We start from the raw sequence: 115343 nt of genomic DNA, 5'->3' as shown, positions 1-115343 counted from the left end.
ACGCGGTCTACGCCCTCATCGACCCACGCGTCCGCCTCGCCTAGGGAGAGATCCAGTGAGCACCCCCTTCCTCTCCGTACGCGATCTGCGCGTGCACTTCTCCACCGACGACGGCATGGTCAAGGCCGTCGACGGGCTGTCCTTCGACGTCGAGCGCGGCAGGACCCTCGGCATCGTCGGCGAGTCCGGCTCCGGCAAGTCCGTGACCAACCTGGCCATCCTCGGACTGCACCACCCCGACCACACCGAGATAGAGGGCGAGATCCTGCTCGACGGGCAGGACCTCCTCACCGCGTCGGAACGGGAACTGGAACAACTGCGCGGCAACAAGATGGCCATGGTCTTCCAGGACGCGCTGGCCTCCCTCTCGCCGTACCACACCATCGGCAAGCAGATCGGTGAGACGTACCGCAAGCACACCGGGGCCTCCAAGCGGGAGGCCCGGGCGCGGGCCGTGGAGATGCTGACCAAGGTGGGCATCCCGCAGCCCGATCTGCGGGTGGACGACTATCCGCACCAGTTCTCCGGCGGTATGCGCCAGCGCGCGATGATCGCCATGGCGCTGGTCTGCGACCCCGCGCTGCTGGTCGCCGACGAGCCGACGACGGCGCTGGACGTCACCGTGCAGGCCCAGATCATGGACCTGCTCAAGGAGCTCCAGCAGGAGACCGGCACCTCGATCATCTTCATCACCCACGACCTCGGCGTCATCGCCGACATCGCGGACGACGTGCTGGTGATGTACGGCGGGCGCTGTGTGGAGCGGGGTTCGAAGAAGGAGGTGCTGCGGGCTCCCCAGCACCCTTACACCTGGGGCCTGCTGGGCTCCATGCCCACGCTCGAAGGGCCGGTGGACGTGCCCCTGTCGCCGATCCCCGGCACCCCGCCGAGCCTCCTCAACCCGCCGACCGGCTGCCGCTTCCACCCGCGGTGCTCGTTCACCGAGCAGGTAGGCGGCGACCGCTGCTCGGCCGAGCAGCCTCCGCTGGACCTGGTGTCCGGACGCGGGGCCGCCTGCCACCTGACACCGGAGCAGCGCATCGAGTTCTTCTCCGACTTCGCCGGCACCCGGCCCAACTGACGCACAAGAGACGGGACTTCCCCACCATGAGCAGCACCGATCCCCTCCTGGACGTCTCCGGACTCACCAAGCACTTCCCGATCAAGGGGGGCTTCCCGATCCGGCGTACGGTCGGAGCGGTCCAGGCCGTGGACGGGCTCGACTTCACGGTCGGGGCGGGCGAGAGCCTCGGCCTCGTCGGTGAGTCCGGCTGCGGCAAGTCGACGACGGGCCGGCTGATCACCCGGCTCCTGGAGCCGACCGCCGGCCGGATCTCCTACCGCGGGCAGGACATCAGCCATGCCTCGCGCAAGGAGCTGGCGCCGATCCGCTCCGAGATCCAGATGATCTTCCAGGACCCGTACGCCTCGCTCAACCCGCGGCAGACGGTGGGCAAGATCGTCGCCGCTCCGATGGAGATCAACGGCATCGACCCGGCCGGCGGCCGGGAGGCGCGGGTACGGGAGCTGCTGGAGACCGTCGGGCTCAACCCGGAGCACTACAACCGCTTCCCGCACGAGTTCTCCGGCGGTCAGCGCCAGCGCATCGGGGTGGCCCGCGCGCTGGCCCTGGAGCCGAAGCTCATCGTGGCCGACGAGCCCGTCTCCGCGCTGGACGTGTCGATCCAGGCCCAGGTGGTGAACCTGCTGCAGAAGCTCCAGAAGGAGCTGGGCATCGCGTTCCTGTTCATCGCCCACGATCTGGCGATCGTGCGGCACTTCTCGCAGCGCGTGGCCGTGATGTACCTGGGCCGGATCGTGGAGATCGCCGACCGCGAGGACCTGTACGGCAATCCGCGCCACCCGTACACGCGGGCCCTGCTCTCCGCCGTGCCGGAGGCCACCGCGGACGACGTGCCGGCCCGTGAGCGCATCCGCCTGACCGGTGACGTCCCCTCCCCCGTCAACCCGCCCTCGGGCTGCCGCTTCCGCACCCGCTGCTGGAAGGCGACGGACAAGTGCGCGAGCGAGACGCCGCCGCTGGTTCAGGTGGGCGGCAGCCGGGACGGGCACCTGACGGCCTGCCACTACCCGGAGGACTCGCAGTCCCTGTCCACCGTCCCGCAGGCCCGCAAGGAGGCCCCGGCGGCGAAGTCCGACAAGTAGCACGCCGAGGAGGCCCCTCAAGAACCGCGAGGCCCGAGGCTGACACCCCTCGCCTCGGCCCCGGGGTGTGGGGCGGGCGGGATCCGACCGGTCCGCCGCCCGTCCGATTCCCCGGCCCAGGAACCGAGCACGTCGGCCCATTGACCCGAGCCACCTGCGAGCCCGGTTCCGGGTACACGGGAAGGGCGCCCCGGAGCCGACCGGTTCCGGGGCGCCGTCCGTTGCACGCGTGCCTCGTCCCGCGGTGCGGATCGGGCCGGACCCGTTCTCGGACCGTTGGGCCCTGCCGTGGAAGGTGGCGGGCGGCGGTGAGGAGGCCGTTCGCCGACCGCCGCCGCCCGATCGCGCGGCGGGCCGCCCCCGGTCACCCGTGCCCGCACCCCGTAGCCCTCCGGTGTGGTGTCGGGACGGGTGCTCGTGACCTCCCGATGGCCGCCGTACGGTCAGTCGGCCGGGGTCCCGTCCAGCACCTCGGCCACCGACACCCAGGAGTTCCAGCGCCGGACGGTCACCCGCATGGTCCGGCCGTCCTGCACCGTGCCGGACCAGGCCCGACTGCCCTCCTCAGACTCCCGGGCCGTGGGCGGCACGGCCCGCAGACCGCACTCCGTCATCTGTTCCCGCACCTTCGCCACCTGGGACCGCGCGGTCGCGGTGTCGTCGTACGCGATGACCCGGTACTGGGCCAGGGCGTGGTCGCGGCCCGTGTACAGCAGGCTGTACCGCTGCTGTCCCGGCTCGTCCGTCATGGCGAACGAAGCGGGGCAGGCCTCGGCCAGGCCCACTTGGGGCAGGGGGCCGCTTCGCCGTCCGGCACCCGTCGGCAGGCCCGCGCTCTCCGTCCAGTGCCACCGCGCGTACCCGGGCAGTTCGTCGGCCCGGGGCATCTGGATCACCCCGTCCGTCCGGAAGGGATTGGCCGTCGCGGTAGCGACCGTCTGCCGGGTCCCCCGGTCGTCCGGCGGGAGCAGCATCCACGCGCCCGCCGCCGCCAGGAGGGCCGCGCCCCCCGCTCCCACCCGCACCGCGCGGTTGCGGGTCCGCCTGCGCCGCCCCTTCGCGCGGATCTCCTCGGCGGCCGACAGCCGCACGGTGACGCCCTCAAGCAGGTCCTCGACCTCAGCCATGGTGCACACTCCCCTTCCGCTCCGTGACGACCGACGAGTCGGCGAGCCGCTCGCCGAGGATCTTGCGGGCCCGGTGGAGCCGGGTCCGCACCGCACCGTTCGACGCTCCCGTCTCCCGGGCCACTTCCTCCACGGGAAGGCCGAGCATGTGGTGCAGGACCACCGCCCGGCGCTGCTCCGTGCTCAACTCCCCCAGCGCACCGACCAGCGCCACCCGGTCCGCGGAGAGCCCCGGCACATCGGGGGCCGCCCCGTGCCGGAAGTGCGCCCGCAGCCGGCCGCGCGTCCTGCGCCACGTACTGATCGCCAGCCGTACCGCCACAGTCCGCACCCATGGCAGCGGGTCACCGGCCCCGGACACCTTGTCCCACCGCTGCCAGGCCCGCACGTACGCCTCCTGGACGGCGTCCTCCGCCTCCCCCAGGTCGCCCGTCACCGCGTACACCGTGGCGACCAGGCGTTTGGCGGTCGCCGCGTAGAACGCGTCGAACGCCTCGGAATCCTCGAAACCTGCCGTCATGGCCCCCCTCCGTCTCCTCACCTGCCCGAGAACTGCCTCTTCCCCATACACGCCCGGGCGGCGGCCGATGTTACGGACGGTTTCGGGTCCGCTCCGGCCCCGCGGCCCGGTCACGGGGGGAACGGGGGAACAACGAGACGACGGGAAACGGGAAACGGGAAACGGAAGGCGCCCGGAACCGACAGGTTCCGGGCGCCTTCCGTGGTCAGCGGGCGGGTGCGGCTACGAGGCCGCGTGCACCACGTCCTTCTCCTCCGCGAAGTGGCAGGCCGACTCGTGGGCGGCCGGCGTCTTCGAGGTCTTGAAGCGCTCGGGGATCGCCAGCAGCGGCATCTCCTGGGCGCACTTGTCCTCGGCCTTCCAGCAGCGGGTGCGGAAGCGGCAGCCCGACGGCGGGTTGGCCGGGGACGGGACGTCCCCGGAGAGGATGATCCGCTCGCGGCCCTCACGGGCCTCCGGGTCCGGGACGGGGACCGCCGACAGCAGCGCCTGGGTGTAGGGGTGCGTCGGGTGGTCGTAGATCTCCTCGTCCGTACCGATCTCGGCCATCTTGCCGAGGTACATGACGCCGACCCGGTCCGAGATGTGCCGGACGATCGAGAGGTCGTGCGCGATGAAGAGGTAGGAGAGGTTGAACTCGTCCTGGAGCTTGCCCATCAGGTTGATGACCTGGGCCTGCACCGACACGTCGAGCGCGGAGACCGGCTCGTCGCAGATGATGATCTCCGGGTTGAGCGCGAGGCCGCGGGCGATGCCGATGCGCTGGCGCTGACCGCCGGAGAACTGGTGCGGGTACCGGTTGATGTACTCCGGGTTGAGACCCACGACGTCGAGGAGCTCCTGCACCTTGCGGCGCCGGTCGCCCTTCGGGGCCACCTCGGGGTGGATGTCGTAGGGCTCGCCGATGATGTCGCCGACCGTCATGCGCGGGTTCAGCGAGGTGTACGGGTCCTGGAACACCATCTGGATGTTGCGGCGTACGGCCTTCAGCGCGCGGCCGGACAGCTTGGTGATGTCCTGGCCCTTGTAGAAGACCTCGCCGGCGGTGGCCTGCTCCAGCGTCATCAGGAGCTTGGCGACGGTGGACTTGCCACAGCCGGACTCGCCCACGATGCCGAGCGTCTCGCCCGCGTAGAGATCGAACGAGATCCCGTCCACGGCCTTGACCGCGCCGACCTGCTTCTTGAACAGGATGCCCTGGGTCAGCGGGAAGTGCTTGACCAGGTTGCGGACCTGGAGGATCGGCTCCCCCTGCGACACCGGCGCGTCGATGGCGGCTACGGCCTCCGCCTCGGTGGCCGCGTCGACCGTCTCCACCTCGGAGACGTTCGGGGTGGCGTCCACGGGCTCCTTCTCGATGTCAGCCATGGATCGTCTCCTTCCAGAAGTGGCAGGCGCTGCCGCGTCCGACCAGCTCGGTACCGTCCTGCTCGGTCACCGGGGTCAGAGCCGGGATGTCCGTACGGCAGATGTCCTGCGCCATGGTGCAGCGCGGGTTGAACGCACAACCCGACGGCACGTGGAGCAGGTTGGGCGGCAGGCCCTTGATCGCGAAGAGCTCCTGGCCCTTCTGGTCCAGGCGCGGGATCGACTCCAGCAGACCCTTGGTGTACGGGTGCGCCGGGCGCTTGTAGATCTCGTGCACCGGAGCGGTCTCGACGATCCGGCCCGCGTACATCACGGCGATCTTGTCGGCGACGTCCGCGACGACACCGAGGTCGTGCGTGATCAGGATCAGACCCATGTTGTACTCGCGCTGCAACTCCGCGAGCAGGTCCATCACCTGGGCCTGGACGGTCACGTCGAGAGCCGTGGTCGGCTCGTCCGCGATGATCAGGTCCGGCTCCAGGGCCAGCGCCATGGCGATCATGATGCGCTGGCGCATACCGCCGGAGAACTGGTGCGGGTAGTCCGAGACCCGGGCCGCCGCGGCCGGGATCTTCACCTGGTCCATCAGCTCGACGGCCTTGGCGCGGGCTTCCTTCTTGGACAGGCCCTGGTGGACCCGGAACATCTCGCCGAGCTGGTAGCCGACGGTGAGGACCGGGTTCAGCGAGGAGAGCGCGTCCTGGAAGATCATGGCGATCTTCTGGCCGCGGATCTTCCGGCGCTCCTCGTAGGACATCTTGAGCATGTCCTGGCCGCGGAAGAGGATCTCGCCCTGCGGGATCTTCCCCGGCGGCATGTCGAGGATGCCCATGATGGCCTGCGCCGTCACGGACTTGCCGGAGCCGGACTCGCCGAGCACGGCGAGGGTCTCCCCGGCGTTCACGCTGTAGTTGACACCGTTGACCGCCTTGGCCACACCGTCGCGGGTGTGGAACTCCACGTGCAGGTCACGGACATCGAGCAGGGGGCCGACATAGTCGTCACCCGAGCGGGGGGACGGGACTTCGGCGGTCTTGTTGATGGTGGCCACGTTCGCCCTCCTTATCGCGACTTCGGATCGAGGGCGTTACGGACGGCTTCGCCGAGCATGATGAACGCCAGAACGGTGATGCTGAGCATGATCGACGGGTACAGCAGGATGTGCTGCGCGACGCGGATCTGGGCGGCGCCACCGGAGATGTCCATGCCCCACGAGATCGTCGGGTCGGCGAGACCCAGACCCAGGTAGGACAGGGTCGCCTCGGCGGAGATGTAGACGCCGAGCGAGATGGTGGCGACCACGATCACCGGGGCCATGGCGTTGGGCAGGATGTGCCGGAAGAGGATCCGGTTGGTACCCGCGCCCAGCGCCCTGGCGGCCTGCACGTAGTCCGACTGCTTGATGACGATCACCGCACCGCGCATGACACGCGCGATCTGGGTCCAGCCGAGGAACGCCAGGGCGAAGATGACCACCCAGACCGTCCGCTCGGTGAACGCCTGGAGCACGACCATGGCGCCCAGCAGGAAGGGGATGCCGAGGAAGACGTTGGTGAAGAATCCGGAGAGCAGGGCGTCGACCCAGCCGCCGAAGTAGCCGGCGAGCATGCCGATCAGTCCGCCGAACAGCGTCACCAGGAGCGTCACGCAGACACCGACGGTGATCGACGCGCGGGTGCCGTAGATGACACGCGCGTAGACACTGTGGCCCTGGCCGTCGTAGCCGAGCCAGCCCTCGGAGCCGATCTTGCTCAGCTCCGGCTTGCCCAGGTAGTGGTGCACCAGGTCGGCGGAGGTCGGCGAGGCGTTGGTGAACAGGCCGGGGAAGACCGCCATCACGAGAAGGATGACGATCAGGACCGACGAGATGATGAAGTACCAGTTGGAACGCAGGTCCCGCCAGGCGTCGCCCCACAGGCTGCGGGCCTTGTCGGCCTTCACCGTCGCCGACGGGTCCGCGAGGGGCGCCTTGGCTTCCTCGGGCGCGGGGGCGGTCTTGGTCACGTCAGGCATAACGGATCCTCGGGTCCAGGACCGCGTACAGCAGGTCGACGATGAGGCTCATGCAGAGGTAGACGAGCACGAGGATGGTGACGAGGCCGACGAGCGTCGTGCCTTCGCGCTTGACGATCGACTCGTAGATCGTGCCGCCGACGCCCTTGACGTTGAACAGGCCCTCGGTGACGACCGCGCCGCCCATGAGGGCGCCCAGGTCGGTGCCGAGGAAGGTGATCACCGGGATCAGCGAGTTGCGCATCAGGTGCACACCGACGATGCGCCGCTTGGGAAGTCCCTTGGCGATGGCGGTGCGCATGTAGTCCGAGCGCAGGTTCTCGGCCATCGTCGTACGCGTGAGTCTCGCTACATAGGCGAGTGAGAGCGACCCCAGCACGATGGCGGGCGCCAGCAGTTCGCTCCATTTGGCGTCACCGGACACGTTCGGATCGATCCAGCCGAGCTGGAAGGCGAACACCGTCTTGATGATGAAGCCGAGGACGAACACCGGGATCGAGATGATCAGCAGGGTGAAGACCAGGACGACGTTGTCGGTGAGCTTGCCGGCCCGCAGACCGGCGATCGTGCCGAGGCCGATGCCGACGACGATCTCGATGACGAACGCCATGCCGGCGAGCCGGAGGGTGACGGGGAACGCGTCGCCGAGGACGTCCGTGACGGGACGTCCGCTGGCTATCTGCTTACCGAAATCGAAATGCAGGACGATGCCTGTCATGTAATTCCAGTACTGCTGCAGGATCGGCTGATCCAGGCCGTGCTCATGGCGAAGTCTCGCCAGCGTGGCCGGATCGGCTCCCTTGTCCCCGAACAGCCCGCGCACGGGGTCGCCGGGCAGCGTGTAGACCATAAGGAAGATCAGCAGGGTCGTCCCGAGGAAGACCGGGATCATCTGGAGCAGTCGTCGTGCGACATAGCGCCCCATCATGCCTCCATGTAATAGGCAGGCGGCAGCCGACGGGCCCTCCCCCGCTCCGACTCCCCCTGCGGGGTCGTCGGTTGCGTGGAAGGGCCCCCCGGCCACTGCGTGCGGGCAGGCGCGGACCGTCCTTCAGTGCCGGTCCCGCGCCTGCGCGCGGACTACGTAGGTGTGGTTACTTCTTGACTTCGATCTGGGTCAGGATCGGGTCGCCGTCCTGCGCGTAGTCCACGTTCTGGACCTTCTCCGAGTAACCGGCGTTGACCTTGTAGTACCAGAGCGGGATGGAGGGCATGTAGTTCACCAGCTCCTTCTCGATCTTCTGGTACGCCGCGACGGAGTCGTCGAGGGAGGCCGCGGAGTCGGCCTTCTTGATCTCCGCGTCCAGGCCCTTGTTGGAGAAGTCGCCCTGGTTGCCCGCGGCGCCGGTCCGGAACAGGTCCGAGATGAAGTTCGCGTTCACCGGGTAGTCGAGCACCCAGCCGGAGCGGTACAGGGACTTGACCTGCTTGTCGTCACGCGCGTTCGTGTCGGCCTGGAAGTCGGCCTTCGAGTCGGTGCTGCACTTGACACCGGTCGACTGCGTGATGCTGTTGCAGACCGCCTCGACCCATTCCTTGTGGCCGCCGTCGGCGTTGAACTGGATCGAGATCTTGTTGCCCGGGACGCCGCCACCCTCCTTGATGAGAGCCTTGGCCTTCGCCGGGTCGTACTTGGTGACGTCGCCCGCGGCGTCCTTCTGGAAGCCGAGGACACCCTGCGCGACCCAGCCGGTGGCCGGCTCACGCGTGCCCTGGAGCACCGTCTTGGTGATCGTGGCGCGGTCGATGCCCATCGACAGGCCCTGGAGGACCTTCGGGTCGATGTTCTTGAACTGGTCGGTGTAGAAGGCGACGGCGATCGTCTGGATCGCGGAGTACGCCTTGTCCACGGCGCGGTCACCGAGGTCGGACCGGTAGACCGGGAGGTCCTTCGGGCCGATCTGGCGCAGCACGTCGACGTTGCCGGACTTCAGGTCCTCGTAGGCGGTCTCGAGGGTGGTGTAGTTCTTGAAGATCACACCACCGTTCTTCGCCTTGTCGACACCCTTGTAGTCGTCGTTGCGGACGACCTTGATCTGCTTCTTGTGGTCCCAGCTGACGAACTTGTACGCGCCGTTGCCGACCGGCTTCTCGCCGGCGGCCTTCGGGTCCGCGTAGAAGGACTCGGGCAGCGGGGAGAAGACCGTGTAGCCGAGCTTGTACGAGAAGTACGGAAGCGGGGCGTTGAGCTCGATGGTGAACGTGTAGTCGTCCACCTTCTTCAGACCGGACATGGCGTCGGCCTTGGGCTTGGCCTTGGCGTCCTCGGGGTGGACGTCGGCGAAGCCCTTGATGTCACCGAACCAGGACGCGTTGGTCTGGTTGTTCTTGATGTTGGCGGCCCAGTTCCAGGCCTTGATGTAGGACTCGGCCGTGACGGGCGTGCCGTCGTGGAACTTCCAGTCCTTCTTGAGCTTGACCGTCCAGAGCTTGCTGTCCTTGGTGTCGACAGACTCTGCGTTGATCATCTCAAGCTTGCCGGACGGGTCGTAGTCGACCAGCTGCGAGAAGATCGCGTCGGTGACGATGCTGCCGTTCGATTCCATCGTGTTGGCCGGCTGCAGCGGGTTCTGCGGCTCACCGACCTCGACGGAGAAGATGCCGTCAGCATTGACAGCACCCTTGGCGCTGCCCGTGCCCTTGTCGGCGTCGTCGTCGCCGCCGCCACAGGCAGTCGCAGCCAGGGCGATGATGGCCGCTCCCGCGACCCACTTGGCGCTCTTGGCACCACGCATGGGTTTCCTCCTCATGAGTCCACTTTTGACTACAAGAAGGGCACTGGGTCGATACACCGACACCCCTGACGGTGATCGTTTCAGTGCCCTTAGTGTGCTCGTGAGTCGGCACTCCCCACAGTGCGTGACCCATTGACCCGAGCTCAATGGAGCCAACTATTAAGTACGACTGGGCTGTAAACCACACTTAAAGGGTCTCGGTTTGACAACATCCGTCACTCGTGCGGATCAATATCCGGACAAACCGATCCCAGACAGACACCCCCGAAACGGACTGTTAACACACGTTTCGGAGAGCGACGCCCGATAACCGGACATCTTTGTCTCGCATCCTGGACAAGGCGATCGGAAAATCGGTTGCCAAAGGCCAGGGCCCCCACAGTGTCTGTGAGGGCCCTGGCCTTCTGCAATGCCCGGAGCTGACGGATCATCGGCCGAAAACGGCCTACCCGCCGTCGGCCCGGTTGTGCTGGGCGTCAGCGGTACGCGACGTCAGCAGTGCGGAACGCCCGCACCCGGGGCATCCCGGGTGCGGGGGACGTCAGTTGTTCTTGGCGCGCGAGGCGGTGCGGCCACGCAGCTTCTGGTCCAGGACGACCTTGCGGATACGGACCGTCTCCGGGGTGACCTCGATGCACTCGTCGTCGCGGCAGAACTCCAGCGACTGCTCCAGCGAGAGCTTGCGGGCGGGCACTACGTTCTCCGTGGTGTCCGCGGAAGCCGCACGCATGTTGGTGAGCTTCTTCTCCTTGGTGATGTTCACGTCCATGTCGTCGGCGCGCGAGTTCTCGCCGATGATCATGCCCTCGTAGACCTCGGTGCCGGCCTCGGTGAAGATGACACCGCGCTCCTGGAGGTTGACCATGGCGAACGGCGTCACCGTGCCCGAACGGTCGGCGACCAGCGAGCCGTTGTGACGGGTCCGCAGCTCGCCGAACCACGGCTCGTGGCCCTCGAACAGGGAGTGCGCGATGCCCGTACCGCGGGTCTGGGTCAGGAACTCCGTACGGAAGCCGATGAGGCCACGCGACGGCACGATCCACTCCATGCGGACCCAGCCCGAACCGTGGTTCGTCATGGTCTCCATGCGCCCCTTGCGGGTCGCCATGAGCTGAGTGATGGCGCCGAGGTGCTCCTCCGGCGAGTCGATCGTCATGCGCTCGATCGGCTCGTGGGTCTTGCCGTCGACCTGCTTGGTGACGACCTCGGGCTTGCCGACCGTGAGCTCGAAGCCCTCCCGGCGCATGGTCTCGACCAGGATGGCGAGCGCGAGCTCACCACGGCCCTGGACCTCCCAGGCGTCGGGGCGCTCGGTGTCCAGGACGCGGAGCGAGACGTTACCGATCAGCTCGCGGTCCAGGCGGTCCTTGATCTGGCGGGCGGTGACCTTGTGGCCCTTGCCGCCCTTGCCGACCAGCGGCGAGGTGTTCGCACCGATGGTCATCGAGATGGCCGGCTCGTCGACCGTGATCAGCGGCAGCGCGATCGGGTTCTCGGTGTCGGCCAGGGTCTCGCCGATCATGATGTCCGGGATACCGGCGATCGCGCAGATGTCGCCCGGACCGGCCTTCTCGGCGGGCTTACGGGTGAGCGCCTCGGTCATGAGGAGCTCGGTGATGCGGACGTTGGACTGCGTGCCGTCACGCTTGATCCAGGTGACCGTCTGGCCCTTGCGCAGCTCGCCCTGCTCGACGCGGCAGAGCGCGATACGGCCGAGGAAGTTGTCGGCGTCCAGGTTGGTGACGTGCGCCTGCAGCGGGGCGTCCTCGTCGTACTCCGGGGCCGGGACCGCGGAGAGGATGGTGCTGAAGAACGGCTCCAGGCTGTCGCTGTCCGGCGGGACGGTGCCGTCCTCCGGCTTGGTCAGCGAGGCGACGCCGTCGCGGGCGCAGGCATAGACGATCGGGAACTCGATCTGGTCCTCGTCGGCGTCCAGGTCCAGGAAGAGGTCGTACGTCTCGTCGATGACCTCGGCGATCCGGGAGTCCGGCCGGTCCGTCTTGTTGATGCAGAGGATGACCGGCAGCTTGGCCGTCAGCGCCTTGCGGAGCACGAAGCGGGTCTGCGGCAGCGGGCCCTCGGAGGCGTCGACCAGCAGCACCACCGCGTCCACCATCGACAGGCCTCGCTCGACCTCACCGCCGAAGTCGGCGTGGCCGGGGGTGTCGATGATGTTGATCGTGATGACGTCGCCGCCATCCTTGGGGTGGTACTTCACGGCCGTGTTCTTGGCCAGGATCGTGATGCCCTTCTCACGCTCCAGGTCGTTCGAGTCCATCATGCGATCGTCGAGGTGCTCGGCGGCGTGCGCGGCGAACGCGCCGGCCTGCTTGAGCATGGCGTCGACCAGCGTGGTCTTGCCGTGGTCGACGTGGGCGACGATGGCTACGTTACGGATGTCGTGGCGCGTGGGCATGGGTGGCTTGCGCTTCTCTCGGATCGGGGATTCAGGCGTCTTAGTCGGTCTTGAGTCCTCGTACGCCCGCCGGGCGGACGCGCCACGGCTAGTCACCATGGTACGGGGCGGGCGCGCCTGCGGCTTCCCGGGCAAGTTTTACCGGCCACAGGACAGGCGCTTGGCCTCGTGCGCGGCGGCGGCGTCCTTGGGCAGGGGATCCTCGCAGGCGAGGAATCCCTCGCCTGTCACGATCCAGGTCGACACATGCCCGGTGGTCGGTTCCCGGTCTCCGCCATCGCCGCAGGAGTAGCGGAAGTCCGCCTCGACCAGTTTGACGAGGCTGTAGCTCACCAGGTCGGCGGCCCGTCCGCTGAATGCCCCGCCGCCGTCCTCGGCCAGAGGCGCGTACGCCCCCGGCTCTCCCAGCCCGGACCAGCTTCCCGGGTCATCCAGCTCGTCCCCCTTCTCCGTGAGGCCGATGCGCACGCTCAGGGCGAAGAAGACGGCGTGCGAGTCCAGCCGGGGCCCCTCGGTCTCCAGGGACGCCTGGTCAGTGCGCAGCCGCTGCATCGGCGCGGCCGGTTCGGTCGCCTCGGCAGTGACGCGCTGCACCTTGGTGACCCCGTTCAGTACGGAGTACTTCCGCAGATTGAACCAGGTGTACGTGCCGCCCTTGCAGGCCCGCTCCTCGGGAGCGGACAGATGCTCGGCGCCGGTCTGCGCGGCCGTGGACGAACCGGCCGGCGTCGGCTTCGTCGCGCCCGTGCCCGGGCCGTCCGGCGTCGAGCCGCAGGCGCCGACGCCCGCGAGGAGTCCTGCGACGAGCACTCCGACCGCACAGCTGAAAGCCCGCGTCCGCTTCATGTTCCCGCCCCCGTGATCAGTTCTTCCGGCGGAATTCACCGGTGGTCATGACCACGGTCCCCCGGGCGGGGTGGCGCGGACGCGGGACTTGAGCAACTTCAGAGGTGGGGCTCCGAAGCCACTGCTCCGAGGTGGGGCTCGGAGCGGGGCTCCGCGGCCGGAACTTCGGGGTTGGGGCCCCGGAATCCGGAAGGCGGAGTGCTACCCGGGTCAGCAGGTGGGCACAGCCTTGCCCGCCGGCCAGCCGGCGGGCAAGAGAATTGAGCCAGTTCTGAGCTTTCGCTTCCGTCCTGACCTGCTACTTCTTCCGATTGGCCGGGCTACCTGCCGATTGCGGTGTCTTGAAACCGATGTCCTGGTAGTGCGGCACCCCGAAGCCGAAGGCCCCGACGTTCACGAGCTTTCTGCTCGTCGCGACCAGTTGCGGGCGCTGGTAGAGGGGAATCGATCCTGCGGCGGCCCAGATGCGGGCGTCCGCCTGCTTCATCAGGTCCCTGGCCGCCCCCTCGTCGAGCTCCGAGACCGCCTCGTCGAAGAGCTGGTCGATGTGGTCCGTGCCGACGCGGGTGTAGTTCTGCTCGACGAGCAGCGAACCGTCGGTGGCGGGGACCGGCTTGGCGAAGATCGGACGGTCGTCCGTGGCCGGGTAGGCGGTGGCGGGCCAGGAGTACAGCGCCAGGTCGTAGTCGCCGGACGCGACGTGGTCCTGGAAGTAGCTGTCGTCGGAGACCTTGGTGATCTCGGTACGGATCCCGATCGTGTCGAGCATCGCCGCGATCCTGTCGCCGACGCCGCGCAGGGACTCGGAGCCGGGACCGGACGGCAGGACGAACCGCAGCGTCAGCGGCTTGCCGTCCTTGCCGAGGGGACCGCGGGCCGAGTCGGGGGCCTGGGCGGGGGCCGCCGTACCCGCGGGGGCGTAGGCGCCGGCCGCGCCGCCGGGCTGACGGTCCTGGGCGGTGATCCGGACGGGGGCGTCCTCGGAGGTGCCCGTCTCGCCCAGGCGTCCGGCCTGGCGCAGCAGGGCGGCGCTGTGTGCGGCCGCGGCCGCGGCGGGCGCGATCACGGGGGCCGCGCCTGCGGCCTCACCGGGCTTGTCGTCGTCGCCGACGATGTAGAGGCCGTCGTCGTCGGAGGGCTCACGCCGGGCGGCGCCGTCGGTCTTGCCGTCGTCCTTCGCGCTGTCGGCCTCCTCCTTCTTTCCCTTCTCCTTCTCCTGCGCCTTCTTCTCCTGCGTCCCGCCCGCGTCCTTCTGCTTCTCGCCCTCGCTGCCCGCCTTGGTGCCGTCCGTCCTCTTGGTGGCGCCCTCGCGCGTCCAGCCCGCGTCCGCCAGCAGGGCCTGGGCCTCCTTGGTGTCCTGGCTGCCGAGCGCGTCGCTGCCGTCCTTGTACGCGGGCTGCCCGGCGACGGCCAGGTGGCTGCCGAGCGGCTCGGCGGGCAGGCCGAGCGGGCCCAGTACGGCGTCGGCGAGTTCCTGGCGGTTCAGTGCGCGGGCGACGGCCCGGCGCACCCGGTCGTCGGCGAGCGGCCCGGTCTCGCCGTTCAGCGCGAGCTGGGTGTAGGCGGGCTCCAGGGACTTGCGGACGACGTAGCCGCGCAGGTCGCTCTGCTCGGCGGCGTACGCCTTCGCGGCCCTGGCCTTCTCGTCCCGGGCCTGCTGCGCCTCCTCGGCGACCTCCTCGTCGGAGCCGTGCGCCAGCGCCCAGGACCGCAGCGCCTGGGCCGGGGTGACCTCGGAGCCCGGGCCGTGGGCGGGCGGTGCGCCGCCGGTGCCGGCGTCCTGGGCGGCCCGGGTGATCCGGTGGGCGGCCGCCGCGTCGATGTCGGCGACGTCGATCCTGCCCTCGGTCAGCGCCTCGGTGCGGTCCTGCGGCTCGACGGCCTTGAAGACGAGCGAGTCGAGCTTGGCGGGGCTCCCCCACCAGCGCGGGTTGCGGGCCAGCGTGACGGTCTTGGCCTCCTTGTCCACCTCGCGCAGCCGGAAGGGTCCCGCGGTCGCCTTGAGCGTGGACCTGGCCCCGTCGTTGAAGGCGTCCGGGGAGCCCGTCACCTGCTTCGGGTACAGCGGGGAGAAGAGGGAGCGCCAGTCCGCGTACGGCTTGGCGAAGGTGACCTTGACCTCCAGGTCGTCGGCTCCGCGCTCGATCTTCTCGATGCGTTCGTACCCGGCGTTGCGGGCCGTCCAGAACGCGGAGTCCTTGCCGCTCAGCGCGCGCCACTGGGCGACGAAGTCCGGTGCGCCGATCTCCCGGCCGTCGCTCCAGACGGCCTGCTGGTTCAGGCGGTAGAGCACGACCTGCCGGGGCTCGGTGTCGACGACCTTCGCGGATTCCAGGTAGTCCGGGTTCAGCTGCGGCCGGCCCTTGGCGTCCAGCGGGAAGAGCGTCGGCAGCAGCGCGCCGGTGATCCGGGTGGTGGCGCTGTCGGCGTCGGCCTGGAAGGCGTTGAGGGTGGCGGGCATCGCGTCGATCGCCCAGTTGACCGTGCCGCCCTGCGCCACCTGGGCCCGGGCCGCCGCCGCGATGTCCTGCGGGACGACGGTCGCGGGGGTGGCCTCGTCGTGGCCCGAGCTGCAGCCGGCGAGTACGGGGAGGCTGAGCACCCCGGTGGTGAGGAGGGCGAGCGAGCGGCGCTTTCGGGATGTCCCGCGCGGGACGCCGACGTGGGACATGACTGATACCTCCGGGGACGGCCCGGCCCACTCTTACCCGAATAGACCGGATGGTGCGTATGTGGTGGCATTTGCAGTTGATCACACTGGTTCCGCCCGTCCACTGAAAGCGTCCACGCGCGGGAGACGGCGCAGACACGGCGCAGCCGCCGGAAACCTCACCCGTGCGGCGGAGTGCCCGGACCGGCCGGAACGCGACGCCCCGAGGGGCCGCGTCCCCGAAGCCGGCAAGACGGGGCGGTCCGCTCCCTTCCCAACGGGGATGTGACGCGCGACACTCTCAGGCGCATGCGCATGGTCACCGCGACTGCGGAAGAGAGATCAAGTCATGTCCCTGCACAATGAACTGACGGCTGTTCAGCACTGTCTCGACGACCTGGTCCGCACGGTCGGACGGCTGGAGCGGACCCTTGCGCAGCTGCGTGAGGCGGACACCGCTGCGGACCCGCTCGGCCCGGCCGGCCACACCGCACCCGTCGACGGCGTCATCACGATCACCGATGCGCCGTACGACACCACCCTGTGGACGGACTCGGACGACGAGGGTCTGGGCGTCCGCGGCAGGCGCGCCCCCTAGGAGATCTCCTTGGCCACCGGTACGGAAACAGGCACGGATTCAAGCAATGATCCAGGCACGGCTCCCGCTGCGAAGCCACCGGCGGGCCAGCCGCGCGGTGTGCACCACCCCACGCGGGCCGCCATCGCCGCCCGCCATCTGCGGACCGACCGCTGGTGGCTGGCGCCCGCCGTGACGGCGGGCGGGCTGCTCGCCTTCATCGTCTACTCGACGTGGCGGGCGTTCTCGAACGCGGACTACTACGCCGCCCCCTACGTCTCCCCGTTCTACTCGCCCTGTCTGGCGGACAACTGCGCCCCCATGCGGCACGGCCCGAACTGGGACCTCTTCGGCAGCTGGTGGGGCCTTTCCCCCGCCCTGCTGATCCTGGTCTTCCCGCTCGGCTTCCGGCTGACCTGCTACTACTACCGCAAGGCCTACTACCGGGGCTTCTGGGCCTCGCCGCCGGCCTGCGCGGTCGCCGAACCGCACCGGAAGTACAGCGGCGAGACCCGCTTCCCGCTGATCATGCAGAACATCCACCGGTACGCCTTCTACGCGGCGGTGCCGGTCGCCGGGATCCTCACGTACGACACCGTGCTCACCTTCCGCGACGAGCACTACGCCTGGGGCCACATGGGTCTCGGCTCGCTGATCTTCCTGGTCAACATCGTCCTGATCTGGGCGTACACCCTGTCCTGCCACTCCTGCCGGCACATCATCGGCGGCCGGCTGCGGCACTTCTCCGAGCACCCCGTGCGCTACCGGCTGTGGGGCTGGGTGGGACGGCTCAACGCCCGTCACATGCTGCTCGCCTGGGCCTCGCTGATCAGCGTGGCGGCGTGCGACTTCTACGTGTACCTGGTCGCCTCCGGCGCCTTCGACGATCCGAGGTTTTTCTGAATGACTGAGCTCGAACGACAGCAGTGGGACGTCGTCGTGGTCGGTGCCGGAGGCGCCGGGCTGCGCGCCGCGATCGAGGCCCGCGAGCGCGGGGCCCGTACGGCCGTCATCTGCAAATCGCTCTTCGGCAAGGCGCACACGGTCATGGCGGAAGGCGGGATCGCCGCCTCCATGGGCAATGTGAACGCCGGGGACAACTGGCAGGTGCACTTCCGCGACACCATGCGCGGCGGGAAGTTCCTCAACCAGTGGCGGATGGCGGAGCTGCACGCCAAGGAGGCGCCGGACCGGGTCTGGGAGCTGGAGACCTGGGGCGCCCTCTTCGACCGCACTCCCGAGGGGAAGATCTCCCAGCGCAACTTCGGCGGCCACGAGTATCCGCGCCTGGCGCACGTCGGGGACCGTACCGGCCTCGAACTGATCCGCACCCTCCAGCAGAAGATCGTCTCGCTCCAGCAGGAGGACGCGCGCGAGTTCGGTGATCCCGAGGCGCGGTTGAAGGTCTTCCAGGAATGCACCGTGACGCGCGTCCTGAAGGACGGGGCCCGTGTCTCCGGGACCTTCTGCTACGAGCGCGAGACCGGCCGGTTCTTCGTGCTGGAGGCACCCGCGGTCGTCCTCGCCACCGGCGGCATCGGCAAGTCCTTCAAGGTGACGTCGAACTCCTGGGAGTACACCGGCGACGGCCACGCGCTGGCCCTGCTGGCGGGCGCGCCCCTGCTGAACATGGAGTTCGTGCAGTTCCACCCGACCGGCATGGTCTGGCCGCCCTCGGTCAAGGGCATCCTCGTCACCGAGTCGGTGCGCGGCGACGGCGGGGTGCTGCGCAACTCCGAGGGCAAGCGGTTCATGTTCGACTACGTGCCCGACGTCTTCAAGGAGAAGTACGCGCAGTCGGAGGAGGAGGGCGACCGCTGGTACGAGGATCCGGACCACAACCGCCGCCCGCCCGAGCTGCTGCCGCGCGACGAGGTCGCCCGCGCCATCAACTCCGAGGTGAAGGCCGGGCGCGGATCGCCGCACGGCGGGGTGTTCCTGGATGTGTCGACCCGGATGGACGCGGAGCGGATCAGGCGCCGGCTGCCGTCGATGTACCACCAGTTCAAGGAGCTGGCGGACGTCGACATCACCGCCGAGGCGATGGAGGTCGGCCCGACCTGCCACTACGTGATGGGCGGCATAGCCGTCGACTCCGACACCGCGGCGGCCCTCGACGTGCCGGGGCTCTTCGCGGCCGGCGAGGTCGCCGGCGGCATGCACGGCTCCAACCGGCTCGGCGGGAACTCCCTCTCCGACCTGCTGGTCTTCGGCCGGCGGGCGGGACTGCACGCGGCCGGGTACGCGGCGTCCGCCGACGCTCCGCCGGTGGTGGACGGGGCGCAGATCGACGCCGCCGCCGCGGAGGCGCTGCGTCCGTTCAGCGCGGAGGACCTCGCCGAAGGCACGCCGGCGGAGAACCCGTACACCCTGCACCAGGAACTCCAGCAGACGATGAACGACCTCGTCGGCATCATCCGCCGCGCCCCCGAGATGGAGCAGGCCCTGGAGAAGCTGGCCGGGCTGCGCGAGCGGGCCGGGCGGGCCGGGGTGGAGGGGCACCGGCAGTTCAACCCCGGCTGGCACCTCGCCCTGGACCTGCGGAACATGCTGCTGGTCAGCGAGTGCATCGCACGGGCGGCCCTGGAGCGCACCGAGAGCCGCGGCGGCCACACCCGCGAGGACTGCCCGGGGATGGAGCGCTTCTGGCGCCCGGTCAATCTCCTGTGCCGGCCGGTGGACGAGCCGGGCGCCGCGAGCGGCCGGATCGGCCTCGTGCGCGAGGTGACCGAACCCATCCGTCCGGATCTGCTCTCCCTCTTCGAGAAGGAGGAGCTGGTCAAGTACCTCGCCGATGAGGAGCTCTACGAATGAGCAGCTACGACGCACGGTTCAGGGTGTGGCGCGGGGACACCGGGGGCGGCGGTCTGGAGGACTTCGAGGTCGAGGTCAACGACGGCGAGGTCGTCCTCGACATCATCCACCGCATCCAGGCCACTCAGGCGGGCGATCTGGCGGTGCGCTGGAACTGCAAGGCGGGAAAGTGCGGTTCGTGCAGCGCGGAGATCAACGGACGGCCGCGGCTGCTGTGCATGACGCGGATGTCGGTCTTCGGCCGCGAGGAGACGATCACGGTCACCCCGCTGCGGGCCTTCCCCGTGGTGCGCGACCTGGTGACGGACGTGTCGTTCAACTACACCAAGGCGCGCGAGATCCCCGCCTTCGTCCCTCCGGAGGGGGTGAAGGCGGGCGACTACCGGATGCAGCAGGTCGATGTGGACCGCTCGCAGGAGTTCCGCAAGTGCATCGAGTGCTTCCTGTGCCAGGACACCTGCCATGTGGTGCGCGACCACGAGGAGAACAAGGCGGCCTTCGCCGGGCCACGCTTCCTGATGCGGGTCGCCGAGCTGGACATGCACCCCCTGGACGCCGCCGCCGAGTCCGGTCTCGACCGGAAGGCGACGGCGCAGGAGGAGCACGGGCTCGGCCTCTGCAACATCACGAAGTGCTGTACGGAGGTGTGCCCCGAACACATCAAGATCACCGACAACGCGCTGATCCCGCTGAAGGAGCGGGCCGTGGACCGCAAGTACGACCCGCTGGTGTGGCTGGGGAACAAGATCCGGCGGCGCGACCCCTCGTCCTGAGGGGCCACGGCCGCGGCGGCCCGGCCGGGCCGCCGCGGCCGGTGCTCAGCCCAGCAGCTTGATGATCGCGTCCGTGGTGTCCGTCTCGCCGAGGCGGGGGAAGATCCGCTCGACGCTGTTGTCGTGGGCCTCGGCGCCCATGTCGGTCACCGCGTCCGTGGCGACGGTGACGTGGTAGCCGTGCTCGTGCGCCGCGCGGGCGGTGGACTCGACGCCGATGCTCGTCGCGATCCCGGCCACCACGACCTGGGTGACGCCGCGACGGCGCAGCTGGAGGTCGAGGTCGGTGCCGTAGAAGGCGCCCCACTGCTGCTTGGTGACGACGATGTCGCTGTCGTGCGGGCCGAGTTCGGGGACGATCTCGGCCCAGTCGGCGGCCGGCTGCCCGGACCGGGCGGGGCCCTCGGTGCGGCCGGGGGCCCCGCCGGTGACACGGACCAGGACGACCGGGAGGCCCTTGGCCCGGAAGGCGTCGGCGAGGGTCGCGGCGCGGGCGACGACCTCGGCCGCGAGGTGGGCGGTCGGCAGGCCGACGATGCCCTTCTGGAGGTCGACGACGACCAGCGCGGTGTTCGGGTCGAGGGTGGTGGCGGTCATGGTGATGCTCCTTGCGTAGTGGTGCTCGGGAGGGTTCAGGTACGGCCGCGCAGGGCGCGGTCGGTGACGGTGAGGACGATGAGCAGCACGCCCAGTACGGCGGCCACGCCGGCCATCAGGTGGAGGCCGTGGTCACCGGCCGACGCCCCGTACGCGAGTGCGATGAGGCTGGAGGCGGTGATGGCCCCTATGTACTGGGCGGTGCGCTGGAGGCCCGCCGCGGAGCCGATGGACTCGGGCGGGGCGTAGGCCTGGACGGCCGCCTGGTTGCTCGTGCCGATGAGCCCCTGCGGGATGCCGAAGCAGGCCCCGGCCAGCAGCAGGACGGCGACCGGGGTGTCCCCGTTGAGGAGGAACAGCAGCCCGGAGCCTGCGGTGAGCAGCACGCAGGCCAGGACGAGCGGCCCCCGGATGCCCTTGGTACGGGCACCGAGCAGCGAGCAGACCAGCGCGGCGACGGACATCGGCAGCATCAGCAGTCCGGTGTGCCCGGACGAGTAGTCGCGGGCCTCCTCCAGCCACTGCGTGTACCCGTACATCACGACGTAGATCAGCAGGTAGCTGATCCCGTGCCGCAGGTACGTCCGGGAGAGCGCGGCGTTTCCCGCCAGCATCCGCAGATCGATGAAGGGCTCGGGACGGCGCAGCTGCCACCGCACCAGCGCGGCGGTCAGCACGGCGAACGGCGCGAGCAGCCACCACATCGGGTGGGCCAGGTCGAGCAGGAAGAAGACCAGCACGGTCAGCGCGGTCGCGAAGAGGCCGATGCCGAGCGGGTCCAGGCCGAGCCGGGGCGTGCTGCCGTCGGCGGCCCGCACCCGCGGCGGGTCGGCGGGGATCCAGAGCAGTGCCGCTCCGAACGCGATGAGGGCGACGGGCACGTTGACGGCGAAGATGCCGCGCCAGCCGACGACCATGACCAGCAGCCCACCGAGCGTGGGACCGACGGCCGCGCTGCCGAGCGCGGCGAAGGAGAGCCGGGCCAGCACGGGCCGCGGGGTGACCCGGCCGATCCGGGCCGACTCGTCGCGCAGGACCGCCATGGCGGCCGGGTAGGCGGCCGACGTACCGATGCCGAGCAGCAGCCGGGACACGATCAGCTCGCCGAAGCTCTGCGCGAGCGTGCCGACCAGACCGGAGGCGATGACGACGACCAGTCCGGCGAGGAAGACGCGCCGGGGGCCGAGGACGTCGGCCAGTTTCCCCAGGACGGGCTGGGCGACGGCGCTCGCGAGGTAGAGGACCGAGATCAGCCAGGCGGTGTCGGCTGCGCCGATGCCGAAGTGGTGCCCGATCGCCACCAGCGCGGTGGAGATCATGGTGGTGTTGAGCGGATTGAGCAGCGAGCCGAGCAGCAGCGGGGCGGTCAGTCGCGCGCTGAACCCGGGAGCGGGCGCCGTCTCCCGCGGGCCGGTCCCCAGGACCGGCGCCACGGGCAGCACGTCGCGCCCGGTCATGAACCGACCAGGCGCTCGATGAGGTCGGCGGCCTCGGCGACGGTGCGCCGCTGCGGCCCGTCGAGTTCGGCGGCGACGGCCTCGGCGAGCCAGTTGCGCTTGGCGGCCCGGACCTCGGCCAGCGTCGTGCGGCCGGCGTCCGTGACCGACATCACCGACTTGCGCCCGTCGACCGGATCGGGCGCCCGCTCGACGAGCCCCTGTTCCTCCAGCGCGCCCAGGGTCAGCCGCATGGACTGGGGGCGCACGAACTCGGAGCGGGCCAGATCGGCCGTGGTGGCGGGTCCGCCGTCCTCCAGCCGGGCCAGCACCGAGCGCTGGGTCGGGGTCAGCAGACTCTCCGAGGACGAGGAGCGCAGCCGTCGCAGCAGCCTGCCGACGACGGCGGCGAGATGGTTCGCCACCTCCTCCGCGGTCGGGTCGGCGGGCGTGGTTCCGGACGGGTCTGTCATACCTCCACCGTAAAAGATGCACAGGCCATCTTGCAAGGTTGCCTGTCGACTCACGGGATAGCCTTGCCCGCACACGGACCGCGATCTAGGGTGAATGCGCTTTCATAACGTGTATGTCGATGGTGGTGCCGACACGTGTCGGCACGGAAGAAGAAGCGGACGGTCGGTCGAGTGAGCGCCCCAACGGTCTACGACGTCGCGGAGCGGTCGGGCGTCTCCATCGCCACGGTTTCGCGGGTCTACCGCACCCCCGAGTCCGTGCGCGCCCAGACCCGTGAGCGGGTGCTCGAAGCGGCGCGCGAGCTCGGTTACGTACCGAGCGGCAACGCGCGAGGGCTGGCGAGCCGCACCACCGGAGTGCTCGGCCTGTGCTTCCCGGACTACGCCGACCCGGACGCCGAGGCCGACGCCGAGGCGGACAGCGACGCCGACGACGCGGTGATGCTCTACTCCGACCAGATCATCCGCGGCATGGAACGCGCGGCCCGGCGGCACGGGTACGCGCTGCTGATCGCCGCATCGCTGGAGGGCGGCCCGGAGAGCCTGGTCGCGAAGGTCGCGGGGCGGGTCGACGGTTTCGCCGTCCTGGCACAGACCGTGCCGACCGAGGACCTCGAAGTGATATCGCGCCGGCTGCCGGTGGTGATGCTCGCCGGACCGCGCGAGATCGACCACCTCGACCACATCGTCGTCGCCAACGCCGACGGCGAACGCGAGCTCGCCCGCCACCTGATCGAGGACCACGGCCTGCGCCGGCTGGCCTTCGTGGGGGGCGACACCGATTCACCGGACGCGGAGGCCCGGTTCCGCGGCTTCCAGGAGGCGTGCCGGGACGCCGGCCTCCCGGTGCCGGACCAGCCGGCCCTGCGGACGACGATGATGAAGCAGGCCGAGGGCGCCCAGGCGGCCGAGACCCTGCTGGACCGGGGCGGGGAGCGGCCCGAGGCGATGCTCTTCGCCAACGACCAGATGGCGGTGGGCGCCCTGCGCGCCCTGGCCCGGCGAGGGGTGCGGGTGCCCCAGGACATGGCGGTGACCGGCTTCGACGGGATCCCGCTCGGCCGGATCGTCCAGCCGCCGCTGACGACGGTGCGCCAGCCGATCCGCCGGCTGGGCGAGCAGGCGGTCGAGCTGCTGGTCCAGCGGCTGAACAACAGCGGCCGCGAACCGGTCTCGCTCACCCTGCCGGTCTCGGTGATCCGCCGGACCAGCTGCGGCTGCGGCTGAAGGAACGGGCGGGCGAGCGAGCGGGCGCGGGCGGTCCACCCGCCCCGCCCGTGCCCGCGTCGCGGGGCAGCGCCCGGCCCTGCCCGTGCCTCAGCGGCACCCGTCCCGCCCGCGCCCTCGGGGCCGCCCCGTCATCCCCGGCGGGGCGCACGACGACAGCTGCGGCACCTCGCCGCGCTGCCGCAACGCCCGTCTACGTCCCGTGCACGGACTTGCCCCCGCCGCCCTGCGGCGCACCGCGTCCGACGCCGTGCGCCGGTCCGCCGGGGACGACGGAACAGACCTCAGCCCAGCCACTTCCCGAAGAACGCGCGCCGCGCCTCCACCAGCCCGGCCACGTCCTGCGCCAGCTCCTCGTACTCGAAGTGCCCCGCCGGCAGCACCAGCAGCTCCCGGTCCCCCGCCAGCGCGTTGTACACGGCGAACTGGCCCGGCGGCGGCACGGACGGGTCGAACAGCGCCGCGGCCACCAGGGCCGGCCGTTCCGCGAACTCGGCGGCCGTCGCCGCGTCGAAGTACCGCAGCACGTCCACGACCTCGGGGTGCTCGCGGTGGTACCCGCGCACCGACTCCCCGCTCCCCGTGCACGGCAGCGTGAGCCGCAGCGGGTGGTTCCCGAACGTGGGCACCGTCAGCTGCGCCGCCCCGAAGCGGTCGTCCCACGGCAGGGCCAGCGCACCGAGCCCGCCGCCGAAGCTCTCCCCCTGGAGGCCCATCCGGCCCGCTCCCGCGAGCTCCGGCACCAGCTCCTCCAGCGCGGACGCCGCACACCACAGGTCGGCCACGCAGTCGCCGATGACGTACGTGTCGCGTGACTCGATGCCGTGCAGCACATGCCCGGCGGAGATCTCGGGGATGCCCGCCACGAGACCGCGCGCCCCCATCCCCCGTACGCACGGCAGGATCGCGGCCGACGACGGCAGCGGCAGCGGTACGCCGGGCCCCGCCTCCTCGCGCCCCCCGTACCCGTGCGCGATGACGAACCCGTGGCGCACCGGCTCCGACTCCTCCACCGGGAGGGCCAGCCAGCCGCCCAGGCGCACCCCGCCCACCGAGGTGTAGGTCACACCGTGGATCCGCACGCCGTCGCGCTCTTCCTCCACCGGCCCGATCTCCGGGTCCGTCGCGACCGCGCGGGCCGCCGCGTACCGGGCCCGCCAGAAGTCCGCGAAGTCGTCGGGGGCCTGCGGCGCGGGCACGGTCATCAGGTCGTCGAGGGTGTGCCCGTGGGCCGGATCGAAAGGGAAGTCGTGCGCGAACGAAGTCATGATCACGACACTATCGCCGCAGGATTCCCGGCACTATGCCGCTCGGTTCACCGCACCGCTCCCGCCCGGTTCACGGCGTGGACCCGCCTCAGGTCACGGAACCAAACATGCGGAATCGGTCACACCCTCACCTTTTCCGCAAAGGCCCCGCTTACCGTTCCAAGTTGAACATTCAGATGTCCGGCACGTTGCACGAGTGTGACCTAGCACCCTCTTGCGGATTCCCGAATCTCTGCCGCAGAGTGATGTATGCGCTTACAGGCAGCGCATACATTCGGATTGCTCAAGGAGGAGCCCTCCATGTCCCGCACCGCCAGAAACGCCTCCACCGGCATCGGAGTCGCAGTCGTGCTCGCCCTCGGTCTGACCGCGTGCGGCAGCTCCGGTGGCGAGGACGTCGCCGCGGACAAGAAGCAGACGCTCACCGTCTGGGCCATGGGGGCCGAGGGCGAGAAGCTCGCGGACGTGGCCAAGGTGTACGAGAAGGCCAACCCGAACATCACCGTCAAGGTGACCCCGGTGGGCTGGGACGTCGCCCACCAGAAGCTCGTCTCCGCGGCCGCCGCCGGCACCATGCCGGACGTGGCGCAGATGGGCGGCAGCTACATGGGCGAGTTCTCCGAGCTCGGTGTGCTGGAGCCGGTCGACACCAAGACCTTCCAGAAGAAGGACTTCTTCCCGGCCGGCTGGAAGCAGGGCGAGGTGGACGGCCAGGCGTACGGCGTGCCGTGGTACGTCGACACCCGCGTCCTGTACTACCGCACCGACCTGGCCGAGAAGGCCGGCATCACCAAGGCTCCGACCGACTGGAAGGAGATGCAGGCCCTCGCGACCGCCTACCAGAAGAAGGCGGACACCAAGTGGGGCCTGTCCATCCAGCCCAGCGGCCTCGACACGGTGCAGAACTTCTACTCCTTCCTCTACTCGGCCGGCGGCGAGATCGTCAACGACAAGGGCGAGGCCGTCATCGACAGCCCCGAGGCCGTCAAGGCGCTCAAGGAGTACGGCTCGTACTTCGACAAGGGGCTCTCGAACAAGTCGGTGCAGCCCGGCTACGACGTCGTGAAGGACTTCGGCAACGGCCGCGTCCCGATGTTCTTCGGCGGTCCCTGGCACGTCACCCTGCTGAACGAGGGCCAGCCGCAGATCAAGGGCAAGTGGGCGGTGGCCGCGGTCCCCGCCGACAAGTCCTCCACCTCGATGGCCGGCGGCTCCTCCCTGGTGATCTCCAAGGACAGCGAGCACAAGGCCGCGGCCACCCGGTTCATCAAGTACCTGACGGACACCGAGGGCCAGGCCGACTGGTACAAGCGCACCAAGGACCTGCCGGCGAACACCGCCGCCTGGACCTCCGGCGCCCTCGCCGACGACGCAGACCTGCAGATCTTCAAGAAGCAGATGGACACCGCCAAGTCCTCCCCGTCGCTGCCCAACCTGAGCGAGATCACCGACAAGGTCGACCAGGCCATAGCGAAGGTGACCCAGGGCAAGGCGTCCGCCGAGGACGCGCTGAAGACCGCGCAGTCCGAGATCGAAGGCCTCGTGAAGTAGGAGCCATGAGCACCACGACCGGAAAGGCCGCACAGCCGGCCAAGGTGCAGGCCGGGCCGGGGACCACGTCCCCGGCCGCCGGGCCGAAGGGTTCGCGAAGCCGCAGGAAGCCCTCGATGGGCGTGCAGAACATGGCCGGCTGGCTGTTCTCCACTCCCTTCCTCGTGCTCTTCCTCGTCTTCATGGCCGTCCCGATCATCGCCACGCTGGTGATGAGCTTCACGGACTTCGGGCTGCGCAACGTGACGCACCCGCTGGACGCGAACTTCATCGGCTTCGAGAACTACACCAAGCTGTTCAGCGACGAGAAGTTCCTCAAGTCGCTGTTCAACACGGCGTACTTCGTGGTCGTCGGCGTCCCGCTGACGATCCTCCTCGGACTGGTCGTCGCCGTCCTGCTGAACAACGGCATCGACCGCGCCCGGACCTTCTTCCGCGTCGGCTTCTACGCCCCGGTCGTCACCACCATCGTCGCGGTCGCCGTCGTCTGGCGCTTCGTCCTCGATCCGAGCGACGGCCTCGTCGCGGGCCTCTTCTCCGAAGTGGGCCTCACCGCGCCGGACTTCCTCGGCTCCGAGACGCTCGCGATGCCGTCGATGATCGCGATGGCGGTATGGCGCAACCTGGGCACGGTCATGGTGCTCTTCATCGCCGGTCTCCAGGCCATTCCCACCGAGGTGCGGGAGGCGGCGCGGCTGGACGGCGCGAACATCTGGCAGGAGTTCAAGGGCATCACGGTGCCGCTGCTGCGGCCCACCCTGCTCTACGCCACGGTGATCACCACCATCGGCTACCTCAACGTGTTCGAGGAGCCCTTCGTGATGACGCAGGGCGGTCCCTCGGACTCGACGCTCACCGTCTCGCTGAACATGTACCGCGAGGGCTTCAACTTCTTCCACATGGGCTATGCGAGCGCCATGGCGTATGTCCTCTTCGTAGTGATCATGGGCATCACGGTGCTGCAGCTCCGACTGCTGAAGGACAACACGAAATGAGCGCCACCAGTGCACCGGGCGCCGTCTCGACGGCGCCGTCGAAGAAGCCCGGCGAAGACGGGCAGCCGGGCGGCGGCAAGCGGCCGCGTTCGCTGAAGCGGGTCCTCGTCTACGTCCTGCTCTCGTTCGGCCTGCTGATCATGTCGGCGCCGTTCCTGTGGATGGCCCTGTCCGCGTTCAAGACGACGAGCGAGCTGACCGCGAGCCCGCCGGTCTGGATCCCGACCGAGTGGACCCTGGACAACTTCCGGGACCTGCTCGACAAGCTCGACCTGCCGCTGTACTTCATGAACTCGGTGATCGTGGCGGTGCTGGTCACCGTCTCGAACCTGGTGTTCTGCTCGATGCTCGGGTACGCCCTGGCCAAGCTGAAGTTCGCCGGCCGCAACAAGATCTTCGGTCTGGTGCTCGGCGCCCTCATGGTGCCCGGCAACCTGATGCTCCTCCCGCTCTTCGTGCTGATGAGCAAGATGGGCCTGATCGACTCGTACGCCGGCCTGGTGCTGCCGTTCGCGGCGGGCGCCTTCGGGGTCTTCCTGATGCGCCAGTTCATGCAGTCGATCCCGGACGAGCTGCTGGAAGCGGCCCGGATGGACGGCGCCGGGGAGTGGTACATCTTCTGGCGGATCGTGATGCCGCTGGTGAAGCCCGCCCTGGCGACGCTGTCGATCTTCACGTTCCTGGGGTCCTGGAACAACTTCGTCTGGCCGCTCATCGCGACCAACGACCCCGACAAGTACACCCTCCCGGTCGCCCTCGCGACCTTCGCCACCGACCCGAACAAGGCGGGTGGCTCCAACGGCATGCTGATGGCCGGGTCCTTCCTGATCGTGCTGCCGGTCCTGGTCGTCTTCATCGCGCTCCAGCGGCACTTCACCCAGGGCATCGCCACGGCGGGCATGAAGTAGCCCGCCCGCCCCACCGACACGTACGAGGCCGCGCACCCCACACCCCGCGCCCGGCCACACCCCTTCACGCACCAGAAAGACAGTTTGCGATGACTCACACCCAGGTCCCGTTCCCCGAAGGCTTCCTGTGGGGCGCCTCCACGGCCGCCCACCAGATCGAGGGCAACAACACCAACAGCGACTGGTGGGTCAAGGAACACACCGCGGGCACCCACATCCAGGAGCCCAGCCTGGACGCCTGCGACAGCTACCACCGCTGGCACGAGGACATGGACGTGCTGGCCGGACTGGGCTTCACCGACTACCGGTTCTCCATCGAGTGGGCCCGCATCGAGCCCGCCGAGGGCCGGTTCTCCCGGGCCGAGCTCGCCCACTACCGCCGGATGGTCGAGGGCGCCATCGAGCGCGGGCTGCGCCCCATGGTCACCCTGCACCACTTCACCGTGCCCCAGTGGTTCGAGGCCCGCGGCGGCTTCACCGCCGAGGGCGCGACCGAGCTGTTCGCCCGTTACGTCGCGGCCTGCGCACCGGTCATCGCCGAAGGCGTCAGCCACGTCTGCACCATCAACGAGCCGAACATGATCGCCGTCATGGCGGGCCAGGCCAAGCGCGGCGACATCGGCTTCCCGCCCGCCGGCCTGCCGACCCCGGACGACGAGACCACCGTCGCCGTGATCGCCGCCCACCACGCGGCCGTCAAGGAGGTCAAGGCGATCAACCCCGGCATCCAGGTCGGCTGGACCATCGCCAACCAGGTCTACCAGGCCCTCCCCGGCGCCGAGGAGGTCACCGCGGCCTACCGTCACCCCCGCGAGGACGTCTTCATCGAGGCCGCCCGCGGCGACGACTGGATCGGCGTGCAGTCCTACACCCGGACGAAGATCGGCGCCGACGGCCCGATCCCGACCCCGGACGACGTCGAGCGCACCCTCACACAGTGGGAGTACTACCCCTCCGCGGTCGGCTACGCGCTGCGCCACACCGCCGACGTCGTGGGCCACGACGTGCCGCTGATCGTCACCGAGAACGGCATCGCCACCGACGTCGACAGCCGCCGGATCGACTACTACACCGGTGCGCTGAACGAGGTCGCCGCCGCGCTGGAGGACGGCCTCAACATCCAGGGCTACCTGGCCTGGAGCGCGCTCGACAACTACGAGTGGGGCTCCTACAAGCCCACCTTCGGCCTCATCGGCTGGAACCCGGAGACGTTCGAGCGGCTGCCGAAGCCGTCCGCCGTCTGGCTGGGCGAGATGGGCCGCACCCGCGCGCTGCCGCGCGACGCCGGCTGAGACCGGCCCCCGACCGGGAGCTCCTGACGGCTCCCGCGCGTACGGAAGCCGGCGGAACCTGACATCCGCCGGTTTCCGTACCGCACCTTCCGCTTCACCGCACCACTGGCGCGGTCCGGGGCCCCAGCCCAGGCCGTGCCGGCAGCCGTACCCGAAACCGGCCGCGCGGGCGCGCCCGCGCCGCGTCGAGCACGCCACGGAACTCCGCATCCCCCTTCTGCCACCGGGAGCTGGACCTCATGGACCGTCGCACGTTTCTCACCGCCGCCGGGACCGCAGCCGCGGCCTTGCCCCTCGGAGCCGTGACCGCGCCCCCGGCGGGCGCCGCCCCGCTCGGCCGCGCCCCCGACCACCAGCTGCTGCTGCGCTGGTTCCGCGACACCTACCGCTCGATCGAGGCCATGACGACCGGTCTCGGTCTCGCCGTCGACAAGATCGACATGAGCGCGCCGGGCGGCCCCCTCCCGTCACGCCAGACCTCGCCCACCAACATCGGCTGCGGTCTGTGGTCCACCGTCGCCGCCGCCGGACTCGGCGTGATCAGCGACGCCACGATGCGACGACGGCTGGATCTCACCGTCCGGTCCGTCGAACGGCTGGAGCGCCATCACGGATTCTGGCTCAACTGGTACGACGCCCACGACGGTTCGGTGCTGACCGAGTGGCCCGGCACCGGCGACCCGGTCCGCCCGTTCCTCTCGTCCGTCGACAACGCCTGGCTGATCACCGGCCTGCGCATCGCCGCGGACGCGGCTCCCGCGCTGCGCCCCCGCATCGCCCGCCTCCTGGCGGAAGCCGACTGGTCGTACTACTACACGCCCTACGACCCGGCCGACCCGGTCGCCGGCCCCGGCCAGTTGCGCGGCGGATTCTGGACGGACACCGAGGAACCCACCGGCCACCACTACGGAGCCCTCAACACCGAGCCGCGCATGGCCAGTTACCTCGGCATCGCGGAGGGCTCGCTGCCCCCCGACCACTACTGGCACCTGTTGCGCACCATGGTCCCGGGCAACGGCCAGGAGCAGGAGCCGCGGGGCAGTTACGTGGCGATGGACGGCATCCGCGTCTGGCAGGGCCACTACACGCACCGCGGCCGCAAGATCGTCCCCACCTGGGGAGGCTCGATGTTCGAGGCGCTGATGGTTCCGCTGTTCGTACCGGAGCCGGAGTGGTCGCCGCAGTCGTGGGGCAGGACCCACCGGCGCTATGTGCGCGGCCAGATCGAGCACGGCACACAGGAGGCGGAGTACGGGTACTGGGGCTTCTCGCCCGCCAACATCCCCGAGGGCGGCTACCAGGAGTACGGCGTCGACGCGCTCGGCATGCAGATCGACGGCTACGCCTCCAACACCGACCGTACGTACACGACGGACGGTGCTCCGCTGCCTCCCGCGTCGGCGTTCACCAACGGTGTGGTCACCCCGCACGCCTCCTTCCTCGCGCTGCCGTACGCACCGGCCGAGGCGGTGGCGAACCTGCGGGCGCTCGACCGCGATTTCGGCGCCTATCACGAGGGCTACGGGTTCCGGGACTCCGTCAACGTCTCGACCGGACGGGTCAGCGACTACCAGCTCGCCCTCGACCAGGGGATGATCGCCGCGGCCCTGGCCCAGGCACTCCGCCCCGGCCTGCTGCAGCGGCCGTTCCGCACCGGGGGGTTCCGCTCCCGGGTGCGGCCGCTGCTCGCCAAGGAGCGCTTCAGCATCTGATCCGCGCGGCCGGCGATGGGCCGTCGGGTCAGTGCCAGCCCTCCCGGTACGCGGCCCAGTCGCCGTCCTGCGCGGCGAAGTCCACGTAGAGCGCCACCCCGAACCGTTCCCGGCCGCGGTCCGTGCGCCCCAGCCCCAGTCTGGTGCCACGGACCGCGGCCGCGACCGTCTCGGCGGACGCGTGGTGGCCGAGGTCGTTCTCGTGGAAGAACGGCAGCCCCATCAGCAGATCGGTGTCGCGGGGCGTCACTTCGAGGGCCAGGGACGTCTGTTCGGCGACATACCCGCCGAACAGCCCCTCGGCCGGCATCCAGGTGTCGTACGACATGACGGCGATCTGGTCGACCCTGCGGGCGACCTGCCCGAAGTACTTCTGCGACCACCACTTGCCCCGGCCGGTGACCGCGCCGAGGACGGTCTGCGCGGCGGGCAGCGGGTCGATCTGGTGGGCGGCGACGGAGAGCGGCACCTCGCGGGCCCGGGTGAGCGCGCTCAGGTCGTCCAGGAGCGAGAGATAGTGCGCGTCGCCGGAGTGCAACGGCTCCAGGTCGAAGTGCACGCCGTCGAACCCGGCGTCCAGGACCTGCCGGGCCGAGCCCACGACCGCGTCGCGCGACGCGGCACGCTCCAGCCGCAGCCCGTCGGGCCCCTCGGACGCGAGCCTGTCGCCGAGCCAGGCCTGGACGCGGATGCCGGGCATCGTGCGGTGCACGGCGCCGATCAGCCAGTGCGCCCGGGGGTACCGGGAGGCGGGGAGGGTGCCGTCGTGCTCCAGCGGACCCGCGTGGACGTACAGGTCCTTGATGCCCGTGCCCTTGATCCGGGCGGCGAACGCGGCGAGGTCGGCGTCCTTCTTGCGGCCGTCGACCCAGGCGTGCCCCAGCCAGATGGCGTCGCGGCCCCGGGTCCGGGTGCCCTCACCGGGATCACCCGTGTAGTTGAGGCGCAGGACGACGCCCGCGGTGAGGACCGGCACCACGATCAGCAGGACCAGCCCCAGCGCGATCCGCCGCGGCCAGGTGCTGACCATCCGGGCCGCCCCGCTCCGTACCGCGGCGGACGCCCGCCCCGTTCGCCCACGCACGTGCGTGCCCCCTGCAGGTCTCGGTGTACTCCGGCTGTACGAACCGGCGGGGCGTGTCCCGCGGCGCGCCGCGCCCGTACGAACAGCAGGACGCGCCAGGTGCCCGGACCGTTCCCCCGCGGGCCGTGCGGGGCCTGGGCCGGGTCGCGGACCACCGGGGGCGGACATAGCCTCACAAACGTGATGCCGCCCGTGAGCCGAACCCGGATCCTCATACCGGGCCGGGCCCTGCTCGCCGTGCTGTTCACGGTGTGCTGGCTGGCCCTGTCCCCCGCGCCGGCCGCGCGCGCCGACGACCCCGTCACCCTGTCCCGGGACGGGCAGATCACCGACAGGGTCGGTGCGCTCGGGGACCGTAAGGCCCAGGTGGTGACGGCGCTCGACCGGCTCTACGACCAGCGCCGCATCCAGCTCTTCGTGACCTACGTCCGTGACTTCTCCGGGCGCTCCGCCCAGGACTGGGCCGACGAGACGGCCGACCGCAACGGGCTCGGTCTCGACGACGTGCTGCTGGCCGTCGCCACCCACGACCGGCAGTACGCGTACTCCGTCGACCAGGACTCCCGCCTCACCGACGCACAGCTCCGGGACGTGGCGAGCATCGCGATCGAGCCGGCGCTCAAGGAGAACGACTGGGCGGGTGCCGCGATCGGCGCCGCCGACGGGTACTCCGCCGTCCTCGCCGGTTCGCCCGTCCCCACCCCCACGCTCACCCCGGGCGCCGACGACCCCGGCACGGGGAAATCCGGCGGAACCAGTACCGGCGACCTGGTGCTGCCGATCGTCCTCGTCGGCGGCGTCGCGGCCGTCGCCGCGTACGCGTACACCCGGCGCAGGAGGCGCGCCACCACCCGTACGACGCCCGGCGCGACGGGCTGGGGTCCGGCCGGGGCCGGGCCGGGCGAACCGGAGCCGCCGCCCACCCCGCTGCCCGAACTCGACGCACAGGCCAGGCGGACGCTCGTCGACACGGACGACGCCGTCCGCACGAGCGACGAGGAACTCGGTTTCGCCACGGCCCAGTTCGGCGAGGAGGCCGCCGCGCCCTTCACCGAGGCGGTCGGCTACGCCAAGGGCGAGCTGACGGCCGCCTTCCGGCTGCGTCAGCAGCTCGACGACGCCTTCCCCGAGGACGACGCCACCCGCCGCCGGATGCTGGACGAGATCATCAGCCGCTGCGCGGACGCCGATGAACGGCTGGACGCGGTCTCCGAGGACTTCGACCGGCTGCGGGAGCTCGAACGCAACGCCCCGCAGGCGCTGGCGGCGGCCGAGAGCGCGTTCCGGTCGCTCGCCGGCCGGGTCTCCGCGGCCGAGACCACGCTCGTCTCGATGCGCGGCACTTACGCGGACTCGGCGTCGGCCCCCGTCGCGGACGGAATCGAACAGGCCAAGGACCGGCTGGTCTTCGCGACGTCCTCGCTCAATCAGGCCCGGCAGGCGGCCGACAGCGGGGACAACTCCGCCGCCGCGGTGTACGTACGGGCCACCGAGGGCGCGATCGGCCAGGCGGCCACGCTCGTCGACGGCATCGACCGGCGCGCACGGGAGCTCGGCGAGGCGGCGGCCAGGCTGCCGGCCGCGCTCACCGAGACGGAGACGGACCTGGCGGACGCCGGCGGGCTGCTGGAGGGCACGGCGGAGGGCGTGTCCACCGCGGACCTGCGCGGCCGGATCGCCCGCGCGCAGTCCGTGGCCCGCGAGGTGCGGCAGGAGATCGAGGCGGGTCCGTACGACCCCATCGACGCCCTGCGCCGGGTGGAGGAGGCGGATGCGGTGCTGGACGAGGCGCTGGCCGGTGCGCGCGAACAGGAGCGGGGCAACCAGCGGGCCCGTTCCCTCCTCGACCAGACGATGCTCACCGCGCGGTCGGCGATCGGCGCCGCCGCCGACTACGTCTCCACCAACCGGGGTGCGGTCGGCAGTCAGGCCCGGACCCGGCTGACGGAGGCCCAGCGGCGGCTGGAGCGGGCCGGCGAGCTGGCCGGGTCCGACGCCCCGCAGGCCGCGCTGGCCGAGGCCCAGCGTGCCGACGCGCTGGCCGGGGAGGCGAGGAGCCTCGCGGAGCAGGACGTGCGCGCGTACGGCGGCCCGGGCGGCGGCATGCGGGGAGGGGGCGGCTCGGGCGGCGGCATGGGGGGTGCGGTCCTCGGCGGGATCATCCTCGGCGGACTGCTGGGCGGGGGTGGCGGCCGGGGCGGGGGCTTCGGGGGCGGGGGCGGGAGCTTCGGGGGCGGCTTCGGCGGCGGCAGCCCGGGCAGCTTCGGCGGCGGGGGCACCCGCGGCCGGCGGGGCGGTGGCGGCCGCTTCTGAGCGAGCCCCGCACACGTACCCATCACGTTGCAGAGCAGGACCGGACACACAGGAGAGGTGCCATGACCAAGCAGACCGTTCTCGGACGCGTCACCCAGTTGGCGAAGGCCAACATCAACGCCCTGCTCGACCAGGCCGAGGACCCGCAGAAGATGCTGGACCAGCTGATCCGTGACTACACGTCCAACATCTCGGAGGCCGAACAGGCCGTGGCGGCCACCATCGGCAATCTGCGCCTGATGGAGCAGGACCACCGCGAGGATGTCGCGGCGGCCAAGGAGTGGGGCGAGAAGGCGCTCGCCGCCAGCCGCAAGGCCGACGAGCTGCGGGCGGGCGGCTCGGGCCCCGAAGCCGACAAGTTCGACAACCTGGCCAAGGTCGCGCTCGGCCGCCAGCTCCAGTCGGAGAAGGAGGCGAAGACCGCGGAGCCCACGATCGCCTCGCAGACCGAGGTGGTCGACAAGCTGAAGTCCGGCCTGGACCAGATGAAGACGAAGCTGTCGGAACTGAAGGCCAAGCGGGACGAACTGGTCGCCCGTGCCAAGTCCGCCCAGGCGCAGAACCAGATGATGGACTCCGTCAAGAACATCGACGTCCTCGACCCGACCAGCGAGCTGAGCCGGTTCGAGGACAAGGTGCGGCGCGAGGAGGCGAAGGCGCTGGGCAAGCAGGAGCTCGCCGCGTCGTCCCTGGACGCCCAGTTCGAGCAGTTGGACACGCTGGGCGACAGCGCCGAGGTGGAGGCCCGCCTCGCCGCGCTGAAGACCAGTTCCTGAGACCCGCTGCCCGGACCCGCTTCCCCGGACCGCTTCCCCGGACCGCTTCCCTGGTCCGCCGGGCCGGTCTCAGAACATGCTGAGCAGTTCCTCCACCGTGCGCTCGGCTGCCGGCCGGCCGTCGGGCAGCGGCAGTTCGAACCAGACGGTCTTGCCGCGTGGCGTCCGGCGCGACCCCCAGGCCGCGCTCAGCAGTCCGACCAGCTGAAGCCCGCGGCCGCCCTCGTCCGTGTCGCGTGCGCGTCGTCGCCGCGGCTGGACGAGACCCGCGTCCCACACCTCGCACACGAGCGTGCGGTCGCGCAGCAGTCGCAGCCGGATCTCGCCCTCGCCGTACCGCAGTGCGTTGGTGACGAGCTCACTGACCAGCAGTTCGGTGGTGTCCACGAGGTCGTCGAGGTCCCAGGCGATCAGCCGGCTGCGGGCCAGCTCCCGGGCGCGGCCGACCGAGCGGGGTTCGCGGGGCAGTCGCCAGTCGCCGACGGCGTCGGCCGGCAGCCCCTGGATGCGGGCCATCAGCAGGGCGATGTCGTCCTCGCCGTGCCGGGTGTCGAGCGAGCTCAGTACGTGGTCGCAGACGTCCTCGAGGGGCCGGGCGGGTTCGACCAGGGCTCCGCGCAGCGCTTCGAGCCCCTCGTCCAGCGGATGGTCGCGGGACTCGACGAGGCCGTCGGTGTAGAGGGCGAGCAGGGCGCCCTCCTTGAGCTCCACCTCGACCTCCTCGAAGGGTTCGCCGCCGACGCCGAGCGGCATGCCGGGCGGGACGTCGAGGAGCAGCGCCGCTTCGCCCGGCTCGACGACGACGGGGGGCAGGTGGCCGGCGTTGGCGAAGGTGCAGCGCCGGGTGACCGGGTCGTAGACGACGTAGACGCACGTCGCCAGATAGACCTCGGAGAGGTCCGCCTCGCGTGACTTGTGGGCGGCCCGCGAGGGCCACTGGGCGCCGCCGCCCGCGTCGGACGAGGTGCCCGCGCCGGGTGTGCCGAGGCCCCGGGCGACCTCGTCGAGCGCGGAGAGCACCTCGGCGGGTTCCAGGTCGAGGAGGGCCAGGGTTCTCACGGCGGTGCGCAGTTCGCCCATGGCCACGGCGGCGCGCAGCCCGCGGCCCATCACGTCGCCGACGACGAGGGCGGTGCGGTGGCCGGGGAGCTCGATGACGTCGAACCAGTCGCCGCCCACCTCGGTCGCCGTGTTGCCGGGCAGATACCGGCAGGCGATGTCGAGCCCGGCGGCCTCGGGGTCGCCGGGTGGCAGCAGGCTGCGCTGGAGGATCAGCGCGCGCTCGTGCTCGCGGCGGTAGAGGCGGGCGTTGTCGATGCAGACGGCGGCGCGTGCCGCGAGTTCGGAGGCCAGGGAGCGGTCGCGTTCGCCGAAGGGCTCGCTTCCCTTGGTACGGGAGAACTGCACGAGGCCGACCACGGTGTCGTGGGCGACCAGCGGCACGGCGAGCGTCGACTGGACGAAGCCGCGGTCGTCGCCCGGCACGTCCTCGACATGGCCGGTGCGCAGGGCGATGGCACAGGGCGAGCCGAAGGAGTAGTGGTGCACGGCGCCGAGTGCGGGCGCACGGGCCGTCCGGGGCTCGGCGGGGCCCGGACCGGGGCCGTCGTCGAGGACGTTGTCGAGGCCGGCGTCGGTCCCGGTCCCGGTGTCGGTCTCGGTGTCGGGCAGAACGTCCGAGACGGCGCTGGCGAAGGCGACGCGGCGCAGCTCGGCGGAGCCGCCGACGGCTTCCCGGCGCAGGGAGCCCCCCGTGCCCGGCGGCGTCTCCTCACCGGTGAGCAGGGCCTGGTAGAGGTCGACGGAGGCGAGGTCGCAGAAGCCGGGCACGGCGACGTCGAGGAGTTCGCGGGCGGTCGTCTCCAGGTCGAGGGAGTTGCCGATGCGGGCGCTCGCTTCGTTGAGCAGGGCGAGGTTGCGCCGGGCGCTGGCCGCCTCACGCGCGGCGATGTGGCGCCGGGTCACATCGGTGGCAAGTCCCGCGATGCCGACGGGGCGGCCCGAGCCGCTGTGCACGCGGTAGAGGTTCATCGACCAGTGGCGGCGGACGGTGTCGCCGGGGAGCGTGCCGACGAGCTGGAGGTCGGTGACGGAGTCGCCGGTGGCCAGGACGTGTTCGAGCGTGGCCGTCAGCCGGTCCGCCTCCACGCCGGTGAGGTAGTCGTCGACCGTGCGGCCCCGGTGGTCCTCCGCCCGGCCGCCGAAGACGGTGGCGAACCGCTGGTTGGCCCGCACCACGGCAAGATCGATGCCGAACAGCACGAAGCCGAAAGGAGATTGACCGAAAATCGCCTGCGAGGCCGCGAGGTCCGTCTCGATGAGACGCAGCGCGCGGACGTCCACGACGATACAGACCGCGGCCCGTTCGCCCGACGCCGTCTCGCTCGGCATCACATAGATCTCGGCGAGCCCGTGCACACCGTCCTCGCCCGGCATCCGGAAGGGGACGAGGCCCGTCCACTCCTTGCCGTCGAGCACCTCACCGATCCGCCGGCGGCCGTCCTGGCGCAGTTCGTCGGGTATGAAGGCCTCGACCGGGTCCTTGCCCACCGCCTCGTGGGCGGCAACGCCGAAGAGGCCGGCGGCCCGGCGGCTCCACTGCTCGATCAGGCCATCGGGGCCGATCGAGAAGGAGGCGACCTTGATGTAGTCGTAGATCGAGCCAGGCGGACTGCTCTGCCACACGACATCGCCCGTTGTCCCAGGTATTTCGCTCACGCGACCGTCCCCTCCAGCTCACACACCGGACCGGTCCTGCCCGCAGTATTCAGCACTACGGCCCCGACCGACACGGCGTTCACGATCACAGCACGGTCTCAGTCCGTTTCGGCCAGATTTTGACGGACCTTACGTGATCGCTGTTCGTCCCACCTCACTCCTAACCAGGCAGGGCCAGCTCGAACCACACCGTTTTGCCGCTCTTTCCGCGCCGGGTCCCCCAACGACGGGCCGAACAGGCCACGAGCTGCAGTCCTCTGCCGCCCTCGTCATCGGGCCCAGCCATACGTTCGGTAGGCGGATCCGGAAGCGGATCGGAGACTTCCACGAGCAGTCCCGGGTGGGCCGCGGGGCCTTCGCCGTCGGGACGGGGACGCACCAGCCGCACCCCGATGGGGCCCGCCGTGTACCGCATGGAGTTGGTCACCAGCTCACTGACCAGCAGAACCGCCACATCTCCCACGGCCGCGTCGAGCCCCCAGCAGCGCAGCGCGTCGTGGACGGCGTGCCGTGCCGTGCGCACGGCGCCGGGAACAGCCGGAAAGCTCCACTCGGCGCTGTCGCCTTCGGTATCGATCACGCCGATCACTTCCCAAGACCAGCAACGGGAACGCCCTGTGTACGGGGGACTAAACACCACATACCCGTAATACAGGGCGAAATACCACCGGTGTCGACACGTGGGGCGTACGGATGTAGGGGCGCGCACACGAACGGCTGTACGCGTAACGAGGGGGCGCACAGATCCGGGCCCGGGCACTCCACCCTGCGACGTGCGCCGCCCGACCGCGTGCTCCGCCCGGCCGTGCCCGCCGCCCGGCCGCATAATCCGGTCAGCCGTGCCCGCCGCCCGGTTGCCGGCGCACGGCTTCGGCCACTGCGGGCAGGTCCTGTTCCAGCCAGTCCACCGTGCCGCTCTCGCCCGGCCCGAGCCAGCGCAGTTCGTCGTGGTCCTGGAGCGGCGCGGGCACGCCGGAGACCAGCCGGGCCGTCCACACCTGGAGCACATAGCCGGGCTTGAGCGGCCACTCGCCGGGAATGCGCTCCACCGGCTCCGTCTCGATGCCCAGCTCCTCCCGGAGCTCGCGCACGAGGGCCTGCTCACCGCTCTCCCCCGGCTCGACCTTGCCGCCGGGCAGCTCCCATCGCCCCGCCAGCTCCGGCGGGGCGCTGCGACGGGCGGCCAGCAGCCGTCCCCGGTCAAAGACGGCTCCGGCCACCACCACACGATCAGTCATGGTGCGGAGCGTAACGCCCCGTCACGGACGCCCGGAGACGCACCGAAGGGGGCGCACTACGGGCGGGCGGTCTGTCCGACGCGCTCCACCCAGTAGAGCTGCTTGTGGCCGTGGCTCTCCAGCTTGTCGGCCGTCCGCTGCGCCTCGTCCTGCGTGGCGTACCTGCCCACGCGGTAGCGGTTGCCGTTGTCGTCCTGCCGTATCACCAGCCATGGGAGCACGGCACCGCTGTCGCTCATCGTGCTCCTCCCGAGCATTGCGCCCCTCCCCTGAACGGCGTGCATGTCTCTAAGGATCCCCAGGAAACCGCAGTACGCATATGCCCGAGCGTACGCCTGACCTTCACTCAACGCATACGTAATTGCACAAAGAGAGACTGATCCGGCCAGGAGCGGACCAACGCCCTGGGGGCGCATCCGGATGGATGCGCCCCCAGGGCGTGTCGCGGCGTTCAGGTCCGGCACACACAAGGCTCCACACGGCGGACGCCGGACCGCAGACCGCAGACCGCAGTTCGGCGGCGCGGCCGACCCCACGCCCCGGGTCAATGGGCCTGGGCCGGGCCCGCACCCCCGCGCAGCACCGGCATCGGCATGAGGACCGGCCCTTCGGCGGGGTCCTTGCGGCAGACATCGCCGCACGCGGCGTCCAGGGAGCAGCAGAGTGAGCAGATCGGCCCGGACTGCACGGGGCAGTCGGCGATGTCCGGGAGTTCGTAGGCCGTCTCGCAGACCGCGCAGGTGTGGGTGGCGGTGATGTCCGCGACCTCGACGCCCGGCCCGTTCACGGGATTGGGGCGGGCCAGGTAGTACTTCCCCTTCGTCGCCCAGGCGATCAGCGGACAGAGCGTCAGCGAGAGCCCGGCGGCGATGAAGGTCGAGAAGGCCTCCGCGTAGGTACCGAACAGCCCGAAGAAGGCGAGGATCGAGACGGTCGAGGCGATCACCATCGCCCCGAATCCCGCCGGGTTCACCGCGTACAGATAGGCCCGCTTGAACTCGATGTACGGCGGGCTCAGCCCGATCCGCTTGTTGATGACGAGGTCGGCGGCGACGGCCGCGATCCAGGCGATGCCCACGTTGGAGTAGAAGCCCAGCAGCTTGTTGAGGGCGGCGAACATGTTCATCTCCATCAGCGTCAGCGCGATGACGAGATTGAGGAAGATGTACCAGACCCGGCCCGGGTGGCGATGGGTGAGGCGCGAGAAGAAGTTCGACCAGGACAGCGAGCCGCTGTAGGCGTTGGTCACGTTGATCTTGATCTGCGACACGATCACGAAGAGCGCGGCCGCGGGGAGCGCGAAGGAGCCGAGCCAGGGCTTCAGCGCCTCGATCTGCGGGGCGATCGGCTCCAGTGCGTGCGTCTTGCCGACGGCTTCGAGAGCGACGAAGGCGAGCAGCGCGCCGCCGATCTGCTTGGCGGCGCCGATGATGACCCAGCCGGGTCCGGCGGCGAGGACGGCGAGGTTCCAGCGCCGCTTGTTGGCCTCCGTCTTCGCCGGCATGAAGCGCAGGTAGTCGGCCTGTTCACCGATCTGGGCGATGAGCGAGAGCGCGACCCCGGTGCCGAGTCCGAAGCCGATCCAGGAGAAGCCCGAGCCCGCCCCTTCCGTGCCGCCGAAGGAGCCGAAGGCACCCCAGGCGTCCGGCGCCTCGAAGGCGAGGACGACGAACGGCAGCACCAGCCCGATGATCCAGACCGGCTGGGTCCAGGCCTGCACCTTGGCGAGCGCGCCCATGCCGCGGAAGACGATCGGAATGACGATCAGGGTGGTGACCAGATACCCCACCTGGACGGGCAGCCCGACGGCCTGGTGCATGGCCTGCGCCATGATCGAGCCTTCGAGGGCGAAGAAGATGAAGGTGAAGGACGCGTAGATCAGCGAGGTCAGCGTCGAGCCGAAGTAGCCGAAGCCGGCGCCCCGGGTGACCAGGTCCATGTCCAGGCCGTACTTGGCACACGCCCGGGCGATGGGGATGCCGGTGAGGAAGATGATCGTCGCGGCGGCCAGAATCGAGGCGAACCCGCTGGTGAAGCCGTAGGTGAACACGATCGAGGCGCCGATCGCGAAGTCGGCGAGGTAGGCGATCCCGCCGAGCGCGGTGCCCGCGACCATGGAGGGCGACCAGCGCCGGAAGGAGTGCGGCGCGTAGCGGAGCGAGTAGTCCTCGCGGCTCTCGTCGGCGGCGAGCTTGGCGTAGCTGCGCGCCGGCGGCGGGACGGCGGGCCCGCCCGCGAGGTCTCCCCCGGAGGCGGGCCCGGTCTTCGGTACGGCTGTGTCCGTCATCGGTGACTTCCCGTTCGTCGGTCCGGTGTGCGGGTCCGAACGGGAAAGTTAGGAGCGGGACATGACAAGCCGTCATGGTCGGTGATTGCCGGGCTGTTACGGGACCCGGGCTGCCGTTAACTTGCCGTCACGGCCGCCGGACACCCGCCTCCGGGTATCGGTCACCCGACAGGAACGGCACTTCGCGGGCCGGAACTCCGGGTGGGAGCGCGCCTCCCCGGCCCCGGCGCCGACCTCCGGGCGCGAGCCTCCCGGACCGTGGACGGTCACCGGACCGGGAGATGGTAGGCGATCCGGTAGCGGTCGGCCGGGACCACCACGTCGGCCGTCTCGACCGGGCGCCCCGACGCGTAGAAGGTCCGCTCGATCACCATCACCACATGGCCCGGCACCCCGCCGAGCGCCAGGAGCTCCTCCGCCAGCCCCGGGCGCGCGCCGACCTGTTCGGCCACGTTGTCCACGACGACATCGATCGCGGCCATCCGCTCGACCACCCCGCAGCCGCCCAACGGGCCCTCCTCCGGCAGCATCACCGGCGTGCGTCCCGTGACCGCGAGGGTCTCCCAGGAGGTGGAGAGCATCATCGGCTCCCCGCCGTCCCGGAACACGTAGCGCGTACGCATCACCCGGTCGCCCGGCTCGATGCCGAGCCGCTCGGCGATCTCCGGACTCGCCCCCTCCTGCTCGCTCCGGGACTCCCAGGTCCCCCGCGCCCCCTCCGCCGTCTGCTCCTGCCGGAACGGACTGGCCCCCGCCTCCGACCGGAAGCCGGAACGGGCGATCCGGCGGGGGACCGGGCGCTCGCGCACATAGGTGCCGGAGCCGGAGCGCCCCTCGACCAGACCCTCGGCCATCAGCACCTTGCGCGCCTCCAGCGCGACGGTGTCCGAGACCCCGTACTCCTCGCGAATACGCGCCTGCGACGGCAGGCGGGTATGCGGCGGCAGCGAACCACTGACGATCTTCTCTCTCAGATCGCTCGCAACGCGCAGATAGGCGGGCTGCTCACCGAAAGTCACAGGCCACTCCCCAAGAGGTTGACAGACCGCAACAGCCTCGCAACGGTCGGTTCCGAACCGCAAGCACGGGCCAGAGTTTCACTCGAAGTGATGATTCGCGGCGGGCCTGCACATACCCCACTCGGGGCCGCCAGAGCTTCTCCGGCCGTTCCGGTGCCCCCACCTCTTGACCCCATTTGGTCCAGACCAATAGTTTCCTCTCCACACAGCACGGCCACGCACCTCTCAGCACACGCCTCCGCACACGCACACAGGAACGGGCCTCATGCGTCGAAGAACCCTGTCCGGACTGGCCATTGCCGCCTGCGCCCTCTCGCTGGCAGCCACCCTCTCCCCCGCCGCCAACGCCTCCGCGGGCCACGGAACGGACCGCGGGAACAACCACCACGGTTCCGCACCCGCCTACAAGCGCGTCGGCTACTTCACCCAATGGGGCGTCTACGGGCGCGACTTCCAGGTCAAGGACCTGGAGACGAGCGGCACGGCGGCCAAGCTCACCCACATCAACTACTCGTTCGGCAACGTCGGCGCCGACGGCAGGTGCTTCACCGGCAACGTGCCCGGCGAGGCCGACGCCTGGGCCGACTACGTCCGCCCGCTGGACGCGGCCGGCTCCGTGGACGGCGTCGCCGACACCGACGACCAGGCCCTCGCGGGCAACTTCAACCAGCTGCGCGAGCTCAAGGCCAAGCACCCCGGCCTCAAGGTGATGATCTCGCTCGGCGGCTGGAGCTGGTCCACCCACTTCTCGGACGCGGCCCGCACCGCCGCCTCCCGCAAGGCCTTCGTCTCCTCCTGCATCGACCTGTACATCAAGGGCAACCTGCCGGTGGACGGGACGCGCGGCGGCGAGGGTGCGGCGGCCGGTCTCTTCGACGGCGTGGACATCGACTGGGAATGGCCGGGATCCGCCGGTGACACCGACACGGTGTACCGCCCGGAGGACAAGCGGAACTTCACGGCGCTGGTCCACGAGTTCCGTACCCAGCTCGACGCGTACGCGAAGAGCGACGCCGCCTCGCGCAAGGGCGGCCACCACGGAGCGAAGCCCAAGCACTACGACCTCTCGGCGTTCGTGCCCGCGTCCCCCGAGAAGATCGACGCCGGCTTCGACGTCCCGCGCATCATGCGGGACTTCGACTTCGTGAACCTCCAGGGCTACGACTTCCACGTCTCCGGCGAGAAGACCACCGCGCAGCAGTCCGCGCTGTACGCGAAGGGCGACTTCAGCGTCGACCGGACCGTGCGCGACTGGCTGAAGCGCGGCGCCCCCGCCCGCAAGCTCGTGATGGGGATGCCGTTCTACGGTCAGGGCTGGACCGGGGTGACCGGCGGCGGCGACGGCCTCGGACAGCCCGCCGCGGCCCCCGCACCCGCCACCTGGGCGGCCGGTTACGAGGACTACAAGGCCCTCAGGAAACTGGCCGATTCCGGTACGTACAAGGTCCACCGCAACGTCCGCGACGGCAGCGCCTGGCTGTTCGACGGCACCACGCTGTGGACGTACGACGATCCGCAGGTCCTGCGCACCAAGACCGGCTACATCCGCGACCACCGGCTCGGCGGCGCGATGTTCTGGTCACTGGACGGGGACACGGAGGACGGCGAGCTGATGACCGCCGTCGACCGCGGACTCTCCCGGCGGTAGGAACGGCTCCGGGGCGTCCGCGACACCGTGCGGCCGCCCCGGACACCGTCCCGCCCCCGCGGCTGGCATGCTGGCTGCCATGGCCACCTCCTACCTCTGCCCGCGGGACGGCACCCGTGCCGACACCACTTCGCTCACCTGGTGCTGCCCGGTCTGCCGCGGCCCGTGGGACCTGGACTTCGGGAGCGCAGGTCCGCTGCGCCCCGACGCCCTGCCCGGCCGGGTCAACTCCCTGTGGCGCTACGAGGAGGTCCTGCCGCTCTCCGCCCCGGCGACCACCCTCGGCGAGGGCCGCACCCCGCTCGTCCCGCTCACCGGTACGGTCTCGGCCAAACTCGACTTCCTCATGCCGACGCTCTCCTTCAAGGACCGCGGCGCGGTGATGCTCGCCGAACTGGCCCGCCGTCTCGCCCCCGAGCGCGTCGTCGCGGACAGCAGCGGCAACGCGGGCACGGCCGTCGCCGCGTACTGCGCCCGCGCCTCACTGCCGTGCACGGTGTACGTCCCCGAGGGCACGTCCGCGAAGAAGACCGAGCAGATCCGGGCCCACGGCGCCCGGCTGGAGATCGTCCCCGGGGACCGCGAGGCGACCGCGCGGGCGGCCCGCACCGCCGCCGACGCACCCGGCACGTTCTACGCCTCGCACGTCTTCAACCCCTACTTCCTGCACGGCACGAAGACGTACGTGTACGAGCTCTGGGAGGACCTCGGCGGCCGTCTCCCGGACGCCATCGCCGTACCGGTCGGCAACGGCACCCTGCTGCTCGGGGCGGCCCTGGCCACCGCGGAGCTCCTCGCCCAGGGCCTGATCGACACCCGCCCCGCGCTGGTCGCCGTCCAGGCCGAAGCCGTGTCCCCGCTGGCCGAGGCCTTCCACGCGGGGGCCGATGACCTCCTCGGCGACCCGGCCGGTGCCACCGCCTCCCCCACCCTCGCCGAAGGCATCGCCATCCCGCGCCCGCCGCGCGCCCGCGCGATCCTGGCGGCGGTGCGGGAGTCGGGCGGCACCTTCCTGACCGTGACCGAGGATCAGATCCGCACCGCTCAGCTGGACCTGGCCGGCCGCGGCTTCTACGTGGAGACGACGGGTGTGGCCTGCTGGGCGGCGGTGGGCGGCTGGACGGACCGCAGCGTCGTCGTACCGCTGTGCGGCGCGGGTCTGAAGACGGGGCTCGCGGCCTGAGCGTCCGCGCCGCCCGCGTCAGCCGTTCACCCGCGCGCCGTGCCCCCTCGCGCCGCACCCGTTTCCCTACGTTCGTACCGTGAGCCCTACGCGTACCACTCTCCTCACGTCCCTCCTCGCCTGCGCCCTGATCACGTCGGCGCCCCTGCCGCCCGTCGCGCACGCCGCCGGTCAGCGGCCGTCCGCCCCGCCGACAGCGGCCTGCGGCCGGGACACGGACCCCGCCTGGGCACCGGCGTCCACCACGTTCGGCGAGGCCGCCGGCTACGACCCATACGTCGGCAACGGCTACCTGGGGCACCGGGTGCCCGCGGCGGGGGCCGGGTACGCCGAGCGCGACGAGAGGACCGGCTGGCCGCTCTACACCCCGCGCTACGACGGGGCGTTCGTCTCCGGGCTCTTCGGCCGCGAGAAGGACCTGGCGGCGGGGCGCGAGGTGGCCGCCGCCCTGCCCAGCTGGACCGGCCTCGACGTGAGGGTGGGCAAGGAGACGTACGGCTCCGCCACTCCGGCCGGCCGGATCTCCCGGTACCGCCAGACGCTGTTCCTGCGGTGCGGTCTGGTGCGCACGTCGCTGCGCTGGACCACGGCCGACGGCCGCGCGACCGACCTGACGTACGAGGTGCTGGCCGACCGCGCCGACGTGCACACCGGCGCGGTACGACTGCGGATGACCCCGCACTGGACCGGCACCGCGACGGTCACCGCCCGGCTCGACCCGCGCGGCGCACGCCGGATCGCGCTGGAGGCCGACGGCACGTTCCGCACCCGGGGCACGGGGACGGCGGGCGCGATCGTGCAGACGATGCGGCCGGCGGGCGCGAACGGTCAGGCGTCCCGGGTGACCGCGGGACGTACGTACACGTTCGAGAAGTACGTCGGGGTGGACACCGCGCTCACCTCGCGCGCCCCGCGCACCACCGCGCGCGAGGCCTCCCGGGGAGCGGCGCTGCGCGGCTGGTCCGCCGTCCTCGCCGAGAACGCCGCCGTCTGGCGCCGGGACTGGTCCGCCGACGTGTCCGTGCCGGGCAGCCCCGATCTGCAGAAGTGGCTGCGCTCGGCCCAGTACGGGCTCCTCGCCTCCACCCGGACCGGCTCCCGCGACAGCATCGCCCCGGCCGGGCTGACCAGCGACAACTACGCGGGCATGGTGTTCTGGGACGCGGAGACCTGGATGTACCCGGGGCTGCTCGCCACCCGTCCCGAGCTGGCCCGTTCGGTGGTCGAGTACCGCTACCGGACACGCGCCGAGGCCCGTGCCAACGCGGAGAAGCTCGGCTTCGAGGGGCTGTTCTACCCGTGGACGAGCGCGAGCAAAGGCAGCCTCTGGTCCGAGTGCCAGAGCTGGAACCCTCCGCACTGCGTCACCCAGAACCACCTCCAGGGCGATGTCTCGCTGGCCGTCTGGCAGTACTACCTGGCCACCGGCGACCGCGACTGGCTGGCCGGCCACGGCTGGCAGATGCTCCGGGGCATCGCCGACTTCTGGGCCTCGCGCGCCACCGCGAACGACGACGGCAGCTACTCGGTGAAGGAGGTGGCGGGCCCGGACGAGTACAGCAACGGCGTCACGGACGGAGTATTCACCAACGCCGTCGCGGCCACCGCCCTGCGCAACGCCGCCCGCGCCGCGCGGCTGCTGGGGCACCCCGCTCAGGCCGGGTGGGCGAAGATCGCGGACGGTCTGCGCATCCCGTACGACCCGGGGCGGGGGCTCTACCTCCAGTACGCGGGCTACGACGGCTCGACGATCAAGCAGGCCGACACGGTCCTGCTGATCTATCCCCTGGAGTGGCCGATGGAGCCGGGGGCCGCCGCCTCGACGCTCGACTACTACGCGGCGCGCACCGACCCGGACGGCCCGGCGATGACCGACTCGGTCCACGCGATCGACGCGGCCGCGATCGGGGAGCCGGGCTGCGCCACGTACACGTATCTGCAGCGTGCCGTACGCCCGTTCATGCGCGGCCCGTACGCCCTCTTCAGCGAGGCGCGCGGCGCGAAGGCCGGCGCGCAGGATCCGCTGTCCGGCTTCCCCGCCGAGGACTTCCTCACCGGCAAGGGCGGCTTCCTCCAGGTGTTCACGCACGGCCTGACGGGCCTGCGGCTGCGGGAGGACGGGGTGCGGCTGGACCCGATGCTGCCGCCGCAGCTGAGCGACGGCGTGGAACTCACCGGCCTGCGCTACCGGGGACGTACGTACGACCTCACGATCGGCCCCCGGACGACGGAGGTCCGTCTGACGTCGGGCGCCCCCTTCACGCTCCACACCCCGTCCGGCCCGCGTTCCCTGTCCTCCTCCCTCACCCTGCCCACGCGCCGTCCGGACCTGGCCCCGACCACCGATGCGGCCCGCTGCCGCCCGGCGACGGCGACGTCGGAGACGCCCGGCCTGTACGCGGCCGCCGCCGTGGACGGCAGCGCGGCGACGGCCTGGTCCCCGGACGGGGAGACGGGCTCGCTGACGGTGGACCTGGGGCGGGCGGCCCCGGTGACGGGATTCGCGCCCGAGTGGACGGACGTACTCCCCCTCTCGCACCGCCTGGAGACCTCGGCCGACGGCCGGATCTGGCAGCCGTACCGGGCGGGGGCGGTGGCCCGCGAGGTGCGGGTGACGGTCCGTTCGGCGGATGCGGCCGAACCGACGGGCGTGCGGGAACTGAAGGTCACACAGCCTTAGGGTCTTTCGTCCGGATCGGGCAGGACTCCGCGGGCCGGGCGCGATCCGAGCAGAAGCCCACCGGGGCGGGTGCGGCGGACCCCGGCCGGCCGGCCGCGCGCCGACGGCCGGCCGAGCAGGATTGCGCCCAGCACGAGGACGAGCCCGCAGATCTGCCGGAGGGTGAGCGCCTCCCCCGCGACCACCGTGCCGAGGAGCACCCCCGTCACCGGGTTGAGCAGCCCGACCAACCCGACGGTCGCGGCCGGCAGATGGCGCAGTCCCGCGAACCAGGCCGCGAAGGCGAGGGCGGTCGCCACCACGGTGACGTAACCGAATCCGAGGACGGCCGGCCCGTCGAGCGCGGGCGGTGCGCCTTCCACGGCCGCGGCGAGGGGCAGCAGCAGGAGACCACCGGCGATCAGCTGCCAGGAGGTCGAGGCGAGGACGTCCGTCACGGCGCCCCAGCGCTTGGTGAGGATGTAACCGAGGGACGACATCGTCAGGGCGGCGGCCGAGGCGAGCACTCCGCGGGCGTCGGCCTGGACGGTTCCGGTCAGCAGCATGAGGCACACCCCGCCGATGCCGGCGGCGGCCCCCAGCAGGGGCAGCGGCCCCGGCCGTTCGGCGACGAGCGCCCAGGCGATCAGCATCATGGCCACCGGCGAGGCCGCCATGATCGTCGAGGCGGTGCTGGTGGGGAGCAGTTGCGCGGCGACGTACACGAGGGCGAAGAAGCCGCCCATGTTCAGAACGCCGAGGACCACGGCCTTCCACCACCAGGATCCCCGGGGCCGCTCGCGCCGGAGGGCCAGGAGCAGCAGCCCGGCGGGCAGAGCCCTGATGGCGGCGCCGTACAACGGGGCGCCGGCGGGGAGGTAGGCGTGGGTGACGTAGTAGTTCGTCCCCCACGCCACCGGGGCGATCGCCGTGATCAGCACCCATCGCACATTAGCTTCCATGGAAGCTATCGTACGCGGAAATAGCTTCCCCGGAAGCTACAATGGAGGCATGCCGGATTCCACCGCCCCCCAGCCCCTGGACCACGTGGCCCGCATCCAGGCCGCGTGGGCCCGCGAGCGCCCGGATCTCGATGTGCGCCCCCAGGGCGTGATCGGCCGCCTGCACCGGCTGGCCGGGCTGCTCACGGAGGAACTGTGCGTGGTGTACCGCCGGTTCGGCCTGAGTGAGGGCGAGTTCGACGCGCTGGCCGCGCTGCGCCGGGCCGGGGAGCCGTTCGAGCGGGCCCCCGGCGAGCTGGCCACGCACACGATGGTGACCACCGGCGCGATGACCAAGCGCATCGACCGTCTGGAGCGTTCCGGCCTGGTCACCCGCCGCCGGGCGGCGGGCGACGGCCGCGCCCGCGTGGTCGCCCTCACCCCCGCCGGCCGCGACCTGATCGACCGGGCCTTCACCGAGCACATGCGCAACGAACGCCGCCTCCTCGACGCCCTGACCGGGGACGAAGCGGCGGCGCTGGAGCCGCTGCTGACGGCGTGGCTGGAGCGGGTGGAGCCACCGCGGGGCGAGTGACGACGCGGCCGTCAGGAGCGCCCCGCGACAGGGCGCACCAAAAGCGCCGGCCACGACCCACTCGGCCCCGTTACCCTCCCCCGGCTCCACCCACCCCGAATGGGCCGGGTTCGAAATCTCTCCTGATGTACAGCAACGCCCCGGATACGGCACCGGTGTCGTATCCGAAAAGGAATCCCGCCCATTCCTTATCCCATGCGGATCCCGTGCGGATGCCGTCCGGATGCGACTTCGCCGGTGAAGCGGAATTCCCACCGACCGTGGCGGACCGATCGCCTCCGGTGACCGTGGAGGCCCGCCGACACCGGAACCCGCGCCCTCCCCGGACCCTGCCGACGAGGCCGTCACCCTCGCCACCGCGCCTGCGACCCTGGGCCCGAGCCCACTCGACCACGATGCCCCGCCAGCCGCTCCACCTCAGCACTTCCGCTGAGCACATACCCGCCGAAGCATGACTAACTATTCAAAAAGCCCTGAATCGCACATCAGATGAACTTCTCGACACCGGAGCACGGAACCGGAGTGCGGAACCGGCAGCCGATGTTGCGGTCAGGATTGGTCCGATCACGCCCAGATTCAGTAACAGAGTCATCTGATAACTTAAACCGAGATCCCGAGCCGGAATGGAGGTACGAGGGGCAGGTCCGACCCTGAACCGGTCGAGGGCATCCCTCAGATCACAATGCTGCAAGTGCGCAAGCTCGAGCGTTACAAGGACGATCAGGGAAACGAGATCGTCTACGACGGAGAGATCCGTACGGAAAAGATCGATATCCGCTTCAAGGGGTCGAACAACCGACTCGTCATCAGCCCGAAAGCGGATATCCAGGACCTACTCGTCACCTTCACGGGCGACAACGGTCAGATAGACATCGAGCAGACCACGAAGAAGCGCGCAGGCCTCCGCTTCGAACTGCGCTGCGGGCACCAGTCCCGGATCCTGATCGGCGAGAACGTGGGCTGCGCGGGCCGCACCTTCATCTCCGCCGTCGAAGGCGTGTCCGTGACGATCGGTGCCGACGTGATGTTCGCCAAGAACATCGAGGTGCGCGGCGACGACACCCACCCGATCTTCGACGTGCACACCGAGAAGCGTGTGAACCCGTCCCAGTCGATCGTCGTGGGCGAGCACGTCTGGATCGCGAAGCACGCGGTCGTGATGGGCGGCGTCACCATCGGCAGCGGCTCGGTCATCGGCTTCCGCAGCGTCGTCACCAAGTCCATTCCCAACAACTGCACCGCGGTGGGATCACCTGCGCGGGTGGTGCGGCGGAACATCGCGTGGGAACGCCCCGAGGTCGTCGCGCGGCAGCCCAATGAGCTGTATCCGCGCAAGGGCGAGAAGTCCACGCAGTACTGGAACCCCACCGAGGACGACGGGGATTCGGAGAAGATCGTGGTGCGGCCGAAGCCCAAGGCGACGACGAAGCGGCGGCTGGCCCGGTTCCTGCCGGCTCCGGTCCGGCGGCTGGCCAGGAAAGTTCGATCTTCCTGAAGCGCTTGATTTCGGCGATTCACGCCCGATATCGGTAATTCAGTGACATTGCATCACATCACCCCACACGCACATTGCCTCGGGCCCGGACTTTCGTCCGGGCCCGAGGCAATGTGCGTGTGGGGTGTCTTCCGCAGTTCCGCGCCGGTGGTGTACCGGCGCGGATCCGCTACAGCGCCGGGGCGCTCGACTCCAGGTGGGTCACCATGCGGTTGAGCCCGGTCGGCAGATCGACCACCGGCTTCCAGCCGAGACCGGCGAGGCGCGTGCTGTCCAGGCCCTGCTTCTTGGTCAGGCTGTAGGCGCGCGCGTCGGACTCGTTGGTGAAGCGGAGCTGCTGCCCGCGCTCCGGGCGCACCTCGGTGAAGAGCTCCGCCAGCCGCCGGATCGAGACCAGACCGGCCGGGTCCGCGACGTTGTACGCCACCTGGTCACCGCGGAGCAGCGTGTAGAACAGCCCCGCGATGGCGTCGGCCACGTAGGTGTAGGTCCGTACGCCGGAACCGTCGCTGTTGAGCACGATGTCCTTGCCGGCCACCACGTTCGCGGCGAAGTCGGCCTGCACCCGGCCGTCGTCCAGCGCCATCCCCGGCCCGTAGACGTGCCCGAACCTGACGACGTGGCTGTCGATGCCGTACTGCGCCTGGTAGGTCGCGCAGATCGTCTCCGCCGCCCGCTTCCCCTCGGCGTAGCAGGCCCGCGGGTTGAGGATGTCGAAGCCGCCGTAGCTCTGCTCGTCGATGAGCTCGGTCTCCGGGGCCTGAGCACCGTAGACCTCGGCCGAGGACATCAGCAGGAATCCGCGGCTGGCCTTCTCCACACAGAGGTCGAGCAGGTTGAACGTGCCCAGCAGGTTCGCCTTGATCGTCATGACCGGCTGGCTGCCGTGCAGGGCGGGCCGGGCGGCGCTCGCTCCGTGGATCACGTAGTCGACGGGGCCGGGCAGCTCCAGCGGAGCCGACACGTCCTGGACGACCAGGTGGAAGTCCGGGCGGTCGAGCACGTCCGCGAGCAGCCGCCTGGCCTTCTCCTCGTTCCGGACGAGGCCGTGGACGGTGATGCCCGCGCCGTGCCGGTCGTTCAGTGCGAGGAGGGTGTAGACGACGTACGACGGCAGCATGCCGCTCGCGCCGGTGACCAGCACCGTGCGGCCGGACAGCTCGCCCCACGGCAGGTCGCGGTCAAGGATCTCGTCGAGGTCGTGCGCCACGACCGGGCTGGAAACGGTGGTCACTGGATCACGTACCTACGATCTGCTGGTTCTCAAGGATCTCGAAGAACGTCCGGCACAGGTAGAAGTCCTCGGCCGTCGTGATCTTGATGTTCGAGCGGGGGCCGACCACGCGGTAGATCTTGCGACCGTACTTGTGCATGAGGGAGCACGAGTCGATGGTGTCGTGCTCGTCCTCGGCGACCGCTCGGTCGTACAGCCCGAGGATCTCGCCGAGCCGGAAGCTCTGCGGGGCCTGCGCGGCGTAGATGTGGTCGCGCGGGATCACGTCGTCGATGTGCTCGTGCTCACTCGACACCACGGTCTCGTTGAACTTGGTGCAGGTGATGGCCGAGCCGTGCTCCCGGACCGTCTCGATGTTCGCGCTGATCAGCTTCGCGTCGATCAGCGGCCGCACGCCGTCGTGGATCAGCACGACGGTGTCGTCCGGGCACTCCGCGGCGACCGTCGAGAGGGCCTTGTGGCGCGACTCCTGACCGGTCTTGCCGCCGTCGATGATCCACTTGACCTTCTGGATCTCGTAGCGCTTCAGCAGCTTCTCCATGTACTCGCGGTACTCGGCGAGTATCGCGATGGCGATGCTGTCTATCTCGGGGTGCGACTCGAAGTGCTCGAGGGTGTGGATGATGATCGGCTTGCCGTTGACCTCCAGAAACTGCTTCGGGAGGGCACGGGAGTTCATCCTCGAACCGATACCGCCGGCAAAAAGCAAAGCAACGTTCATTGTGTCTATTCCTCCGACTGGTCGCTGAGCGGCTGGTCAGCCACCGTCGTGTCGTCCGGTACGGGGTCGAGCCAGCGGTGCTGGCCGCCCGTGTCCCTGCCACCGTGATCGCCGACTACCAGCCAGTCGATCACGCGGTCCGCCGAGTTGGTGTCGACGTAGTCGAAGTTCTCCCGACGGAACTCCTCGACCTTCGACAGGTCGAAGTCCTCGTCCTGGAGGGCCTTGAGCAAATCGTCGAAGGTCACGCAGATCGTGCCGGGGGCGACGGAGTCGTAGTCCCGGTGGAATCCGCGGATCACCGAATACGTGTCCTTGTCGTACGCGAAGAACAGGATCGGCTTGTCGAGCAGCGTGTACTCGTAGATGACCGACGAGTAGTCCGTGACGAGCACGTCGGTCACGTGCAGCAGGTCGTTGGTGTCGGGGAACGACGCGAAGTTCACGAGCCGGTCCGAGTACTCGTCGGGGATCGGCGGGGCTTCCGTGATGAAGTGGTGCATCCGGAAGAGGACGACGTACTTGTCGCCGCAGACCTCGTAGAGCTTCTCCCAGTCGATGCGGTCGTAGTCGTAGTGCGCGTCCCCGATGCTCTTCCCGCGGAAGGTCGGCGCGAACAGCACGATCTTCTTGCCCCGGAGCTGCGGGTAGGACGCGAAGAAGTCGTCCTTGACCTTCTGGGAGTGCTCCTCGTTGAGGAACGTGTCGATGCGCGGCAGACCGGTCGGCACGACCGCCGACTCCTCGATGCCGAACGCCTCGGCGTACACCGGCACCAGGTGCTTGGACCCGGTGATGACGTAGGTGTACTTGCGGTGGGCGTTGGACAGCTTCGGCGAGCCGTACTTTCCGAACCGGCTGTAGCCGACGGCCTTGAAGCCACTCCCGGCGTGCCAAAGCTGGATGATCTTCGTCTCGGGCGAAATGCTCAGATTCCCGAGGAGCCCGAAGTAGTCGTCCATCAGCACGGTGTCGGACGTCGCCAGGCGGTAGATGAGGCGGAGCGTGCTCCACTTGTTCGCCGTCGCCGGTATTCGGAACGAGTGGCTGAACTCGTACTTCTTGTCGAGTTCCCGCTCGATCATCCGGTCGTGGACGCGGGCCAGGTTACCGCCGAGGCCGGTGCGCATTTCGGATGCGAAAAGGATCCTGTTGCCACGCGGCGGATTCAGGCGGCGCGCGGTCCAGTAGAAGCGCTGCGCGATCTTGCGGCGCCGGGCCCGCGGGAATACCTTCAGCCCTATTCGCTTACCGAGCGGCTTCTTCTTCGCCGGCTTCTTGCCCGGCCCCGCGCTACGGAACAGCTGGTACGTACGCATGAGGAAGTCGGGACTGTCCAAGTCATCCGAGATCCCGAACGCGATGACGTACACCGAGCGGTTGCGGTCATAAAGGAAGGTACGGGAGCAGACGTCGAGCTCGTCCGTGGCCGTGAGGTCGAAACCGGCCGCGGGCAGTCGCTCGTCACCGATCACCGGGATGATCCGCCACGTGCCGTTGGGCACCTGGCGCCGGTTCTCGAAGTTGGTGACGTTGATCTCCAGGCGGTGCTGTTCGGCGTCGATCTGCCGAGAGTTCACCGGGAATTCGCGCTCGTTGTCAACAATCAGGAAGCGGAGAGCACTAGGATCTCCATTGAAGTCCGAGACCGCCACATCGAGCGTGAGATGCACACGCTCCCAGGAAATCGCCGCTATTGAGCAGCCCGCCATCGTCATCCTTCCGTTCGTGAACCGTCGAGCCTTCTACGGAGGCATGCGCGACGGCTACGGAGCCTGCCGGCGTCAGATGTGACGGTTGCCGGAGCATAGCTTACCGACTCTCGCCACCTCAAAAACGAGACGGCGGCAACAGCCTCGCAGCCGCGGCCGAACGCGCCCTACCGGACCTTCCCTCACAGCCCTCTCATCTGCGCCGCCACCCTTCGCCACTCGGCGGGGCCGGACCCTGCGGACAACACCACTGGGGCGACACCGACGGTCCGGTTGCGGCTATAAACCTGGATAAACCCCCATTACCTTACTGCGGACAACAGTTGCCCCCGCCCGGACAACACCTTCCGCGATTTCGGAACGTAGCGGAGTGCATACTCTTCGCAGTTTCTATTCACCTCGCGCCCGCCAATGAAGTCCGCCGGAAAGAGGGCCGACCGGCCCCGGTTCGCCGGAGCCGAGGAGGGGCGTCCGCCCTGCCGTCGACTCCGGTCCCCACGCCCGCCGGGCCGCAGCCGGGGACCTCCGGTCATCCATGTCGCACCAGTTCAAAGGCGCATCGCCCGTCACGCGCCCCCCTCCCCGAGACGGGACGCACCCGCCCGCGCCCCCACACCTGAGGCGCCGGCGGACCGCCCCTCTCGCGCCCCCTCACCCACAACTCGCCATCAGGAACGGGCACTCGGCCGGGGTGAACTCCGCCACACCTGCGGCGTGGTGGAGTTCACACGGGGCGGCGGGCGCCCGAGGGGCGCCGCCGTCCGCCAACCCACGCCCCTCGCTGCCGCGCACGCCGAGTGGCACCGGAGCGTGAGCCGTCCGCGGTCCGTGGCGCGCAGGGGCGGAGCTGACGCCGGGGCCGGCGCCTTACTCCCACCACGGGGAGGTCCAGCAGCTCCACTACGCCGACTTCACTGGGAGCGGGATCAGGGCCCTCTTTCACGACGGCCGCCTGGGGTGCGTCGCCGCAGACGCCCTTACCGGCCCCCAGGTGAGACTGGACGCAGCCCCGCTGACCGGCTGCGCGCCTTCGCACGTGGAGGACGGGCTCGTCCACCGCAGCGCACGGCCCGGCAGCCTGGCGTACAGCGTCGCCGGCGATCCGGTCTTCGCCGATCTCGGCCTGGCGATCCGCTCCCAGCGGGCCGGCGACCTCGTTCTGACCCGTCCCCTCTTCCTGCTGCACGACTGGCTCGACCTGTGGCACTCGCTGCCCGGCGAGGAGTGGAACTACGGCTGAGAGGGGTGTCGAGAGCATCCGTGTCCGGCTTCGGTGCGCACCGCTGCGGCGACCGCGTACGCGTGCCCCCGCTACCCCTGCCGCGCCGTGTCCAGCACCGAACCACTGTCCGGCCTCCGATGGCAGCGCAAGAAGGGCACGTCATGGATTGACGTGCCCCTCGTCAATTACGGCTTTTCGGAATCGCGAAGGGGGATGACTTCAATCAGACATGGAAGCGGAACGTCTGAGGTCTGATCCTGACCTGCGGCGGAGCCCCAGCCAGGGCCCTGAACTGGATTTCCTCGTAGGCATGCGTCGGCTTCCGACGGCCGTTTACGGGTGTCCTGCGGACTGGCTGCGGACCGGTCGAATGGACGGAGGCAGGCAAATCCATGGCGCACCAGCCGGACCTGCACCGAGACTGCGCAGATGAGCGACGCCTACCCCGTGCCCGTGCCGCGGGCACCGCGTGCTGGACGCCATGCCCGGCTCCTACGAGATCTGTCCCGTCTGCTTCTGGAAGGACGACGCCGCCGCCTACGGGTCGGCGACTACCGTGTCGCCTACACGATCGGCAACGGGAAGCTTGTGGTCTGGGTCGTACACGTCGGGCACCGTGCCACGGTCCACGACACGTAGCTGCTCCCGGTTCTGCGGACGGTTGCGGACTGTTGCGGACAGCAAGAGGGCCTGACCAGCACCCTCGCAGGTCAGGCCCTTCTGGATACGCGATCAGACGTTGAAGCGGAACTCCACCACGTCCCCGTCCTGCATGACGTAGTCCTTGCCCTCCATACGCGCCTTGCCCTTGGCGCGGGCCTCGGCGACCGAGCCCGTCTCGACCAGGTCGTCGAAGGAGATGATCTCCGCCTTGATGAAGCCCTTCTGGAAGTCGGTGTGGATCACACCGGCCGCCTCGGGGGCCGTGGCGCCCTTCTTGATCGTCCAGGCGCGGGTCTCCTTGGGACCTGCCGTGAGGTAGGTCTGGAGGCCCAGGGTGTCGAAGCCGACGCGGCCGAGGGTGGCGAGGCCGGGCTCCTCCTGGCCCATCGACTGGAGGAGTTCCAGGGCCTCGTCGTCGTCGAGCTCGATCAGCTCGGACTCGATCTTGGCGTTCAGGAAGATGGCCTCGGCCGGGGCGACCAGGGCGCGCTGCTCGTTCTTGAAGTCCTCGTCGACCAGCTCGTCCTCGTCGACGTTGAAGACGTAGAGGAAGGGCTTCGTGGTGAGCAGGTGCAGCTCGTGGAGCAGGCGGCCCTTCTCGGTGCCGGCCGTGATGCCCGCGTGGAAGAGCGTGTCGCCCGCTTCCAGGATCTTCTGGGCCTCCTCGACCGCCGCCAGGACGGCGACCTTCTCCTTCTGGAGGCGGGACTCCTTCTGGAGGCGGGGGACGGCCTTCTCGACGGACTGGAGGTCGGCGAGGATCAGCTCGGTGTTGATCGTCTCGATGTCGTCCTTGGGCGAGACCTTGCCGTCGACGTGGACGACGTTCTCGTCCTTGAAGGCGCGGATGACCTGGCAGATCGCGTCCGACTCGCGGATGTTCGCGAGGAACTTGTTGCCCAGGCCCTCGCCCTCGCTCGCGCCGCGCACGATGCCCGCGATGTCGACGAAGTCGACCGTCGCCGGGAGCAGCTTCTGGGAGCCGAAGATCTTCGCGAGCGTGTCCAGCCGCGGGTCGGGGACGCCGACGACGCCGACGTTCGGCTCGATCGTGGCGAACGGGTAGTTGGCCGCCAGCACGTCGTTCTTGGTCAGGGCGTTGAAAAGGGTCGACTTGCCGACATTCGGCAGACCGACGATTCCGATCGTGAGCGACACGGTGGCGACTTCCCTAGGGGGTGGACGGGCTCGAATGGACGTCGGGCCCGGGTGGGCCGATTCTCCAGTTTACGGGCGGGGGCGAGTGGCCGGTCACGGGTCGGCGCAGAGACGGGGCCGCCCCCGTCCGGGGGACGGTTCCGACGGTTCCAGAAGGGGGGAGGACGGGGCCTAATCGGTTCCCGTTGGGCCGTGTGGCATCGAACTCATCGCCAAGGTCGGCCAAAGCGCGTGTCCCGCACCCGCTTTCCCTCGCCCGGCGACCTACGTTGTCCCGGTGGAGCAGCACAGGACACATCCCCCTCAGCGCAGGCAGACCCGGCCGGCCCCGCTGTCCCCGCTGGGGACCAAGGAAGCCAAGGGGTCCGAAGGATCCGTCGCCCGAGGCGCGGCCGTCTATCGCGTGATGAGTACGCCGACAGGCCGGGCCCGCCCGGTGGCGCCGGCCGTGCTCGCCCTGCGGCGGCTGCCCAACCCCCGGCTGACCGGCATCGGCGCCGGGCTCTTCGCGGCCGCTGTCATGTTCGTGATCGGCTGTGTGGACTGGCTGCTGTTCGACGCCTCGTCCGCCGTGTTCGGGGTGCTGTTCCTGCCGGTCAGCGCGCTGACCGCGCTCTGGGTGCGGCCCGCCGACCTGGTGACCGCGCCGATCATCGTGCCGATCGCGTTCGCCCTCGGGATCATCCCGGTCTCCGGCGGCACGGGCGGCTTCGGCGGGCAGGCCATGGCGGTCGTCACCGCCCTGGCCGTCCACGCCGGCTGGCTGTACGGCGGCACGCTCGTCGCCGGACTCATCGCGACCGTACGGAAGGTGCGGCTGATGCGGGCCCGGCAGCGGCGGATGCTGCTGGCCGCACAGACCGCCCGGCAGGCCGGGCAGCCGTCACCGGCACCGCGGGCACCCGGGCGGGCACCGCGGCGCCCGTCCCAGCGCTGAGGGCTGTCCGTCCGGATCGGGCCGCGCTCCGCGAGCCCGGCGCGATCCGCACGAGAGGCCCAGCAAGCTCCGGTCAGTGGCCTGCCGCGGCCATGGCCGCGCCCACGATGCCCGCGTTGTTCTGCAGCTCCGCGGGCACCATCTCGGCCCGCACGTGCTCGATGAGCGGCAGGAACTTCTCGGCCTTGCGGCTGACTCCGCCGCCGATGATGAACAGCTCGGGCGAGAACAGCATCTCCACATGGGTCAGGTACTTCTGCACCCGGTGCGCCCAGTGGTGCCAGCTGAGGTCCTCGTCCTCCTTGGCCTTGGTGGAGGCGTGCTTCTCCGCGTCGTGGCCGTGCAGCTCCAGATGGCCGAGCTCGGTGTTGGGCACCAGGCGTCCGTCGGTGAAGAGCGCGCTGCCGATCCCCGTACCGAACGTCAGCATGATGACCGTGCCCTTGCGGCCCCGGCCCGCGCCGAAGGTCATCTCGGCGATGCCGGCCGCGTCCGCGTCGTTCAGGATGGTGACCGGGAGGCCGAGCTTGTCGCTGAGCAGGGTGCGGGCGTCCAGGTCGACCCAGCCCTTGTCGACATTGGCCGCGGTCCGGGTCAGTCCGCCGGTGACGACCCCCGGGAAGGTGATGCCCACCGGGCCCTGCCAGTCGAAGTGGCCGACCACCTCGGCCACGCTCCCTGCCACGTCCTCGGGGGTGGCAGGGTGCGGGGTGAGTACCTTGTGGCGCTCGCGCGCCAGGTCTCCGCGGTCCAGGTCCACGGGAGCACCCTTGATCCCGGATCCGCCGATGTCCACGCCGAAGATCTCCATGTGATCCACGGTACGGGCACCCGGCGCCGCTCACTTCCTGGAACGGAAAACCGAACGGAAGCCGGGCAGGAACCGAACGGAAGCCACACGGGTAGCCGATCAGGAACCGGACGAAAACCGAACGCGAATCGAACGGAGATCCGTGACGGCGGGTGCCGTTCCGGCAGGCCCTATTCCGCGGACAGTGCCGCCGCCTCCGCGCGCAGATCCCGGCGGAGCTCCTTGGGCAGCGAGAACACGATGGACTCCTCGGCCGCCTTCACGATCTCCACGTCCTCGAAGCCCCGCTCGGAGAGCCAGGCCAGGACGCCGTCGACCAGCACCTCGGGTACGGAAGCGCCGGAGGTGACCCCGACCGTGGAGACGCCCTCCAGCCAGCCCTCGTCGATCTCGTCGGCGGCGTCGACGAGGTACGAGGCACCGGCGCCCGCGCCGAGGGCGACCTCGACCAGGCGGACGGAGTTCGAGGAGTTCTTCGAGCCGACGACGATCACCAGGTCGGCGTCCGCACCCATCTGCTTCACCGCGATCTGGCGGTTCTGCGTGGCGTAGCAGATGTCGTCGCTGGGCGGCGAGATCAGGAGCGGGAACTTCTCCTTGAGCGCGCCGACGGTCTCCATCGTCTCGTCGACCGAGAGCGTGGTCTGGGAGAGCCAGACGACCCTGGACGGGTCGCGCACCTCGACGTTCGCGACGTCCTCGGGGCCGTCGACCAGGGTGATGTGGTCGGGGGCCTCACCTGAGGTGCCGATGACCTCCTCGTGGCCCTCGTGGCCGATCAGGAGGATGTCGAAGTCGTCCTGCGCGAAGCGGACGGCTTCCTTGTGGACCTTGGTGACGAGGGGGCAGGTCGCGTCGATCGTGGCGAGCTTCCGTTCGGCCGCCTCCTCGTGCACGGTCGGCGCGACGCCGTGCGCGGAGAACATGACGATCGAGCCCTCGGGGACCTCCGCCGTCTCCTCGACGAAGATCGCGCCCTTCTTCTCCAGGGTCTGTACGACGTACTTGTTGTGGACGATCTCGTGGCGTACGTAGACCGGGGAGCCGTACTGCTCCAGGGCCTTCTCCACGGCGATCACGGCACGGTCCACGCCCGCGCAGTAGCCACGGGGAGCGGCGAGCAGGACGCGGCGGGGTGTCGGAGCAGTCATGCGTCCCATCGTAACGGCCTCCCTCCCCGCCTCGGCGGAGCCGTTAGGCCGTACCGAACAGGCGCGGGGACGACGGGGTCGCGAGACTGATCACCACGCGACCGATGACGCGAACGACGGAGGGCTCATGGCCGACAGCGGCACGGAAACCGGGACCGGTGGCGGCTCCACGGAGCAGGCCCGGCTGCGGCGGACGCTCGGCTTCCGGGACCTGGTGGTCTACGGGCTGCTGTTCATCGCCCCGATGGCCCCCGTCGGCGTCTTCGGCACCCTCGACGCGAAGTCCGACGGGGCCGTCGCGCTGGTGTACATCGCCGCGACCGTCGTCATGGCCTTCACCGCCTTCAGTTACGCCCAGATGGTGCGGGTCGCCCCGCTGGCGGGTTCCGTTTTCGCGTACGCCCGCAAGGGGCTCGGCGAGGGGCCGGGCTTCATCGCCGGGTGGATGGCGATGCTCGACTACCTGCTGATCCCCGCAGTCGCCTATCTCTTCTCCGGAATCGCGATGAATTCGCTGGTGCCGGAGGTGTCGCGGTGGGTGTGGACCGCGCTGGCGGTGGTCCTCACCACGCTGCTCAACCTCTGGGGCGTGCGGGCGGCGGCCCGGGTCGGCTTCGCGGTGCTCGCGATGGAGATCGTGGTGCTGCTGGTGTTCGTGGTGTCGGCGGTCGTGGTGCTCGTCCAGGACGGGGCGCAGCGCGGCTGGCTGACGCCGCTCACCGGGGATTCCGGGTTCTCCGCGTCGGCGGTGCTGGGCGCGGTGTCCGTGGCGGTGCTCTCGTATCTGGGCTTCGACGCCATCGCCTCGTTCGCGGAGGAGGTGACGGGCGGTTCGGCGAAGGTGGCGCGGGCGGTGCTCTTCTGCCTGGTGCTGGCGGGGGTGCTGTTCGTGGCGCAGGCCTATCTGGCCGCGTTGCTGGAGCCGATGTCGTCGGCGGAGCTGGCCGCCGATCCGGTGGCCCAGGGGTCGGCCTTCTACGACACGGTGGACTCCGCGGTGGGGTCCTGGCTGCACGATCTGGTGGCGGTCAGCAAGGCGATCGGCGCGGCGTTCGCGGCCCTGGCCGGGCAGGCGGCCGCGGGGCGGCTGCTCTTCGCGATGGCCCGGGAGCGCCGGCTGCCGGCGCTGCTGTCCAAGGTCGATCCGAGCTCGGGGGTGCCGCGGATCGCGATCCTGATCGCGGCGGTCGTGACGCTGGTGGCGGCGGTGTGGGCGGCCCGGCGCGACGACGGTCTGGATCATCTGGTGTCGGTGGTGGACGTCGGGGCGCTGACCGCGTTCGTCCTGCTCCACGCGTCGGTGGTCGGCTGGTTCGCGGTGCGGCGGATGGAGGGGCCTCCGAACTGGTGGCGGCACGTCGTGATCCCGGTGGTGGGTGCCGGGGTGCTGATCGCGGTGATCGTGGAGGCGACGGCGAGCGCTCAGGTGGTGGGCGCGTGCTGGCTGGCGGTGGGGTTGGTGGTGCTCGTGCTGCAGCGGGGGCGCCGAGTGGCGGGGTGAGGGGCGACGGGGACGGGTGCCCGGGTGTGCAGGTGTCCGCAGCCGGGCGGTCGGGGGGTCAGGTCGCCCGACTGCGGTACAGGCCCCCGGCCGGTCCCGGTACAGGGGCCCGCCGTTCACCCGGGCCGGTCCTCGCCGCGCGGCCGCCCTGTTGTCGGCGCCGGCGGATACGCTCGCTCGTATGGCTCTGCAAACTTCCCCGGAAGCTCCGCTGCCCGTCGGTGACGTGTCACGGCTGATCGGTGGCTGGATCGACCGGCTCGGCGCGGTCTGGGTCGAGGGGCAGATCACTCAGCTGTCGCGGCGGCCGGGTGCCGGAGTGGTGTTCCTGACCCTGCGCGATCCGTCGCACGACATCTCCGTGAGCGTGACGTGCTTCCGGCAGGCCTTCGACCGGATCGCGGACGTGGTGACGGAGGGGGCGCGGGTCGTCGTCCTCGCGAAGCCCGAGTGGTACGCGCCCCGCGGCCAGCTCTCGCTGCGGGCCACGGAGATCCGGCCGGTCGGCATCGGTGAGCTGCTGGTCCGGCTGGAGCAGCTCAAGAAGTCCCTGGCCTCGGAGGGACTGTTCGCGCTCGACCGCAAGAAGCCGCTGCCCTTCCTGCCGCAGCTGATCGGGCTCGTCTGCGGACGCGCGTCGGCGGCCGAGCGCGATGTGCTGGAGAACGCGCGCCGCCGGTGGCCCGCCGTCCGCTTCGAGGTGCGCAACACCGCGGTGCAGGGTGTGCACGCGGTGAATCAGGTGGTCCGCGCGGTCAAGGAGCTCGACGCCGTCGACGAGGTGGACGTGATCGTGGTGGCGCGTGGCGGCGGCAGTGTGGAGGACCTGCTGCCGTTCTCGGACGAGGAGCTGATCCGTACGGTCGCCGCCTGCCGCACCCCGGTCGTCTCCGCGATCGGGCACGAGCCGGACTCGCCCCTGCTCGACCTGGTCGCCGACGTGCGGGCCTCCACCCCCACCGACGCGGCGAAGAGGATCGTGCCCGATGTGGGCGAGGAGCTCGACCGGGTGCAGCAACTGCGGGACCGGTCGCTGCGGACGGTACGCGGGCTGCTCGACCGGGAGGAGCGGGGCCTGGCGCACGCGCTGGGGCGGCCCTCCATGGAGCACCCGCAGCGGATGGTGGACGAGCGGGCGTCGGAGGTCGACGCGCTGATCGGGCGCGGCAGGCGGGTGCTGGGTCATCTGCTGGACCGCGCGGACTCGGAGCTCGCCCACACCCGCGCCCGGGTACGCGCCCTGTCCCCCGCGGCGACGCTGGAGCGCGGGTACGCGGTGCTCCAGCGGGCGGACGGGCACGTGGTCCGGGAGCCGTCCGACGCGGGCGCGGCCGGGGACGCGCTGCGGGCCCGGGTGTCGGGGGGCGAGTTCGTGGTGCGGGTCGAGGGGTGAGCGACACCGTCCGGGGCCGGTCGACGGTTCCCGGACGGCCGGCTCCGGCCGGGAAGGACGGACCATGCCGACGCATAGGGTGGATCACATGACGGACGACGGGACGACTACGGCTGCGGCCACGGGCACGCTCGGATACGAGCAGGCGCGCGACGAGCTGATCGAGGTGGTGCGCCGGCTGGAGACGGGCGGGACCTCGCTGGAGGACTCCCTCGCGCTGTGGGAGCGCGGCGAGGAGCTGGCGAAGGTGTGCCGGCACTGGCTGGAAGGTGCGCGGGCCCGTCTCGACGCGGCGCTGGCGGGACCTGCCGACCCCGCGGAAGGCACGGCGGAAGGCGGCGCGCGACGGGCCGGGGACGCGGCGGACGACGCGGGCTGAGCCGCGGTCAGTCCGCCGGACGCGCCGACGTCACGTCCGAGCCCGGCGCCGGGGCCCGGCGGCGACACGGGCCGGCCGGGAGTGCGGCGCCGGAACAGGCCCCCCGGCCGCACGCAGACAGGGCGAAAGGGTGCAAGACGTCCGCACTGTGGGGTGGGTCACTCCCTCGCCGTTTTAGTTGAAAGTTAACCTACCTCTCCCGTACCGTGAGCGGAGTTGCTTGATCCCTCGTGTACGTCCGGAAGGTAATACGCAAGATGTCCCTCGTTCTTGACCCCGCCGCCCAGGACCTCCTCTTCCGTGAGGCCCGCACCGCCAACACCTTCACCGACGAGCCGGTGACCGAGGAGCAGGTCCAGGCGATCTACGACCTGGTCAAGTTCGGTCCGACGGCGTTCAACCAGTCGCCGCTGCGCGTCATCCTGGTCCGCTCGGACGACGCCCGCGCGCGCCTCGTCTCGCACATGGCCGAGGGCAACCAGCCCAAGACCTCGACCGCCCCGCTGGTCGCGATCCTGGCCGCGGACAACGAGTTCCACGAGGAGCTCCCGGCCCTGCTGCCGCACTTCCCGCAGGCCAAGGACATGTTCTTCTCCGAGCGCCCGGCCCGTGAGTCGGCCGCCTCGCTGAACGCCGCCCTGCAGGCCGCCTACTTCATCATCGGCGTCCGCGCCGCCGGCCTGGCCGCGGGCCCGATGACCGGCTACGACGCCGCGGGCATCGAGAAGGAGTTCCTCGACGGCGACCACAGCCTGCTGATGGTCGTCAACATCGGCAAGCCGGGCGAGGACGCCTGGTTCCCGCGCTCGCCGCGTCTCGCGTTCGACGAGGTCGTCAAGACCGTCTGAGCCCAGCCGCCCCCAGGGGCGTCGTGGATGCGGGTATGAGGAAGGCCCCGGAGCATGTGCTCCGGGGCCTTCCTCATACCCGCATCCACGCATACGCCGAAGCCCCTCACCCGCGAGGCTCCGTGCGCCGGACCGCGGGCGTCAGGACGTCTTGAGCGACGCCGCCATCTCCGCCAGCCGCTCCGTCGACGCGGAACCGGTCACGACCGTGGTCGCCCCCTTGTCCTGGCGCACGAGGGCGTCGTACTTCGGCCCCTCCCAGTGCTGCCAGGTCTCCCCCGCCACCTGCTGCGTGCGGCCGGTGTCCTTCGCCTTCTGGCTGACCTCGGTGACGTACTTGTCCGCCGGGGAGGTGGACTGCTCCACCGCGACGTACTTGCCTTCCGGGTCCAGGAAGCCCAGGTGCCAGCTGTCGCCCGCCTCGCGGTCGTAACCGACCGACGTGGGCTTCCAGTCCTGCGTCAGGCCGCTCGGAGCGGCCACCGGGTACGGGGCCGCGCGCCGCGCGGTCAGGAGCTCGACCCGGTAGTCGACCGCCTTGACCGGATCGGCCTTGTCGTCGTGCGGGATGAAGATGTAGATGACCCCCGCCACTGCGGAGATCACCGCCAACGACAGGAACATGTCCCGCACTGTCTGCTTGCCTCGCTTGCTTGCCACGCGTCCATCGTCGCATCAGCCCCGACGGGACCGGAGCGCGGGACCGGATCGGGGGTCAGGCCGACGACCGGAGCGACGCCCCGGTCAAGGACCGGAGCGAGGACCCGATCAAGGGCCGGGTCAAGGACCGGATCCGGCGCGTCCGCTCATTCGTGACCCGGTCTGCTCATTTTATCGACCTGACGATAGAGTCACATCACCCTCATCCGGTCGTCGTCGTACAGAAAGGTGCGCTCCGATGTCCGAGCATCATCTGCCGTCCCAGCTGGAGGTCTCCCCGGAGGCCCCCGACCGCAACCTCGCCCTGGAGCTCGTCCGGGTCACCGAGGCCGCCGCCATGGCCGCCGGGCGCTGGGTCGGCCGCGGGGACAAGATCGGCGCCGACGGCGCCGCCGTGAAGGCCATGCGGACCCTCGTCTCCACCGTGTCGATGAACGGCATCGTCGTCATCGGTGAGGGCGAGAAGGACGAAGCCCCCATGCTGTTCAACGGCGAGCGCGTCGGCGACGGCACCGGCCCCGAGGTCGACATCGCCGTCGACCCCATCGACGGCACCACCCTGAACGCCAAGGGCATGCCGAACGCCATCGCCGTGCTGGCCGCGGCGGACCGGGGCGCGATGTTCGACCCGTCCGCCGTCTTCTACATGGACAAGCTCGTCACCGGCCCGGAGGCCGCCGACTTCGTCGACATCAACGCCCCCGTCTCGGTGAACATCCGCCGGGTCGCCAAGGCGAAGAACTCCATGCCCGAGGACGTCACCGTCGTCATCCTGGACCGCCCCCGCCACGAGGGCATCGTCAAGGAGATCCGCGAGACCGGCGCCCGGATCAAGTTCATCTCCGACGGCGACGTCGCGGGCTCGATCATGGCGGCCCGCGAGGGCACCGGCGTCGACCTGCTCATGGGGATCGGCGGCACGCCCGAGGGCATCATCTCGGCCTGCGCCATAAAGTGCCTCGGCGGTGTCATCCAGGGCAAGCTCTGGCCGAAGGACGACGCCGAGCGGCAGCGCGCCCTGGACGCCGGACACGACCTGGACCGGGTGCTGTCCACGGACGACCTGGTCAGCGGCGACAACGTGTTCTTCGTGGCGACCGGCATCACGGACGGCGAGCTGATGCGCGGCGTCCGCTACCGCGCGGAGACGGCGACCACCGAGTCGATCGTCATGCGGTCCAAGTCGGGCACCATCCGGAAGATCGACTCCACCCACCGGCTGTCGAAGCTGCGCGCCTACAGCGCGATCGACTTCGATCGCGCGAAGTGACGTAGCGCCTTCCGCCGGGGCTCCGTCCGGCCGCCCCGGCCCGTCCACTCGAAGAGGCGCCCCCCATGTGCGGTGGGGGCGCCTCTTCGCGCAGGCGGGTCCGGACGGCCGGACGACGCCGGAGACGAGCGCAATGCGGGTGAACGGCCGGTCCGTCAGCCGGCCGCGGCGATGTGGCCGGTCGCGCCGGATGCCTTGAGCTCGGCCTCGCGCCGCCTGCGGCGGGCGAGCGCCACCCGGCGTTCGGCAGCCGTGAGGCCGCCCCACACCCCGTAGGGCTCCGGTTGCACCAGGGCGTGCTCCCGGCATTCGATCATCACCGGACAGCGCGCGCAGACCCGCTTCGCGGACTCCTCGCGTGACAGTCGGGCAGCAGTCGGCTCCTTCGACGGGGCGAAGAACAGCCCGGCTTCATCCCGGCGGCACACCGCCTCCGAGTGCCAGGGGCCGGCCTGGTCCTCCCGAGCGGGTATCCGCTGGGGAGGGACGGCGGCGACCTGCAGGGGCTGATGCGGCAGTTGCAGCACGGTCCACTCCTGACGACGGCTTCGCGAGCGAGAGACGATGCAGCACTCCCTACCCGCTGTGCGCACGCCTATGCACTGAGTGGCACTCAGTTCCGGACCACGGAATTGCGGTCGAGCATATTTCCGTCCGAATCCGCGCCCCGCGAACCCACTGCGCCCCCTCTCGCGCCGGCCTCAGTGACCGAGGTGTTTGCGCAGCCGGTCCTGCAGATCCGCAATGAACTTGCCGCGCTTGGGCTTTGCCTCGACGCTGCCGAACACCGAATATCCGTTGACGGCCACCACGGGGGCCTCCGGATCGGCCGATTCCAGTGTGGCGACTTCGAAATTGCCGAAAATGCCCGTCCCGCTGCCGCGCAGAGAGATGTTCTCGGGGACCTTGATCTCCACACTTCCGAAGACGGAGGTCGCGTTGATCACGGTGAGCCGCTGGCCGAAAAGGGCCTCGGTCAGATCGATTTCCACGCTGCCGAACACCGCGAACGCGTTCGTGCGCCCGCCGACCCGCCAGCGCCCCTTGCGGCTGGAACTGCTGAAGACAGCCACCAGGTTGTCGGCGGGGCCCGTCGGCGGCTCCGGGGTGCGGTCGTGCGGGGCGCCGACGGACCTGGCGGTGCCGCCCGGCGTCGGCAGGTCCCGTACCAGCGGTTCGAGTTCCCCTACGGTCTTGGCCCGGTAGACGGAATCGACCCGCTCGGCGTGCTCCTCCGCGGTCAGCCGCCCCTCGGCCATCGCCTCACGCAGGATGTCCGCGATCCGGTCGCGGTCCGCGTCGGAGGCACGGATGACGTCGGGTTCCGCCCGCGCGGCGGGCTGCTGGGGGTGCTTTTCGAGGTCCACCGGCCCAGCGTACCCAAACGCGATAGATCGCGACTAGGGGGAGGCCGGGCGCGGCGGGCCTATATCGCGATCCGGTCCCGCGGCGCGGGACCGGGTCCGGTGAGCCCTACCTCACAGGCTCGCCGCCCCCGCGGGGTCCTACCCTGGTGGGTGCGCTGCCCAAGGGAGGTCAGCCGCCGTCTGCCGAGTGAGGAATGGCCGTAATGCCAGAGTTTGCGTACTCCGATCTGCTCCCCCTGGGAGAGGACACCACGCCGTACCGCCTGGTCACCGCCGAGGGTGTGTCCACCTTCGAGGCCGACGGACGGACGTTCCTCAAGGTCGAGCCGGAGGCGCTGCGCACCCTGGCCGCCGAGGCCATGCACGACATCTCGCACTACCTGCGGCCCGCGCACCTGGCGCAGCTGCGGCGGATCGTGGACGACCCCGAGGCGTCGTCCAACGACAAGTTCGTCGCGCTCGACCTGCTGAAGAACGCGAACATCGCCGCCGCGGGCGTCCTGCCGATGTGCCAGGACACCGGCACCGCGATCGTCATGGGCAAGCGCGGACAGAACGTGCTGACCGAGGGTGGTGACGAGGAGGCCCTGTCGCACGGCATCTTCGACGCGTACACCAAGCTCAACCTGCGCTACTCGCAGATGGCCCCGCTGAACATGTGGGACGAGAAGAACACCGGCTCGAACCTGCCGGCCCAGATCGAGCTGTACGCGACCGACGGCGGGGCGTACAAGTTCCTCTTCATGGCCAAGGGCGGCGGCTCGGCCAACAAGTCGTTCCTCTTCCAGGAGACCAAGGCGGTCCTCAACGAGGCCTCCATGATGAAGTTCCTGGAGCAGAAGATCCGTTCGCTGGGTACGGCGGCCTGCCCGCCGTACCACCTGGCGATCGTCGTCGGCGGCACCTCGGCCGAGTTCGCGCTGAAGACCGCGAAGTACGCCTCCGCGCACTACCTGGACGAGCTGCCCGCCGAGGGCTCCCCCACCGGTCACGGTTTCCGGGACAAGGAGCTGGAGGAGAAGGTCTTCGAGCTGACGCAGAAGATCGGCATCGGGGCGCAGTTCGGCGGCAAGTACTTCTGCCACGACGTGCGTGTGGTCCGTCTCCCCCGGCACGGCGCCTCGTTGCCCGTCGCCATCGCCGTGTCCTGCTCGGCCGACCGCCAGGCGACCGCGAAGATCACCGCCGAGGGCGTCTTCCTGGAGCAGCTGGAGAAGGACCCGGCGCGCTTCCTCCCCGACACCACGGACGAGCACCTCGACGAGGCGGGGGACGTCGTGAAGATCGACCTCAACCGGCCGATGGACGACATCCTCGCCGAGCTGACGAAGTACCCGGTCAAGACCCGGCTCTCGCTGACCGGCCCGCTGGTCGTGGCGCGCGACATCGCGCACGCCAAGATCAAGGAGCGGCTGGACGCGGGCGAGGACATGCCGCAGTACCTGAAGGACCACCCGGTGTACTACGCGGGACCGGCGAAGACGCCCGAGGGTTACGCCTCCGGTTCCTTCGGTCCGACGACGGCCGGCCGGATGGACAGTTACGTCGCCCAGTTCCAGGCGGCGGGCGGCTCCAAGGTGATGCTCGCGAAGGGCAACCGGTCCCAGCAGGTCACCGACGCGTGCGACGCGCACGGCGGCTTCTACCTCGGTTCGATCGGCGGCCCTGCGGCGCGCCTCGCGCAGGACTGCATCAAGAAGGTCGAGGTCGTCGAGTACGAGGAGCTCGGCATGGAGGCGGTCTGGCGGATCGAGGTGGAGGACTTCCCGGCGTTCGTCGTCGTCGACGACAAGGGCAACGACTTCTTCACCGAGCCGGCCCCCGCCCCGACGTTCACCAGCATTCCGGTGCGCGGTCCGGGCCTCGGCTGACAGGCAGGACGCAGACAGGCAGACAGCATCTGAGGGACGCCCCGGCCGTGGCCGGGGCGCCCCTCCGCCGTCCGGCGGCCCCGGGCCGGCCGCTCGACACCCCCGGGCGGGCCGTCCGGCGGCCCCGTCTCAGCCGTCCAGCAGCCCCGACGTCGCGACGAGATAGCCGAGTTGGGCGCGGCTGGTGCTGCCCAGCTGCTCGGAGACCTTGCGCATGTGTTCGGCGACGCTGCGGCGGCTCATCCCGATCCGGCGGGCGATCGACGCGTCCGTCTCCCCGTTGACCACCGCAAGCAGGATCGCGCGTTGCAGGTCGGACGTGATGACGGGGGTGCGCGGGGATGCCCGCTCGGGCCGGACCGGCACGGCGCGGGCCCACGCCTCGTCGAAACCGCGGGCCAGGAAGCGCACCAGCGACGGGTGCTGGACGCGCAGGGCCCGGTGCGGCTCGTCGGAGAGCGGGACGAAGGCGAGGTCCCGGTCGAGGACGATCACCCGGTCGACGACCTCGGGGAGCGTCCTGACCTCCGCCCCGGCGGCGGTCACCTGCTCGATGTACGAGAGGGTCGCCCGGTCGGAGCGGACGGTGTGCTGGTAGATCGTCCGCTGCCGGACGCCCCGCCGCAGGTTGCCCAGGTCCCGGGTCAGGGCTTCCTGGAGTACGTGTGCGGGGCGGCCGCCCCCGGGCTGGGCGGTGCGGATCTCCTCGCGGCACCCGGCCGCTCCGGCGTCCAGCGCCCGGCTGATGACGGCCGCCCCGGAGAGCGGCGTGAGCGCGGGCTGTTCCGACCGGCGCACATCGGCGTACAGGGACTCGAAGACGGAGAGCGCGGCGCGGGTCGCACGCAGCGTGCGGCGCCGTTCGAGGATGGACTCCTGGAGCGGGGCGAGCGCGGCGTACGAAGCCGTCTCCGGCGGTACGGGGATCATGGACTGCGGCGACTCGCGGTCCGCGACCATCAGATGGAGCGCCACCAGGCAGCCGGTCACCTCGTCCCGGGGCAGGCTTCCCACCACCAGCGCGCGCCGGTAGACGGCGAGCGCCCCCTCGCACGGCTGCTCCCTCGCGGGACGGTCCCGCGGGCCGTCGGGCGACGATTCGCGGCAATCACATGCCGGTGGGCGGGAATGATCGTCCTTCACAAGTATGCAGATTACCTTTGTACATACGGGATTACAGGGGAGATCCGGCACACCTCGACGACCATGAAGAGGTGACACCAGGCACCGACGACTCCCCGCAACCGGCCCCCGGCCGAACGGCCGACTCCGCGCGCGGTGAACGGCGTTATCGATTCCTGGTGACCGGCTACGCCATCTCTTCGTACGGCACGTTCCTGAATACGGTGGCGCTCAACCTGTTCGTCTACGAGACGACGGGACGGGCCCTCGCCATGGGCTTGTTCATGGCGGTCCGGCTGGCATCCGGATTCGCCGCCGGACTGGCCGCGGGGGGCCTGCTCGCCCGGTTCACCGCGAAAAGCATCATGCTCCGGACGAATATCGCGCAGGCGGCGGTGATGCTGCTGCTGGTCCTCGCCCCGGACGGACTGCGTACGGCCGCGCTGGTCGCCGTGTCCGTGGTGGTGGGCTCCTGCGGGACGCTGTTCATGGTGTCGCTGCGCAGCTCCATTCCCGAGATGGTGGGCGAGGAGCGGCGCTCCTGGGCGAACTCCCTGTCGATCACCGGGCGTTCGCTGGCGATGGTGGCCGGATTCGCCTCGGCGGGTGTCGTCGTCTCGCTCGTGGGGTACACCGCCGCGTTCGTGGTGGACATGGCCACGTTCGCGGTCTGCGCGGCGACGGTGGCGCTGCTGCCGATCCCCGGCGGAGGGAAGGGAGATCCGGAGCGGGAGCGTCCGGAGGGGAGGCGGGAAGGAGGGCCGGCGCAGGCACCCCGGCCCGCTCGGCGGCGGGTGCCCGTCGCCCTGACCGCCCTGGCCGCCGCGCCGGGTCTCGGGCTGATGGTGGCGCTGCGCGGTGTCGACGCGCTCGGCTCGTCGTCGCACAACGCCGCGCTTCCGGTCTACTCCAGCGAGCTCGACACCTCGCGCCCCGCCGTGTTCGTCAGCGCCTTCTGGTGTCTGTGGGCGCTCGGCAACATCGTGGCGCAGCAGCTGATCCAGCGGTACGGGCGGCGCACCGGCCGGTCCGTCGGCGCGCTGGGCTTCGGATACGGCACCTGCCTGATGTCGGGGGCGTTCATTCTGGCGTTCGCCGGCTTCCCGCTGGTCGCCACGGCCGTGATCGCCCTGGTCGCCGGGGCCGCCGACGGGCTCACGGAGGTCTCGTACACCTCGCACCTGCAGACGCTGCCGGGCGGCCTGCGGGCCCACGCCTTCGGTCTCTCCGCCACGGTGGAGAACCTCGGCTTCGGCGTCGGGATGGTCCTCGTCGCGGCGGCCCTCGACCGCTTCACCCCGCTTGCCGTCGTCGGCTGGTCCCATGGCGCGGCCCTGTTGGTGGCGGCGGTGTTCCTGGTCCGGGTGACGGGTCTGCGCAGGGCGGCGTCGAGTCCGCCGACGCCGTGACGGGCCGCCCCGACGGGGTGCCTGTACGACGAGATTCGGCCAATCTCGCGCACCGCTGTCCGGGGGCGGCCACACCGTCTCGGCGACCGGACCACCCCTCGGACGCGGGGCGCGCGCCCGAGCCTGCTCGCCCCGGACGTGCCGTCCGGACCGCGCGACGCCGCCCCGCCCCGTCGCGCGCCACCCGCCCGAGCCACGGCCGCACCGCCGCTTTCGCGCAGGCGGGCGTCCGTGCGGCTTGCGGGACCCCGAGCCGATGCGGTGAGTTGTCCGGCATCCCCGGCGAACCGCGCCCCCGTCTCCGCCCCTGCCTCCGCCCCCGTCTCCGCACCTGTCTCTGCCCCCGCCTCCCGCACCACGGAACACCACGCCCCGCCCCGTCCGAACCTTCCCGCCCCGGACGCAGACACCCCGACACCCCGCCGTCCGAACTCTTCCCGCCCGGACGCCGGGACGGCGACACCCGCCGTCCGAACTCATCACGCCCGAGCCACCCTCACCGTCCCACTCCGGAAAGGCGGACACCGCATGACGCCGGTCCCTCACCGCAGCCACGCCGACGACCTGCTCTCCTTCATCAGGGCCAGCCCCTCCCCGTACCACGCCGTGGCGAGCGCGGCCCAGCGCCTGGAGAAGGCCGGCTTCCGTGAGCTGCGGGGCACCGACGACTGGACGGGCACCACGGGCGGCAGCTTCGTCGTCCGCGGCGGCGCCCTGATCGCCTGGTATGCCCCCGAGGGCACGCCCTCCCACACACCGTTCCGGATCATCGGCACCCACACCGACTCGCCGAACCTGCGGATCAAGCCCACCCCGGACACGAGCTCCGCCGGCTGGCGGCAGATCGCGGTGGAGATCTACGGCGGGGTCCCGCTCAACACCTGGCTCGACCGCGATCTGGGCATCTCCGGCCGGCTGGCCCTGCGCGGACCGGGCGGCCGGACGGACTCCCGGCTCGTCCAGATCGACGAGCCGCTGCTGCGCGTGCCCCAGCTGGCGATCCACCTGGACCATGCCGTCAACGACGGCCTCGCGCTGGACCGGCAGCGGCACATCGCCCCGGTCTGGTCGCTCGGCGCCGCCGAGGAGGGGGCGCTGCTGCGCCGGGTCGCGGCGGCGGCGGAGGCCGAGCCGGACGAGGTGCTCGGCTGGGACCTGATGCTCCACGACATCCAGCCGCCCGGGTACCTGGGCGCGGACCGGGAGTTCGTGGTCGCGTCCCGGCTGGACAATCTGGTGTCGGTGCACGCGGGTGTCACGGCGCTGGCCGCCGCGGCGACCGCGGCCGAGGAACCCGCGTGCATCCCGGTCCTGGCGGCCTTCGACCACGAGGAGGTCGGCAGCGGCTCCGACACGGGCGCGCAGAGCCCGCTGCTGGAGAACGTCCTGAGCCGCTCCGTGAAGGCCAGGGGCGGCAGTTCCGAGGACTGGTCGCGGGCGCTGGCGGGTGCCTTCTGCGTCTCGGCCGACATGGCGCACGCGGTCCACCCCAACTACGCGGAGCGTCACGACCCCGACCACCGCCCGCTGCCCAACAGCGGCCCCACGGTCAAGGTCAACGTCAATCAGCGTTACGCCACCGACTCGACGGGGATCGCGGTGTTCGCGTCGGCGTGCGAGCGGGCGGGTGCGCCGTGGCAGCCGTTCGTCTCCAACAACGCGATGCCGTGCGGTACGTCGATCGGCCCGCTCACCGCGGCCCGGCTGGGTGTGCAGACCGTCGACGTGGGGGTGCCCGGGCTGTCGATGCACTCGGCGCGCGAACTGTGCGGGGCGGAGGACCCCGGCCATCTGGCGGCGATCCTGGGCGCGTTCGTCACCTCGGACTGACCGAGGGGCTGTCGCCGGGTGGGGACCGGGCCGGCAGGCCCGGCCCCCACCGGTCGCCCTAGGCGAAGCGCTGCTGCGCGCTTCCGTCGCAGGGCTGGAGCCTCAGCGGGTCATGGGCACCCTTCAGGGTCGCGCACAGCCCGGTCGAGGCGGCCGGGCGCAGGGTGCCCGACTGCCGGACGAACTGCTGGTTGGCCGCGCCCGAGCAGTTGTAGAGGATGAGGGCCGCGCCCGCCGTGTACTTCGCACCCGGTACGTCCAGGCAGCGGTCGTGGCTCAGCTCCGTCCGGAGGTTCTTCGTGCCGGAGTCGTACCACCAGCCCTGGTTGCGCCCGCCGTGGCACTCCCAGCCGGTGACGCCGGTGTTGTTGCGGGTGACCGATGCGGGGACGTCCAGGCAGCTGCCCGTCGCCTCGCCGCGCAGGGGCTTGAAGGCGTCGTCCCAGGCGGCGGCCTGGAGCACGGGCTTTCCGGTGCTCGCCGGGTCGGCGCAGCTCGCCTCGCGCAGGCCCGAGTCGTAGATCTGGGTCAGGCAGGACGCGAAGGCGCCGTGGCCGGCCGCGTTGGGGTGGAAGGACTGCCGCAGGGAGTTGGAGTCCGGCGGGAAGTGCGAGAGGTCGATGTAGAGGCCGCGGGCCCAGGTGGACTCGCTGCACACCTCGTGGCCGTGGAAGAGCCGGGAGTTGTCCAGGTAGACCGCTCCGGTGTCGGCGGCGGCCTTGCGCATGCCCCGCTCGAAGGCGGGAACGGCCACGTTGCGGCCCCAGGCGGCGTCGGAGTCGTATCCGGCGCAGCCGCCGGGAAGCTTGCCGGGGAAGTTCGGGTTGTCGTAGAAGTCCGGGCCGATGGGGCTCGGATAGCCCATGACGACGAGCTTGTAGTCGCCGTCGGCGTAGCCGGCGCCGGTCATCACCGTGCGCAGGTCGCGCACGGTCTTCTCGACCTTGGGGACGAGCCCGTCGACGCGGGCCTGCCAGCCGCCGTCGTACTTCGGCTCGCAGGTCCCCTGGATGAGGACCCAGCGCGTGACGCAGTCCGTCATGACCGGACCGAACTGGAGGTCGTCGTTGGCACCCGCCACCAGCACGATCATCTTGATGCGGGTGTTGCGCGCCTTGATGGCGAGGTTGTCGCTCTGCACGAGTTCGTCGGCGTACTGCTTCGAGCCGCCGATGACGATGTTCCCGGTGTACGCGCCGGAGCACGAGACGTTGTACGTGACGTCGGCCGGGATCCCGGTGCGGTGGATGGCGGAGTCCGCTGAGCGGTGGCACCAGTTGTCGGGACCGTTGGTGCCCGCCTCGTACGTGCCGACGCCCTCGCCCGAGATCTCGCTGTCGCCGAGCGAGATCAGCCCGGTCTTGCGGTCGGCGAGCGGGCGTTCGGCGGGGTCGCCGTACAGCCGGGTGGCCTCGGCGGCGCGGATGGCCTCCAGTTCGGGCGACAGTGCGGTGGATGCGGTACGGGTGGTACCGGGCTGGGCAGCGCCTGCCGGGCCGGCGGCGACCGTCATGCCGCCCAACGCCGCCGCCATGGCCGCGGCGGCCGCGACCGTACATCGGAGTCTGTATCTGGTGCGCTTCATTGCGCCTCCCGAGGTTGTGGTTACCCCCGGTATTTACTGGTCGGTAGGCAACTTGGGAATACATAGAACAAGACAAGTGCTCATCTTTTTCAGGAGGTTGAACGGTGATGGCCGAGCAGACGGACGTGGAATACCGCATCGAGCACGACTCCATGGGCGAGGTGAAGGTGCCCGCGGACGCGAAGTGGCGGGCCCAGACCCAGCGGGCCGTGGAGAATTTCCCGATCTCCGGACAGCGCCTGGAGCGGGCCCACATCGAGGCCCTCGCCCGCGTCAAGGCCGCGGCGGCCAAGGTGAACGCCGAGCTGAAGGTGCTCGACCCGGAGATCGCCGAGGCCATCCAGGGGGCGGCGGAGGAGGTCGCCGAGGGGCGCTGGGACGCACACTTCCCGATCGACGTCTTCCAGACGGGTTCCGGCACCTCGTCGAACATGAACACCAACGAGGTCCTGGCCACACTCGCCACCGAGCGCCTCGGCCGCGACGTCCACCCCAACGACCACGTCAACGCCTCGCAGTCCTCCAACGACGTCTTCCCCTCCTCCATCCACATCGCCGCGACCGGCGCCGTGACGCGGGAGCTCATCCCGGCCCTGGCCCATCTGGCGGTGGCGCTGGAGCTCAAGTCCGCCGAGTTCGCGGACGTGGTGAAGTCGGGGCGCACGCACCTGATGGACGCCACCCCGGTCACCCTGGGCCAGGAGTTCGGCGGGTACGCCGCACAGATCCGCTACGGCATCGAGCGGCTGCGCGCCTCGCTCCCCCGCCTCGCCGAACTGCCACTGGGCGGAACGGCCGTCGGCACCGGCATCAACACACCGCCCGGCTTCTCCGCCGCCGTGATCGCCGAGGTCGCCCGGGTCACCGGGCTGCCGCTCACCGAGGCCCGGGACCACTTCGAGGCCCAGGGCGCGCGGGACGGCCTCGTCGAGACCTCCGGCCAGCTCCGCACGATCGCGGTCTCGCTCACCAAGATCTCCAACGATCTGCGCTGGATGGCCTCGGGCCCGCGCACCGGACTGGCCGAGATCAGCCTGCCCGACCTCCAGCCGGGTTCCTCGATCATGCCGGGCAAGGTGAATCCGGTCATTCCCGAGGCCGTGCTGATGGTCGCCGCCCAGGTCATGGGGAACGACGCCACGGTCGCCGTCGCGGGCGCCGCAGGCAACTTCGAGCTGAACGTCATGCTCCCGGTCATCGCGAAGAACCTGCTGGAATCGGTCCGGCTGCTCGCCAACGTCTCCCGGCTGCTCGCGGACCGCACGGTCGACGGGATCACGGCGAACGTGGAGCGGGCCAGGGAGTACGCGGAGTCCTCGCCGTCCGTCGTCACCCCGCTGAACAAGTACATCGGCTACGAGGAGGCCGCGAAGGTCGCCAAGAAGTCCCTGGCCGAGAGGAGGACGATCCGCGAGGTGGTGCTGGCCTCGGGCTACGTCGAGCGCGGCGACCTCACCGTGGAGCAGCTCGACGAGGCGCTGGACGTGTTGCGTATGACGCGTCCGTGACGTGCATCGCTGCGTCCGGGGGGCGCGCTCACTAAGATCTCTCCATGACAGGTACCGGAGAGACCGAGCGCTGGGCGCCGGGTGATCAGATCCTGTGGCGCTACCGCGGCAACGGACCACGGCGGCACGGCCCCGGTCCCGGCCGGACCCCGAACCCCGTACACATCTGCCGTCCCGTCACCGTGGTCCAGGACACCGACGAGCTGCTCGCCGTGTGGGTCGCCCCCGGCACCGAGTGCGTGAAGCCGGTGCTCGCGGACGGCACCGACGTGCACGCCGAGCCGCTCGCCACCCGGTACACCGCCCCGCGCACCACCGCCCGCTCGCCCTGGCTGGGCAACGGGGTGCTGAAGCTGGCCCGGCCCGGCGAGCCCTGGTCCGTCTGGCTGTTCTGGGACCGCGGCTGGCAGTTCCGCAGCTGGTACGTGAACCTGGAGGAACCGCGGACCCGCTGGGCCGGCGGCATCGACTCCGAGGACCACTTCCTCGACATCTCGGTCTATCCGGACCACAGCTGGCTCTGGCGCGACGAGGACGAGTTCGCCCAGGCCCAGGAGGTGGGCCTGATGACCCCGGCCGCCGCCCGGCGGGTGCGGGCGGCGGGACAGGCGGCGGTCGGGGTGATCCGCGACTGGGGAGCGCCGTTCCGGGACGGCTGGGAGGACTGGCGGCCCGATCCGCACTGGCGGGTGCCCGCGCTGCCCGCCGACTGGGACCGGTTGCCGGATGACGGGGACCGCACCCCCTCCGCCATGCCGTCGTGAGACCCTTGATGCACCCCAGGGGGCCAGCCGTAGGATCGTCCCGAGAAGATCGGATCCGCCCCAACCGATGGGCGCGGCACACGACCTGACCGTAAGTCATCGACTTGTCGCACATGTTGCACGCTTCATGAACCGCATCAGTCGTATGAGTCGCACGAATTGCCTGAATCGCATGAGCCATGACGAGGGGGTGGAGACGTGCTCGCTGGCCGCCGCCCGGCCGCCGGAAACGTTGTCACCGACGCCTTGTGCGGACGTCCGGTTTCGGCCCCCTGTTCCGGGGCACGAGAGGTCAGCCGTTGTGATTGCCGCTCTTGCCGGGGCACAGTAGCGCCCCACATGGTGATTGCCTCATACAACCGGCCCGGACGGACGGAACCCCACGCGTGACGGAGCACCCCACCTCCCACGAAGGCCGACAGCCTCTCGCCGCCCGGTCGCAGGAACGCACCCGGCCACGGCAGCGCGACGCCGCGTCGGCGGCCGCCGCTGCCGGTGCGGCGATCCCGGCCCCGGCCAAGGCACCGAACCCGGCCGCGGCCGGAACGGGCCCCGCGGCCGGCCCCGACCCGCAGGCGGCAGCCCGTCGTGAGGGCGACCGGCTGCGCTTCGTCGGTGCCGCGACCCGGCGGATCGCCCGCGGCATAGACCTGGACGAGATCGTGCTCGGGCTCTGCCGGGCCAGTGTGCCGACGTTCTCCGACGCCATACTCGTCTACCTCCGCGACCCGCTGCCGGTCGGCGACGAGCGGCCCGTCAACCCGTTCGTGCTGCGGCTGCGCCGCTCCGACCGGCTGCGGCTGAGCGACGAGGACACCGAGAACCTCTCGGAGACCGAGCGGCTGAGGCTGCCCACCGTCGACCCGCAGGCCGATCTGACACCCGCCGCCGAACTGTGCGAGGTACTGGCAGGCGGCGCGCTGGCCGAGGTGCTGCGCGGCGTGCGGCCGGTCTTCGGCGACTCCGCCGCGGCCCGGGTCGCGCTGCCGGAGCTGCTCGGCGCGGGCCGCACGGTGCCGTCGGGCCACCGGGCGATCCTCGCGCCGCTGCGCGGCCGGCGCCGGGTGATCGGTGCGGCGGTCTTCCTGCGCGGCACCGAGCGCCCGCCCTTCGAGGCCAACGACCTGCTGGTCGCTGCCCAGCTGGCGACGCACACCGCCCTCGGCATCGACAAGGCCGTGCTGTACGGCCGCGAGGCGTACATCGCCGACGAGCTCCAGCGCACCATGCTGCCCGACTCGCTCCCGCAGCCCACCGGCGTCCGGCTGGCCTCCCGCTACCTCCCCGCCGCCGAGACGGCCCGGGTCGGCGGCGACTGGTACGACGCGATCCCGCTGCCCGGCAGCCGCGTCGCCCTGGTCGTCGGCGACGTCATGGGCCACTCCATGACCTCCGCCGCGATCATGGGCCAGCTGCGCACCACCGCCCAGACCCTGGCCGGGCTCGACCTGCCGCCGCAGGAGGTCCTGCACCACCTCGACGAGCAGGCCCAGCGGCTCGGCAGCGACCGCATGGCGACCTGCCTGTACGCGGTGTACGACCCCGTCGCGCACCGCATCACCATCGCCAACGCCGGCCACCCGCCGCCCGTCCTGCTCCACCTCGGCGGCCGGGCCGAGGTGCTGAAGGTGCCGCCGGGCGCCCCGATCGGCGTCGGCGGAGTGGACTTCGAGGCCGTCGAGCTGGACGCGCCCGCGGGCGCCACCCTGCTCCTCTACACCGACGGCCTGGTGGAGTCGCGGCTGCGCGACGTCTGGACCGGCATCGAGCAGCTGCGCGAGCGGCTCGCCGCCACGGCCCGGCTGACCGGCCCGGACCACTCGCCGCCGCTGGAGGCCCTCTGCGACGACGTGCTGGACATGCTCGGCCCCGGCGACCGGGACGACGACATCGCGCTGCTCGCCGCCCGCTTCGACGGGATCGCGCCGAGCGATGTCGCCTACTGGTTCCTGGAGCCGGAGGACTCCGCCCCGGGCCGGGCCCGCAGGCTGGCCCGCCGCGCCCTCAGCCGGTGGGGGCTCGACGACCTCTCGGACTCGGTGGAGCTCCTCGTCAGCGAGGTGGTGACCAACGCGGTGCGGTATGCGGAGCGGCCGGTCACCCTGCGGCTGCTGCGGACCGACATCCTGCGCTGCGAGGTCGGGGACGACTCCCCGCAACTGCCGCGGCAGCGCCGGGCCCGGGACATGGACGAGGGCGGCCGCGGCCTGTTCCTGGTGAACCGGCTGGCCCGGCGGTGGGGTGCGACGCGCCTGTCGACCGGCAAGGTGGTCTGGTTCGAGATGCCGACCCGGGGGCAGTGACCGGGGTCCCGTTGCCCGGGTCCCGTGGCCTCCGGAACCCGGGCCGTCGTCCCACGCAGCACGTCGGAGGACGCGTGGGACGAGGGACGGCGGCTCAACACATGGCCCCGGCGCCGCGGTCACCGGAAGCGCGTCGGCATACGCACCGAGAGGGCGGGTGAACGCGTAACGCTGTCGGACCGGGGTTCCGTCACCGTTCGCACGGACGAACCACCGTGCCGGCCACAGCGCCGTCGGGCCGACGGGCCTTCTTCACGGAACGGGACGGGACGGGACGACGCCGGTGCGCTGAATTCAGGACCCGGGCCACCTCGGGCCCGGGTCGCTTTCCCCGCGGCCATGCCCGTGACGTCCTTCTGCGCGAGGCCCACGTACGCGGAGATCATCCGGCTCGACGCGCACGCTCCATGGTCGCGCGTGGCCCGCATGCCGGGCCGAGCACCACCGACCGCCCTCGCGGCCCTCCGGTCCGGGTTCCTCGCCCGGACCGGAGGGCTCAGCGACAAGACGTGTCAGTGATCCGCACGCCCTGAGTCAGGAAATGTAGTCCGACAGGCAGATATTGAGTTGGTCACTACCCTCGTACCTGGCGACATCGACCCAGATAGCGGTAATTCCATCACTGCCATCGGGCACATACGTAGAGAATGACTTGGACGTCCCGGCGCCATCGTAATTCGCATGCCACGGGTAATAAGTGATACCGCCGCTGTAGTAGGTCACTCCGAGCCTCGCACTCGCATGATGACCATCGGCCAGCGTGTCACGGACATTTATCACCACGCTGGGAATGCCCTTGTCCCGGGATACCCAGCCGCTCACGGTCACCGACCCACTGGCGCCGGTTGTGCTACAACTGGTGGAGCGCGTGGCGGCGTTCACCGGGCTGGCCCCGATCGCCACGAACAGGAGGGCACTCGCCGCAGTGAGCAGCCCCAATTTCGCCGTTCTCTTCATTACAACCCCCATTGAGTACGAGATTCGCATTGAATCACGCACCACTGACGCCAGCAAGGGGAGCAATTACGGCGATCAATAGGATAGCGGACACCAGGACCGAAAAATTGCTCCACCCATACGCTATCGACGTTATGCGCACCTGACACGGGCAGGAAGTGCGATCCATGGCCGCGCGTCAAGGGATTAAGGGATGTCCCGTAATCCCTGGTGGATCGGAGCATGGATTCGGATGCGGTGCGCCGCGGGGCGCAGATACATCCGCATACCGGATGCATTCGGGTGTTCCGGAAACGCGGCGAGGAGCCGTAGCCGTGCCCGTGCGCCCGTCAGGGATGACGGGACGGCCCTGAGAGCCCGTCACAGGATCTGTACCGTGTCAGTGGCTGCTGGCAGCATCACCCGCGATGAAGATCACTCGCACCACCCCGCCGCGGCCGCTCGATGTGACCGCGCTCTTTCCTCAGCTGTCCCCGCTGACACGGACGGCGACCCGGCTGCATCCTGTCCCCGCATCCCCGTCACCGCGCAACAGCTCGATCGGCGGTCCGCTGTTGTGGCCGGCCGACGAGCCCTGGCCGCACTGCGAAGGGCCGCACGAGTGGGACGGAGCGAACCCGCTCAGGTCGCCGGCGGACCTGAGGACGCTACGCCGGATCCGCTCTGCCGCGCAGGGCCGGGAGCTCACCCCGCAGGAACGGGCGACTCTCACCCGCATCAATCCCCCGAGGACCTACCCGAGGCCGAAACCGAGCCGCCGATCCTATGACGGGTCGATAGCGCTGTTGCCACTCGCGCAGTTCTACGCACGGGACATCCCCGACCTGCGCACGCCCGCCGGAACGGATCTGCTTCAGGTGCTGTGGTGTCCTTTCGACCATCCTCCGAAGAGCTACATGCCCAGGACGGTGCTGTTCTGGCGGTCCGCGGCCGCGGTCACCACCGTCCTCACCGCTCCCCCGGAGCCGCCCACGGTGCAGTTCGAGGGCTATCTGCCCGAGCCGTGCCTGCTCCTCCCGGAACGGATCACCGAGTACCCCCACCCTTCGGAGCTGAGCCCGGACCTACTGGGCCTGCTCAACGAGTGGGGCAGGTGGGAGACCGCGGGTGACGCGGTGGACAGCCGCTACGCCTCGTACCCTGCGGAGTTCTACGGGATCAACCTCTCCGTGGCACCGGGCTGGAAAGTCGGCGGCTGGGCCTCCTGGGGGCTGACCGATCCGATCCCTCAGTCCTGCCCCGCCTGCGACACCCGGATGCGCCCCCTGCTGACCATTCCCTCGCGTGAATGGGGCAGCAGCGACCGCAGCTGGATCCCGTACGAGCTCAAGGAGCCGGTGATCCCCACCAGGGGCGGTGAGCCTCGGCCGGACCAGCCCGCCGCCGTCCAGATCGGTCGCGGCCACAAACAGCAGGTCTACGTCTGCCCGGCCTTCCCGGAACACCCCCATACCGAGCTGATGCAGTAGACGCCCCGCCAGCAACCCCTCGCGAGCGGTCCGGGTCCGCGGCACGATCGTGTGACGGCGTGGCCTGCCCCTCGCCGGCCACGTTCGGCTCGGCGGGCAGGAGCCGCACCGGTGCCGGTTCCCGGAAGACGGGAACGGGCGGTGCGCGAGGGCTTCCCCCCGCACACCGCCCGTTCCGACGACGCGGCGGTGACGCTCAGCGCGTCACGGCGTTCTCGCTGTCCGGCCGGTTGTTGCCCCCCGGGTCCACCGGGAGTTCGGCGCTGTCCGACGGCCCCGGCTCGGTCGACGGGTCGGTCGGCGGCTTGGTCGTCGGGTCCCCGGTGGGGCTGGCGGGCGGTGTGGTCTCCGGGGGCTCGGTCGTCGCGGGCGGCGCGGTCGTGGGCGCCTTCGTCGTCGGATCGTCGGAGGGCGATGCCTCGTCGGAGGGCGACGTGGTCGGGGTCGGCGAGCTGGTGTCCGGCGGCGGTGTCACCGCGGCACCCATGTCGGTGTCGAGCACGAACTTGCCCGGATCCCCCATGGCCTTCGCGGTGAAGTCCGCCCAGATCTGGGCCGGGAAGCCACCGCCGTTGACGCGGCCGCCGCCGCCCGCGCCCTTCAGGGTCACCTGGTCGTACTTGTGGATCTTCTTGCCGTCGTCGGCGGTGCGGGCGAAGGCCGCCTCACCGAACAGGCCGACCGAGGTGACGAGGTCGGGCGTGTAGCCGGTGAACCAGGCGGACTTGTTGTCGTCCGATGTTCCGGTCTTGCCCGCGATCTGCTGGTCGGCGAGTCCCTCGGCGTTCCGTACCGCCTCATGGGCAGTACCGTCGTCGACGACTCCGGTCAGCACGGAGGTCACGGAGTCCGCGGCCTGGCGGGTGATCACCTGGTCGCCGATCGCGTCGGGCAGGTCCACCGGGTCGTCGTTCTGGTGCACGGCCGACTTCACGATCTGCGGGGTGACCTTCTTGCCGTGGTTGTCGAGCGTGGCGTAGATCCCGGCCATCTCCATCGGGCTCGCGCCCATGGAGCCGAGCGTCTGCGCGGGCACGGCATCGAGGCCCTTCACGTCCATGCCGAGCTTGCCTGCGGTCTGCATCACCTTGTCCATGCCGACGTCCACGCCCATCTGCGCGAAGACGGAGTTGATGGACTTGTTCATCGCGGTCTGGACGGTGACCGGGCCGTAGTTGTGGTCGTCCTCGTTCTCCGGCGCGAACGCGCGGTCACTGCCCACGACCGGACGCTTGCTGGTGCCGTCGTAGCGGGTGTTCGCGGTGATCTGCTGCCCCTCCTGCGTCACCGACTCCTGGTCGAGCGCGGCGGCGAGGATGACCGGCTTGAAGGTGGAGGCGGGCTGGAAGTCGGTCCGGGCCGCGTTCGACGACCAGTGTTCGCTCTGACCGCGCCCGCCGTACAGGGCGAGCACCGCACCGGTCTTCGGGTCCACCGAGGCGGCACCGGCCTGGACGTCCTGGTCGAGCTTGCGCTTCTTCGTGTCCAGGTTGTCGTTCAGCTTCGTCTCGACCGACTTCTCCAGCTGCTGCTGCTTCTTCTTGTCGATGTTGACGGTGATCGTCCAGCCGCCGAGGTCGAACTGCTCGCTGCTGAGGCCCGTCTCCTTCAGGACCGCCTTGCGGGCCGCTTCGACGATGTAGCCCTTCTGCCCCGCGACCCCGTTCAGCGGCTTGGGGTCCTGCGGGACCGGGAACTTCAGGCCCTGGCGCTTCCCCGCGTCCAGCCACTTCTCCCCGACCATGTTGTCCAGCACGTAGTTCCAGCGCTCCTTGACGAGCGCCTTCCCCTTCGGGCCGGCGACGGCCCAGTCGTACTGGCTGGGCGCCTGGAGCAGGGCGGCGAGGTAGGCGCCCTCGGCGACGTTCAGCTCCTTGGCGTCCTTGCCGTAGTACGCCTGCGCCGCGGCCTGGATGCCGTAGGCCTGCCGGCCGTAGAAGCTGGTGTTGATGTACCCGGCGAGGATCTCCTCCTTGCTCCGCTTCTGGTCGACCTTCAGCGAGATGACCAGCTCCTTGAGCTTCCGGGTGACCGTCTGGTCCTGGTCGAGGTAGTAGTTCTTGACGTACTGCTGGGTGATGGTCGAGCCACCCTGCTTGCCCTTGCCGGAAACGGTGTTGATCAGGCCGCGTGCGGTGCCCTTGAAGTCGACGCCCCGGTCGTCGTAGAAGGACTTGTTCTCGGCGGCGACGAAGGTCATCTGGACCTCCTTGGGCACCTGCGCGAGGTCCACGATCTCGCGGTTGACCTCACCGGTCCTGGCCAGCAGGGTCCCGTCGGAGTACTTGTAGATGTTGCTCTGCAGCTTGGCCTGGGCATTGCCCTCGGGCACATCCACGAGCATGTAGAGCGCGGCGAAGCCGCCCATGCCCAGCAGGCAGACGGTGAAGGCCGCGCCCAGAAGTTTCCGCCAGGTGAAGAGTCTGCGTATGCCGCCGCCGCTCTTCCCGGCCCGCCGCGACCCGCGCCGCTGAGCTCGTCGCGCATCCGCTCGACCCATTGCTGTGTTGCTCCCGTTTCTCTGCTCGACCGGATCAGCTCGGACCTGCCAGCTAACACCGTTGGCAAGGACAAAAAGCGAGCGATCCCGCATTTTCCGGACGTGACAATCAGCACCCGTTCCCAAGGGAACCGACTCACGAGGGGTGCGCAGGGTTGCGAAAAGCGATAATGTGAAATCACATTGCTAGCGAACAGCTAGCCACGCGAAGCGGGGGATTCCATGACTGAACCGCACAACCCGAACACACCGGCCGGACCGCAGACCGACCTCGTCCCCGACGCGCCCGAGATGCCGGAACCGCAGGTCCGCGAGACGACGGCGCACAGCATCGCCGGCGGCCTCGGACTCCTGCTGACCGTGATCGGAGTGCTCGCCGGCATCGGTCTCGCCATCGTCGGCGGGGTCGTCGGCTCGAACGGGAACAACGGCGTCGGCGTCCCGGTCTGCATCCTCGGGGTGCTGCTCACCATCGCCTCGTTCTTCTGCATGGGCGGTGTGAAGATGGTCGCACCGGGCGAGGCGCGGGTGATCCAGCTCTTCGGCCGGTACGTGGGGACGATCCGCACCGACGGGCTGCGGTGGATCAACCCGCTGACCTCCAGCCGCAAGATCTCCACCCGGGTCCGCAACCACGAGACCGCGGTCCTCAAGGTCAACGACGCCTACGGCAACCCGATCGAGCTCGCCGCGATCGTCGTCTGGAAGGTCGAGGACACCGCGCAGGCCCTCTTCGAGGTCGACGACTTCCTGGAGTTCGTCGCCACCCAGACCGAGTCGGCCGTCCGGCACATCGCCATCGAGTACCCGTACGACGCCCACGACGAGGGCGGCCTCTCCCTCCGGGGCAACGCCGAGGAGATCACCGAGAAGCTGGCCGTGGAGCTCACGGCGCGGGTCCAGGCGGCGGGCGTACGGATCATCGAGTCCCGCTTCAGCCACCTCGCGTACGCCCCCGAGATCGCCTCCGCGATGCTCCAGCGCCAGCAGGCCGGCGCGGTGGTCGCCGCCCGGCAGCAGATCGTCGAGGGTGCGGTCGGCATGGTCGAGATGGCGCTGACCCGGATCGCCGAGCAGGACATCGTCGAGCTGGACTCCGAGCGCAAGGCGGCCATGGTCAGCAATCTGATGGTGGTGCTCTGCGGCGACCGGGCGGCGCAGCCGGTCCTCAACACGGGCACGCTCTACCAGTGACGGATCAGACCCCGCGGCGCCGCGCGCCGCAGTCCGGGCCGCAGCAGCGCAAGCAGATGCTGCTGCGGCTGGACCCGGCCGTGCACGACGCGCTGGCGCGCTGGGCCTCGGACGAGCTGCGCAGCGCGAACGCGCAGATCGAGTTCCTGCTGCGGCGGGCCCTGGCCGAGGCGGGACGGCTGCCCGGAGGCGCGGCGCCGATTCCGCGCCGCGGGCGCCCGCCGAAGGCCCCGGACCCGGAGTGACCACCGGCCGGTGACCACCGGCCGCCGACGGCCGGTCGCCCAAAGGGGTGATCCTCGCCCGAGCCCGGTATACACGGCAGGTATACACACCGTGTACAGTCCTCGCCATGTCTATCGGCCACACCCTGCTCGGGCTCCTGGAGTCCGGTCCCCGCCACGGCTACGACCTCAAGCGGACCTTCGACGAGAAGTTCGGGCACGACCGCCCCTTGCACTACGGGCAGGTCTACTCGACGATGTCCCGGCTCCTCAAGAACGGCCTCGTCGAGGTCGACGGCGTGGAGACCGACGGCGGCCCGGAGCGCAAGCGCTACGCCATCACCGACGCCGGCATCACCGATGTCACCACCTGGCTCGCACAGCCCGAGAAGCCCGAGCCGTACCTCCAGTCGACCCTGTACACCAAGGTCGTCCTGGCCATGCTCACCGGCCGCAGCGCCGCCGACGTGCTGGACACCCAGCGCTCCGAGCACCTGCGCATGATGCGCATCCTCACCGACCGCAAGCGGCAGGGAGACCTCGCCGACCAGCTGGTCTGCGACCACGCCCTGTTCCACCTCGAAGCCGATCTGCGCTGGCTGGAACTCACCGCCGCGCGACTCGGCCAGCTCGCGAAGGTGGTGGCCCCGTGATCCCCTCCGGCTCCCTGCTCGCCGCCCACGACCTGCACAAGACCTACGGGTCCACCCCGGCGCTCGACGGCGCCTCGTTCTCCGTCCACCCCGGCGAGGTCGTCGCCGTGATGGGCCCCTCCGGCTCCGGCAAGTCCACCCTGCTGCACTGCCTCGCCGGAATCATCACCCCCGACTCCGGCACCATCACCTACGCCGGACGCGAGCTGTCCGCCATGTCCGACGCCGAGCGCAGCGCCCTGCGCCGCAGCGAGTTCGGCTTCGTGTTCCAGTTCGGACAGCTCGTCCCCGAGCTGACCTGTGTGGAGAACGTCGCTCTGCCGCTGCGGCTGAACGGCACCCGCCGCAAGCCCGCCGAGCGCACCGCCCTGCAGTGGATGGAACGCCTGGAGGTCGACGACATCGGCTCCAAGCGTCCCGGCGAGGTCTCCGGCGGCCAGGGCCAGCGCGTCGCCGTGGCCCGCGCGCTCGCCGCCTCCCCGAAGGTGATCTTCGCCGACGAGCCGACCGGCGCCCTGGACTCCCTCAACGGCGAGCGGGTCATGCAGCTGCTCACCGAGGCGGCCCGTTCCGCCAACGTCGCGGTGGTGCTCGTGACCCACGAGGCCCGCGTCGCCGCCTACTCCGACCGTGACATCACCGTCCGCGACGGCCGGGCCCGCGATCTGGAGCACACCGTATGACGCTGCTCGACCGGAAGGAGACCCTGGTGCGTCCGCCCGAACCGCCCTCGCGCACCGCCTCCTGGCTGCGCGACCTCGGACTCGGCATCCGCTTCGCCGCGGGCGGCGGACGCGAGGGCTGGATCCGCACCCTGCTCACCGCCGTCGGCGTGGGCCTCGGCGTCGCGCTCCTGCTCCTCGCCGCGTCCGTACCGCACATGCTCGACGAGCGGTCGGCCCGGGACCACGCCCGCTCCGAGACGAAGATCTCGGAATCGCCCGACGCCCAGGCGAAGAAGTCGGACAGCACCGTCCTGCGGATCGAGGCGAGCACCGAGTACCACGACCGCACCATCACCGGCTTCCTGATGCGCGCGGACGGCAGCCACCCGGTCATCCCGCCGGGCATCGACTCCCTCCCCGCCGGCGGCGAGATGGCCGTCTCCCCCGCCCTCGGCAAGCTTCTCGACGCCCCCGGCAACGAACTGCTCAGGGAGCGGCTGCCCTACAAGGTGACCGGCACCATCGCGGACGCGGGACTGCGCTCACCCGGCGAGCTCTGGTTCTACGCCGGCAGCGACACCCTGACCCAGGCGACGGGCGGCCACCGCATCGCCGGATACGGCAAGCCCGGCCCGGCCGACCCGCTGCCACCGCTCCTCATCGTGCTGATCATCATCATCTGCGTGGTGCTGCTGGCCCCCGTGGCCATCTTCATCGCCACCGCCGTGCGCTTCGGCGGCGACCGCCGCGACCGCCGGCTCGCCGCCTTGCGCCTGGTCGGTACGGACATCCGGATGACCCGCCGGATCGCGGCCGGAGAGGCGCTCTTCGGATCGGTACTCGGCCTCCTCATCGGACTGGCCGTCTTCCTGACGGGACGCCAGTTCATCGGCTACGTCGAGGTCTGGGACGTCAGTGCCTTCCCCGCCGACCTGGCGCCCGACACCCGGCTGTGCGTGCTGATCGCCCTGGCGGTCCCGCTCACCGCGGTGCTCGTCACCCTGGTGGCGATGCGCTCGGTGGTCATCGAGCCGCTCGGTGTCGTACGCAACAGCCGCTCCCGCAAGCGGCGCCTCTGGTGGCGGCTCCTCCTGCCGGTCGCCGGGCTCGCGGTCTTCGGGCTCACCGGCAAGGTCCAGGAGTACGGCCCCGTCAACCCGTACCCGGTCGCCGGGGGTGCGGTGCTGGTGCTGGTCGGGCTGGCCCTGCTCCTGCCCTGGCTGGTCGAGGCCGGTGTCGGACGGCTGCGCGGTGGCCCGGTCCCCTGGCAGCTGGCCGCGCGCCGGCTCCAGCTGAGCAGCGGGGCCGCCTCCCGCGCGGTCAGCGGCGTCACCGTCGCGGTGGCCGGCGCGGTGGCCCTGCAGATGCTGTTCGCCGCGATGAACGACGACTTCAACAAGATCACCGGGCAGGACCCCTCCCGCGCCCAGTTCTACGCCGCCTCCGAGATCGTCCGGGGCGATGCCGCCCTGCACTCGATCAAGGAGTTCCGCGCCACCAAGGGCGTCACGCAGGTCATCGGCACCGTCGAGGCGTACGCGACCAAGCCGGGGAAGTACTCCGAGGACGAGATCCAGCCCACCACCTCGTTCACCGTCGGGGACTGCGCGACCCTGCGCGAAATCGCCAGGATCACGTCCTGCCGGAACGGCGACACCTTCGTCGCCCACCCCACGGACAAGGGACAGGCCGACTGGGTCGACCAGACCGCCCGCAAGGGCAAGGTGCTCGAGTTCGACGCCTACGGCGCGGGCAAACCTCTGCACTGGACCCTGCCGGCGGACTCCCGGACCGTCGCCGCCCGGACCGACCCCTACGGCGAGGAACGCTCCGGCATCCTGGTCACACCGGGAGCGATCGACGCGCGGGGCCTGCCCGGAGCCCAGACCATCTCGCAGATCCGCATCGACGAGGACGTCCCGGACGCCGCCGAGTACGTGCGCAACACAGCGGCCCGGATCGACCCCGGCATGCGTCTGGTCACCCTCAACTCGGTGGAACGCGACCGTCAGTACGCGAGCATCCAGACCGGTCTCCAGGTCGGCGCGACAGCCATCCTGCTGCTGATCGGCGCTTCCATGCTGGTCTCCCAGCTGGAACAACTGCGAGAGCGCAAACGCCTGTTGTCGGTCCTGGTCGCCTTCGGCACCCGACGGGCCACCCTGGGCTGGTCGGTGCTCTGGCAGACCGCGATCCCGGTGGTCATCTCAATCGCGGTGGCGGTGGCCGGCGGCCTCGCCCTCGGCGCGACCCTGTGCTGGATGGTCGGCAAGTCGGTGTCCGGCTGGTGGCTGTTCCTGCCCATGGCGGGCGCGGGCGCGGCCCTGATCCTGCTGGTCACCCTGCTGTCCCTGCCGGCCCTGTGGCGCATGATGCGTCCGGACGGACTGCGCAGCGAATAGCCTGCGGCTCCCACCCGGCCGGACCTGCGCTCAGGTCCGGCCGGCCGGCGTCACGCGTACCGGCAGCGCCCGCATCGCCCCGCGCAGCGCAGCCGCGAACTCCTCGAACTCCTCGTGCCGGGCCGCCCCGGTCCGCATCCCCAGCGCCACCCGCCGCGCGGGGGCCGGGTCCGCGAAGTACCCCGTGGTCAGCGCGTCGTTGCGGGCGGTCTCGACCGTCACCGCGGTCCGCGGCAGCAGCGTCACCCCGAGCCCTCCGGCCACCAGCTGCACCAGCGTGGAGAGCCCGGCCGCGGTCGTGGTGACCGGCGCACCCTCCGTACGCCCCGCCTCACGGCAGATGTCGAGCGCCTGGTCCCGCAGGCAGTGCCCCTCGTCGAGCAGCAGCAGCGGCAGCTCGCGCAACGCCTCGCGCGGAATGTCCTGCCGCCCGCCGAGCCAGTGGTCGCGCTCCATGACCAGCACGAAGTCCTCGTCGAAGAGCGGGAGTTCGGTCACTCCGGGCACCCCGAGCGGCACCGCGAGCAGCAGCAGGTCCAGCCGCCCGGCGGCCAGCCCCTCCAGCAGCGAGGAGGTCTGCTCCTCGTGCACCTGGAGGTCGAGGTCCGGGTAGCGGTCATGGACCAGCCGCAGCACGGCCGGCAGCAGATACGGGGCGACCGTCGGGATCACGCCGAGCCGCAGCACTCCGGTGAAGGGCGCCCTGACCGCCTCGGCCTCCTCCATCAGCTCGCCGACGGCATGCAGGACGGCCCGCGCCCGCCCCGCGAGCCGCTCCCCGGCGGGCGAGAGCAGCACCTTGCGCGTCGTACGCTCGATGAGCTGGACACCCAGTGCCTCCTCCAGCGCGGACACGGCCCCGGAGAGCGCGGGCTGACTCATCCCGATTGCGGCGGCGGCGTCCCGGAAGTGCAGATGCTCCGCCACGGCGGCGAAGGCGCGCAGCTGCGAGAGGCTGGGCTGTTTGGGCCGGATGCCCTGATTACCTTGCGCCACTGATAGGCACCTCCGATCATCACGACCGAGTGTAGCTATTTCCGCGATCAATGCACTCTGTGCCAAGGTGGACATCGTCCAACCCTCAGGAACTCCCCCAAAAAGGGAATTCCTACGCTGCAAGGAGAGCGCGTGCTCACTGTCGGTGACAAGTTCCCCGAGTTCGACCTGACCGCTTGTGTTTCGCTGGAGAGCGGCAAGGAGTTCGAGCAGATCAACCACAAGACCTACGAAGGTCAGTGGAAGATCGTCTTCGCGTGGCCGAAGGACTTCACCTTCGTGTGCCCCACCGAGATCGCCGCGTTCGGCAAGCTCAACGAGGAGTTCGCCGACCGTGACGCGCAGATCCTCGGCTTCTCCGGTGACTCCGAGTTCGTGCACCACGCCTGGCGCAAGGACCACCCGGACCTGACCGACCTGCCCTTCCCGATGCTGGCCGACTCGAAGCACGAGCTCATGCGTGACCTCGGCATCGAGGGCGAGGACGGCTTCGCTCAGCGCGCCGTCTTCATCGTCGACCAGAACAACGAGATCCAGTTCACGATGGTGACCGCCGGTTCCGTGGGCCGTAACCCCAAGGAGGTCCTGCGGGTCCTCGACGCCCTGCAGACCGACGAGCTGTGCCCCTGCAACTGGACCAAGGGCGAGACCACCCTGGACCCGGTCGCGCTCCTCTCGGGCGAGTGAGCTGACACGACCATGGCTCTCGACGAACTGAAGTCCGCCATACCGGACTTCGCCAAGGACCTGAAGCTGAACCTCGGCTCGGTCATCGGCAACAGCGAACTCCCCCAGCAGCAGCTCTGGGGCACCGTCCTCGCCTGCGCGATCGCCTCGCGCTCGCCGAAGGTGCTGCGCGAGCTGGAGCCGGAGGCGAAGGCCAACCTCTCCGCGGAGGCGTACACCGCCGCGAAGTCGGCCGCCGCCATCATGGCGATGAACAACGTGTTCTACCGGACCCGGCACCTGCTGTCGGACCCGGAGTACGGCAACCTCCGGGCCGGCCTGCGGATGAACGTGATCGGCAAGCCGGGCGTGGAGAAGGTCGACTTCGAACTGTGGTCGCTCGCCGTCTCCGCGATCAACGGCTGCGGCCAGTGCCTGGACTCCCACGAGCAGGTGCTGCGCAAGGCCGGCGTGGACCGTGAGACCATTCAGGAAGCCGTCAAGATCGCCTCGGTGATCCAGGCGGTCGGCGTGACCCTCGAAGCCGAGGCCGTCCTCGCCGAGTAGTACCCCTCGTACGAGAAGGGCCCCCCGGACGACCGACCGTCCGAGGGGCCCTTCTTTCTGTTCTCCGTGCGTCCGCTCAGACCTTCGTCGGCTCGTCCGCGGCCGGCTCCTCGTCGCTGCCGTCGTCGATCTCCTCCGGCGGCGAGCCGGGCGCCGGCTTCGGCGCCGCGTCCAGTGAGGTCGAACCGTGCGGCGGTGGCGAGTGGCGGCGGGACTCCTCCTGCCCGTACGTCCGCAGATAGCCGACCACCGTATTGGTCACCGCGACCAGCGGCACCGCGACGACGGCGCCCCCGATGCCGGCGATCATGCCGCCCGCGGCGACCGAGAGCACCACGGCCAGCGGATGCACGCGCACCGCGCGGCCCAGGATGAACGGCTGCAGGATGTGGCCCTCGATCTGCTGCACCGCGAGGACCACGGCCAGCACCATCAGTGCCGTGAACACGCCCTGGGTGACGAGGGCGACGACCACCGCCAGCGCCCCGGAGACCACCGCGCCGACGAGCGGGATGAAGGCGAACAGGAAGATGAAGACGGCCAGCGGAACGGCCATCGGCACATCGAGGAAGAAGATCCCGAGACCGATGAAGATCGCGTCGATCAGGGCGACTATGACCGTGCCCCGCACATAGGCCGTCAGCGTCCGCCAGGCACGCGGGCCGGCGCCCGCGACTCCCGGCCGGGCCTGGGCGGGCACGAGCTTGAGCACCCAGTGCCAGATGCGCTTGCCGTCGTACAGCAGGAAGAGCGTGGAGAACATCGCCAGCAGCATCCCGGTGAGGAGCTCCACCATGACGGTGACGCCCTGGAGTCCGGCGGAGGTGATGGCCTCCGTATTGGTGCCGACGGTGTCGCTGAGGTTCTTGGCTATGTCGTTGATCTGTTTGTCGGTCACATGGAACGGGCTGTCCAGCAGCCAGTTCTTGAGGTCGTCGATCCCCGTCCGCACCTTGTCGGAAAGGGTGTCGATGTTGTCCATGACCTGCCAGACCACGAACCAGCCGACCAGACCCATGATGACGAAGCCCAGGATCGCCGTGACCGCGGTGGCCAGTCCGCGCGGCAGCCCGTACCGCCGCAGCCGGGCGACGGTCGGCTGAAGCATCGCGGTGACGAGCAGCGCGGCGACGAACGCCAGCACCACCAACTGCACCGCGCTGATGACCCGCATGAGCACCCAGAGGGTCCCGGCGAGCACCAGCAGCCGCCAGCCCGCCTCCGCCGCGACCCGCATCCCCCAGGGAATGGCCGCGACCGGATCGGGTCGTGCGGAGACGGAAGGGGCGTACGCGGGCGGCGGCGGCACATGGTCGGCCGCGCTCCCGGCCTCCCGTGCGGGCGCGCCCACCGTCACCGACGACTCCGCGTGCGCGGCCTCGTCCTCGGCCACCGCTTCGGCCCGCCGTTCGTCCAGGCGCTCTCCCAGCCTGGTCAGTTCAGCACCCAGTTGTCCGAGCCACCCCGGCAGTTTCGACATACCGTCCCTCTACCCCCCGTCCGCTTTCCCACCGCTCCCCGGAAACGGCTCCGCCCGACCGTACACGCGCGAAGCCCCTCACCGTAGGACGGCGAGGGGCTTCGCGAGGTTGAGACCTGAACCTCGGAAGGTTCTAGTACCAGTGGTTGGCCTGCCAGAAGGACCAGGCACCGCACGGGCTGCCGTAGCGGCTGTCCATGTAGTTCAGGCCCCACTTGATCTGGGTGGCCGGGTTAGTCTGCCAGTCGGCACCGGCGGAGGCCATCTTGGAGCCGGGCAGCGCCTGGACGAGGCCGTAGGCGCCGGAGGACGGGTTGCTCGCCCGGTAGTTCCAGCTCGACTCGTGGTTCACGATGTTGCTGAAGCACTGGAACTGGTCGCCGGGAATCATCTGGCGAGCCATCGCCTGGACGTCGGCCACGCTGTACGAGCCCTGCGTCGCGAACGCGGAAGCGCTGCGGACCTCGGAGCGGCTGGCGCGCTCGGCGCGGTCCGCCTTCTCCTGGCGCTCCTTCTCCAGCCTGTCCTCGGCCGCCGCCTTCTTGGACTTGGCGTCCTTGGCGGCCTGCACACGGGCTGATTCCTCGGCGGACTTCTTCGCCGAGGCGTCGGCCGCGGACGCCTGGGCGTCGGCCTGCTGCGTCAGCGATACGGTCTGCACCTGGGCCTGCTGGCCCGCGGGGATGTCTGCGAGCAGCGTGGTGTCGGCTGCGGTCGCCTCGAAGTTGTTGTCATCAGCAGCGGGAGTGCTGCCTGCTGCAACGCCCACGACGGCGCCAACGGTGGTTACCGCAGTGGCAGATGCCACGGCGAACCCCCGGACCGAGATCCGGCTCACACGGTGTCCTTCCAGCATCGCCCGCTTAGGTGACCTCGCGGGCGCAATCGTGCCCCTGGACACTGGCCTCCCTACTGCTTGGGTCACGGGAGGCACGGGCCCGGTGGGCACTCCCCTGAGGGAGCGCCGCGTGGTGCTCGCGGGCGGCATACGGACGGCGGCTGTTGAGTTGTGTGGTGCGTGGCACCTCTGGAGGTGCCGGTGTGCCGTATGCGGGGCCTGACGGAAGCAAGACTCTGCCGGAACGGGACGCCGGGAAGCAATTCTCTGTTGCGTGTGAAAGCTCACACCTCGTTTGGAGCACATGAATAACGGAAATGGTGCCGCAACGCGATGCCGCCCGGCTAAGCTCCTTGGCTCGCCGGGCGGCATCAACTGTCCCAAGCCGTATCAGATCTGGCCTTCCTCCAGCATTTCGGTCACCAGTGCGGCGATGCGGGAACGCTCCGAACGCGTGAGCGTCACATGCGCGAAGAGCGGGTGCCCCTTCAGCTTCTCGACCACGGCGACCACACCGTCGTACCGGCCGACCCGGAGGTTGTCCCGCTGGGCCACGTCATGCGTGAGCACCACACGGGAATTCGCCCCGATTCTGGACAACACGGTCAGCAGGACGTTCCGTTCGAGCGACTGGGCCTCGTCGACGATCACGAAGGCGTCGTGCAGGGACCGGCCCCGGATGTGGGTCAGCGGCAGGACCTCCAGCATGCCGCGCCCCAGCACCTCCTCGATGACCTCGCGGCCGGAGACCGCCGAGAGGGTGTCGAAGACGGCCTGGGCCCAGGGGCTCATCTTCTCGGCCTCGCTGCCGGGGAGATATCCGAGCTCCTGCCCGCCCACCGCGTACAGCGGACGGAAGACCATCACCTTCTTGTGCTGCCCGCGCTCCAGCACGGCTTCGAGCCCCGCGCAGAGTGCCAGCGCCGACTTGCCGGTGCCGGCCCGGCCGCCCAGCGACACGATGCCGACGTCCTGGTCCAGGAGAAGGTCCAGGGCGATGCGCTGCTCGGCGCTGCGCCCGTGGATGCCGAAGGCCTCCCGGTCGCCGCGGACGAGACGGACACTGCCCTCGGCCGTCACCCGGCCGAGCGCCTTGCCCCGTTCGGACTGGAGGACCAGGCCGGTGTGCACGGGCAGCTCGGCGGCCTCGGGGACGTACAGCGTCTCCTCGGTGAAGAGGAGGTCCACCTGCTCGGCCGAGAGGGACAGTTCAGACATTCCGGTCCAGCCGGAGTCGGTGATGGCGAGTTCCGCCCGGTACTCCTCGGCGAGGAGGCCGACCGACGATGCCTTGATGCGCAGCGGCAGGTCCTTGGAGACGACCGTGACGTCGTACCCCTCGGCCTGGAGATTGCGTGCGACCGCGAGAATCCGTGAGTCGTTGTCCCCCAACCGGTAGCCGGCGGGAAGGACGCCGGGATCGGAGTGGTTGAGTTCGACACGGAGCGTCCCGCCCAGATCCCCGAGGGGGATCGGGGCATCCAGCCGGCCGTACCGGACCCGGAAGTCGTCCAGCAGGCGCAGGGCCTGCCGGGCGAAGTAGCCGAGCTCGGGATGGTGCCGTTTGGCCTCCAGTTCCGTGACCACGACGATCGGGAGCACGACTTCGTGCTCGTCGAAGCGGGCCATGGCGTTCGGATCGGCCAGCAGGACGCTGGTGTCGAGAACATAGGTGCGCCTGTCGGGCATGCGGCGCTTTGTGCTGGTCACCACGGAAGGACGTACCCCCTCGGACGAGGTTGGGGTGCGACGGCGTCGCGGAGCATCCCAATGGGAGAGGACGGGCCGGGCTCCGGCCACCTTGCGCGGGCCGAGCGCCGGCCCTCCGCGTCGGCCGCACTGTATGTACGGTCCTTCGTGTGCAAAGGGCCTCCCGGGCGAGCGGACTCCATGCCGCTCACTTGGACACGACGTCCGCCTGGTTGGTGACCGGACGTCGACCTGTCAGGGGTATGCCCTCGAACACGCCAAGCCATGCCGACCTGGCCGGTTCCGGTCGAAGCGGTCCGGGCCGCCCGACGGCCTCCGCCCCTCAGCCGCCGTAGCGGCGGTGGCGGGCCGCGTAGTCGCGCAGGGCCCGCAGGAAGTCGACGCGGCGGAACGCCGGCCAGAAGACCTCGCAGAAGTAGTACTCCGAATGGGCGCTCTGCCAGAGCATGAAGCCCGACAGGCGCTGCTCGCCGCTGGTACGGATCACGAGGTCGGGGTCCGGCTGTCCCCGGGTGTAGAGGTGCTCGGAGATCAGGTCGGTGGAAACGATCTCCGCCAGGTCCTCGAAGGAGGTGCCCTTCTCGGAGTGGTCGAGCAGCAGGGAGCGCACCGCGTCCGCGATCTCCTGGCGCCCGCCGTAGCCGACGGCGACGTTGACGAGTATCCCGTCGACCCCGACGGTGGCCTGCTCGGCCTCCTTGAGGACCGTCTGGGTGTGCGCGGGCAGCAGGTCCAGGGTGCCGACGTGGTGGACGCGCCAGCGCCCGTCCGCCACCAGGTCGCGCACGGTGTTCTCGATGATGCCGAGGAGCGGGATGAGCTCGGACTCGGGCCGGTCGAAGTTGTCCGTGGAGAGCATCCACAGCGTGACGACCTCGACGTCCGTCTCGCTGCACCAGCCGAGGAGCTCCTTGATCTTGTCCGCTCCGGCCTGGTGCCCCTGCGCGGCGGTGCCGCCGGACGCCTTCGCCCAGCGCCGGTTTCCGTCGAGGATGACGCCGATGTGCTTGGGCACCTGGGCGTGATCGAGGCGGGCCTCCACCCGGCGTGCGTAGAGCCCGTACACCAGGTCGCGCAAGTTCACTGAGTCCACCTCTCGGTTCCGTGCGGGCACGCCCGCCCCTTTGCCCGGGGTCCGGGGTCGTCCACCTGGGGATCGCCGCACCGGAAGGGGGCGATCGCCCCGCCGTGCCATGCAGTCCCGAAGCCGCCACATTACTGCGCAGGCGGCGCACCGGCCCAACCCGGCCTGTCACAAGTCCGTGATAAGGAGGGAAACGTGACTGATTCCTCTTCCCCCTACCGGGCCGATGCCGCGCGCTACGACTCCATGGAGTACCGCCGCACCGGCCGCAGCGGCCTCAAGCTCCCCGCCGTCTCGCTCGGCCTCTGGCACAACTTCGGCGACGACCGCGCCCTCGACTCGCAGCGCGCCATCCTGCGCCGCGCCTTCGACCTCGGCGTGACCCACTTCGACCTGGCCAACAACTACGGCCCGCCGCCCGGCTCCGCCGAGCTCAACTTCGGGAAGATCTTCCAGCAGGACTTCGTCCCGTACCGCGACGAACTGATCATCTCCACCAAGGCGGGGTACGACATGCACCCCGGCCCCTACGGCGAGTGGGGCTCACGCAAGTACCTGCTGTCGTCGCTCGACGCCTCGCTGAAGCGGATGGGGCTCGACTACGTCGACATCTTCTACTCGCACCGCTTCGACCCGGACACTCCGCTGGAGGAGACGATGGGGGCCCTGGCCTCCGCCGTGCGGCAGGGCAAGGCGCTGTACGTGGGGGTGTCCTCGTACAACTCCGAGCAGACCGCCGAGGCGGCCCGGCTCCTGAAGGAGATGGGGGTGCCGGCCCTGATCCACCAGCCGTCCTACTCGATGATCAACCGCTGGACCGAGGACGACGGGCTGCTGGACACCCTGGAGGCGGCCGGTATGGGCTGCATCTCCTTCGTGCCGCTCGCCCAGGGGCTGCTGACCGGCAAGTACCTGAAGGGCATCCCGGAGGGTTCGCGCGCCACGCAGGGCAAGTCCCTCGACCCGGGCCTGCTCTCGGACGAGGTGGTCCGCCGGCTGAACGGGCTCAACGACATCGCGCGCCGCCGCGGCCAGTCACTCGCCCAGCTGGCCCTCAACTGGGTGCTGCGCGACAGCCGTATGACGTCGGCTCTGATCGGCGCGTCGAGCGTGGGGCAACTGGAGGAGAACGTCGCGGCCCTGGCCGGACCGGCGCTGTCGGCCGGGGAGTTGAAGGAGATCGACACCTTCGCCGTGGACACCGCGGGCACCAACATCTGGGCCGGACGGGCCTGAGAGTCGCCCGGGACTCACGACCGCGCTCGCGGTACGGACCCGGCCTGACGGCCCCGGCAGTACCGGGGCACAAAAAACGGGCCGGTCCGTGGGGGGGGTTACGGACCGGCCCGAGGGGGGGTTTCCACCATAACCCTTCGTAAGTGCTGCTGCGTGCCACGCCACGAAATAATTACTCTCCGGATGTGCCGGACTCCACTGCGGACACGGAATCCGGCACTCCGCAGGGCCTTGAGCTGCACGGACGCCGAGTGGCGCCGCCTTGACGCCGAACCCACCCGCAGGACGTACACAGGATGTGCACATTCCGGTCATCGGAGTCCCTCCCCCACGGCCGGCGAAGCTCACGGGCGGATCCGCCATGAGGACAGGATCTGACCTGTTGGGCCGGTAGTTTCCGGTCCATGACGACACGCAGCGCAACCGTGACCCGGGCCGGAGCGAACTCCCGCCGGATGGAGCGCCAGGGCCTGACGGACCCGCTCGACGCCGCTCCCGCCGCGGTGGTCGAGTCGATGCCGGCCGCGCACGCGCAGGTCCTGTCCGCCGCCGAGCTCTCCGTGGGGCTGCGGAGCCGGGACCTCACCCGTGCCGATGTGCGCAAGGCCCTGTGGTCGGACCGGACCCTGATCAAGACGTTCGGACCGCGCGGCACGGTCCATCTGGTGTCGGCGGCCGAACTTCCTTTGTGGACGGGAGCGTTGTCCGCCCTGCCGGTGGGCCGAAACACCCAGCCGGAAGGGGTGCGGATGACTCCGGAGCAGACCGAGGAGGTGCTCGCCGCGATCGCCGACGCGCTGACCGGCGCGGAGCTGACCGTCGACGAGCTCACGGAGGCGGTCGTCGCCCGCGCCGGGGCCTGGGCCGGTGAGCCGGTGATGCCCGCCTTCCAGACCCTGTGGCCGCGCTGGCGTCAGGTGACGCATCTGGCCTCCCACCGCGGGGCGCTCTGCTTCGGACCGGACCGCGGCCGCAAGGTCACCTACACCCGCCCCGACGTCACCCCGCTCGACGGACCGCGGGCGCTCGCCGCGCTCGTCGGCCGCTATCTCCACGCGTACGGTCCCGCCACCCCGCAGCACTTCGCCAAATGGCTTGCCGCACCGCCCCGTTGGGCCTGCGACCTGTTCGCGGGACTGGCGGCGGACGGAGGGATCGAGGAGGTGACGTACGAGGACGGCAGCCCGGCCTGGGTGGTGGCGGGAGACACCGCCTTCCCCTCCCGGCCGGTACGCGGGGTGCGGCTGCTCCCCTACTTCGACGCGTTCGTCATCGCGTCCCAGCCCCGCGAGGAACTCTTCCCCGGAGCCGCGTACACCCGGGCGCTGGCGGGCGGCCAGGCGGGGAACTTCCCGGTCCTGCTCGTCGACGGCACCGTGGCCGGGGTGTGGCACCAGCGGCGCTCGGGCCGGCGGATCGCGGTGACGGTGGAGCCGCTGTCCCCGCTGACGGCCGGACAGCTCCGGGAGCTGGAGCAGCAGGTGGCCCGGGTGGGCGAGGTGCTGGAGGGGAAGCCGGAGCTGACGGTGGGGAAGGTGACGGTCGGGGGGCACGCGTAGGGCGCGCCCTCAGGTCGTCGCGGCCACGCCCCGGTGGCCGCGGGTGAAGCGGATGCCCACGGTGTCGCCGCCCGTCACCACGAAACGGCCGCCCTCGCAGCGGATGACGGCTTCGTGCACCTCTCCCCGCTCGTCCCTGCGCTCCTCCGTACGCAGCACCGTCCAGCCGCCGTCGGGCGGCCGCGGCAGCCCCGCCATCTCGGCGAACTCCCACTGGGCGGCGGGTACGCACCAGCCGGGAAGGCGCGGCCAGGTCCCGGCGCCCACGTGCAGGGTGCCGTCGGACGCGCAGGTCAGGACCACCGACTGGCCGTCGGCCAGGAGGAAGGCGACCGCTTCCGGCTCCCCCATGCGTCCCTCGGGCCGGTAGAAGATGCCGAGGACACCGACGACCCTGGCCCCTCTGAGCCACTCGGAGTTCCCCTGCCGCGGGCCGCGCGCCGCTTCCTCGTCGTTGCCGACCCTCATGGCCTGCTCCCTCCCCGTGCGCTCAGCCTCCAGGGTGCCACCCTTCGGGCGTGGGAGGGGGGTTCGGGCTCATCCGGGTTTGCGGGCCTCGATCAGGAAGCGGGTGGTGTGGGCGACGAACGGCCCCTCGGTCTCGATCAGGCGGTGCAGCGAGGCGAGTTGCGTCCGGTACGCGCCGACGGTGAACCCGGGCACCATCCAGATCACCTTGCGCAGGAAGTAGACGACGGCGCCGATGTCATGGAACTCGGTACGCAGCCGCTCCATCCGCAGGTCGACGACGTCGAGACCGGCCGCCTCGGCCGCGGCCCGCGCCTGCCCGGGGTCACGTCCCGCGCGTACCTCCGGCGGCTGCGGGCCGAGGAAGTACTCGACGAGTTCGAAGACGCTGGCCGGGCCGACCTGCTGCGAGAAGTACGTGCCGCCCGGGGTCAGGACCCGGGCGATCTCCTCCCACCACGTGGTCACCGGATGGCGGCTGACCACCAGGTCGAAGGCCTCGTCACCGAACGGCAGCGGCGGCTCGTCCTCGTCCGCGACCACCACGGCTCCCCGCGGATGCAGAAGAGCGGTGGCGCGGGCGATGTTCGGCGGCCAGCCCTCGGTGGCCACGGTGAGCGGCGGCAGCTTCGGCGCGGAGGCGAGCACTTCGCCCCCGCCGGTCTGGATGTCGAGCGCCGCCCTCGCCCGGCCCAGGCGCTCCCCCATGGCACGGGCGTACCCCCAGGAGGGGCGCTCTTCGGTGGCCCGGCCGTCGAGCCAGGAGAAGTCCCAGCCCGCCACGGAGACGGCGTCGGCCTCGGCGATCAGGGTGTCGAACCGGGCGCGTTCGGCGGCGTCCATGGCGAGGGGCGCGTCGTCGGGTGCTGCAGGCATACGAGGCATGGTGGCAGCCGGACTCCCCGGCCGCGACCGCATTACGCCCCGCCCGGCACCCGGCTCAGGCGGCCAGGGCGCCGAACAGGATCCCCAGCAGCGCGCCCGCGATCATGAACGGTCCGAACGGGATGCCCGTCTTGCGCCCGGCGCGCCGCATGACCACGAGCCCCAGCCCGTACACCGCACCGAACAGGAACCCCGCGAACCCGCCGACGAACAGGACGGCCCAGCCGTACCAGCCGAGGGCCACGCCCAGGGAGAGGGCGAGCTTGACGTCGCCGAAGCCCATGCCGTTCGGGTTGATGAGGAAGAGCACGAAGTAGAACGCGCCGAGGGTGGCGCCGCCGAGCAGCGCGGACAGCCAGCCCCCACCGTGCTCCGGCAGCAGGGCGGCGACGCCGAGCAGTACGACGGCCGCGACCGCACCCGGCAGCGTCAGCTGGTCGGGCAGCCGGTGGACCCGGCGGTCGATGGTGGCGAGGAGCACGCCCACGGGGGCGAGCAGCAGCCAGACGGCGAGCTCGGGCCGCGTCCCGGTGGCCGCGGCGAGGGCGGCGCAGGCGAGAGCGGTGACGACGGGGGCGAGGAGAAAGGGCGCATAACGCGCGCCGGTGTCGCCGCCCGGCCCCGGCTCGGCGGAGCCCGGCTCGGCGGAGCCCGGCTCGGCGGAGCCCGGCTCGGCCGGGGTGCGTACGGGGGCGGCCGCGCCCACCTCGGCGCAGGCCGTGCAGCGCGTGGAACCGAGCCAGCCGCGGCCCGGCCCGGTGAGGGCGTGCCCGGCGGGGCAGGCGTCCCGCCACGCGTCGTCCGGTTCGACGGAGAACCGGTAGGCGGCGCGCGGGACCAGCAGTCCGGCCGCGGCCCCCCAGAGGGCGGCGACCCCTATCAGCATGGCGTACACGGCATAGACCCTAGACGGCCCCGCGGACACCGGCCATGGGCCCAGGGGCCCACTGCCCGCCAATACCGCCCCGGAGGCCGTTACGTGACGCTACGGTCGTGGCCATGGCTCGATGGCGCAATGGAACAGGAACGCTGACGATCATGGACGGGGAACGGGAGACCGTGGTCCCGCTGCGGATCGCGGCCTCGTACCGTCACCGCTCCCGGGGGCTGCTCGGCCGGACCGGCATCGACGGCGCGATGATGATCACGCCGTGCGGGAACGTGCACTCCTTCCGGATGCGGTTCACGATCGATGTGGCTTACCTGGACCGGAAGTTCAACGTCGTGGCCGTGCACACGATGAAGCCCGGCCGGCTGAGCATGCCCCGGCTCCGCGCCCGGCACGTGATCGAGTCGGAGGCCGGCGCGATGGCGACGTGGGGGCTGCGGCCCGGTACGCGGGTGGGGATCACACAGACCGACTGACCCCGCTCCGCGGGGTGCGCGGCTGCCCGGAGGGCGGGGCCCCCGTACCCTCGCCCATCCCCGGGCTGGGGGTTCCGTCCTCAATCGCCGGACAGGCTTGAGAGGTGCGGGTCCCCGCGGAGCGGGGTGCGTGGTGTCCGGTGGGTGGGGGTGGGGGCCCTCCGGGGCGTCTCCTCAGAAATGGCGTGTTCACCCAGGACCGTGAGGGACCCGGGTCGTACGCCATTCCCTGCGGGGACTCCCCTGCACGCCCCCACCCTGCATCGCCCGCGTCTGCACGCCGTCGAATCGACCGCCGCAGACGCAGGACGGCCGGGGCCGGGGCCGTGCAGGGGAGTCCCCGCAGAACGACGAACACCGACCCGGGTCCATCACGTACCGGCGGAACGTTCGTCGTTTGAGGAGACGCCCCGGAGGGGCCCCGGCCCCCCACCCGCCGGGGAACGGCGCACCCTGCGGGGCACCCGCACCAAGCCCGTCCGGCGATTGAGGACGGAACCCCCCGCCCGGGGCAAGGGCAAGGGCAAGGAACCCCCGCCCAGCCCACCCGCACGGTGCCGGGGGGCGGGCAGACATAATCGGGCGTATGCCCGCCGACCCTTCCCCCCAGGTCACCCTCGCCCCGCCGCACCCCGAGCACCCGCTTGCGCGCGGGCGTTTCGCCGCCGCCCTCACCGCGGCCGGGCCGGCGCTCGGCGCGTACGCGGCGGTGCGGGCCGTCGGGCTCGTCGTCTTCTGGGCGGCCGCGTCGGCCGGCGGGAAGGACGCGCTGCATCTGCTCTCCGAGCGCTGGGACTCCATCTGGTACCAGCGGGTCGCCGAGAACGGCTACGGGTACACCGTCACGCTCCCGGACGTCGGCGTCCACTCCGATCTGGCCTTCTTCCCGCTGCTGCCCGCGCTGGAGCGCGGCATCGCGGAGGTGACCCCGCTCGGCCTCGCGGGCGCCGGGCTGCTGGTCGCCTGGGTTGCCGGGCTGCTCGCCGCCTGGGGGATCTTCGCCGTGGGGGCACGGCTGTACGGTCGCCGGGCCGGAGTGGTGCTGGCCGCGCTGTGGGGGGTGTACCCGACGGCGTTCGTCCAGTCGATGGCGTACACCGAGACCCTGTTCACCGCGCTCGCCGCCTGGTCGCTGTACTGCGTACTGACCCGGCGATGGATCGTGGCCGGTGCTCTGTGCGTGCTCGCCGGGCTGACCCGTCCCTCCGCCGCCGCGCTGATCGCCGCCCTCGGGGTCACGGCCGCCGTCGCCCTCGTACGGGAGTACCGGGCCGGTGCCACCGACGGCCTCGTGCGCCGCAACGGCCGGATGCTGCTCGGGGTGGTCATCGCGCCGCTCGGCTGGCTCGCGTACGTGGTGTTCGTCGCCGTGCGCGAGGGCAGCGCGTTCGCCTACTTCGACGTGCAGGCGCAGTGGGGCAACAGCATCGACGGCGGCGCGGCCCTCGCCTCCTTCATCTTCGGGCTTCCGCTGCCCGGCATGCTCGGGCTGTGCGCGGCGCTGGCCGCTCTCGGCTGGCTGGTGTCGTTGTGCGTGCGGCAGCGCCAGCCGCTGCCCGTACTCGTCTACGGCATCGCCGTGGTCGTCATCTCACTGATCGGCTCCGGGTACTTCGGCTCCCGGCCCCGGCTGATGATGCCCGCCTTCCCGCTTCTGCTGCCGCCCGCCGTCGCGCTGCTGCGGCTGCGCTCCACGGCCCGTACCGCGGCGGTCGTCGCGGTGCTCGCCGTGGCTTCGGCGGCCTACGGGGCGTGGACGCTGCTCGGTTCCGGCCCGCCGTGACCGAGAGGGCCCCGGCCCTCTTGGGCCCGTGGGCCCAAGCCTGCGGCGTGCTCCGGTTGTTACCGTGCCAAGTCCGTGCGGGAAGAGCGTCGGCGGCAGCGGCTCGCCGGTCAGGAGCGGTCAGTGACGAAGGCACGTACGGCAGCCATGGCGGCCACCACAGCAGTGCTCGTCCTGGCGGCCGTCGCCTGCGGGCAGGACGGCGGGACGTCCGGGCAGGACGGCGGGAAGGCCGCCGGCGCGAAGCCAAGCCGGACGCGCTCCTCGGAGTCCGCCGGTGAATCCGCCGCCCCGTCCCCCACGTCGACCCCCACGAGCAGCGGCCAGGTCCTCGACCGGGCCGGACTGGCCGGGATCGCGCTGACCACGGGTGAGGTGGCGTCGTACGAGGTCACGCCCATGCAGGGCGGTGAGGAGACGGGCACGGAGCGGTCCGAGAACAAGGACTGCCGGCCCCTCGTGGCCGTGATCAACGGCGCTCCCGAGCCCGCCCCCGCAGCCACCGTGTTCCGTACCGTCATGGACGCATCGGAGGAGGGCCGGGACGACCAGACCGTCGTCACCGAGATCCTCACCTCGCACCCCAAGGACGCGGCGCAGCAGCTGATGCGCGGTGTCCGGGACGCGGTCCGGGCCTGCGCGGGCGGTTTCCGTACGTCGAGCGAGGACGGCCCGTCCACGTATACCGAGGTCAAGCAGCTCCCGTTGCCCCCGGCGGGCCAGGAGAGCATCGCCTATCAGGTGACCGGGAGCATCGAGGGGGACAGGGTGCCGCTGCTGTTCCAGCTGGTGCGGACCGGGTCGACCGTCGTCACGTTCTACGTGGCCGACTTCCTCACGGGGAGGACCCCGGAGCTTCCGGCCGGACTCGTCGCCGCCCAGGCCGCCAAGCTCCCCTGATCTCCGCGGGTACGGGGATCCGCCTTCTCACGCCTTCTCGGGGAGGGTCACCTCGGCGACGAGCGCGGCTCCCCCGGCGCCGTACAGCGTCAGCCACCGCTGCTCGTCGGACGCGTTGCCGATCCTGATGCCGAAGGTCCAGGACGGGTCGAGGAACAGGGTGTGACCGCCCTCGAAGTCGAGGGCCAGGCAGGTGCACGCGGTGTCGTCGGCGCCCGGCACGCGGTAGACGCGCAGGCGGGTGCAGCGCAGTGCGTCGCGGCCGTCCCCGAAGAGCTGCTCACCGTACGAGGCGACGATCACCTCGTCCTCGGCCTCCGCGAGCAGCTCGACGCCGTCCCACTCGACTCCGGGCACCGACGCGGTGTCCAGCCGGTCGTACTGGCCGGCGGACTCGAACCTCAGCAGCCCCTCGTCCAGCCGGAGCCAGACGACGAGGGGCTGCGGCCGGAACTCGGGGAACTCCCCGTCCCGGTCCAGCAGTCCCGGGACGAGGACGTCGCGGACGGGGTGGTCGCGCAGTGCCGTCTCGGCCGTCGTCCAACCGCTCATGTCCGCTCCCCGCTCCGGCCCGGCCACCGGCCGGGCCCGTGCCGGCTACTTCACCGGCACCTTCTTGGTGATCTCGATGGCGGTGTCCAGGCCCTCGCCGCTCTTGAGCGCGGTCCAGAAGTCGCCGTTCTCCTTGAGGACGATCGTCACACCGTTGCCACGATAGATCAGCCCCTCCGGCTCGCCCTTCTTCAACGTGCCCTTGCCGACCAGCTTGAACGTGCCGTCCTTGACGGCCTTCGCGATGTCCTCCCGGAACCGCGGACCGTCTTCCTTGAGCTTCTTGTACTTGGTGCCCAGCGCGTCCTCGACCACCTTCTTGTGACGCAGGAAGTGGTCCTTGAACTTCTTGGGATCCCCCTCGCCCACACCGGGGTTGCGCGCCGCGTCGACCTCGTCCGGCGACATGTCGCAGTCGTTGTTGTGGACGAGCGCGTGTCCGGAGCCGATGCCGACGTAGTAGGTGTGGACTCCCTCGACCGTCAGGTCGTACGTCGTCCGCCGCTGGGTGTAGCGCGTGATGCCGGTGACGGTCAGCGTGCCGCCGGTGTCGGTGCGCAGGGTGTCGCCCCGGCCGAGGTCGCCCGCGTCCGTCCAGCGCCGCTCGCCGGCCACCCAGAACGGGTGGGTGTCGGTGGCGGTCAGCCGGCCCGCCGCCCCGCCGGTCCGGACGGTCAGCCGGGTGAAGTGCTTGTCGTCGTGGGTGGTGATGGTCCGCTCGACCCGGCGGGCTCCGGTCCTGCCGGTCACCGGATCCGTGGCGGTCACCAGGTCACCGGGGCGGACCGCCTCGATGGGCAGGGTCCGGCCGTCGGCGAGGAGCACCGGCGTACCGGCCAGGAAGCTGTGCTTCGCCGCGCACGTGGTCGGTTTCTTCTCGTCGGGTTTGTCGTTCTTCTTGGGCTTCTTCGCGTCGTCGAGCTTCTTTCCCGCGTTCTCCAGCGCCTTCTCGGCGTCCTTGACCTTCTTCCGGCTCTTGATGAGCCCCTTGAGGCCGTCGTAGAGGTCACCGCCGTGCTTCTTGAGGGCCTGGATGAGCTTGTAGGCCTTCTTCCACTTCCAGGGCGCCCCGTACTTCGCGGCGAGTTTCCCGACCGCGCCGCCGATGAGGCTGAGGAGGACGTTGATGAGGGTTTCGGTGCACGCGCCCATGTCGCCCTTGGTGATGCAGTCCAGGGCGTCGGTGATGCCGAGTTCGTCGGCGAGGATCTTCGCGAGTTCCTTGGCTGCCTCGATCGCCTTGTCGCTGTTGGACTTCTCGTCCTTCTGCGCGTCCTGGAGATCCTTCAGGGCCTGGTCGTACGCGGACTGCTCGGGTGACTTCGGCGATCCGTCGGCATTCTCGTCCGACGCCGGGTCTCCGTCCCCCGGACGGTTCGTGCCGTCCTGCGCCTCCCCGCCACCGTCACCGCCGCAGTTCCCGCCGCCGGTGACCTTGCAGACCTCGACGCCCATCTTCTGTGCGAGATCCGCTCCCACCCCCGTGGCGATCAGGGCGCCGACGATCGCCACGACCACCAGGGTCAGGCCCACGTACTCCAGCGCGCCCTGCCCGCGGTCGCGCCGCCCACGCGCCCCCGGCAACCGCACACCCGTACGCGGCACGGCCCGCCGCAAGCCTCGGCGCGCCCCCCGGAACCGTCGACGCAAATCCCCCATGGATGGCATAGGCCGACCGTAACGACCCTGCCTGCCAGGCGTCTTGGGCCCGCGGGCCCAAATCCCGCCCGCCTTGTGCGCGTACCCGGCCCGACGGGCAGCCTGGGCCCGGGGTTGGGGCTGCGGGCCCGGGTCAGGCGCCGCCTCCCGCCGTACGCTCCACGCCACAGCCGGATTCCGGCGGTGCGGGACAGCCGGCGGGACGAGCGTCACAGAGGGAGCGAACCGTGAACGGTGCAAGCGCCACAGAGGGAGGAAGCAGGTCCGGCCGTGCCGGGGGTGTGCTGTTCGCACTGGTGCGGTGCTGGGCCGCCGGCGCCGCCGTCCACGTCGTCTCCGGATACGTGATCTCCCACGGGCTCGTCGACCTGCTGTCCACCGACGAACGCCTGGACGTCTTCGCCTGGCGGCTGGCGCTGCGGCACGTGCCCGTCCTCCTCACCACCGTGCTGACGGTGCTGGCCGCCGCCCGCACCCTGCCCGGGGAGCGGCGTACATCCCGGCCCCTGTACCTGTCGGCCTCGCTGGCCGTCCCGCTGGCCGCACTCGGGTACGGATACGCGGCGTCGCAGGTCTCCGGCATGGAAGGGGTCCTGATGCCCGCGGTCACCCTGGCGACGGGAGCGGTGGTGGGGCTGTCCGTCGACCGGCTGATGGACGACACCGACGCGGAGTCCTCGCAGGCCGCCCCGTACGCGTGGCGGGACGCCGGGGCCGGTGCCGCGGCCTACCTCGGGGGGATCAGCGTCGCAGCCGGCGTCGTCGCCGCGCTGGCCGGCACCGGGGCCGTCGGGTAGGACCCCGCCCCGGGACCTCGCGGGAGGCGCCCCTCTACCGGGACGGCACATCGCTTCCGTAGACGACCCAGGGCGACTGCTCGAACGAGTTCACCCCGGACAACTGCGGCTGTACCGCTGCCACTTCGGGCCTCACCGCGAGTGTGTCGGGCCAGTGGTCGAAGTACACCGTCCCCTCCTCGATGAACCCCCTCCAGTCGGTGGCCTGCGACGCGCCCTCCCGGTCGACCACGAAGCCGACGCAGAGCACCGACGCCCTCCCTATCGCCTCCCGCACCGCGCGGACGACCGTCTCGCGCTCGTCCCCGTTCAGGCCGCAGAGGGCGAACTGCACCGCCACCGTGCCGTCGCTCGTCCGCCGGACGCGGGCGGGGACCTCGGCGCCGCTGCGCAGCCAGAGCAGGAAGTCGACCTGGTCCAGCCGTTGCAGGCCGGCCAGGAGCACGAGCTGGTCCCTGGTCACCCAGGACTGGGTGACGGTCCGGCGGGGCCCCGGCCCCATCAGCGTGATACGCCGGGTGGCCGGATGGTCGGGCCGCACACCGGCCGCCTCCAGGTCGCCGAGCAACGACTCGGCGTCGGGGCGGCTCCAGCCCAGATGGTACGAGTAGAAGAATCCGTCACTCATCGACGTCACCTCGTGAAGAGAATCCGGGCACCCCGGATTCACCCCGGCGCGTGCCGGATGAGAGGTGGCCGCCCTGCTGGTCAGGTAGAGCGTGGAAATCCCTGCGCACGCGAGCGCTCCCGCCCCGCCGCCGGTCGGGCGGGCGTCGCGAGGGGCTCACGGTTGGTCACCACGAGCGTAATGAGGACCGCGACCCGGTGCGTGGGCCCACGGACCCACGGGCGGACCCCATTGGTCCGCGGGCTCGCCGCGGCACGCGGGGCCGGCCGCGGCCGCGACGCGACCCGTGCGGCGACGGGCCGCGGCCCGGGTAATCACTGGACAGCGCCGCCGCCGGCCGAGCATCGTGTACGCCGATGACACGCACCGATTCGCCTCCCGCATGGGACGAGCGCACCCAGCTGACCACCTTCCTCGACTACACCCGTGCCACCGCCGTGGCCAAGTGCGACGGCCTCTCGCAGGAGGACGCGGTCAAGGCGCCGCTCCCGGGCTCTCCTCTGATGACACTCGCGGGTGTCGTCAACCACCTGCGCTGGGTCGAGTACTTCTGGTTCGAGGTCCAGTTCCTCGGCGGACAGGACGAGGGCCCGTGGACGGACGAGGACCCCGACCGCGAGATGCGCATCGCCGTCGACATGCCGCTGGCCGATGTGCTGGCGGAGTACGAGGCGCAGTGCGCCCGCTACCGCGAGCTCGTCGCGGCCCATGACCTGGACACCCCGGCCAAGCGGCCGCGCCGGGACGGGAAGTTCCCCGATCTGCGCTGGATCGTGCTGCACCTGATCGAGGAGACGGCCCGGCACAACGGCCACATCGACATCATCCGGGAGATCGTCGACGGCACCACGGGCGACTGAGCCCTACGGAGCGCTGCGCCGCGCCCGGTCCAGCTCGACGTTGAACTGGGCGCCGGTCAGCAGCGCCAGGTTGGTGAACCACACCCAGATCAGGAACACCACCAGCCCGGCCAGCGAGCCGTACAGCCTGCTGTAGGACCCGATGTACGTCGCGTACAGCGCGAACCCCGCCGAGGCCACCAGCCACAGCAGCGCCGCCAGCACCCCGCCCGGCAGCCCCTGCCGCGTACCGCGCGCGGAGGCCGGTCCGGTCCGGAAGAGGACCACGATCAGGCAGGCGACCAGGCAGAGCAGCGCCGGCCACTTCAGCACCGCCCACACCGCGTCCTCCAGATGCGCGAGCCCCACCCGGCGCCCGAGCCAGCGGGCCAGCGGCCCCGAGAGCACGAGGGCGAACGCGCTGGTCATCAGGAGGAGCAGCAGCCCGGTCGCGGACACGACGATGATGTGGGCCTTGCGCAGGGCGGGCCGGGTGTCCGGCACGCCGTGCATCGCGTGCAGCGCCCGCCGGAACACGGCCAGATAGCTGGACGCGGACCAGACCGCGCTGACGGTCCCCGTCGCGACCAGCAGCCACACCGCGGTGCGCTGCTGGGTGGCGGCCTCCAGCGGCTGCCGCAGCGCCGCACCGGACTCCGCCGGGGCGAAGGCGGTGACGTCGGCGATCAGGGCGTGCGTGGCGTCGGGATTGGCCAGCCCGATGACGGACACCGTCACCAGGAGTGCGGGGAGCAGCGCGAGGATGGCGTAGTACGTGAGAGCCGCCGCCCAGTCCGAGAGGTCGTCGTTCCACAGGGAGACGGGCGTCCGGCGCAGCGCGACGGCCCAGCTCCGCGGCGTCCCGGGGCTGCCGGGGTGCCCGGTCTCCGGACGTCTCGTCTCGGGGCGGCTGTCCGTGCGGGGTGATGCCCCGGCGGCGGTACCGCTGGTCTTGCTGAACACGGATGAGGCTCCGGGGATGTAGGAGGTTCGGCACGGTCGGTTACCTCGCGCGCAATGCCGTGGGACGCCGTGTACTGCCCATCCTCTTCTGCTCCCGTTCCCGCCCGGTACACCCGATTCCTCCAGATGGCGGGCGCGGGTGACACGCGAAGGGCCGGCCGGCCCGCTCTCACCCCACCTGCAGACTCTCCCGTGCCCAGGCCGCCAGCAGCCGCAGAGCGGTCTCGGAGGCGGAACCCTCCTCCACCGTGTACGCGATCAGCGCCTGGTCCGGGTCGTCGGGCAGTCGCAGCGTCTCGAATCCGAGGTCGAGGCGGCCCACGACGGGATGGAGGTACGCGTACTGCCCGTGGGTCTTGTCCTTGAGCCGGTGCTCGGCCCAGACTTCCCGGAACTCCGGGCTTCCTGAGCTGAGTTCGTCGATCAGCTCGGCCGTCGCGGGGTCGCCGGGGTGGCGGGCGGCGTCGAGACGGAGGTAGGCGACGACGTCGGCCGCCTTGCCCCGCCAGTCCGCGTACAGGCTGCGCATCCCCTCGTCCTGGAACACCAGCCGGGCCTTGTTCCGCTGCCGTGGCGGGAGCGCGCCGAAGTCCGTGATCAGGGCGGCGGCGAGGCCGTTCCAGGCCAGCACGTCGGTGTTCCTGCCGACGATGTACGCCGGCACGTCACCGGCGGAGTCCAGGAGCCGGCGCAGCCCCGGGCGCACCTGCTGCGGCCCGGGTGCCGCTGCGTCCTGCCCGGGGCCCGGCCAGGGGCGGGCCAGCCGGTGCAGATGCGCGCGCTCGACGGCGTCCAGCCGCAGCGCACGGGCGACAGCGTCCAGTACGGCCTCGGAGAAGTGGAGCGTACGTCCCTGCTCCAGCCGGACGTAGTGGTCCACGCTCACGCCGGCCAGCCGCGCCAGCTCCTCCCTGCGCAGTCCCGGTACGCGCCTGCGGCCCCCGTAGTCCGGCAGCCCCAGCTCCTCGGGATGCAGCCGGGCCCTGCGGGAACGGAGGAACTCGCCCAGTTCTGCGCGTCGGTCCAGTGCCATGGGCCCAGTATTCCTTTCCTGCCAGCGGAGTTCGCCCCCCTAGCCTGGTCATCCCGTGCCCAGGCACGGGAAGGCCCTGGGTGGCCCGGTCCCGGGCGGTCAGGGTGGGAGCACGACGAGGCGACCGGCCCCGTCCACCCACCCGTGAGGAACGCAGACCGTCATGACCTCCACACCCCTCCCCGGCGCCGCGCTGGGCAGCACCGGGATGCACATCTCCCGTCTCGGCTTCGGCTCGTGGGCAGTCGCCGGATCCGGCTGGCAGTTCGGCTGGGGCGCCACCGACGACGCCGAGTCGATCGCGGCGATCCGTCACGCCGTCGGCTCCGGCGTCAACTGGATCGACACCGCCGCCGTGTACGGCCTCGGCCACGCCGAGGAGCTGATCGGCAAGGCCCTGGCCGGCCTTCCGGAGACCGAACGCCCTTATGTCTTCACCAAGGCCGGGCTCGTCTGGGACCCCGCCGATCCCCTGGCCTCTCCGCGCCGCGTCATGAAGCCCGCGAGTGTGCGCCGCGAGGTGGAGGACTCCCTGCGCCGGCTCGGGACCGACCACATCGACCTGTATCAGGTGCACTGGCCGGACACCGGCGAGTCCCTGGAGTACGCGGGGGACGGATCCGGAGCCGTGTCTCCCGACGCCACGCCGCTGGAGGAGTACTGGCAGGTCATGGCCGATCTGAAGGCGTCGGGGAAGGTGCGGGCCATCGGCCTGTCCAACCACTCCCCCGAACAGCTGGAAGCCGCCGAACGCCTCGCGCACGTCGACGTGATCCAGCCGCCGTTCTCCGCGGTCAACCGCTCGGCAGCCGAGGCGATCGCCTGGGCCCGGGCACACGACACCGGCGTCATCGTCTACTCGCCGCTCCAGTCCGGGCTGCTGACCGGCGCCTTCTCGGCAGCGCGGGTGGCCGCCCTGCCCTCGGACGACTGGCGCACCGCCCATCACGACTTCACCACGGGCCTGCCGGCCAATCTCCGGCTCGCCGAGGGCCTGCGCCCGGTGGCGGCCCGGCACGGCGCGACGGTCGCGGAGACCGCTCTCGCCTGGGCGCTCGCCTGGCCGGGCATCACGGGCGCGATCGTGGGCGCCCGTACCGCCGCCCAGGTCGACGGCTGGTCGGGCGCGGGTTCCGTGGAGCTGACCCCGTCCGACCTGGACGAGATCGCCGCCGTCATCACCGCATCGGGCGCGGGCGCGGGCCCCGTCCGTCCGTGAACTCCCCCGACCGACTTCCCGAGGAGCCCCTCACCATGTCCCTAGTCGTCATCGCCGAATGCCTGGCAGCCCCCGGCCGGGAGGACCGGCTGCGCACCGCCCTGGAAGCCATGATCGAACCGTCCATGGAGGAGGCGGGCTGTCTCGCGTACCGCCCCTATGCCGACCCCAACCGCCCCGCCCGCATGGTGATCGTGGAGGAGTGGACGGACGCCGGGGCCCTGGCCGAGCACTTCACGACGGCCCACTTCCACCATGTGAAGCAGGTCCTGGACCTGGTCCTCGCCGAACCGATGACGATCCGGCGGCTGACCGCGGTGCCGGACGCCACGGACTGACCGTGACCCCACCGGCCGGGCCCGTGCCTGAGTCGGCGGTCGGCGGTCGGCGGTCGGCGGTCGGCGGTCGGCGGTCGGCGGTCGGCGGTCGGCGGTCGGCGGATACTGGCTCCGATGGCTTCCGACCGCGCGACGCGCCTTCCCCGACTCGCCCGTACGCTCACCGAACGGTTCGCCCTGGACGACCACCAACAGCCGCACCGGCACGGGGCGGTCGAGGCCGAGTGGTCCGATTCCGTCCGCGCGTGGACGCTCGCGTGGGCGGACGGGCCGACCGTCGCGCAGGTGCGGGCGGCCTGCCGGGAGGCCGATCCGGAGGCGAGCGACGGCCTCCGGTACGTGCGCACGCTCTCGGAGGACGCCGTCGCGCTCGGCGTCGTGCGTCTGACGGTCGCCCCGGCCGACGGCACGGGCCGGCGCCCGCTCGTCCGGCCGGCCGATGTGGACGCGCTGTTCCGGGACGAGCCGTTCCCGATGCCGCGCACGGAGCGGGAGCGCGATCTGGTGTACGCCATCGTCTACGAGATCCATGACGCCCACCGGAGCAACTCGGCCCGACCTGAGGAGATCTGCGATGTCGTCAACCGGGCCGGCCTCGCGATATTCCTGCGCCGGTTCGGAGCCGGGGCGGCCCCCGTCGAGGTCCTGACGGCCCACTACGCGGCGACGCACGCCCACCCCGCGTGGCGTCACCGGCTGGCCCCGATGGACGCGGACGTGCTGGTCCGGGCGGTCCGGGCGGACCCGAGGGCGTCGGCGGAGCTCATCACCGCCGCCCTCGCCCTCCTGCCCGGCCTGCCCGCCGAGTTCGACGGGGCAGCCGACGAGCTCCGGGCCCGTCGTGCGCGTACAGCCCCTCCGGCGTAGCCCCGGCA

Annotated in this window: 99 protein-coding genes and 1 pseudogene (1 of these 100 only partly in view); 52 read left to right on the top strand and 48 right to left on the bottom strand. The window is 70.7% G+C overall.

The features are described from left to right. The 3 genes from ACGFZA_RS03385 to ACGFZA_RS03375 form a co-directional block, all read left to right on the top strand. Positions 1–44 carry the final stretch of an ABC transporter permease gene (locus ACGFZA_RS03385; RefSeq protein WP_385275666.1) on the top strand. 937 nt of this gene lie to the left of the window's left edge, so 44 of the gene's 981 nt are visible here — the last part of the coding sequence; the start codon falls outside the window, past its left edge; it ends in the stop codon at positions 42–44. Between the two features lie 71 nt (positions 45–115). Continuing rightward, complete coding sequence (locus tag ACGFZA_RS03380) at positions 116–1081, top strand: ABC transporter ATP-binding protein (protein WP_385275809.1); 966 nt, start codon at positions 116–118, stop codon at positions 1079–1081. A gap of 26 nt (positions 1082–1107) precedes the next feature. Next, positions 1108–2166 carry an ABC transporter ATP-binding protein gene (locus ACGFZA_RS03375; protein WP_385275669.1) on the top strand — a complete coding sequence of 353 codons (1059 nt, stop codon included), beginning with the start codon at positions 1108–1110 and terminating at the stop codon, positions 2164–2166. Positions 2167–2609: 443 nt separating this feature from the next. Here the strand turns inward: ACGFZA_RS03375 and ACGFZA_RS03370 are convergent, their stop codons facing one another. From ACGFZA_RS03370 to ACGFZA_RS03325, 10 genes are all read right to left on the bottom strand, one after another. After that, positions 2610–3293, bottom strand: coding sequence for a hypothetical protein (locus tag ACGFZA_RS03370; protein ID WP_393676836.1), 684 nt, complete (start codon positions 3291–3293; stop codon positions 2610–2612). Continuing rightward, positions 3286–3813, bottom strand: coding sequence for a SigE family RNA polymerase sigma factor (locus ACGFZA_RS03365; protein ID WP_393676834.1), 528 nt, complete (start codon positions 3811–3813; stop codon positions 3286–3288). The genes ACGFZA_RS03370 and ACGFZA_RS03365 overlap by 8 nt, the downstream gene beginning before the upstream one ends. A gap of 222 nt (positions 3814–4035) precedes the next feature. Continuing rightward, positions 4036–5181 (bottom strand): ABC transporter ATP-binding protein, encoded by a 1146-nt coding sequence (locus ACGFZA_RS03360; RefSeq protein WP_385275678.1) that lies wholly within the window; start codon positions 5179–5181, stop codon positions 4036–4038. Next, positions 5174–6232 carry an ABC transporter ATP-binding protein gene (locus tag ACGFZA_RS03355; RefSeq protein WP_385275681.1) on the bottom strand — a complete coding sequence of 353 codons (1059 nt, stop codon included), beginning with the start codon at positions 6230–6232 and terminating at the stop codon, positions 5174–5176. Before ACGFZA_RS03355 ends, ACGFZA_RS03360 begins: the two co-directional genes overlap by 8 nt. A gap of 11 nt (positions 6233–6243) precedes the next feature. Beyond that, positions 6244–7194: an ABC transporter permease gene (locus ACGFZA_RS03350; protein ID WP_385275684.1), complete on the bottom strand. Its 951-nt coding sequence runs from the start codon at positions 7192–7194 to the stop codon at positions 6244–6246. Further along, the gene (locus ACGFZA_RS03345) at positions 7187–8119 is read right to left on the bottom strand and encodes an ABC transporter permease (RefSeq protein ID WP_385275812.1); all 933 of its coding nucleotides are present in this window, start codon (positions 8117–8119) and stop codon (positions 7187–7189) included. The genes ACGFZA_RS03350 and ACGFZA_RS03345 overlap by 8 nt, the downstream gene beginning before the upstream one ends. A 169-nt stretch (positions 8120–8288) precedes the next feature. Next, positions 8289–9929 (bottom strand): ABC transporter substrate-binding protein, encoded by a 1641-nt coding sequence (locus ACGFZA_RS03340; protein ID WP_385275687.1) that lies wholly within the window; start codon positions 9927–9929, stop codon positions 8289–8291. A 541-nt stretch (positions 9930–10470) separates the two neighbouring features. Then, positions 10471–12345: a translational GTPase TypA gene (typA, locus tag ACGFZA_RS03335; RefSeq protein WP_385275690.1), complete on the bottom strand. Its 1875-nt coding sequence runs from the start codon at positions 12343–12345 to the stop codon at positions 10471–10473. A 138-nt stretch (positions 12346–12483) separates the two neighbouring features. Further along, positions 12484–13191 (bottom strand): hypothetical protein, encoded by a 708-nt coding sequence (locus ACGFZA_RS03330; protein ID WP_385275693.1) that lies wholly within the window; start codon positions 13189–13191, stop codon positions 12484–12486. Between the two features lie 298 nt (positions 13192–13489). After that, complete coding sequence (locus ACGFZA_RS03325) at positions 13490–15862, bottom strand: ABC transporter family substrate-binding protein (protein WP_385275696.1); 2373 nt, start codon at positions 15860–15862, stop codon at positions 13490–13492. A gap of 328 nt (positions 15863–16190) precedes the next feature. Here ACGFZA_RS03325 and ACGFZA_RS03320 point away from each other — a divergent pair, with 328 nt between their 5' ends. Genes ACGFZA_RS03320 through ACGFZA_RS03305 form a run of 4 tightly spaced genes read left to right on the top strand, consistent with a single transcriptional unit; the run spans position 16191 to position 20005 of the window. Next, entirely contained in the window at positions 16191–16439 is a 249-nt protein-coding gene (locus tag ACGFZA_RS03320; RefSeq protein ID WP_393676829.1) for a hypothetical protein, read from the top strand. Between the two features lie 9 nt (positions 16440–16448). Beyond that, positions 16449–17321 (top strand): hypothetical protein, encoded by an 873-nt coding sequence (locus tag ACGFZA_RS03315; protein ID WP_393676827.1) that lies wholly within the window; start codon positions 16449–16451, stop codon positions 17319–17321. Next, entirely contained in the window at positions 17322–19232 is a 1911-nt protein-coding gene (locus tag ACGFZA_RS03310) for a fumarate reductase/succinate dehydrogenase flavoprotein subunit (RefSeq protein ID WP_393676825.1), read from the top strand. Further along, positions 19229–20005, top strand: coding sequence for a succinate dehydrogenase/fumarate reductase iron-sulfur subunit (locus ACGFZA_RS03305; RefSeq protein ID WP_385275708.1), 777 nt, complete (start codon positions 19229–19231; stop codon positions 20003–20005). Before ACGFZA_RS03310 ends, ACGFZA_RS03305 begins: the two co-directional genes overlap by 4 nt. Before the next feature lie 45 nt (positions 20006–20050). Here the strand turns inward: ACGFZA_RS03305 and ACGFZA_RS03300 are convergent, their stop codons facing one another. Genes ACGFZA_RS03300 through ACGFZA_RS03290 form a run of 3 tightly spaced genes read right to left on the bottom strand, consistent with a single transcriptional unit; the run spans position 20051 to position 22511 of the window. After that, on the bottom strand, positions 20051–20602 hold the full coding sequence (locus ACGFZA_RS03300; protein ID WP_393676823.1) for an isochorismatase family protein: 552 nt from the start codon (positions 20600–20602) through the stop codon (positions 20051–20053). Between the two features lie 35 nt (positions 20603–20637). After that, the gene (locus ACGFZA_RS03295; RefSeq protein ID WP_393676821.1) at positions 20638–22059 is read right to left on the bottom strand and encodes an MFS transporter; all 1422 of its coding nucleotides are present in this window, start codon (positions 22057–22059) and stop codon (positions 20638–20640) included. Beyond that, on the bottom strand, positions 22056–22511 hold the full coding sequence (locus ACGFZA_RS03290) for a MarR family winged helix-turn-helix transcriptional regulator (protein ID WP_385275717.1): 456 nt from the start codon (positions 22509–22511) through the stop codon (positions 22056–22058). Before ACGFZA_RS03290 ends, ACGFZA_RS03295 begins: the two co-directional genes overlap by 4 nt. 171 nt (positions 22512–22682) lie before the next feature. Here ACGFZA_RS03290 and ACGFZA_RS03285 point away from each other — a divergent pair, with 171 nt between their 5' ends. Then, a complete protein-coding gene (locus ACGFZA_RS03285; protein WP_393676819.1) occupies positions 22683–23738 on the top strand; it encodes a LacI family DNA-binding transcriptional regulator in 1056 nt (351 codons plus the stop codon). Between the two features lie 284 nt (positions 23739–24022). Here the strand turns inward: ACGFZA_RS03285 and ACGFZA_RS03280 are convergent, their stop codons facing one another. After that, positions 24023–25006, bottom strand: a complete 984-nt coding sequence (locus tag ACGFZA_RS03280; RefSeq protein ID WP_393676817.1) for an acetylxylan esterase — start codon at positions 25004–25006, stop codon at positions 24023–24025. Positions 25007–25306: 300 nt separating this feature from the next. On the opposite strand from ACGFZA_RS03280, the gene ACGFZA_RS03275 reads away from it, so the two are divergent. The 5 genes from ACGFZA_RS03275 (at position 25307) to ACGFZA_RS03255 (ending at position 31464) form a co-directional block, all read left to right on the top strand. Further along, positions 25307–26557 (top strand): sugar ABC transporter substrate-binding protein, encoded by a 1251-nt coding sequence (locus tag ACGFZA_RS03275; RefSeq protein ID WP_385275726.1) that lies wholly within the window; start codon positions 25307–25309, stop codon positions 26555–26557. Positions 26558–26562: 5 nt separating this feature from the next. Beyond that, positions 26563–27552, top strand: a complete 990-nt coding sequence (locus ACGFZA_RS03270) for a carbohydrate ABC transporter permease (protein WP_385275729.1) — start codon at positions 26563–26565, stop codon at positions 27550–27552. Then, on the top strand, positions 27549–28460 hold the full coding sequence (locus tag ACGFZA_RS03265) for a carbohydrate ABC transporter permease (RefSeq protein ID WP_385275732.1): 912 nt from the start codon (positions 27549–27551) through the stop codon (positions 28458–28460). The genes ACGFZA_RS03270 and ACGFZA_RS03265 overlap by 4 nt, the downstream gene beginning before the upstream one ends. 89 nt (positions 28461–28549) lie before the next feature. Next, a complete protein-coding gene (locus ACGFZA_RS03260) occupies positions 28550–29752 on the top strand; it encodes a glycoside hydrolase family 1 protein (RefSeq protein ID WP_393676814.1) in 1203 nt (400 codons plus the stop codon). A gap of 239 nt (positions 29753–29991) precedes the next feature. After that, positions 29992–31464, top strand: coding sequence for a glucoamylase family protein (locus ACGFZA_RS03255; RefSeq protein WP_393676812.1), 1473 nt, complete (start codon positions 29992–29994; stop codon positions 31462–31464). Positions 31465–31492: 28 nt separating this feature from the next. Here the strand turns inward: ACGFZA_RS03255 and ACGFZA_RS03250 are convergent, their stop codons facing one another. After that, positions 31493–32494, bottom strand: coding sequence for a hypothetical protein (locus ACGFZA_RS03250; protein WP_385275741.1), 1002 nt, complete (start codon positions 32492–32494; stop codon positions 31493–31495). A gap of 246 nt (positions 32495–32740) precedes the next feature. On the opposite strand from ACGFZA_RS03250, the gene ACGFZA_RS03245 reads away from it, so the two are divergent. Both ACGFZA_RS03245 and ACGFZA_RS03240 read left to right on the top strand, forming a co-directional pair. After that, complete coding sequence (locus ACGFZA_RS03245) at positions 32741–34861, top strand: TPM domain-containing protein (protein WP_393676810.1); 2121 nt, start codon at positions 32741–32743, stop codon at positions 34859–34861. A gap of 62 nt (positions 34862–34923) precedes the next feature. Continuing rightward, the gene (locus ACGFZA_RS03240) at positions 34924–35637 is read left to right on the top strand and encodes a PspA/IM30 family protein (RefSeq protein WP_393676808.1); all 714 of its coding nucleotides are present in this window, start codon (positions 34924–34926) and stop codon (positions 35635–35637) included. Between the two features lie 69 nt (positions 35638–35706). Here ACGFZA_RS03240 and ACGFZA_RS03235 read toward each other — a convergent pair whose 3' ends face one another. The 6 genes from ACGFZA_RS03235 to ACGFZA_RS03210 form a co-directional block, all read right to left on the bottom strand. Further along, positions 35707–38322: a SpoIIE family protein phosphatase gene (locus tag ACGFZA_RS03235; RefSeq protein ID WP_393677619.1), complete on the bottom strand. Its 2616-nt coding sequence runs from the start codon at positions 38320–38322 to the stop codon at positions 35707–35709. 193 nt (positions 38323–38515) lie between these two features. Beyond that, positions 38516–38944, bottom strand: coding sequence for an ATP-binding protein (locus tag ACGFZA_RS03230; RefSeq protein ID WP_393676806.1), 429 nt, complete (start codon positions 38942–38944; stop codon positions 38516–38518). Positions 38945–39188: 244 nt separating this feature from the next. Next, entirely contained in the window at positions 39189–39593 is a 405-nt protein-coding gene (locus ACGFZA_RS03225; RefSeq protein ID WP_393676804.1) for a (deoxy)nucleoside triphosphate pyrophosphohydrolase, read from the bottom strand. Positions 39594–39649: 56 nt separating this feature from the next. Beyond that, entirely contained in the window at positions 39650–39850 is a 201-nt protein-coding gene (locus tag ACGFZA_RS03220) for an SPOR domain-containing protein (RefSeq protein ID WP_385275756.1), read from the bottom strand. A gap of 287 nt (positions 39851–40137) precedes the next feature. After that, positions 40138–41880 (bottom strand): purine-cytosine permease family protein, encoded by a 1743-nt coding sequence (locus ACGFZA_RS03215; RefSeq protein WP_385275759.1) that lies wholly within the window; start codon positions 41878–41880, stop codon positions 40138–40140. A 266-nt stretch (positions 41881–42146) separates the two neighbouring features. Beyond that, complete coding sequence (locus tag ACGFZA_RS03210) at positions 42147–42899, bottom strand: GntR family transcriptional regulator (protein ID WP_393676803.1); 753 nt, start codon at positions 42897–42899, stop codon at positions 42147–42149. A gap of 265 nt (positions 42900–43164) precedes the next feature. Here ACGFZA_RS03210 and ACGFZA_RS03205 point away from each other — a divergent pair, with 265 nt between their 5' ends. The 3 genes from ACGFZA_RS03205 to ACGFZA_RS03195 all read left to right on the top strand — a co-directional run bounded on the left by ACGFZA_RS03205 (position 43165) and on the right by ACGFZA_RS03195 (position 48410). Further along, positions 43165–44547 carry a glycoside hydrolase family 18 protein gene (locus ACGFZA_RS03205; RefSeq protein ID WP_385275765.1) on the top strand — a complete coding sequence of 461 codons (1383 nt, stop codon included), beginning with the start codon at positions 43165–43167 and terminating at the stop codon, positions 44545–44547. A 79-nt stretch (positions 44548–44626) separates the two neighbouring features. Beyond that, positions 44627–45730 (top strand): threonine synthase, encoded by a 1104-nt coding sequence (locus tag ACGFZA_RS03200; RefSeq protein ID WP_385275768.1) that lies wholly within the window; start codon positions 44627–44629, stop codon positions 45728–45730. A gap of 79 nt (positions 45731–45809) precedes the next feature. After that, positions 45810–48410, top strand: coding sequence for a glycosyl hydrolase family 65 protein (locus ACGFZA_RS03195; protein WP_393676800.1), 2601 nt, complete (start codon positions 45810–45812; stop codon positions 48408–48410). Here the strand turns inward: ACGFZA_RS03195 and ACGFZA_RS03190 are convergent. Next, a complete protein-coding gene (locus tag ACGFZA_RS03190; RefSeq protein WP_393676798.1) occupies positions 48407–49351 on the bottom strand; it encodes a DMT family transporter in 945 nt (314 codons plus the stop codon). The genes ACGFZA_RS03195 and ACGFZA_RS03190 overlap by 4 nt on opposite strands. A gap of 49 nt (positions 49352–49400) precedes the next feature. On the opposite strand from ACGFZA_RS03190, the gene ACGFZA_RS03185 reads away from it, so the two are divergent. Then, on the top strand, positions 49401–49925 hold the full coding sequence (locus ACGFZA_RS03185; RefSeq protein WP_393676796.1) for a MarR family winged helix-turn-helix transcriptional regulator: 525 nt from the start codon (positions 49401–49403) through the stop codon (positions 49923–49925). A 682-nt stretch (positions 49926–50607) separates the two neighbouring features. Then, complete coding sequence (locus ACGFZA_RS03180; RefSeq protein ID WP_385275780.1) at positions 50608–51420, top strand: acyltransferase; 813 nt, start codon at positions 50608–50610, stop codon at positions 51418–51420. Between the two features lie 169 nt (positions 51421–51589). Here the strand turns inward: ACGFZA_RS03180 and ACGFZA_RS03175 are convergent, their stop codons facing one another. The 3 genes from ACGFZA_RS03175 to ACGFZA_RS03165 are packed head-to-tail and all read right to left on the bottom strand — an operon-like array spanning position 51590 to position 54955. Beyond that, positions 51590–52654 (bottom strand): NAD-dependent epimerase/dehydratase family protein, encoded by a 1065-nt coding sequence (locus ACGFZA_RS03175; RefSeq protein ID WP_385287716.1) that lies wholly within the window; start codon positions 52652–52654, stop codon positions 51590–51592. 4 nt (positions 52655–52658) lie between these two features. Next, positions 52659–53375 (bottom strand): 2-C-methyl-D-erythritol 4-phosphate cytidylyltransferase, encoded by a 717-nt coding sequence (locus ACGFZA_RS03170; RefSeq protein ID WP_385287719.1) that lies wholly within the window; start codon positions 53373–53375, stop codon positions 52659–52661. Between the two features lie 5 nt (positions 53376–53380). Next, a complete protein-coding gene (locus ACGFZA_RS03165; protein ID WP_385287721.1) occupies positions 53381–54955 on the bottom strand; it encodes a CDP-glycerol glycerophosphotransferase family protein in 1575 nt (524 codons plus the stop codon). A 1123-nt stretch (positions 54956–56078) separates the two neighbouring features. On the opposite strand from ACGFZA_RS03165, the gene ACGFZA_RS03160 reads away from it, so the two are divergent. Beyond that, complete coding sequence (locus ACGFZA_RS03160) at positions 56079–56327, top strand: hypothetical protein (RefSeq protein ID WP_393676792.1); 249 nt, start codon at positions 56079–56081, stop codon at positions 56325–56327. A 507-nt stretch (positions 56328–56834) separates the two neighbouring features. Further along, positions 56835–56948: pseudogene (locus tag ACGFZA_RS03155) on the top strand (type II toxin-antitoxin system RelE/ParE family toxin); the annotation flags it as partial. Positions 56949–57041: 93 nt separating this feature from the next. Here ACGFZA_RS03155 and ychF read toward each other — a convergent pair. Continuing rightward, positions 57042–58130 carry a redox-regulated ATPase YchF gene (gene ychF / locus ACGFZA_RS03150; RefSeq protein ID WP_385287767.1) on the bottom strand — a complete coding sequence of 363 codons (1089 nt, stop codon included), beginning with the start codon at positions 58128–58130 and terminating at the stop codon, positions 57042–57044. A 406-nt stretch (positions 58131–58536) separates the two neighbouring features. Between ychF and ACGFZA_RS03145 the strand changes: the two genes are divergently transcribed. Further along, the gene (locus tag ACGFZA_RS03145) at positions 58537–59067 is read left to right on the top strand and encodes a DUF6542 domain-containing protein (RefSeq protein WP_393676789.1); all 531 of its coding nucleotides are present in this window, start codon (positions 58537–58539) and stop codon (positions 59065–59067) included. A gap of 73 nt (positions 59068–59140) precedes the next feature. On the opposite strand, the gene ppgK is transcribed toward ACGFZA_RS03145, so the two are convergent. Beyond that, positions 59141–59878, bottom strand: coding sequence for a polyphosphate--glucose phosphotransferase (gene ppgK, locus ACGFZA_RS03140; RefSeq protein WP_385287772.1), 738 nt, complete (start codon positions 59876–59878; stop codon positions 59141–59143). Between the two features lie 170 nt (positions 59879–60048). Continuing rightward, entirely contained in the window at positions 60049–61038 is a 990-nt protein-coding gene (locus ACGFZA_RS03135) for a 4-hydroxy-3-methylbut-2-enyl diphosphate reductase (protein ID WP_385287775.1), read from the bottom strand. A 118-nt stretch (positions 61039–61156) separates the two neighbouring features. Between ACGFZA_RS03135 and ACGFZA_RS03130 the strand changes: the two genes are divergently transcribed. From ACGFZA_RS03130 to ACGFZA_RS03115, 4 genes are all read left to right on the top strand, one after another. Beyond that, on the top strand, positions 61157–62530 hold the full coding sequence (locus ACGFZA_RS03130; RefSeq protein ID WP_385287778.1) for an APC family permease: 1374 nt from the start codon (positions 61157–61159) through the stop codon (positions 62528–62530). A 181-nt stretch (positions 62531–62711) separates the two neighbouring features. Next, positions 62712–63923, top strand: coding sequence for an exodeoxyribonuclease VII large subunit (gene xseA, locus ACGFZA_RS03125; RefSeq protein WP_393676786.1), 1212 nt, complete (start codon positions 62712–62714; stop codon positions 63921–63923). An 88-nt stretch (positions 63924–64011) separates the two neighbouring features. Beyond that, positions 64012–64302: an exodeoxyribonuclease VII small subunit gene (locus ACGFZA_RS03120; RefSeq protein ID WP_385287783.1), complete on the top strand. Its 291-nt coding sequence runs from the start codon at positions 64012–64014 to the stop codon at positions 64300–64302. A gap of 257 nt (positions 64303–64559) precedes the next feature. Beyond that, positions 64560–65150, top strand: coding sequence for a malonic semialdehyde reductase (locus tag ACGFZA_RS03115; RefSeq protein WP_385287786.1), 591 nt, complete (start codon positions 64560–64562; stop codon positions 65148–65150). A gap of 141 nt (positions 65151–65291) precedes the next feature. Here ACGFZA_RS03115 and ACGFZA_RS03110 read toward each other — a convergent pair whose 3' ends face one another. Next, complete coding sequence (locus ACGFZA_RS03110) at positions 65292–65810, bottom strand: DUF4245 domain-containing protein (protein WP_385289223.1); 519 nt, start codon at positions 65808–65810, stop codon at positions 65292–65294. 238 nt (positions 65811–66048) lie between these two features. Here ACGFZA_RS03110 and glpX point away from each other — a divergent pair, with 238 nt between their 5' ends. After that, complete coding sequence (gene glpX / locus ACGFZA_RS03105; RefSeq protein ID WP_359085246.1) at positions 66049–67080, top strand: class II fructose-bisphosphatase; 1032 nt, start codon at positions 66049–66051, stop codon at positions 67078–67080. 155 nt (positions 67081–67235) lie between these two features. Here the strand turns inward: glpX and ACGFZA_RS03100 are convergent, their stop codons facing one another. Together ACGFZA_RS03100 and ACGFZA_RS03095 are read right to left on the bottom strand one after the other, a co-directional pair. Next, positions 67236–67607: a WhiB family transcriptional regulator gene (locus ACGFZA_RS03100; RefSeq protein ID WP_385287491.1), complete on the bottom strand. Its 372-nt coding sequence runs from the start codon at positions 67605–67607 to the stop codon at positions 67236–67238. 174 nt (positions 67608–67781) lie between these two features. Further along, positions 67782–68447, bottom strand: coding sequence for a DUF1707 domain-containing protein (locus tag ACGFZA_RS03095; protein WP_385287494.1), 666 nt, complete (start codon positions 68445–68447; stop codon positions 67782–67784). A 203-nt stretch (positions 68448–68650) separates the two neighbouring features. On the opposite strand from ACGFZA_RS03095, the gene ACGFZA_RS03090 reads away from it, so the two are divergent. Further along, complete coding sequence (locus tag ACGFZA_RS03090) at positions 68651–70318, top strand: fumarate hydratase (RefSeq protein WP_385287495.1); 1668 nt, start codon at positions 68651–68653, stop codon at positions 70316–70318. A 129-nt stretch (positions 70319–70447) separates the two neighbouring features. Here ACGFZA_RS03090 and ACGFZA_RS03085 read toward each other — a convergent pair whose 3' ends face one another. Beyond that, positions 70448–71461, bottom strand: a complete 1014-nt coding sequence (locus tag ACGFZA_RS03085) for a helix-turn-helix transcriptional regulator (RefSeq protein WP_385287498.1) — start codon at positions 71459–71461, stop codon at positions 70448–70450. A gap of 71 nt (positions 71462–71532) precedes the next feature. Here ACGFZA_RS03085 and ACGFZA_RS03080 point away from each other — a divergent pair, with 71 nt between their 5' ends. After that, a complete protein-coding gene (locus ACGFZA_RS03080) occupies positions 71533–72849 on the top strand; it encodes an MFS transporter (protein WP_393676781.1) in 1317 nt (438 codons plus the stop codon). A gap of 528 nt (positions 72850–73377) precedes the next feature. Continuing rightward, complete coding sequence (locus ACGFZA_RS03075) at positions 73378–74679, top strand: M18 family aminopeptidase (RefSeq protein ID WP_385287503.1); 1302 nt, start codon at positions 73378–73380, stop codon at positions 74677–74679. Between the two features lie 58 nt (positions 74680–74737). Here ACGFZA_RS03075 and ACGFZA_RS03070 read toward each other — a convergent pair whose 3' ends face one another. Further along, positions 74738–76264: a ricin-type beta-trefoil lectin domain protein gene (locus ACGFZA_RS03070; protein WP_393676779.1), complete on the bottom strand. Its 1527-nt coding sequence runs from the start codon at positions 76262–76264 to the stop codon at positions 74738–74740. Between the two features lie 107 nt (positions 76265–76371). On the opposite strand from ACGFZA_RS03070, the gene ACGFZA_RS03065 reads away from it, so the two are divergent. The 3 genes from ACGFZA_RS03065 (at position 76372) to ACGFZA_RS03055 (ending at position 80839) form a co-directional block, all read left to right on the top strand. Then, positions 76372–77772, top strand: a complete 1401-nt coding sequence (locus ACGFZA_RS03065; protein ID WP_393676777.1) for a class II fumarate hydratase — start codon at positions 76372–76374, stop codon at positions 77770–77772. A 44-nt stretch (positions 77773–77816) separates the two neighbouring features. Beyond that, positions 77817–78536, top strand: a complete 720-nt coding sequence (locus ACGFZA_RS03060) for a DUF402 domain-containing protein (protein ID WP_385287511.1) — start codon at positions 77817–77819, stop codon at positions 78534–78536. Between the two features lie 386 nt (positions 78537–78922). Next, entirely contained in the window at positions 78923–80839 is a 1917-nt protein-coding gene (locus ACGFZA_RS03055) for a SpoIIE family protein phosphatase (protein ID WP_385287514.1), read from the top strand. A gap of 534 nt (positions 80840–81373) precedes the next feature. Here the strand turns inward: ACGFZA_RS03055 and ACGFZA_RS03050 are convergent. Further along, positions 81374–81796, bottom strand: a complete 423-nt coding sequence (locus tag ACGFZA_RS03050; protein ID WP_385287517.1) for a hypothetical protein — start codon at positions 81794–81796, stop codon at positions 81374–81376. 785 nt (positions 81797–82581) lie between these two features. On the opposite strand from ACGFZA_RS03050, the gene ACGFZA_RS03045 reads away from it, so the two are divergent. Then, positions 82582–83265, top strand: coding sequence for a non-ribosomal peptide synthetase (locus tag ACGFZA_RS03045; protein ID WP_393676774.1), 684 nt, complete (start codon positions 82582–82584; stop codon positions 83263–83265). 196 nt (positions 83266–83461) lie between these two features. Here the strand turns inward: ACGFZA_RS03045 and ACGFZA_RS03040 are convergent, their stop codons facing one another. After that, positions 83462–85765 (bottom strand): transglycosylase domain-containing protein, encoded by a 2304-nt coding sequence (locus tag ACGFZA_RS03040; RefSeq protein WP_385287520.1) that lies wholly within the window; start codon positions 85763–85765, stop codon positions 83462–83464. 222 nt (positions 85766–85987) lie between these two features. Here ACGFZA_RS03040 and ACGFZA_RS03035 point away from each other — a divergent pair, with 222 nt between their 5' ends. The 5 genes from ACGFZA_RS03035 (at position 85988) to ACGFZA_RS03015 (ending at position 90903) form a co-directional block, all read left to right on the top strand. Continuing rightward, complete coding sequence (locus tag ACGFZA_RS03035) at positions 85988–86959, top strand: SPFH domain-containing protein (protein WP_393676771.1); 972 nt, start codon at positions 85988–85990, stop codon at positions 86957–86959. Beyond that, positions 86956–87204: a hypothetical protein gene (locus tag ACGFZA_RS03030; protein ID WP_327709086.1), complete on the top strand. Its 249-nt coding sequence runs from the start codon at positions 86956–86958 to the stop codon at positions 87202–87204. Before ACGFZA_RS03035 ends, ACGFZA_RS03030 begins: the two co-directional genes overlap by 4 nt. Before the next feature lie 107 nt (positions 87205–87311). Next, positions 87312–87836: a PadR family transcriptional regulator gene (locus ACGFZA_RS03025; RefSeq protein WP_385287522.1), complete on the top strand. Its 525-nt coding sequence runs from the start codon at positions 87312–87314 to the stop codon at positions 87834–87836. Further along, positions 87833–88519 (top strand): ABC transporter ATP-binding protein, encoded by a 687-nt coding sequence (locus ACGFZA_RS03020; protein ID WP_385287525.1) that lies wholly within the window; start codon positions 87833–87835, stop codon positions 88517–88519. Before ACGFZA_RS03025 ends, ACGFZA_RS03020 begins: the two co-directional genes overlap by 4 nt. Beyond that, positions 88516–90903: an ABC transporter permease gene (locus tag ACGFZA_RS03015; RefSeq protein ID WP_393676768.1), complete on the top strand. Its 2388-nt coding sequence runs from the start codon at positions 88516–88518 to the stop codon at positions 90901–90903. Before ACGFZA_RS03020 ends, ACGFZA_RS03015 begins: the two co-directional genes overlap by 4 nt. A gap of 30 nt (positions 90904–90933) precedes the next feature. Here the strand turns inward: ACGFZA_RS03015 and ACGFZA_RS03010 are convergent, their stop codons facing one another. Next, complete coding sequence (locus ACGFZA_RS03010; RefSeq protein ID WP_393676766.1) at positions 90934–91899, bottom strand: hydrogen peroxide-inducible genes activator; 966 nt, start codon at positions 91897–91899, stop codon at positions 90934–90936. Between the two features lie 132 nt (positions 91900–92031). On the opposite strand from ACGFZA_RS03010, the gene ACGFZA_RS03005 reads away from it, so the two are divergent. Together ACGFZA_RS03005 and ACGFZA_RS03000 are read left to right on the top strand one after the other, a co-directional pair. Beyond that, the gene (locus ACGFZA_RS03005; protein WP_123461343.1) at positions 92032–92586 is read left to right on the top strand and encodes a peroxiredoxin; all 555 of its coding nucleotides are present in this window, start codon (positions 92032–92034) and stop codon (positions 92584–92586) included. Between the two features lie 12 nt (positions 92587–92598). After that, entirely contained in the window at positions 92599–93132 is a 534-nt protein-coding gene (locus ACGFZA_RS03000; protein WP_073744727.1) for an alkyl hydroperoxide reductase, read from the top strand. Positions 93133–93208: 76 nt separating this feature from the next. On the opposite strand, the gene ACGFZA_RS02995 is transcribed toward ACGFZA_RS03000, so the two are convergent. The 4 genes from ACGFZA_RS02995 to ACGFZA_RS02980 form a co-directional block, all read right to left on the bottom strand. Then, positions 93209–94612, bottom strand: a complete 1404-nt coding sequence (locus ACGFZA_RS02995) for an AI-2E family transporter (protein ID WP_385287535.1) — start codon at positions 94610–94612, stop codon at positions 93209–93211. A gap of 133 nt (positions 94613–94745) precedes the next feature. Continuing rightward, positions 94746–95450 carry a transglycosylase SLT domain-containing protein gene (locus ACGFZA_RS02990; protein WP_393676762.1) on the bottom strand — a complete coding sequence of 235 codons (705 nt, stop codon included), beginning with the start codon at positions 95448–95450 and terminating at the stop codon, positions 94746–94748. 390 nt (positions 95451–95840) lie between these two features. Then, positions 95841–97163 carry a PhoH family protein gene (locus tag ACGFZA_RS02985; protein WP_385287539.1) on the bottom strand — a complete coding sequence of 441 codons (1323 nt, stop codon included), beginning with the start codon at positions 97161–97163 and terminating at the stop codon, positions 95841–95843. A 319-nt stretch (positions 97164–97482) separates the two neighbouring features. Further along, the gene (locus tag ACGFZA_RS02980) at positions 97483–98244 is read right to left on the bottom strand and encodes an isoprenyl transferase (RefSeq protein WP_148020469.1); all 762 of its coding nucleotides are present in this window, start codon (positions 98242–98244) and stop codon (positions 97483–97485) included. 195 nt (positions 98245–98439) lie between these two features. Between ACGFZA_RS02980 and mgrA the strand changes: the two genes are divergently transcribed. Next, entirely contained in the window at positions 98440–99480 is a 1041-nt protein-coding gene (mgrA, locus tag ACGFZA_RS02975; RefSeq protein WP_393676759.1) for an L-glyceraldehyde 3-phosphate reductase, read from the top strand. 404 nt (positions 99481–99884) lie between these two features. Next, a complete protein-coding gene (locus ACGFZA_RS02970) occupies positions 99885–101039 on the top strand; it encodes a winged helix DNA-binding domain-containing protein (RefSeq protein WP_393676757.1) in 1155 nt (384 codons plus the stop codon). 9 nt (positions 101040–101048) lie between these two features. On the opposite strand, the gene ACGFZA_RS02965 is transcribed toward ACGFZA_RS02970, so the two are convergent. The 3 genes from ACGFZA_RS02965 to ACGFZA_RS02955 all read right to left on the bottom strand — a co-directional run bounded on the left by ACGFZA_RS02965 (position 101049) and on the right by ACGFZA_RS02955 (position 103287). Further along, positions 101049–101507, bottom strand: coding sequence for a hypothetical protein (locus ACGFZA_RS02965; RefSeq protein ID WP_393676755.1), 459 nt, complete (start codon positions 101505–101507; stop codon positions 101049–101051). Positions 101508–101576: 69 nt separating this feature from the next. Next, positions 101577–102383 carry a class I SAM-dependent methyltransferase gene (locus ACGFZA_RS02960; protein ID WP_393676753.1) on the bottom strand — a complete coding sequence of 269 codons (807 nt, stop codon included), beginning with the start codon at positions 102381–102383 and terminating at the stop codon, positions 101577–101579. 64 nt (positions 102384–102447) lie between these two features. After that, on the bottom strand, positions 102448–103287 hold the full coding sequence (locus ACGFZA_RS02955) for a prepilin peptidase (RefSeq protein ID WP_393676751.1): 840 nt from the start codon (positions 103285–103287) through the stop codon (positions 102448–102450). Between the two features lie 104 nt (positions 103288–103391). Here ACGFZA_RS02955 and ACGFZA_RS02950 point away from each other — a divergent pair, with 104 nt between their 5' ends. From ACGFZA_RS02950 to ACGFZA_RS02940, 3 genes are all read left to right on the top strand, one after another. After that, positions 103392–103757: a DUF192 domain-containing protein gene (locus tag ACGFZA_RS02950; protein WP_385287550.1), complete on the top strand. Its 366-nt coding sequence runs from the start codon at positions 103392–103394 to the stop codon at positions 103755–103757. A gap of 586 nt (positions 103758–104343) precedes the next feature. Next, on the top strand, positions 104344–105540 hold the full coding sequence (locus tag ACGFZA_RS02945; protein WP_393676748.1) for a hypothetical protein: 1197 nt from the start codon (positions 104344–104346) through the stop codon (positions 105538–105540). A 123-nt stretch (positions 105541–105663) separates the two neighbouring features. Then, entirely contained in the window at positions 105664–106440 is a 777-nt protein-coding gene (locus ACGFZA_RS02940; protein ID WP_393676746.1) for a hypothetical protein, read from the top strand. A 27-nt stretch (positions 106441–106467) separates the two neighbouring features. On the opposite strand, the gene ACGFZA_RS02935 is transcribed toward ACGFZA_RS02940, so the two are convergent. Together ACGFZA_RS02935 and ACGFZA_RS02930 are read right to left on the bottom strand one after the other, a co-directional pair. Then, positions 106468–106992: a hypothetical protein gene (locus ACGFZA_RS02935; protein ID WP_393676744.1), complete on the bottom strand. Its 525-nt coding sequence runs from the start codon at positions 106990–106992 to the stop codon at positions 106468–106470. Positions 106993–107037: 45 nt separating this feature from the next. Then, positions 107038–108597 carry a polymorphic toxin-type HINT domain-containing protein gene (locus tag ACGFZA_RS02930; protein WP_393676742.1) on the bottom strand — a complete coding sequence of 520 codons (1560 nt, stop codon included), beginning with the start codon at positions 108595–108597 and terminating at the stop codon, positions 107038–107040. 281 nt (positions 108598–108878) lie between these two features. On the opposite strand from ACGFZA_RS02930, the gene ACGFZA_RS02925 reads away from it, so the two are divergent. Further along, complete coding sequence (locus ACGFZA_RS02925) at positions 108879–109448, top strand: hypothetical protein (RefSeq protein ID WP_393676740.1); 570 nt, start codon at positions 108879–108881, stop codon at positions 109446–109448. A 34-nt stretch (positions 109449–109482) separates the two neighbouring features. Here ACGFZA_RS02925 and ACGFZA_RS02920 read toward each other — a convergent pair whose 3' ends face one another. Next, positions 109483–110076 (bottom strand): hypothetical protein, encoded by a 594-nt coding sequence (locus ACGFZA_RS02920; protein WP_393676738.1) that lies wholly within the window; start codon positions 110074–110076, stop codon positions 109483–109485. A gap of 356 nt (positions 110077–110432) precedes the next feature. On the opposite strand from ACGFZA_RS02920, the gene ACGFZA_RS02915 reads away from it, so the two are divergent. Continuing rightward, the gene (locus ACGFZA_RS02915) at positions 110433–110936 is read left to right on the top strand and encodes a DinB family protein (RefSeq protein ID WP_385281807.1); all 504 of its coding nucleotides are present in this window, start codon (positions 110433–110435) and stop codon (positions 110934–110936) included. A gap of 3 nt (positions 110937–110939) precedes the next feature. On the opposite strand, the gene ACGFZA_RS02910 is transcribed toward ACGFZA_RS02915, so the two are convergent. Together ACGFZA_RS02910 and ACGFZA_RS02905 are read right to left on the bottom strand one after the other, a co-directional pair. Then, positions 110940–111878, bottom strand: coding sequence for a YihY/virulence factor BrkB family protein (locus ACGFZA_RS02910; protein WP_385281809.1), 939 nt, complete (start codon positions 111876–111878; stop codon positions 110940–110942). Between the two features lie 169 nt (positions 111879–112047). Further along, positions 112048–112911 (bottom strand): helix-turn-helix transcriptional regulator, encoded by an 864-nt coding sequence (locus ACGFZA_RS02905; RefSeq protein WP_393676735.1) that lies wholly within the window; start codon positions 112909–112911, stop codon positions 112048–112050. A gap of 163 nt (positions 112912–113074) precedes the next feature. Between ACGFZA_RS02905 and ACGFZA_RS02900 the strand changes: the two genes are divergently transcribed. From ACGFZA_RS02900 to ACGFZA_RS02890, 3 genes are all read left to right on the top strand, one after another. After that, positions 113075–114130 carry an aldo/keto reductase gene (locus tag ACGFZA_RS02900; RefSeq protein WP_393676733.1) on the top strand — a complete coding sequence of 352 codons (1056 nt, stop codon included), beginning with the start codon at positions 113075–113077 and terminating at the stop codon, positions 114128–114130. 35 nt (positions 114131–114165) lie between these two features. Then, on the top strand, positions 114166–114468 hold the full coding sequence (locus tag ACGFZA_RS02895) for a putative quinol monooxygenase (protein ID WP_385281819.1): 303 nt from the start codon (positions 114166–114168) through the stop codon (positions 114466–114468). Positions 114469–114582: 114 nt separating this feature from the next. Next, on the top strand, positions 114583–115335 hold the full coding sequence (locus ACGFZA_RS02890) for a hypothetical protein (RefSeq protein WP_393676731.1): 753 nt from the start codon (positions 114583–114585) through the stop codon (positions 115333–115335). The last annotated feature ends 8 nt before the right edge of the window (positions 115336–115343 follow it).

The sequence above is a fragment of the Streptomyces sp. NPDC048211 genome, from assembly GCF_043202315.1.
GTDB lineage: Bacteria > Actinomycetota > Actinomycetes > Streptomycetales > Streptomycetaceae > Streptomyces.
The sequence above is the reverse complement of the archived record's forward strand: the minus strand, read 5'-3'. Positions and strand labels throughout refer to the sequence as shown.

What these genes read in the sequence shown, in the direction of transcription:
- ACGFZA_RS03380 (WP_385275809.1), top strand. Translation starts at nt 116, where the DNA reads ATGGTCAAGGCCGTCGACGGGCTGTCCTTCGACGTCGAGCGCGGCAGG.
- ACGFZA_RS03375 (WP_385275669.1), top strand. Translation starts at nt 1,108, where the DNA reads ATGAGCAGCACCGATCCCCTCCTGGACGTCTCCGGACTCACCAAGCAC.
- ACGFZA_RS03370 (WP_393676836.1), bottom strand. Translation starts at nt 3,293, where the DNA reads ATGGCTGAGGTCGAGGACCTGCTTGAGGGCGTCACCGTGCGGCTGTCG.
- ACGFZA_RS03365 (WP_393676834.1), bottom strand. Translation starts at nt 3,813, where the DNA reads ATGACGGCAGGTTTCGAGGATTCCGAGGCGTTCGACGCGTTCTACGCG.
- ACGFZA_RS03360 (WP_385275678.1), bottom strand. Translation starts at nt 5,181, where the DNA reads ATGGCTGACATCGAGAAGGAGCCCGTGGACGCCACCCCGAACGTCTCC.
- ACGFZA_RS03350 (WP_385275684.1), bottom strand. Translation starts at nt 7,194, where the DNA reads ATGCCTGACGTGACCAAGACCGCCCCCGCGCCCGAGGAAGCCAAGGCG.
- ACGFZA_RS03345 (WP_385275812.1), bottom strand. Translation starts at nt 8,119, where the DNA reads ATGGGGCGCTATGTCGCACGACGACTGCTCCAGATGATCCCGGTCTTC.
- ACGFZA_RS03340 (WP_385275687.1), bottom strand. Translation starts at nt 9,929, where the DNA reads ATGCGTGGTGCCAAGAGCGCCAAGTGGGTCGCGGGAGCGGCCATCATC.
- typA (WP_385275690.1), bottom strand. Translation starts at nt 12,345, where the DNA reads ATGCCCACGCGCCACGACATCCGTAACGTAGCCATCGTCGCCCACGTC.
- ACGFZA_RS03330 (WP_385275693.1), bottom strand. Translation starts at nt 13,191, where the DNA reads ATGAAGCGGACGCGGGCTTTCAGCTGTGCGGTCGGAGTGCTCGTCGCA.
- ACGFZA_RS03325 (WP_385275696.1), bottom strand. Translation starts at nt 15,862, where the DNA reads ATGTCCCACGTCGGCGTCCCGCGCGGGACATCCCGAAAGCGCCGCTCG.
- ACGFZA_RS03320 (WP_393676829.1), top strand. Translation starts at nt 16,191, where the DNA reads ATGTCCCTGCACAATGAACTGACGGCTGTTCAGCACTGTCTCGACGAC.
- ACGFZA_RS03310 (WP_393676825.1), top strand. Translation starts at nt 17,322, where the DNA reads ATGACTGAGCTCGAACGACAGCAGTGGGACGTCGTCGTGGTCGGTGCC.
- ACGFZA_RS03305 (WP_385275708.1), top strand. Translation starts at nt 19,229, where the DNA reads ATGAGCAGCTACGACGCACGGTTCAGGGTGTGGCGCGGGGACACCGGG.
- ACGFZA_RS03300 (WP_393676823.1), bottom strand. Translation starts at nt 20,602, where the DNA reads ATGACCGCCACCACCCTCGACCCGAACACCGCGCTGGTCGTCGTCGAC.
- ACGFZA_RS03295 (WP_393676821.1), bottom strand. Translation starts at nt 22,059, where the DNA reads ATGACCGGGCGCGACGTGCTGCCCGTGGCGCCGGTCCTGGGGACCGGC.
- ACGFZA_RS03290 (WP_385275717.1), bottom strand. Translation starts at nt 22,511, where the DNA reads ATGACAGACCCGTCCGGAACCACGCCCGCCGACCCGACCGCGGAGGAG.
- ACGFZA_RS03280 (WP_393676817.1), bottom strand. Translation starts at nt 25,006, where the DNA reads ATGACTTCGTTCGCGCACGACTTCCCTTTCGATCCGGCCCACGGGCAC.
- ACGFZA_RS03275 (WP_385275726.1), top strand. Translation starts at nt 25,307, where the DNA reads ATGTCCCGCACCGCCAGAAACGCCTCCACCGGCATCGGAGTCGCAGTC.
- ACGFZA_RS03270 (WP_385275729.1), top strand. Translation starts at nt 26,563, where the DNA reads ATGAGCACCACGACCGGAAAGGCCGCACAGCCGGCCAAGGTGCAGGCC.
- ACGFZA_RS03265 (WP_385275732.1), top strand. Translation starts at nt 27,549, where the DNA reads ATGAGCGCCACCAGTGCACCGGGCGCCGTCTCGACGGCGCCGTCGAAG.
- ACGFZA_RS03260 (WP_393676814.1), top strand. Translation starts at nt 28,550, where the DNA reads ATGACTCACACCCAGGTCCCGTTCCCCGAAGGCTTCCTGTGGGGCGCC.
- ACGFZA_RS03255 (WP_393676812.1), top strand. Translation starts at nt 29,992, where the DNA reads ATGGACCGTCGCACGTTTCTCACCGCCGCCGGGACCGCAGCCGCGGCC.
- ACGFZA_RS03250 (WP_385275741.1), bottom strand. Translation starts at nt 32,494, where the DNA reads ATGGTCAGCACCTGGCCGCGGCGGATCGCGCTGGGGCTGGTCCTGCTG.
- ACGFZA_RS03240 (WP_393676808.1), top strand. Translation starts at nt 34,924, where the DNA reads ATGACCAAGCAGACCGTTCTCGGACGCGTCACCCAGTTGGCGAAGGCC.
- ACGFZA_RS03225 (WP_393676804.1), bottom strand. Translation starts at nt 39,593, where the DNA reads ATGACTGATCGTGTGGTGGTGGCCGGAGCCGTCTTTGACCGGGGACGG.
- ACGFZA_RS03220 (WP_385275756.1), bottom strand. Translation starts at nt 39,850, where the DNA reads ATGCTCGGGAGGAGCACGATGAGCGACAGCGGTGCCGTGCTCCCATGG.
- ACGFZA_RS03215 (WP_385275759.1), bottom strand. Translation starts at nt 41,880, where the DNA reads ATGACGGACACAGCCGTACCGAAGACCGGGCCCGCCTCCGGGGGAGAC.
- ACGFZA_RS03205 (WP_385275765.1), top strand. Translation starts at nt 43,165, where the DNA reads ATGCGTCGAAGAACCCTGTCCGGACTGGCCATTGCCGCCTGCGCCCTC.
- ACGFZA_RS03200 (WP_385275768.1), top strand. Translation starts at nt 44,627, where the DNA reads ATGGCCACCTCCTACCTCTGCCCGCGGGACGGCACCCGTGCCGACACC.
- ACGFZA_RS03190 (WP_393676798.1), bottom strand. Translation starts at nt 49,351, where the DNA reads ATGGAAGCTAATGTGCGATGGGTGCTGATCACGGCGATCGCCCCGGTG.
- ACGFZA_RS03185 (WP_393676796.1), top strand. Translation starts at nt 49,401, where the DNA reads ATGCCGGATTCCACCGCCCCCCAGCCCCTGGACCACGTGGCCCGCATC.
- ACGFZA_RS03180 (WP_385275780.1), top strand. Translation starts at nt 50,608, where the DNA reads ATGCTGCAAGTGCGCAAGCTCGAGCGTTACAAGGACGATCAGGGAAAC.
- ACGFZA_RS03170 (WP_385287719.1), bottom strand. Translation starts at nt 53,375, where the DNA reads ATGAACGTTGCTTTGCTTTTTGCCGGCGGTATCGGTTCGAGGATGAAC.
- ACGFZA_RS03145 (WP_393676789.1), top strand. Translation starts at nt 58,537, where the DNA reads ATGAGTACGCCGACAGGCCGGGCCCGCCCGGTGGCGCCGGCCGTGCTC.
- ppgK (WP_385287772.1), bottom strand. Translation starts at nt 59,878, where the DNA reads ATGGAGATCTTCGGCGTGGACATCGGCGGATCCGGGATCAAGGGTGCT.
- ACGFZA_RS03135 (WP_385287775.1), bottom strand. Translation starts at nt 61,038, where the DNA reads ATGGGACGCATGACTGCTCCGACACCCCGCCGCGTCCTGCTCGCCGCT.
- ACGFZA_RS03130 (WP_385287778.1), top strand. Translation starts at nt 61,157, where the DNA reads ATGGCCGACAGCGGCACGGAAACCGGGACCGGTGGCGGCTCCACGGAG.
- xseA (WP_393676786.1), top strand. Translation starts at nt 62,712, where the DNA reads ATGGCTCTGCAAACTTCCCCGGAAGCTCCGCTGCCCGTCGGTGACGTG.
- ACGFZA_RS03120 (WP_385287783.1), top strand. Translation starts at nt 64,012, where the DNA reads ATGACGGACGACGGGACGACTACGGCTGCGGCCACGGGCACGCTCGGA.
- ACGFZA_RS03115 (WP_385287786.1), top strand. Translation starts at nt 64,560, where the DNA reads ATGTCCCTCGTTCTTGACCCCGCCGCCCAGGACCTCCTCTTCCGTGAG.
- glpX (WP_359085246.1), top strand. Translation starts at nt 66,049, where the DNA reads ATGTCCGAGCATCATCTGCCGTCCCAGCTGGAGGTCTCCCCGGAGGCC.
- ACGFZA_RS03090 (WP_385287495.1), top strand. Translation starts at nt 68,651, where the DNA reads ATGCCAGAGTTTGCGTACTCCGATCTGCTCCCCCTGGGAGAGGACACC.
- ACGFZA_RS03075 (WP_385287503.1), top strand. Translation starts at nt 73,378, where the DNA reads ATGACGCCGGTCCCTCACCGCAGCCACGCCGACGACCTGCTCTCCTTC.
- ACGFZA_RS03070 (WP_393676779.1), bottom strand. Translation starts at nt 76,264, where the DNA reads ATGAAGCGCACCAGATACAGACTCCGATGTACGGTCGCGGCCGCCGCG.
- ACGFZA_RS03065 (WP_393676777.1), top strand. Translation starts at nt 76,372, where the DNA reads ATGGCCGAGCAGACGGACGTGGAATACCGCATCGAGCACGACTCCATG.
- ACGFZA_RS03060 (WP_385287511.1), top strand. Translation starts at nt 77,817, where the DNA reads ATGACAGGTACCGGAGAGACCGAGCGCTGGGCGCCGGGTGATCAGATC.
- ACGFZA_RS03050 (WP_385287517.1), bottom strand. Translation starts at nt 81,796, where the DNA reads ATGAAGAGAACGGCGAAATTGGGGCTGCTCACTGCGGCGAGTGCCCTC.
- ACGFZA_RS03040 (WP_385287520.1), bottom strand. Translation starts at nt 85,765, where the DNA reads ATGGGTCGAGCGGATGCGCGACGAGCTCAGCGGCGCGGGTCGCGGCGG.
- ACGFZA_RS03035 (WP_393676771.1), top strand. Translation starts at nt 85,988, where the DNA reads ATGACTGAACCGCACAACCCGAACACACCGGCCGGACCGCAGACCGAC.
- ACGFZA_RS03025 (WP_385287522.1), top strand. Translation starts at nt 87,312, where the DNA reads ATGTCTATCGGCCACACCCTGCTCGGGCTCCTGGAGTCCGGTCCCCGC.
- ACGFZA_RS03015 (WP_393676768.1), top strand. Translation starts at nt 88,516, where the DNA reads ATGACGCTGCTCGACCGGAAGGAGACCCTGGTGCGTCCGCCCGAACCG.
- ACGFZA_RS03000 (WP_073744727.1), top strand. Translation starts at nt 92,599, where the DNA reads ATGGCTCTCGACGAACTGAAGTCCGCCATACCGGACTTCGCCAAGGAC.
- ACGFZA_RS02995 (WP_385287535.1), bottom strand. Translation starts at nt 94,612, where the DNA reads ATGTCGAAACTGCCGGGGTGGCTCGGACAACTGGGTGCTGAACTGACC.
- ACGFZA_RS02970 (WP_393676757.1), top strand. Translation starts at nt 99,885, where the DNA reads ATGACGACACGCAGCGCAACCGTGACCCGGGCCGGAGCGAACTCCCGC.
- ACGFZA_RS02965 (WP_393676755.1), bottom strand. Translation starts at nt 101,507, where the DNA reads ATGAGGGTCGGCAACGACGAGGAAGCGGCGCGCGGCCCGCGGCAGGGG.
- ACGFZA_RS02960 (WP_393676753.1), bottom strand. Translation starts at nt 102,383, where the DNA reads ATGCCTGCAGCACCCGACGACGCGCCCCTCGCCATGGACGCCGCCGAA.
- ACGFZA_RS02950 (WP_385287550.1), top strand. Translation starts at nt 103,392, where the DNA reads ATGGCTCGATGGCGCAATGGAACAGGAACGCTGACGATCATGGACGGG.
- ACGFZA_RS02945 (WP_393676748.1), top strand. Translation starts at nt 104,344, where the DNA reads ATGCCCGCCGACCCTTCCCCCCAGGTCACCCTCGCCCCGCCGCACCCC.
- ACGFZA_RS02935 (WP_393676744.1), bottom strand. Translation starts at nt 106,992, where the DNA reads ATGAGCGGTTGGACGACGGCCGAGACGGCACTGCGCGACCACCCCGTC.
- ACGFZA_RS02920 (WP_393676738.1), bottom strand. Translation starts at nt 110,076, where the DNA reads ATGAGTGACGGATTCTTCTACTCGTACCATCTGGGCTGGAGCCGCCCC.
- ACGFZA_RS02915 (WP_385281807.1), top strand. Translation starts at nt 110,433, where the DNA reads ATGACACGCACCGATTCGCCTCCCGCATGGGACGAGCGCACCCAGCTG.
- ACGFZA_RS02905 (WP_393676735.1), bottom strand. Translation starts at nt 112,911, where the DNA reads ATGGCACTGGACCGACGCGCAGAACTGGGCGAGTTCCTCCGTTCCCGC.
- ACGFZA_RS02900 (WP_393676733.1), top strand. Translation starts at nt 113,075, where the DNA reads ATGACCTCCACACCCCTCCCCGGCGCCGCGCTGGGCAGCACCGGGATG.
- ACGFZA_RS02895 (WP_385281819.1), top strand. Translation starts at nt 114,166, where the DNA reads ATGTCCCTAGTCGTCATCGCCGAATGCCTGGCAGCCCCCGGCCGGGAG.
- ACGFZA_RS02890 (WP_393676731.1), top strand. Translation starts at nt 114,583, where the DNA reads ATGGCTTCCGACCGCGCGACGCGCCTTCCCCGACTCGCCCGTACGCTC.